The organism is Duganella kummerowiae, from assembly GCF_053572355.1.
Genome location: NZ_JBKFEH010000001.1, coordinates 1 through 115,343, shown reverse-complemented (window position 1 = coordinate 115,343; position 115,343 = coordinate 1). Strand labels below are relative to the sequence as shown.

The following is a 115,343-nucleotide window of genomic DNA, read 5'->3' as shown; positions in this document are numbered from 1 at the left end:
ATGCCGTGCGCATCGAGCGCCCGCGCCACCAGCGCGCCGCCGGGAATGACCTCCACCAGCCCGCGCAGGATGTTGGCGGCGGTACGCGCCTCGCTGCGGCGGTTGATCGGGTTGAAGCCCAGCACGATGCACAGCAGCCGGTAGCCCGGCAGGTAATAGGCCTTGTCGGCGAAGTAATCCAGTGCATCCTGCACGCCCAAACGCTGTATGGAGGGTGTGGCGGCGTTGGCGCTGACCTGCGCCGGGGATGAGATATGGGCTGGGATATGGGCTGAGATATGGGCTGACGCCGTTGTTGACGCAGCTGCCGCACCACTGGCCGGGCTGCGCTGGATGGCGTGGCCCTGCTGCACCGTGTGCGTGAGCTCGTGCGCCAGCAGGTGCTTGCCTTCACCAGTGCCGGGCTGGTACTGGCCCTCGCCAAAGAACACGTGGTTCTGGTAGGTGAAGGCGCGCGCGCTCAGGCGCTTGCTCAGGGTGGCGGCCGGCTGGTCGTCGTGGATGCGCACGGTGCTGAAGTCGGCGCCGAAATGCGGCTCCATCTGCCCGCGCACCTCGCTGGACAGGGGTTTGCCGCCTGCCATGCTGCTGTTCAGGGCCGACTGGCCGGCTTCGTCCAGCACGGGCGCGCCACCGGTTTCCTTGCGCGAGATGCGGTCCTGGGCGCCATCGCGCGGACGTTCATCCGGCAGCGCAGCGCCCGGCAACGGCTGGCGCGCGGGCGCGCGCAGCACGCGGTCGGCCATGCGGTCGGCTTCCTGCTCGAACTTGTCGCCGGGCTGGTTGACGCTCAGCTTGGCCTGGATGGGGCCCGCCGCCTTGGCGAAGAATGGCTGGTTGGCAGCCCGGTGCACATGGCTGGCGGTGCCGGTGCTGGACGTGCTGGTGCTGGATTTGTCAGCGCTGGCTTTCATGCCCACTCCACCCACAGGATGCCATCCATCCACGGCAGGCGCACGGCGGAATACCCCCATGGCAGCTGGCCCAGCAGGATGTCGGCGGTCTGCTGCTCGACCTGCAGCAGCCATTCGCCTGCGCGCATGACGAGCTTGCCGGGGCGCAGCAGGAAGGCCCCGCGCAAGCCATCGGGAGAAGTGCCGCGCAGCGCCGTCCAGTGGCCGATCACGGCCTGCAGCAGGGCGTCGGCCTCCAGTTGCTCTTCAGGACTGGCGGCGATATCCGCTTCCACGCCGGCCGTCAGCGGCACATTGCACAGCACCTTGGCCAGCGCCAGCGCATATTCCGGCGCGCAGGCGCGGCCGGTGGCCAGGTAGTGCAGCAGCGCGAGCGCGCGGCCGGCGTCCAGCAGCATGGGGCCGTCGCTGACGCCCAGTTTGTCGAACAGGCGGTTGATAAAGGGATGCAGCAGCACCAGGCCGGCGTTGTCGACGTAGATGCCACTGTGCTGGGCCGGATGGCCGTCGCCGCCGGTGCCCGGGGAAGACGCCGACAGCGGGCTTTGGCTCGCCGCTCCCGCCGCGGCCGGCGCTGCGGCGTCCTGCCCGCCCGGCGACTGCGACGTGTCGCCGGGCGCAAAAACGGGCCGCAGCGCCAGGGTCACGGCCAATTCCGTATCGCCGGCCGCCAGCGCCTCGCGGATGCGCCGCGGCTCGGCGCCTGCCGTGGCGCGCACGGCTTCGGCCAGCGCGCAGTCGCACAGCAGGCGCCTGGCTGGCGGTTCACGGCCGCCCGCGCCACGACAGCGCAGGATTTCCAGGCTGACCTCCAGCGCATGCGCCAGTGCGGGCGACATGCGCGCCAGCAGCGCTGCCAGCGCGGGAGCCGTGAACTGGCGCGATGCGCGCTCGCGGGCGGCGGCCGACGCCAGGGCCTGCGCCAGCACAGCACTGATGCCGCGCTCGCCCGGCGCCGCCTGGGCCGCGCCGGCCACGCCAGTTGCGCCAGATATCGGCGCCTCGCGCCAGGCCGACAGCAGCATGCCTTCCAGCGTCGTTCCGTTGGCCAGGTGGCAGGCCGCCGGCAGCGTGCCGTAGTTCAGGAAATACGCCAGCACCTCGTCCGTGGCCTGCGCCGTGCTGAGAAAACTGGCGCCGCCCTGTGCGCCCTGCGCGCGTCCCGCGTCCGCCGTGGAAAGGTGCGCGGCGAGCGCCTCATCCAGGCAGCACTTGAGCAAGGCAGGCAGCGCCTGCTCCAGTTGCGATAGCGGCACGCTGCCGGCGTCGAGCTCCAGCCTGTCGATGCGCAGCACGCCGTGCGGCGGCGCGCAGCGTTCCAGGGTCTGCTCGATCACCGGCAGCAGCTGGCGCGCATGCAGTTCCGCCATGCGCCGCTGCAGCGCCATGCCCGCCGCCTCGCTGCCCCGGAAGTCCACCTCCAGGACCTGGCGTACGATGCTGTGCGGCGCGGGTTGCGGCATGGCGGCTTATCCCGCGTTGATCTGCGAGGTGGCGACGGCAACACAGCCTTCCTCGGTGTAGGCCGTCAGGCGTATGTTCTTGATGACGGGCCGGTGCACGGTCACCGTCACACGCGTGCTCTTGCCCTCGGCCACGATGGGCACGGCCTCCTGCACCTCCCACAGGTACAGCACCGGTTCCGGCCCAATGGCGTTGGCGCTCAGGGTGATGACATCGCTGCCGGCGTACTTTGCGCTGATCTCCAGCTTCAGGTCCAGCCCCTTGCAGCCCTGCTCCACCGGCCGCTTGGGATCGCATTTGTAGATGGTCGCGCAGTTGAATGGCGGGATCCTGACCCGGCCGCTGAACAGCGCCGTACCTTCGGGGGTATAGCTGCTGTCGATGGAGAACTGGTTCTCGCCCTGCGCGCCGCGGAAGGCCAGCCTGAGCTCGAAGTGCAGGCAGCTGAAGTATTCTATCCACAGGACCGGCATGCCCACGGTCTTCACATCGTATTTCAGGATGAACCAGTCGTCGCTGCCGACCGCCTTGGCGACCAGCTTGTTGATGTTGTTGATGGCGGCGTTCACCACCTTGTCATAGCTGGCGTTCAGGTCATCGGGCTTGATGCCGGCCAGGATGGCCTGGACTTCGCGACCGAGGTCGACCACCTTGCCATCCCTGAACTCGAACTTGAAGCTGGCGACTTCGGTACTGGTTTCCTTGAACGGCCTTTCCCTGTCCCCATCCGGTATCCAGAAGCGGAAGCCGCAGCGCCGCGCCACGCCTTCGCACGGCAGGTCGCACACCGGTACGACCTCGTGTCTGTATTCGCCGCCGGTGGCGCAGCCGGCGCTGTCGCTGATCTCGACCTTGACGGCGCCGCCGCTGGGGACGGACTCGCTCAGATAGCGGTTGATGTCGATGGCGCCGCCGCTGCTGGCCGTATAAGGCAGCACGCCGCCCAGGATGGGTATGCTGGCGCGCCAGGTCATGCTTGCCTGGTCTTCCTGGTATTCCGGCTCGCCCAGGCGCAGTTGCGACGGCACGTTGATGTCCTGCGGCGCCGATTCGGCGCCGGCGCTGTCGCGGATGGCCAGCGTGTGGTCGCCCACCGCCAGCGCCACCGGCCCGGCCAGCAGCTTGTAGGGCTGGCCGTCCAGCCGGTAGCTGATGGGCGCCGTACCGCCTTCCGGCTTGAGCGTGGCCAGTGCGCTGCCGGTGGCGTCGGTGCAGCCCAGCGTGATGCTCAGGCCCAGCGGCGGCAGCGGCAGCACGTATTCGATGGCGGGGCCGTCGCCGCCGACCCGGTATGGCAGGTAGAAGTCGGCAATGACGGCGCCGTTGTCCACCCCTTTGAGCGCGGCGGCGATCGGGCCGGGCCCGGCGCTGGCCATGATGGCGGTATTGCCGCGCTCGTCCCCACCCAGGACGGAGATCAGCTCCAGCATGTCCGGATCGTCAGCGTAGCGCAGGTCGCCGCCCAGGCGGCGCAGCGCGCGCTTGACGCTCTCCTTGCCCTGGCTGCGGTGGCTCAGGTCCCCGATCAGGAACTCCTGCGGCGCCGCCGCAGCGTCCTGCTGGTGGTAGACCAGGATGAAGGTGCCGCCCAGCGGCACGCCCGCCTTGTGCTGTATGCCCGGATGCTGCTGCAGGAAATAGCCCAGCACCTGCTGCTGCTTGAGCTGCCGCAGGCGGCGCTGGAATTCCTCGACCAGCGCGTGCACTGCCTCCAGGTTGCAGCCGTACAGGATCTGGTCGAAGTGGTCGACCAGGTCTTCCTGCGGCATGAACTCGGACAGGCTCCCGGGCACATTGCTGCGGCTGTCGCCACGGAAGTTGCGGGTCAGGGCCAGCAGGTCCTGGCACTTGTTTTCAAAGTCCGGGTACGCCAGCGCATCGAGCTTGTCCGGCAGGGTTTCCGACAGCTTGGTCATGTAGTAGATGGACACCACCTGCGGATAGTATTTGCCCTGCAGGCCGGTGGTGCCGGTGAACAGGCCGCAGTACACCATCAGGATGGCGCCCAGGTCGATGTTGTTCTGGTCGACGTCGATATACGGCCGCGCCAGGTAATTGTTCAGGTATTTTTCATACCACGCGCCTATGGTTCCAGCCTGGTACTTGTACTGCGGCGCGCGCGTTTTCAGCAGCGGATGCCTGGGCGTGCCGGCAGGTTGGCCGCTGTCGGCCGGGGTCTCGTACAGGAAGCGTATGCCTTCCGTCAGGCTGGCCAGGATTTGCTCCCGCAGCACGTCGTACAGGGCTTCCAGGTCGGACCAGTGCGCCGACTCGTTGCCGATGAGCGCAGCGTTTTCGTCGAAGGCGCCCGTGCGCAGGGCAATTACCTCTATCGGCAGCCGGTACTGGTTGCGCAGCTTGAGCAGCGTGGCCAGCACCGGCTGGTACTGTTTCCCCAGGTGGCCTTCGATGCGCAGGAAGTTGTTGGTCTCCAGGTCGTAGCGCAGCGCATCCGTCACGAAGGATGGCGCGGCGGGCGCGTATTCCGTGCTGCGGTAGCCCAGGTTCTGGTTGGCGCGCCCGCGCCGCGTACGTTCCGGACTCCAGCGCTGGTACAGCGGTGTGTCCCCGGCTTGGGTGTAATAGTAGGGAATGGCCCTGCAGGCCAACGCCTGCGGCCCTACGGTGCTGGGGGTGATGCGGATCTGCATGTTCGCGGCGGGCAGCGGCGGCTGGTGGGTGAAGCTGTCCGCGATGCCGACCAGGCGCGCGAACAGGGCCAGGAATTCATCGCGCAGTTCCTCCCCCGCGCAGGCCGGGGCATAGCTGTTGCGATACAGGGCGGGATAGACGCCGATGGGCTTGGGCACACCCAGCATCAGGTGACGCGGGAACAGCTGTTCGGACGGCACGCAGGCGCAGACCAGTTCCATGCCCTTCCAGCGCATTTCGTCATAGGCGCGCAGCAGGTCGTCGAACAGGCCGTAATAGTATTGCAGGAACAGGATCCGGGCGCTGTCGCCATCGCTATTGTCGAGGAAGCCGAATTTTCCGCTGAAGCCGGAAAACGGGTCGCTCGCATACTGGTCCTGCAGCAGCGGCTTGAAGGCCGCGTAAGCGGCGCTGAAGGCTGCCTTGGCGTTGGCGGCCAGCTGGGCGTCCGCGAATACCTTGCGGTAGGCGGCCAGCACCTGCTCCGACGTGGTGGGCGAGGTGTTGGGGACGTCGTAGCGCGGCAGGCGCAGGTCGGGCAGGTTGAGGCGGCTCAGCGCCAGGGCTTCCAGGTCCGCCGTGGTCATGCCGCTGCCCTGCGCCGCGCCCTCGGCAATGACCTTGGCCAGGTCGGCCACGCCAATCAGCAGGCGGCGCACGGTGGCCACCAGCTGCGAGCCGCGGTCGTTGCAGTCGTTGGGGCTGCAGTTGCGCAGACCTTCCTTCTTCAGTTCTACGAACAGCAGCACGGCCTTGTTGTCCAGGAAGCCGGCCGGGCTGCCAATCGGCGTGGTGTCCGGTTCCCCGGCCGGGAACAGTTCCCACAGCGGATAGCTGGGGCGGCCGGGTTGGGATTTGTCGCGCAACAGGAGGTAATCCACGTCCAGCGGCAGCGTGTATTCGCGGTAGGCGGTCAGTGCCACCGCATCGGACTCCACAGCAAGGTAGCCTTCCGTGGTGATGCCGCAACCGGGCGACAGCTGCAGCGTGCCGCCGTCCAGGCGCAGCGCCAGGCCGCAGGTGATGCCGGTGCCGATCAGGTTGGCGCGGGTCAGCCTCTCCTGCTCGCCCAGGTAGTCGAACAGCTGGTTCAGGTGCGCATTCGACAGGACCTGGTTCGCCTCGAAAACAGGATAGGTATCTTGGACAGTCTTCATGTTCGGCACCGTAGTTCGGAAGTGGGCATGGCGTACTCGATTCGGCTATCTGGGTGTTTTCGTGCGCCGCGTGCGCTTGGGGGCGGGCTGCGTATCGATCAGTGCAGGGGACGGCGCCGGCGGCAGCGCGTCGCTGTCCGTGCCTGCAGGAGCGGGAGCTGGTTCAGGCGGCGGTGCTGGCGCAGGTTCGGGCGGGGACTCCGGCAACGGCGGAGGTTCGGGCGATGGCCCAGGCTGGGGCGACGGCACCGGCTCGGGTGACGGCACCGGCTCGGGTGACGGCACCGGCTCGGGCGCTGGTACTGGCCCGGGCGACGGCGCGGGCGCAGGGCTGGGCGGATCGGCCTCGGTTTCGATATCCGGCGCCGCCTGCACGGGTCGCACCGGCTGCTGGCCCAGCGCCGTACTGCCCAGCCGCACCGGGTTCTGGTCGCCGCCATCGTCGCAATCGTGCAAGGTCGCACCCGGGTAGATATTGCGCAGTTTGGCCAGCAAGGCCAGCACGATACGCAAGCGGTACGACACGTCCACATACGCCGCATAACGGTCGCGCAACAAAGCCTCGACCTGCGCGGCCGTGCCGGCCTTGAACGACAGCCCCGCGCACAACTGCACCGGCGCCGGACTGAATGGCGTAAAGTCGGCCGGAACCTTGTCCGCCGCGATATTGGCGGCCATCCATGCATCGAAGGCGGCGCCCCATGCCTGCACGATACCGGCCGCGCACGCGCACAGCGCATCCTTGCCGGCCGCACTGGATAGTCCCTGTTCCAGGATGGCCTGCACCCGCGCCTGCACCCGCTCCGTGGTCCAATCCAGCACGGCGTTCGCTTCCAGCCATGCGCTCCAGGCGGTCTCGAAGCGCTCGAACTGCCAGCCGCTGAGCACCACGGCCTTGAAATGCGCCAGCATCAGCTGCCTGACCTTGCCGAACAAGGCCGCGTCCAGCACCGTGGTGCAGGAAAAGTCGCCTGCGTCCGGCTGGCTGCCGAACACGGCCTGCAGCGCCGACTCCAGCGCGCCCGGCTGCCAGTACAGCAGCGTCTTGTCCTCATACCAGGCGTTGAACACCGAGGCGAAGCCGGCGTACAAAGCCTCGGAGCAGGCGCAAGCCGCCACGCCGCCGGGGCGCTTGCCGTCCGGCGTCAGGCCCTCGGTCTCCAGCAGCCTGGCCACCTCCCCCACCACCGGCTCGCACGGGTTGACGATGAAGCCATCATTGCCAACCCAGCACACCTTGGCCAGCAGGTGGGAAGGCAACTCCTGCTGTATGGTGCGGTCGGCAAAGCCGCGCAGCGGCAGGTTGTCATTGTATGGCGCGGTCCATCCCGGCATCACAACACTGAGCCGGAAGGAATACGGGTCCGCGCCGTCGCAGCTGGTGCAGCCGCCGTCCGTGCAGGGCTCGATCAGCGCATCGCCGGGGAACTTCGGCCGCAGCAGCACATGCTCGACCACGATGGCGCGCCGGTTGGCGGCCCAGGACAGCAGCTCATCCAGCACTGCGCGCGCCGCCTCCGGCGTCGTGAACAGCTCCGGACTGGCGCCCAGCGGCAGCTCGTGCTCATCGCGCACCTTGACCCGGTAGCCACCCGCCTGGCTGACCAAGTGGTAGGCCTGCGGCTGCGTCAGCCGTGCGATCAAGGCGCCGTAGGCCGCCTGCCGGGCGGCGGCGTCGTCGGCGCCGGTGAACGGCGTGGCGAATGTTCCCTCCAGCCATGCCTTGCCCTGATTATCCTTCAGCTGGTAGCCGTCCACGCTGGCGGGCGCGGACGCTGCCCAGGTGAACGCCAGCGCCGGATAGCCGAGCAGCAGGCTCACACGCTCCTTGATGCCGGCCACATTGTCCGGCGCGTTCGGGTGCAGCGCGTAATTGAATGCGCGCGCCCGGTCGCGGCTGATGCGCGGATAGGCAGCCAGGAAGCCTGCCTTGTCGGCGATCAGCCTGGCGGAGGCGGTGCGCACGCCGCGCTCGTCACCGAGCAGCAACGCGTAGTCGCCAAAGCCCTCGCCAAAGCGTGCCAGCAGATGGTCGAGGAAGCGGTTGCGGCGCTCCTGGAATTCGACCGGCGTCTCCAGCATCGCCTCCAGCGCGGCCGGGGTCAGACCCTTTACCACGTCGCCATAAGCGGCCAGCAGGGCGGAATTCAACTCGCCCGCGAAGTAGGTGCGCGCCACCGTGGGGTCCAGCGAGTACAGGTCGGCCGCGTGCGCGATCTGCGCGGCGGCGTTGGCCAGCAGCTGCTCGTACACCATCAGGTAGGCCTGCAGCTGGAGCGCCTGCGCCTTGCGCAGCGAACTGGCCTTGCTGGACAGGCCTGCCGGTCCCACTCCATAGGTCTGCGGCAGCCCGTATTGGAGCGGGTGGTATTTGCCCGGGTTGCGGTAAGTCCCGGCCGGCACCGGCAAATCCAGCGCCGTATTGCCTGTCTTGCCGCGCTCGGCCTGCCCCTGCAGCTGGGTGAGCACGTCCAGCGCCTCGTCCGCGCGCGCGACGAAAGGCAAGCCGTTTTTCATGAACAGGAAGCGCGATCGGCGGAAATACAGGCGTGGCTGGTGCCGCGCGCCCAGGTACAGCTGCCAGGACGCGCTGCCCTTGTTGGCGTCGAACACCAGCATGCCGTTGTTCAGAACAGGATCGGCCGCCCCCTTGACCAGTTCTCCTTCCTGGTCATACCGGGACAGCAGCAAATTGGCTACAGCGACCACGCCGGGGATATCCATCAGCAGGTTGATGATGTCGGAACTGCGCAGCACCGTCTTCAATCCAGCCGCCGCCAGCTCGTCCTGCCGGATGAAGCCTCCCTCCGGCAGCGGCCCATTGAAGATATCCTCGACCGGCAGGCCGCTGTCCAGCATCTCCTGCAGGCTGTAATGCGGCACCGGCGGGGCCAGGTAGCGCTGGATCAGGAACCAGGCCTGGGCCTGCACCTGTTCGATATCGGCATCCGGCGCCACTTCGATATCGGCGCATACCGCCACATCCTCCAGCTTGACGTTGCCGATGCGGCAATAGTCCTCGGCCAGGTTGCGGCAGGCGGCCAGCGCCGACCTGGCCTGGGCCACGGCGGCATCTGCCTTGCGCACCTTGGCGCGGTAGCGCGCGACCGCGCCGCCCGCACCAGCATCCTGCAGCAGGTCGCGCAGCATGGCTACGGTGGCGGCGGCCCGGGTTGCATTGTCGCCGAACAGGTGCAGGGCGATGCCGCTAACGGCGATCTTGACCAGCCCGGCCAATTCGATTTCCAGTCCCAGGTAAAACACCTGGTTCCAGTGCTCGCGCAGGTAGCGGTCCTTGCCGGCCTGGTCCAGCGTGCCATCGCTGAAGACGTCGTAATCGCGGCGTGCGCCGAACGACAGCAGCTTGACCGACACCAGCGCGCCCTGCTGCAGGAAGGCCTCCCATTGCGCTGGCCAGGCCAGCGCCCAATCCGGGAAGCGCAGTTCCAGCGCCAGGCTGCGCGGCTTGCCGCCGCTGTCGGCCAAGCCATGTTCCAGCTCGACCTTGGCGTCATTCAGGTCGCCGGATTCCGGATCTTCCTCCAGTTCCAGCAACACTTCGTACGTGCCCTCCACCTCCACCCTGGCGGCGGCGCCACCGGCGGGCGGCGTATAGCTGTAGATTTGCCGGTCCAGTTCGCACCAGGCGTAATACACCACGTCGCAGGCGCACTGCTTGCAGTACAGCCAGGCGTTGCGCACCGCCGGCAGCCCGATCAGCAACCGGCGGTAGTCGTCCGGCGTCACCGGATTGACGGTGAGGATCTGGCTCGCCGGGAAGAAGGCCTGCTGGGGATAAGGCTGGGAAGGGTCCGCCGATGGCGACGGCGGCATCAGCAGATCCTTGATGTCCCAGCTGTTGCGGTAGGCAAGGTCGGTCAGCACATAGCACAGCTGTTCCAGGATGGTGATGCCGGGATCGTGCGCATTGTAGTCGGTCCACTGCGCGCTGGACATTTGCTCGATATAACTTATCCCCTCGCGCCGCAGTGCGTAGAAATCCGCAGCCGGCGACAGCGCCGGCAGCGCGGGGATGGTGACAGGCGCCTTGCTCATGCCGCCTCGCACGGGCACGCTTCGGCCGCGCCGCCCCCGGCCTGGGGATGCAGCACGGTGATGGCGTGCCGGGCCGCGCGCGCCGACACCAGGATGGACACCGCCAGCGAGCCGCTGACCTCATTCAAGTCCGTCGTCCCCTGCACGCCGGCGATATCGTGGAACAACTGGAAGTCGGTGACGTAATCGACATAGGGCCGTTCCTCCACGAAGTTGATCAGCACCGACTTGACAACCTTGCCGCCAAAGCTGGGCGCGCCGCCGCCGGGATAAGCCCAGGGCGACAGGAAGCGCGTCAGCTCCTCTTGCAGCTGCTTGACGTAATACGCTTCATCGTAGCCCTCGTACAGCCTGAGCTTGAAGGAGACCCGCACTTCCTCGAACTGGGGATTGCGCACGTGCAGGCGCGCGAAGCAGGAGCCGCGCTGGCGCAGGCAGGCCTCGATGCGCTGCAGCAGGTCCAGGCTGGTGTAGGGCCGCAGCGGGTCGCGCAACTGGTGCGCCAGCAGGCTGGGGATGGTCACCACCGTGTAATGGCCGGGCGCCAGCTCGCGGTAGATGCCGCTGCCGCTGTCGTCCGGCTCGTATTGGGTATGGTTCAGGCACCTGGCCTGGTAAATCTGCGGGAAGGCTTGCAGTATCAGGTGTTCGACATCCCACAGCGCGATGGCGCGGTCCTTGTGGCGCAGCCGCTCGCTGGCGCGCACATGGAAGTCGGCCGGCGCCTCCGCCCCGCGGCCACCAAAGCTGGGGAAAGGCTGGAGCAGCTGCTTGAGCGCCGCATCAGGCGCATCGAGCTTGGTGGCGGCGCCGGCCGGCAGCGCCGTGGCGGCGTACGCCGGGTCATTGTCCCGGTCCTCGAAACGTGCTTCCATGGCCTGGGCGGCCACCAGCAGCAATCGGCAGGCGGCGTCGGTCTTGCTGGCCACGGCCAGGCGCAGCCAGCGCAATTCCGGCGCCAGCAGCGTATTGCCGGTGCTGGCCGCGCGCGGCACGCTGAGGGTGACGATGCCCGATTCCAGCAGTTCCGAACTGCCGTCGCCCACCTCGTTGGGGGCGAAGTCCACCCACTCATTCGCGCGCAAATAGCTCCAGCGCAGATGCGGCACGGGCTTCTGCGCCAGCGGGTCGGCCGTGCCGGGTAGTACTTCGAACAGCAGGCTGAGCTCCTGCGGCGGCTGCAGGCCGGCCACGCCAATGTAGAACTCGGCCGCGCTGGTCGTCCCCGCATCGGCGGACTGGAACACGAATTGCGGCATCAGGCTGACCTTGGCCGCGCTGGCCAGCAGCGGATGCCGTTCCGCCACGCCGAACGGCGCCACATGGTAGTAGCGCGCCTGGCGTGCTTCAAAGGCGGCGGCGTTGGCGCTGTTGAGCGCAATGGTCTGCTGGGCCGTGTAGCTCACTGTGAGCGAGGCCATGACGGGCGCCGGCGGCGGCGCGCCGGGATTGGTTCCGCCCTCCTTCAGGTACTTGAGCAAGTCGGCCTGGTACTTGCCCTGGCCGAAATCCTGGTCCAGCCGCAGGCGCAGGTAGCCCTGGCGGGCGGCGTTGCTGTAGTGTAGTGACGGCGCCAGGTCGGGCACGTCGAGTACCGCCGGCGCCAGGCCGGCGCCCAGCGCGATGCTGGTGGCGCTGACGGCGGCGCCCATGCCGGTGGCGGCCCAGGCGCCGGCCGACAGCACGTCCACTTCCATCCTGGGCGACACCGTGTAGGGCGCCGGCGTGGCCTGCCAGCCTATCTGCAGGCTGGCGCTGGCCAGGGTCTTCTGGAACAGCTCGCGCGAACCTATCAACAGCGCGCTGTTCTGGGCCGGCATGGCGCCAAAGGGCTGGAAGGGCTTGGAGGTGTCCACCGGCCCGAAATCGTTGGATACCGCCAGCGATTTGAGTCCGGTCACGGCCACCGCCAGCTGGCAGTTATCGATCACTACATCCTGCAGTTTCGCGTAAGGATAATCCGCGCCGGCGCGGTGTTTCAGCAGCACCTGCAGCACCGGCAGCGCCACGCCGTAGCGGCCGCCGTGCACCTTGGCCTCCCAGGCCACGATGGCGGGATCGGCCCCGCCCAGCTGCACCTGCACATGCAGCTGGCCGGAAGCGCCGACCAAGGCAGCGACCGGTTTTTCCAGCCAGCCCTCGGCGATGCTCAGCAGGCATACCATATCGTCGGCGTAGCTGCCGGCCGGCAGCGCGCCCTGCACCGTGAAGTCCAGGTCTATGCTGCGCTGGCCCTCGGCCAGCAGCAGGTAGTGCGAGGCCACGGCAAAGCCCAGCACCGCCTGCGGCATCCGGATCTGGGCCAGCATGCCATCCGCGTAGCGCTTGTTGTGGAAGGGATGCCAGGACGGATCGTCAGTCTCCAGCGGCTCGCCCAGGCCGTCGGCGGAATTCGATACTGGCGAGGCGTAGATCCGCCCGGCGTCATGGCCGCCGCCCTGCACACCGCCCACCGCCTCGCCGTCGTGGCGGTACACGGTGTGCAGCGCAGCCACCCGGCCCTGGTTCAGCACCGTGTCGCGCAGCAGGGCAAAGCATGCTTCCCTGCCCCGGCCATCCTTGCCGGCCTTGACCAGGGTGCCGGCCTGCATCAAGTGGGCCGGAACCTGGCGCGCCAGCTCGCCCAGCAGGTAGACATGCGAGGGCTCGGCGCCTCTTTCCTTCAGGCGCAGCACGTCGCGGTAGTAGAAGTCCAGGTGGCGCGCGGTCAGCGTATTGGTTTGCTCGCGCAGCCGTTCGAACAGGCGCAGGAAGGCCAGGAACAGGCCATAGTGTGGCAGATGGGCGTCGGACTGCTGGAAACTGGCCTCCAGCGCCTCTCCTGCCGCGCCGGCCAGGCGCGCATAGGCTTTCAGGAATCGGTCCAGCACCGACTTGAACAGGGTGTGGGTGGCGATGTGGTTGGCGCGGGCAGCCACCGTGGCGCCGCTGCCGTAGATGCCGCTGTCCGGATACAGCGCGGGGTTCTCCAGGCGGGCCAGATAGTCGGCCCAGCTCGCCGCACTATCGCCCGCGATCCACTCCGGCCCGTACGGCAGCTGGGTGGCCGCCTGCAGCGTGAGCGCGGCGCCCAGGACGGGCTGCTGCGGCGCCGTGTCGGTGAGCCAGGGACCGGGCGCGGACGCCAGCCGGCCCTCGCGCTGGTACAGCAGCAGGTGCTTGTAGGCCGGCGCCAGCTGCCTGCGGACCTGGTTGGCCAGCTGCTCCTTGAGCGCCAGCCCGTCCGGCAGGGCTGCGCGCAACTGCTCGATCTGCGCCGCCAGGGTGGCCACGCTGGCAAACACGCGGCCCAGCCGCAGGCGCAGCCCGGCCTCGTCGCCGGCGTTCTGCAGCTGGTCCAGGTAAGCCAGGTCTTCCTTGATGGCGGACTGGTAGCCCGCCACATCCTGCACCGACGCCAGCGCCAGCTGCACCGATACATCGCTGGCGAAAAAGACCTGCCAGTTGCCGGCGTCCGCGTTGTCCAGGTCCACGTAGCGCAGGAAGGCGGCATAGGCGCGCGCGAACAGCATGCGGTGGGCGGGCAGGCGCTGGTCCACCGGGGCGTAGCCGGGGTCCAGCGCCGCCAGGCGGCGCTGCGGCTGGCTGCTGCCTTCGCGCACCAGCTTGAAAGGATCGGTATTGTGCTTGCAGTCGTCGGTCGGCATCAGGCCACCTGTCAGGGCAGGAGATTCACCGTGGTGGTGAGGTTGATGTCAGTGCCTTCCAGCTTGTAGAACGGGAAGACGAAATTGAAGCGCGAATTGGTGGACTTGAGCCGGTACACCACCTCGATCAGGATCATCCCTTCCAGCTGCCGGCTGTCGTCCAGGCCCACGCTCTCGATGGTGATGCGCGGCTCGAAGTACAGGATGGCGGTTTCCACCTTGTCCGCCATCAGCGTCTTCATGCGCGTGTCCAGGCTCTCGAACACCAGTTCGTCGAGGTTGCAGCCATACTGGGGCAGCATGCTGCGCTCGCCCGGGGCGGTGGTGAGCAGGATGTCCAGGCTGGAGGCGATGTCGGCCTCGTCCTCCAGCATGGCCACCCCGGCTTGCGGAGTGAAGGTGGGTGGAAAGGACCAGCCGCGTCCCAGGTAGGCGCGCTGCATGTCAGCCTCCGATGATCACGGTGGGAACGCCCGGCCCCAGCACGCTGCCAGCGGCGGCTGTGACGTCGCCCATGCGGGCCGCCGGCAGCCCGCCTATCAGCACCGTGGCCGAGCCCTGGATGATGGCGTCCGCCCCGCAGCTGTCGCCCATGCATGCGGCCGGCAGGCCGCCAATCAGCACCGCGGCTGCCCCCGGCGGCAGGATGGGCGCCGGCGCGCCGTAGGTGGCCGGGCTGAGTATCATGTCGCTGACGCGCGCTGCAAACGGCATGGCGCTGCTCCTTTCAATTGATTAGCACCATACCGCCCTGGATGACGGTGGTGGCGCTGCCTTTGAGACTGGCGCTGGCGCCCGACAGGTCCAGGCTGGAGACGGCGGCGGCCTTCATGTTCATGCTGGCCTTGCATTCGATGTTCACGGCTTCCATCCTGATGTCCTGGGCGGCCTTGAAAATCAGGTCCTTGCTGCTTTCTATCCGCACGCCGCTGTCGTCCAGCACGATCTTGTTGCCGTTCTGGTCTTCGATCACGATGCCCTTGGCGTCCTCGGACAGGGCCAGGCGGTTGCCGGCCGGGGTCTCGATCAGGGCAATCTTCCTGTCGTCATCGAACTGCAGCTTGAGCTTGGCCCGGCTGGCATAGCCCTTGAGGTCGTTCCTGTCGGCCAGCGGCTCGGGCGCCGGCCTGGCGCTGCTGTGGCACATGCCCAGCACCACCGGGTGGCGCGGATCGCTGTCCAGGAAGCCGACCACCACCTCGTCGCCTATCTCGGGCCGGAAATAAGTGCCGCGCTCCTTGCCCGCGTCCAGGCAGGCGATGCGGCTCCACACGCCCTCACTGGCATTGTCGGCAAACGGCAGCCGCACGGCGATGCGCTCCTCGTGTGCCGGATCGCCCTCCAGCGCGCTCACCACGCCGACCTGCAGCCCGCTCACGGCCGGCAGCAGCCCGCCGGCCGGCATGGGGCGTAAATCGAACACGGACGCGAACTGCAACGGACTGAGCCCGAACTGCACATCGGTCTCCCAATTGCCGTTGCTGACGCAGTGGCGCACGCCGGACACCAGCAGGCTGCCGTTGAAGCGCTGGCCCAGGCCGTCCAGCGCCAGCACGGCGCCCGGCTTGATGGCGGCCAGTCCCTGGCAGCGGGCGCGCCCGCGCACCTTGGCCAGGCGCTCGCGCTGCAAGCGGGCGTCGGCCCAGGCCTGCAATTCGGTCTGGCCCAGCAGTCCGCCGTGGCGCAGCAGCAGCGCATCGCCGGCCGCCACGTCGGCCAAGGCGGATGGCTCCAGGTTGCCGCTGGAGCCGCCCTCCCCTTCCCTGGCCTCGGCCACCAGCAGCTTCTGGTCGGCGGCGCTCCAGCTGGCGGCGTGCACGGCCTTGCTTTGCCAGCGGGCGTCCACTTCAGCGTCCAGCTCCAGCAGGCTGTCGCCAAATTGCAGGCTGAGGGCGGCGTCGCCGCTGGTGGACGGCTTCATCACGCTCACCTGGCCATCGTCGGCCAGCACCACCTGGCCGTTGGCCTCGGCGCGGCACAGCAGGAAATCCCAGTCCGTGGCCTGGTACTGCACCAGATCCTCCAGCGGCGCGCCGGTGGACTCCACCTGGTGCCGCAGGCCATGGTCGCGCAGCAGCTGCTCCATGATCTCGCTGTCGGCCTTGGCCACGTAATGGCGCGTGGCCGGCTCGGTGCTCATGCTGACGGCGGCGTCGCGGCATTCCACCAGCAGCTGGCTGGCATGCTTGCGCACGCGGATGCTGTGCTTGACCACCACACCCTTGAACACGGTCTCGTTCCTGGCCCGGTAGCCGAGCTGGATCTCGATTTGCCTTCCGGGCACCAGGCTGTCGGCCTCGCTGGCCGGGAAGGTGGACTTGGCGGGATCGCCGTCGCGCAGTTCGATCAGCGCCGACGGGATGCGGTTCAGCTCCCGGTTCACCTCGATCGCCAGCACGTGGAATTGGGCCGACAGTTCCTGGCCGTCGACCAGCACCGCGTAGGTGCAGACGTCGGCCTGGCCGGCCGCCTGGGCGTGCGCGCGGTCGTTCATGGACGGGCCTTGGCCAGCGGCGGGAACAGCAGGCGTTGGCCCGGCGCCAGCGCCCGGAAGTCATCGAGGCCGTTGACGCGCGCCACGTCCAGGTAATGGCGCGGATCGCCGTAGATCTCGTGGCACAACAGCGGCAGACGGTCTCCGGCCCGCACCACGCGCACATGGGTCAGGTCCGGCGAATGGCGGTCCTCTTTGGCGACGCGCTTCTTTTCCTCGATGCTCCCTTTGAACTTGGTGCGCGCCACGGCGCGTATCGGCTGGCCGTCCGGGTTGAACAGCTTGTAGGTGATGCCCAGCTCGACGGCGCGGCCCTTGAACACCAGGTTGCCCCAGATGAGCTTGAGGTGGAACGGCTCGTGCGTATCGGGCCGGTATTCGGTGAGCAGCTTGCGGAAGGCGTCGACCTGGCCGAACACGCCGTCCGGCTGCGGATTGCCGTCGATGATGCCGGTGGCGTCGAACAGGAACTCGAAGCTCAGCTCCTCCGGCATGGTGTAGGCGAATTTCTGCTGGGCGCCGCTGCTGCCCTGCCCTTGCCCTTCGGCCGTCTTGACCTTGTATTCCAGGGTATAGGTCTCCGGATTGATCAAGGCTTCGTAGCTGGCCTTGGCCTCCAGCTTGCCGCCGGTCTCGGCGTCGGCCGAGGACTCGAAGGCCAGGATCAGCATTTTCTCCAGCTTGCCCTGGGTTGCCATCAGCGCTCCATCCGGTTCTGCAGGATGCGCAGCACCTGCTCCACGCATTCGGCCACGATGGCCTGCTGGGCCGCTTCGCCGGCTGGCGTGGCGGGGGACTGGCCGTCCTGGCCCGGGGCGCCGTTCACGGCCACCTTGATGTGCAGTTCGCGTATCTCTATCGGCATGCGTGGCGCTCCTGCTACTGGATGGTGAAATAACGGTAAGACAGTTCCATGGATTCGACCACGATGGCGTTCTCGCCCGCGTTGAAGTCGCTCACCGACCACTTCCTGGGGATGGCCTGCGCCACCTTCCAGGTGCGCAGCGGGTCGCCCTTTTCGTTCATCAGGATCACGTTGACGTCGGTCGGCGCGAACTTGCGTTCGCGGAAGGCGTCCAGGAACCAGGCGATGACGGCCGAATCGGTGACCATGCCGCGCTTGAGCACCAGGTCGGCGTACTTGGTGCGCACCGGGAGCTTATGGGTAAAGCGGTTCTCGCCGCCCTCCTTGAACTCCTCCATGTCGTATTCGACCGACAGGCCGGACACGGTCTGGAAGCGCACGTCGCTCCGGTCCTTGCCGACGCCGAATTCGACCCGGTAGTAAAAGCTCCACGGCGGGTAGTAGTCGCTCATGGCGGCCCGCTCAGACCTTCATCAGCTTCAGGCCCTCGTGCGCGATCTCCAGGGTCTCGATGGCGGTCTCGTTGGCGTCCGACTTCAGGTCCGGCGCCGAGATCTTGACCGGGAAGCAGCGCGTGGCCGACCATGCCGCCACCGGCAGGTGCTTCTCGTTGAGCAGCCGGATGATGACGTCGCGCCGCCCTTCCGAGCGCTCGTTGGCGACGTCGTCCAGCCATTTGTTGTAATCGAAGTCGCCCTCGAACTTGCCGCGCTTGAGCGTGATGTTGGAGTTCTTCACCATGCCCGGCATGGCGATCTTGTTGAAGTCCTTGCTGTCGCTGTGGCGGTATTCGATCTTTTCGCGCTCCATCACCAGGCCGGTGACCTCGGTGAAGCTGATCTTGGCCCCGCCCCAGTCGACCTGGAAGTGGAAGCGCGGGATCGGATAGTCTTGTGCCATGCTCTACCTCGTGTCGGTGATGGTTCAGGATTGCGCCAGCTTGTGCGAGAAGCGCAGCACGATGAATTCGGCCGGACGCACGGCCGCGATGCCCACCTCGACCACCAGGCGGCCTTCCAGGATGTCCTGCGGCGTCATGGTCTTGCCCAGCCCGGCGGACACATAGAAGGCGTGTTCCGGCTTGGCGCCCTGTAGCGCGCCCTGGCGCCACAGCACGGTGAGGAAGTTCTCTATCATGGCTTGCACCCGCACCCAGGTGTTGGCGTCATTGGGTTCGAACACGAAGCTGGCGCTGGCCTTGCTGCACGATTCCTCGATGAAGATGAACAGGCGACGCACGTTGATGTAGCGCCATTCGGCATCGTTGCCGGCCAGGGTGCGCGCCCCCCACACCAGCGTGCCCTTGCCGGTGAAAGGGCGGATCGCGTTGATGGACTTGCCGGCCGTGGCGTCGTCGTTCAGGCCATCCTGGTCCTTGTTGGTGAACTCGATGGTGGGCTTGATCACCCCCACCACGCTGACGTTGGCGGGCGCCTTCCACACGCCGCGCTCGGCGTCGACGGCGGCGTAGATGCCGGCCATGGTGGAACTGGGGGGCAGCAGCAGCGACAATTCACGGATAGCTGCCTTGGCGCTCTCGTAGACCAGGCTGTTGTCGGTGGTCAGCAAGCTCAGCATCTTCTTGTCGGCCACGCTGGCCGGCTTGAAGTAATTGACCTCGGTCTTGCTCTCGTCGATGACGTAGTCCAGGATGGTTTCCAGGTTGGGGGCGTAGGCGGCCCCGTATTTGAGGTTGGCGGTGCCGACCCCGCTGTCGCGGAAATTCTTGGCAATGGTGGCGATCGATGCATCGGGGCTGTAGACGGACACCGAGTCGCCATGCACGTCCATGATGACGAAGCGGTCCTTGAGCAGGTTGCACTGGGCCAGGGCGCCATCCATGACCTTCTTGAAGTCGGCGATGCCCAGGCTTTGCGCCTCGGGGAATACCAGCAGGGTGGGCTCGTCGACCTTCTCCAGCGCGGCCAGGCCGGCGGAGAGCTCCGTCTCGGTGACGACCGAGGCGCTCTTGTACAGGCCAACCGGCACGATCCAGCACGGGCCGCCGCCATTGGCGAAGAACATTTGCAGCGCGTAGTACAGCAGGTACTTGGAGCGCTTGGTCAGGTCCAGGGTGGCGCTGAACTTTTGCCCGGTGACGGCGCCGCTGGCGTCCTTGATCTCGACGGCGTTCACGACGATGGCGGCTTCCGGCTGCGGTCCGCCGAAATGGGCCTCGTACTCGACCAGGGAGGAGATCCTCAGCGGCACCTTGAGCGCGGTATCCACCACTTTTTCGACATAGCCGACGAAGGCCGGGATGGCGGTCTCCACGGCCGAGACGATGGGCGGGAACCTGGGTATTTCCTCGATGTAGACGCCGGGTGTCTTGTACGCCAAAGCCATAATCACCTCTCACAGGGAAACGGGTTGTTTCGGGAGCACATCCGCCCGGGTCTCCACGACCAGGCTGGCCTCGCGCGGCGGTATGTGGAATTGCAGGTCCAGCATGCGCATGGTGTACAGCACAAACGGATATTGCTTGCCGCCAAGAGTCCCCCACAGGTGGTTGACTTCCTCCATGGCCGGTGAATACAGGTCGAATATCAGCTTGAATTTGTCGAGGCGATCCAGCAGATTAATCGGCGCGTTGGTGGTAATCGATAAAGGATTAACGCTGCTTTCAGTGAACGTATTATTCATTTGAAAAAAGCGTATGGCGCGTGACAGCATCAATAATGCGCCCGCATAACTGGCATGCGTGGCGGCGATTAATATCTGAAAATTCAGGAATACCGGTGGATTTTCAAACAGCGCTTTTTTGTTGATATCATCCCGCACGTAATTCGGCAAGTTCTTGAGCGCCTTTTCCTCCTTGATGTTGACTACCTGCAGACACAGCACGTCGCGCGACACCCCGGGGCCGCCCACGGTGGAGCGAAATCCTTCCGCTATATTCCCCAGTTCCACCGACGGTACCGCCACCGGCCCGTATTCGCCCATATGCCTGACCAATTCATTGACGATGATGCTTAGCGCATGTGGCAGCATGGTATTAATCTGGTTTAACTCGCCGGTTCCGCCAAGTTACAGATGAACGTATAGTCCGTCAAGATAAAATAAATTCCAGCGATAGCGCCAGCTACCGCAAGTTATAATTCACGGACAGTTATTTTTCCTACAATTAATCCGAGTTGCGTCGGGGAATAAATTACCAGAGGGAGCAGGGAGGAACGCGGCGCGGCATTTGTAACAAGCATGCCGCGACCGGGGCGGGTGGGGATTTACATCGTGTGGCGATGTCGCAACATTTTCCTGATATCACACTTTAGGCTGCTTGCGGCGGCGCTGCTCAGGGCTGGCCAGCACCCGCTTGATCACCGGCAGCGGCACCTTGGCGCTGCTCATGAAGATCCAGGCGTTGGCGGCGCCGGTTTTGCGGTCCAGGCTGATACCCTGGTCGACGATCTCGGCCATGGCGTCGTCGCAGCGCAGATATTGGTGGTTTTCCATGTGTGCCCTTGTTGGTGAGTCGCTATGCGCTTGCTATTCTGCCAGTAAATCTTATGTTCGTCAGTAACTCATCCCTGTCCTACAAGCCAACCGCACGCGCGCCGATACTGCGATCACGCCGGCCCGAGCATGATGTGTCACGCCATCACGCCAGCGCGTGGTGTATACCGCCTTCCACCACCAAGGAGACCATCATGAGCTACTTAGACCGCGACACCTTCGGCATCTACCGTGACTACGACGACAACAGCGGCCCCGGCCCGCGCCTGATGGGCGCCGACACCCTGATCGGCGAGGACGTCTACAACCGCCAGGAGGAAGACCTGGGCGACATCAAGGAAATCATGCTCGACATGCGCAGCGGCTCGGTGGCCTATGCCGTGCTGTCCTTCGGCGGCTGGCTGGGCATGGGCGACAAGCTGTTTGCCGTGCCATGGCAGAGCCTGCAACTGGACACCGTCAACAAGCGCTTCATCCTGGACGTCAGCAAGGACCACCTGAAAAACGCGCCTGGCTTCGACAAGGACAACTGGCCCGACATGGCCAGCACCGAGTTCGGCACCCAGATCCACAGCTTCTACGGCACCCAGCAGGGCGCGCCGGGCTCCGTCACCTCCAGCGGCAGCGTGATGGGTTCCGGCAGCGGCACGCTGCAAAGCGGCAGCCTCGGCGCACAAGGCGGCAGCCTGTCCGGCTCGCAGTCGATGGGCGGCACTACGGGCAGCACCACCGGCACGACCGGCAGCACCAGCGGTAATTACTCCGGCGGCAGCCTGGACGACAAGTATTAAACGCCGGGCTGTAGCGGCGCCATCGCCACCTGATAGCCTTGGTCGGCCAGTTGGCGTCGCAATGCCGCCAGCCGGGCCGGATCCTGGTCCAGCACCAGCAGCCCGGCCTGTTCCGGCGCGGCCTCGACGGGCGCTTCCATGCGCCTGCCGCTGGCCAGCAGCTCGCCTAAGCCGGCTGCCGGCAGGGGCGGGCTGAAATAATATCCCTGCAACTCGTCGCAGCGCAGCCGCCGCAGGAAGGCCAGCTGCGAGGCCGTCTCCACCCCCTCCGCCACCACCCCCAGCCCCAGGCTGTGGCCCATCGCGATGATGGCGGCCACCAGGGCCGCGTCCTCCACGCTGCTGGTCACGTCCGTGATGAAGGAGCGGTCCACCTTGACCTGGTCGAAGGGGAAGCGCTTCAGGTAGGCCAGCGAGGAATGGCCGGTGCCGAAATCATCCAGCGACAGCTTGACCCCCAGCTGCTTCAAGCCGCGCAGGTGGGCGGCGGCCTGCTCCGGGTCCTCCATCACGGCCGATTCGGTCAGTTCAAAGGTGATCTCGGCAGCCGCCACGCCATGCTTGTGCAGTGCCGCGCTGATGGTCTGCTGCAGCCGGCTGCCTTTGCGGAACTGCAGGGCCGACAGGTTGATGGCCACCGGCACCGTCTCCAGCCCGGCGGCGCGCCAGGCCGCTTGCTGTGCGCACACGCTGTCGATGATCCATTCGCCCATGGGTACGATGAGTCCGGTCTGCTCGGCCAGCGGGATGAATTCGGCCGGTGGCACCAGCCCCCGTTCCGGATGGCGCCATCGTATCAGGGCCTCGGCGCCCACCACCCTGCCGCACTCCAGGCTCACCTTGGGCTGGTAGTACATGCTGAACTGGCCCGACTCCAGGGCCTGGCGCAGCGCCGTCTCCAGCGCCAGGCTGGCGCTCAGCGATTCATTCATCTGCGGCGCATAGAACACGCAGCGCTCGCCGCTGCGGCGGGCCCGGTTGAGCGCCACCTCGGCGTTCTTGAACAGCTGCTCGGCGTTGCCGCCGTCGCCCGGGTAGATGGCGATGCCCAGCCTGACCGCCAGGCGTATCTCCTGCCGCCCCACCATCAGCGGTTGCTCCAGCAGCCTGGTGAGCCTGGTTTCCAGCCAGGCCGCGGTGCGCTCGCCGGCCGCCAGCGAACCCAGCGCCACGGCAAAGCTGTCACCGCCGATGCGGGCCGCGCTGCAGGGCGCTGGGAGCCCGGACTGCAGGGCCGCGCCCAACTGCTTGAGCACGGCGTCGCCCACGTGGCGGCCGTACACGTCGTTGACCTGGGCGAAGCGGTCCAGGTTGATCGAGATCACGGCCGCGCACGCCTCGCGCGGCGTGGTGTGGATCAGCTGCTGCAGGCGGTCCTGGAACAGCATGCTGTTGGGCAGGCCGGTCAGTACATCATAGTAGGCCAGGTAATGCAGCCTTTCCTCGCGCGCAATGTATTGCAGGCCGAAGGACAAGTCGCCGGCCAGTTCGTCCAGCAGGGTCAGCCGCCCTTCCTGGGCGAAAAAGCCGCGCTCGGTGGAAAACAGCGCGATCACGGCGCAGCTGCGCTGGTCCACCCCCAGCGGCAGCACGGCCAGCGAGCGCAGGCCGTGGCTGAGCAGCTCGTCGCGCAGTGGCGCCATGGCCGGGTCGGTGGCGATGTCGTCGCTGATCACCTGGCGCTGCTCGCGCACCGCCTGGCTGGCCGGGCGGCCGGCCTGCGGCGAGGCCGGATCGGCGCTGAAGCTGATGCGGTCCACATAGGCCTGCGGTGCGCCCTGGCAGGCCACCACCCTGCCCTCCATGGTGTCGGCGTCCACCACGCCGGCCCAGGCCAGGTGGAAAGCGCCCTGGCTGACCGCCACCCGGCAGGCTTCCTGCAGCAATTCGTCGCGGTCGTGGATACGCACGATGGCGGAATTGATCCCGCTCAGCACGGCGTACAGCTGGCTCAGGCTGGTGATGCGCTCCTGCATGCGGGCTTGCACGGTGACGTCGGCCGCCAATCCCGCCATGCGGTACACCACCCCGTTCTCGTCGCGGATGGGAAAGCCGCGGCTGCGTACATGGCGCACCTGGCCGTCCGGCCGCACGATGCGGTACTGGTACTCAAAGCCCTCCAGCCCGCGCTGCGCCACCAGCGCGCGGATCCGCGGCGCATCGTCCGGATGGATGGACGCCATCCAGGCGCGCGGATCATCGACCACGGAGGCGCAGGTCTGTCCCCATACCTGCTCGTACGCAGGGCTGATGTAGAGCAGCTTGTCGTACACGACATCGGTGAGGAAGAACACTTCATCGATGTGTTCGGCGATCTGCCGGAACCGGCTCTCGCTCTCGCGCAGCTGGCCGGCGATGCGCTGGCGCTCGATCAGGTCGCCCTGCAGCTGGTGCACGTGGTCCTGGATGCGCTCGTACAGCAGCAGGTTTTCATAGGCCAGGGCCAGCTGGGTGGCGACGGTGGCCACGGTGCGCTCGTCGACTTCGCTGAATTCGCGCGTCCCCAGCTTGTTGGCGAGGTAAATCCAGCCGTAGTTGCGCTCGGAACTGCCGACCGGCACGCCCAGGAAGCTGTGCACGGCCGGATGGCCGGGCGGCAGCCCCAGCTTCGCAGGGGCGCAATCGCTGCCGTGCAGGCGTTCGGTGGCGCGTTCGCGCAGCAGGCGGCGCAATATGCCGCTTTCCGGGATGGTGCACGCCAGCTCCTGCTCCTGGTCCGCTTCCATGCCCAGGGTGGTGACGTGGCGCAGGCGCCAGCCACCGTCATCGACTATGCCGATCACGGCGTAGCGCGCGACGCCCAGGTGGCGCGCCAGCTTGCAGGCCTGGGCCAGCAGCGCGGCCGGGTCGCGCGCCCGCGTCATTTCCATGCCCATGTCGATCAGGGCCGTCAGGCGCAGGCTGACCGACTGCAGTTCCTCCAGCGAGGACGCCAGTTGCTCGCCGGCGCCGGCGTCCGGGCCGGGGCGCGTCGGATCACTCAATTGGTGGCTGCTGCGCTCGGCATCCTGCAGGCAGGAGTTGAGCCGTTCCTCCAGGCCGCCCAGCAGCGGCGCGCCCAGCTTGCCGGGTGCGGCGGGTACGGCAGGCGTAGCCGACGGCAGCGGCAGGGCCAGGGCCTGGTGCACGGCGCGCAGGATGGCCAGCGGCGGAGACGGCTTCTGCAGCACCCAGCGCACCCCGCACTCGCGCGCCATGGCCTTGGCCTCGTGCGTGCTATAGGTCGAGGTGTAGAAGATCACCGGCAGCTGGCGGGCCCACTCGCCGGCGGCGCCGTCGCGCACGGCGCGGATGAAGTCGTAGCCATTCATGCGCGGCATCATGATGTCGGTGACGATCAGGTCGGGCCGGTGGCGGCGCACCTGTTCCAGGCCCTCGTCGCCGTCCGCTGCCTGGTGCAGCTGGTGGTGGCCGAATCCCAGCAAGGCGCTGAGGAAGTGGCGGTTCAGGACGTGGTCGTCGACGATCAGGATCACGGCCATGCTCAGCTCCCCGCCAGGGCGCTGTCCAGCGCCTCGTTCAGTGCTGCCACGTCCACCGGTTTGGTCAGGTAGCGGAAGAAACCGGCCGCCAGCCCTTGCTGCACCTCGTGCGGCATGGCGCTGGCGGTCAGGGCGATCACCGGGATGGGCGCCGTTTCAGGATGCTGGCGCAGCCGCTGCATGGCCTCCAGCCCGCTGATGCCCGGCAAATTCATGTCCATCAGGATCACGGCCGGGCGGTGCGCGCGCGCCAGTGCGACCCCGGTCTCGCCATCCACAGCGGAGATCATGCGCAGCTTGTTCTGGAACAGCAGGATTTGCTCGACCAGGCGCAGGTTGGCGGGATTGTCTTCCACGTACAGCAGCAGCGGCCCGTCCGCCACGCCGATGGCGGACGGCGGCGGCTCCTCCGGCGCCGGGTCCGGTTCGCCGCAAAATTCGATCCAGAACCGGCTGCCGATGCCCACCGCGCTCTGGAATCCGATGGCGCCGCCCATCAATTCGACCAGGCGCTTGGTCAGCACCAGGCCGATGCCGGTGCCTTCCTGGGAGGCGCCCTCCTGCCCCAGGCGGTTGAAGGGCTGGAACAGCTGCGCCATCTGGGCCTCGCTCATGCCGACCCCGGTGTCCTGCACCGAGATGCGGACCCGGTCGGCAGCCACCGGCGTGCATTCCACCGCCACCGTGCCGTGCTCGCGGTTGTACTTGATGGCGTTAGACAGCAGGTTGAGCACCACCTGGCGCAGCCGGGTGCGGTCGGCCGTGACGCTCCAGCCCACCTGGCGCGGGAACACCAGGCGGATGCTGCGTGGCTGGCCCAGCGGCTCCATCATGGCGCGCAGCTCGTCCATCAGCGGCCCCAGCGCCACCGCCTCCATCGACAGCGAAATGGCGCCCGATTCCACCTTGGCCAGGTCCAGGGTCTCGTTGATCAGGGTTAGCAGGTGCTGGCCGGCGCTCAGGATGCAGGCGGTGAATTCCTTGCGCTGCGCCGGCGTGATGGGCAGACTGTCGTTGTCCAGCAGCTGGGCAAAGCCGAGGATGGCGTTGAGCGGGGTGCGCAGCTCGTGCGACATACTGGCCAGGAACCGGTCCTTGGCCTGGTTGGCCCGTTCCAGCTCGGCGCTTTTTTCTTGCAGGGCGCGGTCCACCCGCTTGCGTTCCGTGATGTCGCGGATGGCGCTGGAGACCAGCACCTCGCCCTCCACTTCCAGCGGACTGAGGCTGATCTCGACCGGGAACTCGCTACCGTCGCGCCGCAAGCCATGCAGTTCCAGCCCGGCGCCCATGGAACGCGGCCGCGGCTGGCCGATGAAACCGGCGCGGAACGCTGGATGCTGGTGGGTGTAGCGCTCCGGTATCAGCACTTCCACCTTCTTGCCGAGCAACTCCTGACGCGGGTAGCCGAACAGCGACTCGGTCTGGGTATTGACCAGCACGATCTCTCCCTGCCGGTTGACGATGACAATGGCGTCCGGCGCCGATTCCAGCAGGCCGCGGAATTTCTGCTCCGCCTTGCGCCGTTCCGTGATGTCGCGGATGGCGCTCATCACCATGGCGCCTTCCTCGGTCTGCAGCGGGCTGAGGCTGATCTCGACCGGGAACTCGACCTGGTCCTTGCGCAAGCCGTACAGTTCCAGCCCGGCTCCCATGGTACGGCTGCGCGGCTGTTTGAAATAGGTGCTGCGGTGGCCCACATGGGCGTGGCGGAAGCGCTCCGGCAGCAGCACTTCGACCGGTTGGCCGCGCAGCTCGCCGTGCTGGTAGCCGAACAGCCGCTCTGCCTGGCTGTTGGCCAGCACGATGCGGCCGGTGGCATTGGTCATGAGGATGCCGTCCGGGGTCGATTCCAGCAATGCCAAATACCTGGCTTCCACCAGCTTGGCGTCGCGCAGCGCCTTGCGCTCCGTCATGTCGCTGGTGCGCAGCAGGATGTATTCGATCTGGCCGGCCTCGTCGAGGATGGCGCGGCTGGCCACGTCCACATAGACCAGCGAGCCATCCTTGCGCCGGCGCAGGCATTCGTAGCCATGCACCCCCTTGTCGTTGAGCTCGTGCGGGCTGCTGGGATGCAGGCTGGTGGCGTCCGGCAAGTCGATCAGTGCGGCAAGCGCATGCCCCACCGCCTCGCCGGCATGGTATCCGAAAATCTGTGCGGCGCCACGGGTCCAGTGCACCACCACGCCCTGGCGGGTGGTGACCACGACGCCGCCTGGGGTCTGGTCTAGTATCAGCCGGTCGAAATCCATGTGCAAAAACAATGTTTATCGCGCTGGAGCGAGTATGAGCCGCTCCCGGTTGTTGCACAAGTGTATTAACTCGGCGTGGGTGCAAAGCGTTGGCTTTATGCTGGCGCACCGTCGTGGTGCATTTTTCTTGGCACGTTTCTTGATATTCCGTAAATGTAATCAACTCGGGAAACAACATGGCAAAGTTCTTCAATGAAATGACTGCTGATGGCCTGGGACACGAGACCAGCGCCCAGATCCGCGACCACTACCGTGAGTTTTGCCACTGGCTGCAGCGACAGCCCGCCGCCACCATGGAGCGCAAGCGCGCCGAAGCCGACCTGACCTTCCGCCGGGTCGGCATCACCTTTGCCGTCTACGGCGACGACGCCGGCACCGAACGGTTGATACCGTTCGACACCATCCCGCGCATCATTCCGGCGGCTGAATGGCGCAGCATGCAGAAAGGCCTGGCGCAGCGGGTGCAGGCCCTGAACATGTTCATCCACGATATCTACCACGACCAGAACATCATCAAGGCCGGCATCATCCCCGCCGAGCAAATCTACAAGAATGCCCAGTACCGGCCCGAGATGCAGGGCATAAACGTGGCATCCGACATCTACGCCCACATCGCTGGCGTCGATATCGTGCGCGCCGGCCAGGGCGAGTTCTATGTACTGGAGGATAACCTGCGGGTGCCGTCTGGCGTCTCCTACATGCTGGAAGACCGCAAGATGATGATGCGGCTGTTCCCCGAGCTGTTTGCGCGCAACAAGGTGGCGCCGGTCGACCACTATCCCGACCTGCTGCTCGACAACCTGCGCTCGGTGGCGCCCATGGGCGTCAACGATCCCACCGTGGTGGTGATGACGCCCGGCATGTACAACTCGGCCTATTTCGAGCACGCCTTCCTGGCCCAGCAGATGGGCGTGGAACTGGTCGAGGGCAAGGACTTGTTTGTCAATAACAATGCCGTGTACATGCGCACCACCCAGGGTCCCAAGCGGGTGGACGTGATCTACCGCCGCCTGGACGACGATTTCCTCGATCCGCTGGCGTTCCGCCCGGATTCCGCGCTGGGCGTGCCGGGCCTGCTGTCGGTCTACCGCGCCGGCCACGTTACCCTGGCCAACGCCATCGGCACCGGGGTGGCGGACGACAAGTCCATCTACCCCTACGTGCCGGACATGATCAAGTTTTATTTATCGGAGGAGCCGATACTGAACAACGTGCCCACCTACCAGTGCAGGAAGAAGGAAGACCTGGAGTACACCCTGGCCAACCTGCCCGAGCTGGTGGTCAAGGAAGTGCACGGGGCGGGCGGCTACGGCATGCTGGTTGGGCCGGCCTCGACCAGGCAGCAGATCGAGAACTTCCGCCAGCGCCTGCTGGCCAAGCCGGACGGCTACATCGCCCAGCCGACGCTGGCGCTGTCGGCCTGCCCCACCTATGTCGAGAGCGGCATCGCGCCGCGCCACATCGACCTGCGGCCCTTCGTGCTGTCCGGCAAGACCATTTCCATGGTGCCGGGCGGCCTGACCAGGGTCGCCCTGCAGGAAGGCTCGCTGGTGGTCAATTCCTCGCAAGGCGGGGGCACCAAGGATACCTGGATACTGGAAGAATAAGGAGAGACCATGCTCAGCCATACCGCCGACCATCTGTTCTGGATGGCGCGCTACACAGAGCGCGCCGAAAACACCGCCCGCATGCTGGACGTGAACGTGCAGACGTCCATGCTACCGCAATCGGCCGCCGACGCCGCCCAGGGCTGGCGCGCCATGCTCGGCATTTCCGAGCTGCAATGCGCGTTCGACCAGAAATACGCCAGCCTGGAAGCGGCCGCCGTGATCGATTTCATGGTGCGCGACCCCGACAATCCGTCCTCGATCGCGGCCTGCCTGAAGGCGGCGCGCGAGAACGCCCGCGCCGTGCGCGGCGCCCTGACCACGGAAGTGTGGGAAATCCAGAACCAGACCTGGCTGGAACTGCTGGCCCACCTGAAGACGGATTTGCTGGAAAGCGATCCCGCCCGCTTCTTCGAATGGGTCAAGTACCGCTCACACCTGTCGCGCGGGGTCACCCTGGGCACCATGCTGCGCGACGACGCCCTGCACTTCATCCGCCTGGGCACCTTCCTGGAACGAGCCGACAATACGGCCCGCATCCTGGACGTGAAGTTCCACAATCCCAAGGGAGCCGGCGAGGACAGCCAGCGCGATTACTACTACTGGGCGGCGCTGCTGCGCTCCGTGTCCGGCTTCGAGATCTACCGCAAGGTGTACCGCGACGTGATCACCCCGGCCCGTATTGCCGAGCTGCTCATGCTGCGCGGCGACATGCCGCGTTCGCTGCTGGCCTGCATGGACGAGGTGGTGGTCAACCTGCGCGAGGTGCGCAACGACCTGTCGGCCGATACCGAGCGCTTCGCCGGCAAGCTGCATGCCGAGCTCAAGTTCGCCCGCATCGCCGACATCCTGGAGGCCGGCCTGCACGACACGCTGACCCAATTCCTGCAGGATATCTACGAACTGGGCAACCGCGTCAGCCGTGATTTCCTGGTGCCGCTGGCGGCTTGAGGGGGGAACCATATGCAATTGTCTATACGCCACGAAACACGATACAGCTACAGCTCACCCCAGGCCTACACCATACAGCAGCTGCACCTGACCCCGCGCACCGAGCCGCAGCAGCAGGTGCAATCCTGGCAGCTATCCATGCCCGGCCATGTGCATGCCTATACGGACGCCTACCACAACCTGTCGCACATGCTGACCCTGAACACGCCGCACGACGAATTGCTGATCGTGGCGGCCGGCGTGGTGCAGACCAGTTGTCCGCCCGAGGGACGCATACCGCGCGACCATGGCCTGTCGCCGCTGATCTACACGGTGCCGACCCGGCCCACCATGCCGAATCCCGCCATCCTGGAGCTGGCGGCGGCCTGCCTGCCGGACGGGCGCGGGCAGACCCGCGACTTCATGCGCCTGGCCGAGCACATCTTTGGTGCGGTCCGGTATCAAAGCGGTGCAACCGACGCCGGCAGCACCGCCAGCGAAGCCCTGGCCCTGGGCCAGGGCGTGTGCCAGGACCACGCCCACTTGTTCCTGGCCTGCTGCCATGCGCACGGCATTCCGGCCCGCTATGTGTCGGGCTACATGGATCCGGGCGCCGCGGGCCTGGCCGCCAGCCACGCCTGGGTGGACGCCTGGGTCAACGACCACGACTACACCGGCTGGGTCAGCATAGACGTGACCCACGCGCGCCTGATGACGGACGCCTATTGCCGCCTGGCCGTGGGTCGCGATTACGACGCCGCCGCGCCCATACGGGGTGTGCGGCGTGGCGGCGGTACCGAAGCGTTGGCGGTCGAGGTGCAGGTGCAAGTGCTGCAGCAGTGACCCAGGCCAAGAAACTTTCCGGCTCGAAATACGCGGCGTGTAAAATACCGTATATACCTTTTACGTGATATTGCAGAGATGACTTATTGTGTAGGCATGCGCCTGGACGCCGGGCTGGTTTTCTTGTCGGATTCGCGCACCAATGCGGGCGTGGACCAGGTCGGTACCTTCCGCAAGATGAGTGTGTTCGAGATACCGGGTGAGCGCGTCATGGTGATGATGACGGCGGGAAATTTGTCGATTTCCCAGTCGATACGCCAGCTGGTGTCCGAGCACCTGAGCGCGGACGGCAGGAGCATCTGGGACGCGCCCAATATGTACGAGGCAGCCCGTATCCTGGGCGAGGCGGTGCGCACCGTGCATGAGCGCGACGCCAGGGCGCTATCCGAATTCGGCATCGAGTTCAACGTCGGCATCCTGTTCGGCGGCCAGATCAAGGGCGAACGCTGCCGCCTGTTCCAGATTTATTCGGCCGGCAATTTCATCGAATCGCAAAACGAAAACACCTATTTCCAGATTGGCGAAGCCAAGTACGGCAAGCCCATCCTGGATCGCGTGGTCAGTCCGGCCAGCAGTTTGGATGAGGCAGCCAAGTGCGCGCTGATTTCCATGGATTCCACCTTGCGCTCGAACATTTCCGTTGGCTTGCCGCTGGACATGCTGGTGTACGAGGCCGGCAGCCTGGCCGTGACCCGTTTCGTCACCATCGACGAGCGCAACCAGTATTTCCAGATGATACGCAACACCTGGGGCCACCAGCTCAAGCGCGTGTTCGAAGGCCTGGACAACCCGGTGTGGGACGCGGCGCCCGAAGCCACCGGCAACGTGCTGCGCGCCGCCAACGGTACCAGCCAGCCGGTGCGCGTGGCCCCGCCGTCGGAACGGGTGCGCGACGCGGTGGCGGCCCCGCCCCTGCAGACCCTGGCCCAGCAGTTCGGCGCCAGCCAGCAATAGCCATCCAGGCAAACTGGCGCAGCGCGTGCGCCGGAGATAGTATGATGGAATCTTTCTACTCTTGCCACGGAGCTATACATGTCCGAGCCCACCCAAGCCGGCGACGCGGATCAGGTGTTTTCTGTCGATACGCTACTGAAATACATGGGGAATGATGACAAGGCGTACGCGGTGGTCGGGAAGATAGTCCGCGACGCCGCCGCGCCCGGCATGGAGCCGCTGGAACAGGCCGGCGCCGCCATCCGTGAACAGCGCCTGACCGACGCCAGCCGCATCCTCCACAGCCTGCGCGGCTCGGTGGGCAGCCTGGGCGCCAAACGCCTGGTGCAGGCTTCACTGCGTCTGGAGCGGGCCCTGGCGGAGGCAGCACCGGACCAGATTCCCGCCTTCTACGCCATCCTCGAACAGGAATACCGGCTGGTGCTGGACCAGGCAGATGACTGGTTGCGGCAGCACGCGGCTTGATGCCGCAACGCATCAATCCATGGCAGGTTGGTATCGCTTCCATTGCATCTAACGAATGGTTACAACTTTTACAGCGCACCCTGCAGCGCTGTCCGGTGTGATCCACGTCACCGTGCTAATATTCTTGGCAACTGCATAATCGGGGGCGTCTGCGATGCGTGCGCCGCCATTTTCGTGTGGCCAGTAAAGGGGCTTAACGCAAGATTTATTCGGGGAAATCATTTCTTCTTGGATAGTTTTCCCAGAGCCGATATAATGCTGCAGTGCACATACTGCAGCGCACCGTAACGTGAAGCAAGGGTTAGGTATACATGGAATTATTCAACAAGTCTGGCGTATTGCTGTCCGCTGTGCTGGTCGCGGTGGGCTCCCTGATTGCCTGCCAGGCCCAGGAAGACGCGATCCCGACGCCGGAAGTGATTGAAGCCGCCGCCCTGCACATGGGGCCGCAAACCCAGACCGCCGCTGAAGCCCGGCTGCGCGAATGGGCCGAACAAGGTTCCCCGGTGGCGCAGCGCGAACTGGCCCTGCGCTACCTGGCCGTGCCAGCCAAGCGGATCGAGGCACGCCACCTGTTCGAAAGCGCCGCCCGCGCCGGCGATACCCAGGCGGCCCTGGGCCTGGTGAACATGCATGGAGACCCCAGGCCGCTGGACAGCACTGCAGCTATCGCCCCGGTGAGGTTGATCAAAGAAGCCGCCAACAGCAATTTCGCCCTCCATTGATTGCCGGTTCCGGCATCCCTCTCGCTTTTCTATAAAATACATTCATATTTTGTGAATGAGGATGGTCCATGGACCGGCTGCGCGCCCTGGAAGTGTTTGTCGAGGTAGTCAGGCGCGAGGGATTTGCCCGCGCGGCCGAGGCCCTGTCCACCTCCCCCGCCAATGTCACCCGCTACGTCGGCGACCTGGAAGCCCATCTGCAGACCCGATTGCTGAACCGCAGTTCGCGCCGCATGTCGCTGACCGCCAGCGGCGAGGCATTGTATGAACGTGCCAAAAGCATATTGGACGAGGTGGCCGAGGCCGAGGCCATCGTGTCCTCCGCGACCTTGCAGCCGCGTGGTCTGCTGCGCATCAATGCTCCGCTCAGCTTTGGCGTGCTGCATCTCGCATCGCTGTGGCCACGCTTCATGGGGTTGTATCCGGAAGTCGAGCTGGACGTGTCGCTGACCGACCGCGTGGTCGACATCGTCGAGGAAGGCTATGACATGGCCATCCGCATCTCGCGCGCCGGCTCGCAGTCGCACGTGGCGCGCAAGCTTGCCACCTCGCACAATGTACTGTGCGCCTCGCCAGACTATATCGCCAGCCACGGCATGCCGCTGCAGCCGCACGACCTGCGCGCGCACCGCTGCATAGGCTACAGCTACGCCAGCATGGCCAGCGAATGGCAGCTGCTGGACCCGGCCGGCCAGCCGCACATGGTCAAAGTGCACTGCGCCATGCAGACCAATAATGGCGACACGGCGCGCAGCGCTGCCCTGGGCGGCGCCGGCCTGATCTGGCAGCCGACTTTCCTGGTGGGGGCGGATTTGCGCGCCGGCCGCCTGGTACGCGTGCTGCCCGGCTACCAGCTGCCGGAGATGGACGTACTGGCGATATATCCCAGCCGTCGCCACCTGAGCGCCAAGGTGCGGGTGATGATCGATTTCCTGGCCGCCGAGTTCGACGGCGTTCCGCCCTGGGACCGCGCCGGCTGAGGCCGCGCCACCCGCTCATTCAGCAGCGCGGGGGAACTGGCGCTCCATGTGCCAGCGCACCGTGTGGCGCAGCCCGCGCGCCAGGTCGTGGGTGGGCGCGTAGCCCAGCAGGGTCGCGGCCTTGGAAATGTCGGCCTGGGAATGGCGCACGTCGCCGGGGCGGAAGTCACCGTACACGGGATGGAAATCGCGCAGGTGCGGATAGCGTTCCTGCAGCAGCGCATGCAGCTGCAGACACAGGTCGTTCAAGCTGGTGCGGGCGTTGACGGCCACGTTGTAGACCTCGTTGACGGCCCCCGGCCGGGTGCAGGTGGCGGCCAGCAGGTTGGCCTGCACCACATTCGCGACATAGCAGAAGTCGCGGCTGGTCTCGCCGTCGCCATGGATGTACACGCTGCGCTGCTCCATCATGGCCGCAATCCATTGCGGAATCACGGCGGCGTAGGCGCCGTGCGGGTCCTGGCGTGGCCCGTACACATTGAAGTAGCGCAGCCCCATGCTTTCCAGGCCGTAGCAGCGCGCGTACAGGCCGGCATACGATTCGTTGACCGACTTGGTCAGCGCGTAGGGCGACAGTGGCTGGCCGGTATGGTCTTCGCGCTTGGGCAGGCCCGGATGGTCGCCATAGCTGGCGCTGGAGGCGGCGTACACCACGCGCCGCACCCCGGCCGCATGCGCGGCCTGCAGCACCGCCACGTGGCCGGTGATGTTGATGTCGGTGCTGAGCACGGGGTCCTCGATGGAGCGCGCCACCGAGCCCAGCGCCGCCTGGTGCAGCACGTAGTCGGCCTGTTCGCAGGCGGCGCGGCAGGCGGCGCCGTCGCGGATGTCGCCCTCGACCAGGCGGAAGCGGCGCCAGGCAGCCTCCCCTACCCGCTCGCGTACCTGGTCGAGGTTGTCGCGCTGGCCGGTCAGGAAATTGTCCAGTCCGGTAACCTGCTGGCCCAGCTCCAGCAAGGACTCGAGCAGGTGCGAGCCGATGAAACCGGCCACGCCGGTCACGGTCCAGCGGTACTGCTGGCGCAGCAGCCGCTCGCGCACCGCCTGGTAGGCCGATTCGGCCGGGGTGCCGTTGCCATAATCGGCCCGCATCACAGTCTCCAGACCGACAGCCCGCCGGCCCGCAGCTGCTGCTGGTCGAACTGCGACTTGATGTCGATAAAGCAGCCGCCCGGCACCACCTTGTCCTGGTAGTCGCTCAAGGGGCGGACCACCAGCGCGCGGTGCGCCACGGCGCTGACCACGGCCTCCGCGCGCGGTAGCTCATCCCAGGCGCGCAGCGTGATGCCATACTCGTGCAGGGCGTCGGCCGGATCGGCCACCGGATCGTGCACATGTACCTGCAGGCCGTAGGATTGCAGCTCCTGTATCATGTCGGCTACCTTGGAATTGCGCAGGTCGGGGCAGTTCTCCTTGAAGGTCAGTCCGAGCACGTTGACGCTGGAACCCTTGAGCTTGAAGCCGGCCCGCACCATTTGCTTGACGGTTTTCTCGGCCACGAACTTGGCCATGCCGTCATTGATGCGGCGGCCGGCCAGGATCACCTGTGGATGGTAGCCCAGCATTTCCGCCTTGTGCGTCAGATAATAGGGGTCCACCCCTATGCAATGGCCGCCCACCAGGCCGGGCCGGAACGGCAGGAAATTCCACTTGGTACCGGCCGCCTCCAGCACTTCCAGGGTGTCGATGCCGCAGCGGTCGAAGATCACCGAGAGCTCATTCATGAGCGCGATGTTGAGGTCGCGCTGGGTGTTTTCTATCACCTTGGCCGCTTCCGCCACCTTGATGCTGGAGGCACGGTGCACACCGGCCCGCACCACCTCCTCGTACAGCGTGGCCACCTTGTCCAGGGTGGCGCAGTCGTCGCCCGACACTACCTTACGAACGGTGTGCAAGGTGTGCTCGCGGTCGCCGGGATTGATGCGCTCGGGCGAGAAGCCGACGTGGAAATCGCGGCGCCAGCGCAGCCCTGAATAGCGCTCCAGCAGCGGAATGCAGATTTCCTCGGTGGCGCCGGGATACACGGTGGATTCGTAGATGACCACCGCGCCCGCCTTCATGTGGCGGCCGACTGCCTCGCTGGCGCCAGCCAGGGCGCTGAAATCGGGATTGTGGGCGCTGTCCACCGGAGTCGGCACCGCCACCACGATGTAGTCGGCGGCGGCCAGCGCGGCCGGATCGCTGCCCACGCGCAAGTGGCGCGCGGCGGCGAACTCGTCCGGACGGACCTCGCCGCAGGGATCGACGCCCAGGCGGTAGCTGGCCACCTTGCGCTCAGACTGGTCCAATCCTATTGTCGGGCGGCGCTTGCCGAAGGCCACCGCCAGCGGTAAGCCTACATATCCCAGTCCTACCACGGCTACTGTGTCCATGATCCTACCTCGTCGTTTGTGGGCGTGATGAGATGCCGATTCTACGGAGCGCAAACGGCCCTTCTTTGCGGCGCCTCAACAAGGCCGGCGGTTGTTCTTCCTACCCTGATTACTGTACCGACACCAGGGGAGCCAGACATGCCGGATCCAATCAAGCAGACCATGCGCCGCACCGCGCTGCTGGCCACGCTGCTGTTGGCCACGCTGCTGGCCGCCTGCCAGCCGTGGCGCGGCGACAGCGAACTGCTGGCCGCCGCGCGCGGATATTACGCCAGGGGCGAGGCGCAGGCCGCCATCATCGAGCTCAAGAACCTGCTGCAGCGCAGCCAGGGCCATGCCGATGCGCGTCTGTTGCTTGGCGCCATATACGTGGACAGCGGCGATCTGCAGTCGGCGGAAAAGGAGTTCCGGCGCGCCGCCACCCTAGGCCAGCAGCAGCGCGCCCTGCTGGAGGGATTGGGCTACGCCCTGCTGATGCAGGGCCACCCTCAGCAGCTGCTGGACGAGCTGCCGGTCGCGGGCTGCTGCCTGCAGCCCGGCCTGGACGTGTTGCGCGGCCTGGCCTGGCTGCAACTGAACCGGCCCGGCCAGGCGCGCGCCGTCTTCGACGCCGTGCTGGCCGCCGCGCCGCACCACCCCGGCGCCCTGCTGGGCCAGGCCAGGCTGGCGCTGGCCGGGCAGGAGGTGGAGCGCGCCCTGGCGCTGGCCGGGCAAGCCATTACCGCCGACCATACCTTTGCGGAAGCCTGGCGGTTCCAGGCCGACCTGCTGCGCCAGCAGGGCCGCTTCCCTGAAGCGCTGGCGGCCCACGCCATGGTGCTCAAGCTCAAGCCATCCCAGTTGCTGGCGCGCATAGACCTGGCCAACCTGCACATCGAGATGCGCGCATTTGCCCTGGCCCGCAAGGTGCTGGCAGAGGCGCGCCGCATCTCGGCCAATAGCGTGCTGCTGCTGTACACCCAGGCCTTGCTGGACTTTGGCGAAGGCAGGCTCAAGCCTGCGCGCGAGCAACTGCAACTGGTGCTGCGCGCCGCCCCGGAGCATCTTCCTGCCCACCTGTTGATGGGCGCCGTGCAGCAGGGGCTGGGCGCGCCGCAGGAGGCCGGGCAGCACCTGCGGCTATTCCTGGACGCCCATCCCGGCAACCCCTATGCCAGCAAGCTGCTGGCCGGCGGCCTGCTCAAGCAGGGTGAGGCGGCGCAGGCCCTGGCCGTGCTGGGGCCTCTGCTGCCATCCGGCCGCGAAGACGCGCAGATGATGGCGCTGGCCGGAGAAATCCACATGCGGCTCAAGCACTACGAGCAAGCCAACGAATATTTCCAGGCCGCCAGCACGCTGGCGCCCGGCAAGGCCATGTACCACGCGGCGCTGGGCATGAGCCGCATCGCCATGGGTGACGACGGCCGCGCCGTGGAGCAGCTGGAGCAGGCAGCCGCGCTGGACGCTGGTTCCACCCGCGCCGGCGTGCTGCTGGCCCTGACGCGCATGCGCAGCGGCCAGTATGACCAGGCGCTGGCGGCCATCGCCCGCATGCAGGCACAGCAGCCGGACAACCCGCTTTTGCACAACCTCCGGGGCGGTGTGCTGCTGATGAAGCGCGACGTGGCCGGAGCCCGTGCGGCCTTCGAGCGTGCCGTGGCCGCCGCACCGGGCTACCTGCCGGCACTCGACAACCTGACCGAACTGGATCTTGCCGAACACCAGCCGGAACGGTCCCGCCAGCGCCTGGAGGCTGCCCTGGCCAAGGACAAGAACAATACCGCCTTGATGACCGCCCTGTCGCGGCTGGCGCTGAACATGGGGCAGCCGGCGGCGGCCCGTGACTGGCTGGAGCGCGCCGCACGCGACAATCCTGACGCGCCCGAGCCATCCATGCGGCTGGCGAACTTCTACGGGCGGGTGGGCGAACACGAAAAAGCGCTGCTGCTGGCGCACAAGCTGCAGGCGGCCGATCCCGCCAGCACCGATGCGCTAGCCTTGCTGGCCGGCCTGCAGCTGCAGGCCGGCCAGCCGCGCGAGGCGCTGGACAGCTACCGCAAGCTGGAACTGCTGCAGCCGCGTACAGCCGAACTGCAGATGCGGATCGCCGGCGCCAGGCAGGCTGCGCGCGATCCCGCCGGCGCCCTGCAGGCGGTGAAGAAAGCCCTGCTGCTGCAGCCGTTGCTGCCGCAGGCCCAGCTGGCCCTGGTACAGCTGCTGGTGCAGCGCCGCCAGCACGGCGATGCCCTGCTGGCGGCGCGCAAGTTCCAGCAGCTGCGGCCGGACGGCGCGCTGGGCTACCGGCTGGAGGCCGACGTGCTGGCGGCCCAGGGCCGGCACGATGCCGCGCTGGCCCTGTACCGCAAGGCCCATGGCCTGCACGCTAGCGCGGACACGCTGCTCCCGCTGCAGCGTGGCTTGCGCGCGGCGGGCCGCCGCGGCGAGGGGGACAGCCTGGTGCAAGCCTGGCTGACTGCCCATCCTGCCGACCAGGAGAGCCGCGCCAGCTACGCCGCCCAGCTGCTGGCGGACGGCAGAGAGGACGAGAGCGTGCGCCAATACGAGCTGGTGCTGGCGCGCGATCCCTCGCACGCCGCCGCCCTCAACGACCTGGCCTGGCTGTACCACCGCAAGCAGGACCCGCGCGCGCTGGCGCTGGCAGAGCGGGCCGGCCTGCTGGCGGGCGGCCACCCGGCCGTGCTGGACACCCTGGGCTGGCTGCTGCTGGAACAAGGCAAGGTGGCGCGCGCCCTGCCGCTGCTGCAAAAGGCGGCCGGTCTGGCGCCGGCCGCGCCCGACATCCAGTTCCACCTGGGCGTCGGCCTGGCCAAGAACGGCCAGCGGGCCGACGCCCGCCGCCAGCTCGCGCCGCTTCTGACGGCCAAGCACTATGCCCATCACGATGAAGTGCAGGCATGGCTGGCCAGGCTGTAGCGGCTTGGCGCCTGGCAGCCCTGGCCTGGGCCGCGGTGCTGACCGCTGCCTTGTGCGTGTATCCCTGGCGCGAGCACGGCTTATGGCTGGTGCTCGCGGCATACGGCGCGGCCGTGCTGTGGCGCCCTTGGTTGTGGCTGCCACTGCTGCTGGCCTTGCTGCCAGTGCTGGACCTGGCGCCGCTGACCGGCTGGTTCTTCCTGGAGGAGCTGGACTTGCTGCTGTTGGTGGCGGCCACCTGCGGCTACGCCCGCATTGCCGGGCTGGCGCCGGCGCCGGCGGTGCTGCCGCCGGCCTACCGCGTGGCGCTGGGCTTGCTTTTAGCGCTCTGCCTGGGAGGCACGGCGCGGGTGCTGCTGCCCTGGCCGCACCCCGGCATTAACAGCTACAACAATTACCTCAGTCCCATGAATGCGTTACGGGTCGGCAAGCCTTGGCTATGGCTGCTGATCCTGCTGCCGCTGCTGCGGCGCACCCTGGCCCGGGATGGCGATGTGCGGCGCCTGCTGCTGCCCGGCATGCTGGCCGGCTTGTTCCTGGTGTGCTGCGCGGCCATCGCGGAACGCATGCTGTTTCCCGGCATGACCAATTTCTCTGCCGACTACCGTATCAGCGCTCCTTTCTCGGCCATGCACACGGGCGGCGCGGCACTCGATGGCTATCTGGCGCTCAGCTTGCCGCTACTGGCACTGCCATGGTACCGGACCGTATCATGGCACTGGCCGGCTGGTGCCTCTCCCCGGAGCCCCGCCATGCAGGTGGCAACGGCCCCGCCAGGCGGATCAGACGGGACATCCATGCCAGTCGTGCCCGCAGCGCCGGGCATGCTGGCCTGCGCCGTTTGGCTGGGCTTGATGATGATGGCGCTCTACACCGCACTGGCGACGTTCTCGCGCGGCCTGTATGCGGGGCTGGCGGTCGCGGCCATGATGCAGCTGGCCGCAGCGCAGCGGCCTCATGGCCATTGGCGGCATCGGCGGCGCGCGCAACCGGCTCAGGCCGGCTGCTTTGCGCTGGCCTTGCTGGTGCTGTACCAGGCGCACGGTGCGGCCGGCTACCGGGCCCTGGCGCTCGCGCTGTCGCTGATGCTGGCGCTCCTCCTATTGCTTGTCCACAAGCGCAGCTTGCATGGCGCCGCCGCGCGGGCCTGGGGCATCGCCCTGCTGTGCGGCGCCGTCGTGATGCCGGTGGCTTCCAGCGACTACGCCGGCGTGCGCATGGGTAGCATCGGACACGATCTGCAGGAGCGGCTGCGCCATTGGCGCACCGTGCTGGCCCTGATGGATGGGAATTGGCTGGGCATGGGCATGGGCCGCTTCCCTGCGCTCTATTACTGGAATAATCCGCTGCGCGAGCAGCCCGCCGCCTATCAGTACCAGGACGGCCCCGGCGGCAGGCGGAGTCTGCTGCTGCTGGGCGGCGACTACCAGGCCGGCTATGGTGAATTGCTGCGCATGCTGCAGCGGGTCGAGGCCCAGCCTTATACCGGCTATCTGCTGCGTCTGGAATTGCATAACGAGGGCCCGCCAGCCTTCCTGCGCCCCGGCTTGTGTGAGCGACAGCTGCTGTATCCGCAGAACTGCCAGCGCCTGCCCATGGTGTCGCTACCGGCCGGGGCCGGCTGGAGCCAGAGGTCGCTGGCATTTGCCACCGGTCCCCTGACGCACGGCGCGCCCGTGTGGCTGGAGCTGGCCGCCGAGGGCCAACGGGCCCGAGTCGCCATAGCCGAAGTCAGCCTGGTGGAAAGGGACAGTGGCCGCGAACTGCTGCGCAACGGCGATTTCAGCCGCGTGCAGGACCATTGGTTCTTCAGCAGCGACCACCACCACCTGCCCTGGCACATCAAGAACCTGCCGTTGAACGTGTACTTCGAGACCGGCCTGCCCGGACTGCTGGGCCTGTTGTTCCTGGTCTGGACGGCCTGGGCCGGGCTGCAGGGCCGTGCCGATGCCGCACCCTGGCAGGCAGGGCTGGCCGCCTTCCTGTGCGTGGGCATGTTTGACAGCCTGATCGACGTGCCGCGCATCACCCTGCTGTTTCTGTTGTTGCTGACGGCGTCTCAATTGCGGCCCTGCATCAGCCGCGACGTAATACCGGGCTCGTCATTGTCAGCAAAAAAGTAGGGGTAGAACGAGCGCTCCTCGGCCGGCTGCTCCATCAGGCCGCCAAACTTGCGGATCTGCTGGCCCATGTAGCCGAGTTCCAGGCGCAGCAGGACCGCCGGCGCCCCCACCCGGCTGCACTGGCGCTGTCCGCCAAAGTCCTGGAAGCCCAGCATGCGCTTGTAGAACATCACGTGGCGCGGATTGACCTCGATCACATAGTCGGTGTAGCCGTGGATGTTGTGCGCATAGATGTAGGAAATATGGATGAGCGCGGCAAACACACGCTTGGACACGCCTTTGTCGATCGCCAGCCGTGACGGTTCACACAGCCGGCGTCCCTGCCCGCGCAGCTGGTCCAGCCGGTCGCGAAAATTTTCGTCGGCCGGCAAGCCGTCCTGCTGGCCGTCCATGCACAGGGTCATGGTGCCTACCGTGCTGCCGCCAGTTTCCGCAAACAGGGTGATGCGGTTCATGGGGTGGGGCGCGGCCGCGTCCACCGCGTAGCCGCGCCAGCTGTACATCTTGCGCAGCAGCAGGCTGGCCGCCTCGCGTCGGCCTGCGGAATTGGCCATGCGGATGAAGAAGGTCTGGCGGTCGATTTCGTGTTCCAGGGTGGCGGGCGCGCCCTCCCCCAGCACGAGGTCGCGCAGCGCTGGGGCCGCTTCGAAGGAAATGATGGCGTCGTCGGTATGCACGGTAGTATCCTTTCAGGTCCACGGCCCCAGCCGTATGGCGCAAACGGGGCTCATGCTCATCTGACCTTCCGTGCAAGATAAAAGTTCCGTGCGAATAGCAAGAATCTGTGTCAGAACCAGCTTTCGGGTATCACCAGCACATCGCCGGGCAGCACCGCCACGTTGGCCGAGATGTCGCCGTCGCGCAGCAAGTCCTGCAGGCGCACGCGCAGCGCGCGGCGTTCGCCGTCCACCGTGCGTACGATGGTGGCCTTGTTTCCTGCCGCAAAGTCGGTGACGCCGCCAACGGCGATCAGCACATCCATCAGCGACATGCCCTGGCGGTAAGACAGTGCCTGCGGCCGCGCGGCCTGGCCGATGACGCGGATCTGCTGTTCGTACTGGCCCACAAAGCTGGTCACGATCACGGTCACCAGCGGCTGCTGTATGTATTTCGCCAGGGCCAGCTCGAGGTCGCGCGCCAGCGCGGTCGGGGTCTTGCCGGCCGCCTGCAAGTCTTCCACCAGCGGGGCGCTGATCCTGCCGTCGGGCCGCACCGGCACGCTCAGCGACACATCGGCGTTGCGCCACACATTGATGCTGATGACATCGCCGGCCGCGATGCGGTAGTCGGCCTGCGGCGGCGCCGCCACCTCGCCCGCCGGCGGCAGGCGCTGGGCGCAGCCGCCGGCCAGGATGGCCGCCAGCGCGGCCGTGCAAATACGTTTCATGATGCCTCCCCTTTACTGGACCGGATTCCATGATTCAGAAAAGCAGCATGGGCTTGCTTGATCTGGCTCAAGCAGCAGGCAGGTTCAGCAAAATGGCAAAATCACCCGCCCTATAATTTGAACTCCCTCACGCCCATCCAGGGAGTATTCCATGCAGGACATCGTCAGCCAGCTATTGGCCAGCTTGCAGGGCATCTGGAAGTACCGCTGGCAAGCGCTGGCCGTGGCCTGGCTGGTAGCAGTGGCGGGCTGGGCCAAGGTCGCCAGCCTGCCGGACGACTACCAGGCCATGGCGCGCGTGTTTGTCGACACCCAAAGCATACTCAAGCCGTTGATGTCCGGCATGACCACCCTGCCCAACGTGGAACAGCAGGTCTCCATCATGAGCCGCACCCTGCTCAGCCGCCCCAATGTCGAGCGCGTGACGCGCATGGTGGACCTGGACCTGAAGGCGCGCAGCGCGCGCGAACGCCAGGAGCAGCTGGACGAGCTGATGAGCAAGATCAAGATCGCCGGCACCGGCAGCTACGACATCTACACCATCACCTACAACCACAGCAACCCGCGTCTGGCACGCGACGTGGTGCAATCGCTGCTGACCATCTTTGTCGAGGGCAGCTTCAAGGACAAGAAGGGCGACAGCCAGAAAGCCGTGCAATTCATCGAGGACCAGATCAATTCCTACGAGGAAAAACTGGTCGCAGCCGAGAACACTGTCAAGGACTTCAAGCTGCGCCACAACGGCGTGCTGCCGCGCCAGGGCCTGGAATACGGCGCCCAGCTGCAGATGTCGGCGGATGCCCTGGCCGCGGCGCAGCTGGAATTGCTGGAGGCGGAGCAGGCGCGCAAGGCCATCCAGGGCCAGATCAGCGGCGACGAACCGGTGCTGGACGCCGCCCTGGCGCCATCGGCCGGCGGCGATCCCGAGCTGGAGGCGCGTATCACGGCCTTGAACAAAAGCCTGGATACGCTGCGCCTGCAATACACGGAGCTGCATCCGGACATCGTCGCGGCCAGGCGCCTGCTGGCCCAGCTGGAGCAGCGCAGGGAAGAGCTCGCCAAGCGCCAGCCCGCTGGCGATCCCGGCAGGAACTACAGCCCCATGCTGCAACAGCTCAAGGTGGCCGCGACCGAGGCCGACGCCAAGGTGGCCGCGATCCGCGCCCGGGTGCGGGAATACGGAGCCCGCCACGCCCGCCTGCAGGCGCAGAGCAACGCCGTGCCGGAAGTCGAATCGCAGCTGGCCCAACTGAACCGCGATTACCAGGTCAACAAGGACAACTATGAAAAGCTGATCGCGCGGCGCGAGGCGGCCCGTATGTCGGGCGACCTCAGTTCGACCACCGAGATGATGACGTTTAAGATCATCGATCCGCCCGCCGTGCCCGCCACCCCGGCCGGGCCGCGCCGCGCCCTGCTCTACAGCGTGGTGCTGGCCGGGGCGCTGCTGGCCGGCGCCGCGGCGGCCCTGGTGGCCAGCCAAATCCGTCCCACCTTCCTCACCCTGGCCGACCTGCGCAGCGCGACCGGCCTGCCGGTGCTGGGCACGGTGTCCATGAACTGGACCGACGCCGAGCGCCGCAAGCGCCGGCGGGCACAGTACTGGTTCGGCGCCGCCCTGTCCTGCCTGGTCCTGGGCTATGGCGGAGTGATGGCCGCCGCCTGGCTCTCTTACTAGCTAACCTGGAGCGCGACATGGAACAGCAGGCCCTGCAATCCCTGGTGCACGGCGCCGCCAGCCGGCGCCAGATCGACATCGACCTGGCCCGCCTGGCACAGCTGGGCATGGTCACCAGGGATGCCGGCCGCACCCCGGTGGCCGAGGATTTCCGCATCATCAAGCGGCCGTTGCTGCGCCTGGCGCGCGGCGCAAAAGGAGAGGCGCCACTACGGCACGGCAACCTGATCGTCGTCACCAGCGCCCTGCCGGGCGAGGGCAAGACCTATTGCGCCGTCAACCTGGCCATGAGCATCGCCATGGAAATGGATATCACGGTGCTGCTGGTGGACGCCGATGTGGCGCGCCCCTCCGTCTTGAAAGTGCTGGGCTTGCCGCCACTGCCGGGACTGATGGACGTGCTGCTGCAGCGCGAGCTGGACCTGGCCGACGTCATCCTCAAGACCAATATCGCCCAGCTCAGCGTGCTGCCATCCGGGCGGGCCCACCGCAACGCCACCGAGCTGCTGGCCAGCGGCGGCATGAGCCGGCTCCTGGACGAGATCGCCGAGCGCTATGCCGACCGCATCGTCATCTTCGATTCGCCGCCGCTGCTGATGACCACCGAGGCTGGCGTGCTGGCGGCCCAGATGGGCCAGATCGTCATGGTGGTGGAGGCCGGCACCACCACCCAGCACGCGGTGCGCGAAGCGCTGCGCCACATCGAGCACAACACCCACATCAACCTGATTTACAACAAGACCCGTACCTTCCCCGGCGGCGAATACTATGGCTATTACGATTAGCAGCCCGGCCGGCGGCCGCTGGATGGCGCTGGCGGCGCTGCTGCTGCCTGCCGCCACGCGCGCCGCCGACTGGAGCGTAGCGCCCAGCGTGCGGCTACGCGAGAGTTACACGGACAACGCCGACCTGGCCGCGTCGGCGCAGGCCCATGGCGAAGTCATCACGGAGCTGACGCCGGCCCTGCTGGTGAGCGCGGCCGGCCGCTCCTACCGGCTGAGTCTGGACTACGCGCTGCAGGCCCTGCATTACAGCCGCCGCGCAAGCCAGCTGCGCCAGCAGCTGGAAGCCGGCGGCCACGGCGTGCTGGCGCCAACCCTGCTATACCTCGATGCACGCGCCAGCATCAGCCAGCAGTACGTGTCGGCTTTCGGCCCGCAAGCCGACACGGCCCTGGCCGGCGGCAACAGCCGCACCGTGCGCAGCCTCAGCGTCAGCCCCTATCTCCACCGCGAGCTGCGCGGCCTGGCCGGTATCGAGCTGCGCTATGGCTACAGCCAGGTCAGCAGCGGCAAGCTGCTCGACGCCCACACCCGCGAGGCCAGCCTGCGCATCACTGGCGAGCGCGCCGGCTGGGACTGGAGCCTGCGCGCCAGCCGCCAGGACATCCAGGATAGCGCAATGGCGCCGGTGCTGCGCACCGACGCCGGCCTGGGCCTCGGCCACGCGCTGGGCCGATCGCTGTCGGTCCACGTGTCCGGCGGCTACGAAAAGAGCGACTACCAGGCCACTGGAGTGCAGCCGCAGGGCCGCTACTGGTCGGCTGGCATGCGCTGGGCGCCCTCGTCCCACACCAGCGTGGACGCCAGCCTGGGACGACGCTATTTCGGCAACACAGGCAGCCTGGACGCCCACTGGCAGCTGCGCCGGCTATACCTGGCGCTGGGCTACCACGAGGACATCAGCACCAGCCAGGCCCAGTTCCTGAGCGTGCCGCCCAGTGGACTCAGCGACTTTTTGTACCAGCTGTGGCAGCCCCGCATACCCGATCCGGTGCAGCGCGGCCAGGCCGTGCGCCTGTTCCTGGCCCTGTCCCAGTTGCTGGGCGCCAGCGGCAACGTCAATTATTTCAGCCACCGCTATTTCCTGCAAAAGCAGGCCCAGGCCTCGGCCCTGTACGCCGGCGCCCGCAGCACCGTGACCTTGGGCTGGTCCGGCACCGCGCGCACGGCCCAAACCAGCAGCGCCGTGGACAGCATCATCCTCAGCGGGCCGGAATCGCTGGAACTGCAGGACCGGACCCGCCAGAGCGCGGTCCAGCTGGGCTGGAACTGGCGCCTGTCGCCGCGCAGCGAACTGAACCTGGCAGCCAGCCGGGCCCTTGTCCAGTCGCTCACCACGGCCAGGGAGGACCGCAACAGCGTGATCGTGGCCGGACTCAGCCACCAGCTACGGCCCGGCCTGCGCGCCAGCCTCGACCTGCGCCACAACCGCCACCGCAGCAACACCGGCGACCACTACCGCGAGAACGGCGTCAGCGCCGCCGTCACCGCCCAATTCTGACCGGAGCCTGCCATGCCTGCCCTGCGTACCCAGCGTACTATAAACAACCGTATCGTCTGTGTGGTCGCCGCCCGGCCCAACCTGGTCAAGATGGCGCCCATCCTGCGCGCGCTACAGGCGGCGCCGGGGACCATCGACACCCTGCTGGTGCATACCGGCCAGCACTACGACGAAGACTTGAACGGGCGTTTCTTTTCCACTCTCGGCCTGGAGCGGCCCGACTTCAGCCTCAACGTGGGCTCGGCCAGCCATGCGGTGCAGACCGCCGAGATCCTGCGCCGCTTCGAGCCGGTGCTGGAGCAGACCGCGCCGGCCGCCGTGCTGGTGGTGGGCGACGTCAACTCCACCCTGGCCTGCGCGCTCACGGCCGCCAAGCGCCATGTCCCGGTGCTGCACGTGGAAGCGGGCCTGCGCAGTTTCGACCGCCGCATGCCGGAGGAAATCAACAGGGTGCTGACCGACCAGCTGTCCGACCTGCTGTTCACCAGCGAAGCGAGCGGCAACACCAACCTGCAGCGCGAGGGCATTGCCGCCGCCCGCATCCATTTTGTCGGCAACGTCATGATAGACACGCTCAAGCAGCAACTGCCGGCCGTGCAGCCGGTACAGGCCGTGCTGGGCCAGGCCAACCTGGCCGGCTTCCTGGCGCCCGATGCCGCGTACGGGCTGGTCACGCTGCACCGGCCTTCCAATGTCGACGATCCATTGCGCCTGCGCAGCCTGCTGGAGACACTGGGCAAGCTGAGCACCGAGTTGCCTCTGCTGTTTCCCCTGCATCCACGTACCCGCGCCATGATACAGCGCCACGCACTACAGCCCTTGCTGGAGCAGCCGGGGTTGGCGTGCATGGGACCGCAGGATTACCTCGCCATGCTGAGCCTGATGAAGCATGCGCGCGTGGTGCTGACCGATTCCGGCGGAGTGCAGGAGGAAACCACGGCCCTGGGCGTGCCCTGCCTGACGCTGCGCGACAGCACCGAGCGCCCGGTCACGGTCAGCGACGGCAGCAACGCACTGGCCGGGCGCGACCCGGCCGTGATACTGGCCTTGTGCCGGGACATCCTGCGCTACGGCGGCAAGACCGGGCACGCACCGGCGCTGTGGGATGGACAGGCCGCCGGGCGCATCGCCACCGTGGTGTCGGACTGGCTGCGGCGCGGTGGGGAGCGTCCATGATGACGGCGCAGCGCAATGCGCTGACCATAGACGTGGAAGACTATTTCCACGTTTCGGCCTTCGCCGGCGCGATACGGCGCGAGGACTGGGCCGCCATGCCATCCCGGGTCGAAGCCAACCTGGAGCGTATGCTGGCGCTGCTGGCGCGCCATGGGGTGCACGCCACCTTCTTCATGCTGGGCTGGGTCGCGCAGCGCCACCCGCAACTCGTGCGGGCCATCCTGGCCGGGGGCCACGAGCTGGCCAGCCACGGTCACGCCCACCGCCGCGTCAGTGAACAGGACCGGGCGGAATTCCGCCAGGACATCCTGGTCAGCAAGGCCATCCTGGAGGATGTGGGCGGGAGTGCGGTGCTGGGCTACCGCGCCCCCAGTTTCTCCATCGCCGGGGCCAACCTGTGGGCCCTGGACGAGCTGCAAGCAGCCGGCTACCGCTACAGTTCGAGTATCTATCCGGTGCGGCACGACCACTATGGCATGCCGGACGCACCCCGCTTCGCCTGGCGGCCGCGCGGACCGCAAGGCATGCTGGAGCTGCCCATCAGCACTGTGCGCCTGCTGCGGCGCAATTATCCAGCCGGCGGCGGCGGTTACTTCCGCCTCTATCCCTACCGCCTGTCGCGCTGGGCATTGCGCAGGATCAACCTGCACGAACGGCAGGCTGGCATATTCTATGTTCACCCCTGGGAACTGGACCCCGGGCAACCCCGCCAGCCTGGCATCTCCATGAAAACCCGTTTCCGCCATTACGTCAATTTGCACCGCACCGAAGCGCGCCTGGCTTGCCTGCTGGTCGATTTCAGCTGGGGCCGCCTGGACCAGATTTTTCTGCCACCGGGAGCGGAGGCATGAGCGCAGAGATTTCCGTGCGTGTGCTCGCCTCGGGCGACCACGGCCGCTGGGATGCTTTCGTGCAAAGCTGTCCGGATGCCACCTTCTTCCACCGTGCCGGCTGGCAGCGCGTGATCGAACGCGCATTCGGGCACCGCACCTGGTTTCTCTATGCCGAGGCGGCGGGAAGCATCGTGGGCGTACTGCCGCTGGCCCAGGTCTACAGTCCGCTCTTTGGCCACCGCCTGTGCTCGCTGCCGTTTTGCGTGTACGGTGGCGTGGCGGCTGCCAGCGAGGCGGAGGCCATCGAACTGGACCGCGCTGCCCAGGCGCTGGCGGCACGCCTGCGGGTCGGCCACCTGGAATTGCGCAACCGCCGCCTGCGCCACCCGGACCGGCTGGGCCAGCCGCTGTACCACACTTTCCGCAAGGACTTGCTGACCGAGCCGGATCGCAACCTGCTGGCCATCCCCCGCAAGCAGCGCGCCATGGTGCGCAAGGGACAGGCGGCCGGCTTGCGCAGCGACACCGATCCCGAACCAGCGCGGCTGCACCGCTGTTTTGCGGCCAGCGTGCACCGGCTGGGAACGCCCGTGTTCGCCCTATCCTATTTTCGCCTCCTGCTCGATGAGTTCGGTCCCGATTGCAGGATACTCACGGTGACGCATGGCCGGCAGGACATCGCCAGCGTGCTCAGCTTCCGCTTCCGCGACGAGATCCTGCCCTACTATGGCGGCGGCCTGGCCAGCGCGCGCGCCGTGGCTGGCAACGACTACATGTACTGGGAAGTGATGCGGCGCGCCTGCGAGGAGGGCTGCACCCTGTTCGACTTCGGCCGCAGCAAGGCTGGCACCGGCGCCTACGAATTCAAGCGCCACTGGGGATTCGAGCCGCAGCTGCTGCCTTATGAGTACCAGTTGCACGGCGCCCGCCGCCTGCCCGACAACAATGCGCTCAGTCCCCGCTTCCAGCTGCTGGTGCGCGCCTGGCGGCGCCTGCCGTTGCCGGTGGCCAACGTCCTCGGTCCCCATCTCGTGCGCCAACTAGGCTGAGCCATGCGCGACCTGCTCTTTGTCACCCACCGGCTGCCGTATCCGCCCAACAAAGGCGACAAGATACGCGCCTACCACATGCTGCGCTACCTGCAGCGCCATTTCAATGTGCACCTGGGCTGCTTCGTGGATGACGGGAACGACCTCCAGCATACGGCCCAGGTGGCCGATGGCTGCGCCAGTACCTGCTTCGTCCGCCTGCATCCCGGCCTGGCCCGGCTGGCCAGCCTGCGCGGCCTGCTGAACGGCGAGCCGCTCAGCGTGCCGTACTATCGCCATGGGGCCATGATGCGCTGGGTGGAGCGCACCGTGTCCCGACATCCGATCGCGGCCGGACTGGCATATTCCGGCGCCATGGCCCAGTACCTGCCGGACAGCCTGCCGCGGCGTGTGATCGACCTGGTCGATGTCGATTCGGAAAAGTGGTGCGCCTATGCAGCCTGCCAGCCGTGGCCACTTTCCATGCTGTACCGGCGCGAAAGCCGTTATTTGCTGGCCTACGAGCGCCAGCTGGCGCGTAGCGTCGAGCGGGTGCTGCTGGTGTCGCGCGCCGAGGCCGAATTATTCCGCCTGCGGGCGCCCGAGTCGCACCACAGCGTCAGCCATTTCTGCAACGGGGTGGACAGCGACTATTACCAGTGCCTTCCGGAGCGGCCCAGCCCCTATGGCCACAGGGCCCAGGTCGCCGTCTTCACCGGGGCCATGGATTACTGGCCCAACATCGACGCCGTCCGGTGGTTCGCCGGCCACGTGCTGCCCGCGCTGCGCCACGATTTTCCGGCGCTGCAATTCCACATCGTCGGCGCCCGCCCCGTCGGCGCAGTACGCCAGTTGGCCCGGCTGGACGGGGTGCACGTCAGCGGCGCCGTGCCCGACATCCGTCCCTACCTGCAGCACGCCGCCGTGGCGGTGGCGCCGCTACGCATCGCGCGCGGCGTGCAGAACAAGGTGCTGGAAGCAATGGCCATGCAGCGCCCGGTGGTCGCCTCGCCGCAAGCGCTGGAGGGCATCGCGGCCTCGACCGGCCATGAAGTGTTGTGCGCGGGCGACGAGGCCGAGTTCGTGCGCCAGATCGGCCACGTGCTGCGCCACCCTGGCGCAGCCGAGATCGGCATCGCGGCGCGCCAGCGCGTGCTGCGCGACTACCGCTGGGAGCGTAACCTGGAGCGCCTGGGCGCCATGCTGGACGTGCGCACCGCACGCCGCGCCCTGCTGGAGGCGGTACGGTGAACGGCGCCAGCGCGCGCCTGGGGCCGCCGCCCCTGCCGGCGCCTGCTCTCCTGCCTGATGCGGGATTGGCCTGGCTGGGCGTCTGCCTGCTGCTGTGGCTGTTGGCCTATATGCCGACCTTCCGCTCCATGGCCGACATCTGGCTGCGCTCGCCCACTTTCGCCCACGGTATCGTGATCGCCCCCCTGAGCGCCTGGCTGGTGTGGCGCCAGCGCGCCGTGCTGGCCGCCGTCCCGCGCCGTTCCTGGCCGCCCGGCCTGGCGCTGGTGGCGGCGCTGGGCCTGGCGTGGCTGCTGGCGGCGGCAGCCTGTGTGCAAGTGCTGCAGCAGTATGCCGCCACCGCCATGGCAGCCGCTATCGTTGCCGCCGTGCAGGGTCCGGCGCTGGCGCGCGCCCTCGCGTTTCCGCTAGGGTATCTGCTGCTGGCCGTACCCTGCGGCGAATTCCTGGTGCCGCCCCTGATCGAGTTTACCGCACGCTTCACGGTGGCGGCCTTGCAGTTGTGCGGGATACCCGTGTTCCGTGACAATAACTACATACTCCTGCCCGGATCAAGCTGGTCGGTGGTCGAGGCCTGCAGCGGGCTGCGCTACCTGATCGCCTCCTGTACGCTGAGCAGCTTGTACGCCTACCTGAATTACCGTTCGTTGCGCAAGCGGCTGGCCTTCATGGCCGTGGGCCTGGTGCTGCCCATCCTGGCCAATGGCGTGCGGGCCTGGGCCGTCATCCTACTGGGCCATGCCAGCGGATTGCGTCTGGCTGCCGGAGTCGACCATCTGCTGTACGGCTGGCTGTTTTTTGGGCTGTTGTCGCTGCTGCTGTTTTGGGGCGGCGCCTTGTTCCGCGATATGCCGGGGCCGGCCACGGTTCCGGCCCCGGCGCTGCCGACGCCCGCCAACGCCGCACATGCGGGCGCCGGCAGCGCGCTGGCCGCGCTGGCAGTGTGCGGCTGCTGGCCGCTGGTGGCCCTAGCCTTGCCGGAACCGGCCCAGGGCCTTGCGCTGGCGCGCACCGGACTGGCCCTGCCTACGCCCCCTCTGCCCTGGCGCGTGACCGCCGTGCAGCCCGGCGACGGCATGGCAGCCGCGTCCGGCCAGACGCATCAGCTGAGGCAGGCCTACACCGGGCGCGGTGCACGCGTCCTGCTGCAGCTGGACTGGTTTGCGCGGCTGGACAAAAGGACGCGACTGCTGGCCCAGCCTGCTGTCGAGGGCAGCGGCTGGAGCCCGCTGTACAGCCAGGTGCGGCAGGTGCCTACCCGCATTCGCAGCTTGGAGGTACGCGAAACCATGCTGCAAGCGGGCACCGCCAAGCTGCTGCGGTGGCAGTGGTGCCGCCTGGGGAGCGCCGAGACCGCCATTCCGTGGCAAGCCAGGCTGCTGCAGGCGCGCGCCCGCCTGCTGGGCGGCCCCGGCGTTGCCGCCGTCATCACCCTGGACAGCGCGTACGACGACGATGCGAGCAGGCCGGCGGCCGCCATGGCCGGACTGCTGGACGCCATGTTGCCCGCCATCGATCAGGAGTTGCGCCATGCGGCCCCTTGACCCCGGCACGGCCGCGCCGCCGCTGGTGCTGCACCTGATCCACCAGCTTGGCATCGGCGGCCTGGAGAACGGCCTGGTCAACCTGATCAACCACATGCCGCCGGAACGCTACCGCCACGCCATCGTCTGCGTCAAGGACAGCACCGGCTTCGCCGCCCGCATTACCCGGTCAGGCGTCGACATCATCAGCCTGCACAAGCGCGAGGGGAAGGACTGGCGCCATTACCTGCGCCTGTTCCTCATCCTGCGGCGGCTGCGCCCACAGCTGGTCCACACGCGCAACCTGTCCGGCATGGAAGGCCAGTTGCTGGCGGCGCTGGCCGGCATCCGCCTGCGCATCCATGGCGAACATGGCCGCGACATGGGCGACCTGCATGGCGACAGCCCGAAATATCTGCTGCTGCGCAAGCTGCTCAGGCCGCTGGTTGGCCACTTCATCGCGGTCAGCCAGGAACTGGAAAGCTGGCTGGTCGCCAGTATCGGCGTGCGCCGGGCTCTCATTACCCGCATTGCCAACGGCGTCGACAGCGTGCGCTTTCATCCGCGCCTGGGCCCGTCCGCCGCCGTCGGCCCGCCCGGCTTCCTGTGCGAAGATGCTTTCGTGGTCGGCGGCGTGGGCCGCATGGTGGAGGTCAAGGATTACCCGGCGCTGGTGGAAGCCTTCCTGCGGCTGCTGGACTCGGAACCTTCGCGCGCGGCCACCCGCCTGCGCCTGATGATCGTCGGCGACGGCCCGGCCCGCGGCGCCTGCCTGGAACGTCTGCGCCAGGCAGGCGCCGCGGGTCTGGCCTGGCTGCCAGGCGCGCGCGACGACATCCCGCAGTTGCTGCGCGCCATGGACCTGTTCGTGCTGCCCTCGCTGGCCGAGGGCAGTTCCAACACCATACTGGAAGCCATGGCCACCGGCCTGCCGGTGGTGGCCACCCGGGTGGGCGGCAACCGCGACCTGGTGGAACCCGGCTGGTCCGGCACCCTGGTGCCGCCGCGCACGCCTGCCTGCCTGGCCGACGCCATAGGCGACTATTACCGCATTCCCGGCCTGGCCCGGCGCCACGGCCGCCGCGCCCGGCGCCGCGTGCTTAACCAGCACAGCCTGCTGGCCATGACCAGCGCCTACCTGGCCGTGTACGACGGCCTGCTCCACCGCCCACACTGAGAGAAAGGACATCCCATGTGCGCCATCGCCGGCCTGTTCGACCTGTACCGTACTCCCGACATGGACGCGGCCCTGCTGGAACGCATGGTGGCCAGCCAGCGCCACCGGGGGCCGGATGACGGCGGCCACCACCTGGAGCCCGGGCTCGCACTTGGCCACCGGCGCCTGTCCATCATCGACCGTTCCGGCGGCCAGCAGCCGCTGTACAACGAGGACCGCCAGGTGATGGTGGTCTACAACGGCGAGATCTACAACTACCAGGCCCTGATGCGCGAACTCAGGCAATTCGGGCACCAGTTCCGCACCCAGTGCGACACCGAGGTGATCGTGCACGCCTGGGAGCAATGGGGCGAACGCTGCGTCGAGCACTTCCGCGGCATGTTCGCCTTCGCCTTGTGGGACCGCCGCCAGCAGGTGCTGTTCCTGGCACGCGACCGCCTGGGCGTCAAGCCGCTGCACTACGCCCTGCTGGAGCATGGCCTGCTGATCTTCTCGTCCGAGCTCAAGGCCCTGTGCACGCACCCGCGCCTGGACCAGGCGCTCGACCCGTGCGCGGTCGAGGAGTATTTCGCCTACGGCTACATTCCCGATCCACGCACCATCTACACCCAGGCCCGCAAACTGCCGCCCGGCCACACCTTGACGGTGCGCAAGGGCAGGCCCCTGCCGCCCGCGCGGCGCTACTGGGATGTGCCGTTCACGCCGGTGGCGGCCGGTGACGAGGAGCAGGCCGGCGAGGAACTGGTGGCCCGCCTGCGCGAGGCGGTGCGCATCCGGCTGGTGTCCGAGGTGCCGCTGGGCGCCTTTCTCTCCGGCGGCGTCGATTCCAGCGCCGTGGTCGCCATGATGGCGCAGCAGGGCAAGGGTCCGGTCAATACCTGCGCCATCGGTTTCACCGAGCGCAGCCACGACGAATCGGCCTGGGCCGAGCTGGTGGCGCGCCGCTACCGCACCTGCCACCGCAGCCTCAACGTGGACCACGACGACCTGGCCCTGCTGGACGTGCTCCCCACCCTGTATGACGAACCCTATGCCGACAGTTCCGCCCTGCCGACCTACCGCGTGTGCCAGCTGGCGCGCCAGCATGTGGTGGTGGCCCTGTCGGGCGATGGCGGCGACGAGATGTTTGCCGGCTACCGGCGCTACCGCCTGCACCTGTACGAGGAGCGCTGGCGCCGCCTGCTGCCGGCCGGCCTGCGCCGCCCCCTGTTCGGGACACTGGGGCGGCTCTATCCCAAGGCCGACTGGGCGCCGCGTCCACTACGCGCCCGCACCACGCTGCAGGCGCTGGCCCACGACGCGGCCGAAGCCTATGCCCACAGCGTCGCGCTGCTGCCGGAAGCCGCACGCTTGCGCCTGTACAGCGCCTCGTTCCGGCGCACGCTGGACGGCTACCGCGCCGTGGAGGTGATGCGCCGCCATGCGGGCGACTGTCCCAGCGGCGATCCGCTGTCGCTGGTGCAGTACCTGGACCTGAAAACCTATTTGCCAGGCGATATCCTGACCAAGGTCGACCGCGCCAGCATGGCGCACGGCCTGGAGGTGCGCGTGCCCTTGCTCGACCACCAGCTGGTGGAATGGGTGTCCGGGCTGCCACCGCACCTGAAACTGCGCGGCGGCAGCGGCAAATACCTGCTCAAGCAGGCGCTGCGCATGCACCTGCCGGAAGACATCCTGCACCGGCCCAAGCAGGGTTTCGCCGTGCCGATGGCGGCCTGGCTGCGCGGCCCGCTGCGTGCGCGCCTGCTGTCGCTGCCACACAGCGCCGTGCTGGGCGACAGCGGCATGTTCGACCTCGGCAGGATACAGCTCCTGGCCGACCAGCACCTGAAGGGGCGCGCCGAACATGGTCCAGCGCTGTGGTCGCTGCTGATGTTCGACGCCTTCCTGCGCCAACAGCAGCGCCTGCCCGCCCAGCAGGCCGCCTGAGCCATGCGTATCCTGCACATACTCGACCACTCGGCGCCGCTGCACAGCGGCTACGCCTTCCGCACCCTGGAAATCCTGCGCCACCAGCGCAAGCTGGGCTGGCATACCCTGCACCTCACCGGCAACAGGCAAGGCCAGCAGCATGGCGCCGGACTGGAACAGCAAGTGGAGGGCTGGCATTTCTACCGGACTGCGCCGCCACAGAGGCGCTGGGCGCGGCTTCCCCTGTTGCGCCAGTGGGCCGCCATCGACAGCCTGGCCGCGCGCCTGCGCGACGTCGCGCAATTGGGACGGGTCCAGATCCTGCACGCCCACTCGCCAGCGCTGAACGCCCTGGCCGCCCTGCGCGTGGGGACCGAGCTCGGCCTGCCGGTGGCCTACGAGGTACGCGCCTTCTGGGAAGACGCCGCCGCCAGCCACGGCACCAGTCCGGCGGGCGGCGCCCGCTATCGCCTGACCCGCGCCCTGGAAACCTACGCGGTGCGCCGGGCCGGCGCCGTCATCACCATTTGCGATGGCTTGCGCGCCGATCTGCTGCGGCGCGGTGTACCGCCGGACAAGGTCACGGTAGTGCCGAACGCGGTCGATCCGGCCCGCTTTTCGCCCGCACGCGCCCCATCCGTCGCCGCCACCTTCGCCGGCTCCGGCAACGGCATGCTGGCGCAACGCCTGGGCCTGGGCGGCAGCCTGGTGCTGGGCTTTATCGGGTCCTTCTACGCCTACGAGGGCCTGGCCCTGCTGCTGCGCGCCCTGCCCGCCATGCTGTCGGCTGTGCCTTCCCTGCAACTGCTGCTGGTCGGCGGCGGGCCGCAGGAGGCCGAACTGCGCGCCCTGGCGGCTGAGCTCGGCCTGGCGCACAAGGTCAAGTTTGCCGGCCGCATCGGCCAGGACGAGACCGCCGACTACTATCGCTTGATGGACGTGCTGGTATATCCGCGACTGCCCATGCGCCTGACCGAGCTGGTGACCCCGCTCAAACCGCTGGAAGCCATGGTCCAGGGCCGGCTGGTGGTGGCCTCGGACGTCGGCGGCCACCGCGAGCTGGTACGGGACGGCCATACCGGCATCCTGTTCCAGGCCGGGAGCGCCGACGCGCTGGCTGGCGCCGTGCTGGGCTTGCTGCGCGATCCGGGCCGCTGGGAGGCGCTGCGGCAGGCGGCGCAAAGCTACGCCGAGACCGAACGCAGCTGGAGTGCCAGCGTCTCCTGCTACGCCGGGGTATATCGGCGTCTTCTGGAGGGACGGCCATGAAGCCGGCGCCCGGCACCGGCCTGGCCGGACTGCGGGTGGTACTGGCCGGGCCGCTGGCGCCACCGGCCGGCGGCATGGCCAACCAGACCGCGCAGCTGGCACGGCTGCTGGCGGCGGCCGGCGCCGAAGTGCTGCCGGTGCGCAGCAACGCGCCGCCGTGGCCGCCATCCGTGGCCGGGGTGCGCGGCCTGCGCGCTGCCTGCCGCCTGGCGCCCTACCTGGTCCGGCTGTGGCGCGCCTGCGGCCAGGCCGACCTGATACATGTGATGGCCAATTCAGGCTGGTCCTGGCACTTGCACGCCGCGCCCGCCGTCTGGCTGGCGCGCATCCGTGGCATCGGTGTGCTGCTGAACTACCGGGGCGGCGACGCGGCCGCCTTCCTGGCCCATAGCGGCCTGGCGCGCCTGACCTTGCGGCGCTGCCATGCGGTGGCGGTGGCCAGCCCCTTCCTGGCCGGCCTGCTGGCGCGCCACGGCGTCGCGGCCAGCATCCTCCCTAATGTCGTCGCGCTGCCGCCGCAGGACGCCGGCGCGCTCACGGTCCGCCGGCCCTGTACGGTGATCGTGGCGCGCCAGCTGGAAGCGGTGTACGACAACGCCACCGCCATCCGCGCCCTGGCCCTGCTGCGCCGGCAGGTGCCGGACGCCCGCTTGATCCTGTGCGGAGGCGGCCCGGAACTGCCCGCGCTGCGCGACCTGGCACAGGCGCTGGGATTGTCCGGCCACATCCGCTACACCGGCCCGGTCGGACACGGCGCCATGGACTCCCTGTACCGCGAGGCGACCCTGATGCTCAATCCCAGCCGGGTCGACAATACGCCCAACTCGGTGCTGGAAGCGTTGGCGCGCGGCCTGCCGGTGGTCAGCACGGACGCCGGCGGCCTGCCCGACTTGCTGCGGCACGGGGCCGACGCCCTGCTGGTCCGTCCCGGCGATGCAGAAGCGATGGCACTAGCCATGGCGCGGCTGGCGCAGGACCCGGAGCTGGCACAGCGGCTGGCGCAGGCCGGGCGGGACAAGGCGCGCCGCTACACATGGCCGCTGGTGGAGCCCCGGCTGGCCGGCTTGTACCGGCAAGTGGCTGCCGCCGGCCATGGTCCGCTGCGCACCCGGCTCACGGCCCAGGCCCTGTTCCCCCTGCACGAAGCGCTGAAAGGCCATGACACCCTGCAGCGGCGGCGCGCGCTGGAGCGCAGCCAGTGGCTGGACGGCGCCGCCTTGCGCCTGCTGCAGGCAGGGAAACTGGAACGCTTGCTGAGCCACGCCCAACGGCATGTGCCGTATTACCGTGGCCTGGGCTTGCGCGCCGGGGCCGCCCTTGCCGACTGGCCGCTGTTGCGCAAGGAGGACATCCGGGCCGATTCGGCCGCCTTCATGGCGGACGGCGCCCCGCCCTTGCAGCGCTGCCATACCGGCGGTTCCAGCGGTGAGCCGCTGGTATTCCATGTCGGCAAGGAACGCGTCAGCCACGACGTCGCCGCCAAATGGCGGGCCACGCGCTGGTGGGGTGTCGATATCGGCGACCGTGAAATGGCGCTGTGGGGCTCGCCCATCGAGCTCGGGGCCCAGGACCGCGTGCGCCGCTGGCGCGACCGCCTGCTCAATTCCCGCCTGCTGCCGGCCTTCGCCATGTCGCCCGCCCACATGGACCGCTACCTGGACCAGCTCCGCCGCTGGCGGCCCGCCATGCTGTTCGGCTACCCGTCGGCCTTGTGCCTGCTGGCTGGCCATGCCCGTGCGCGCGGCCTGGCGCTCGACGGTCTCGGCCTGCGCGTGGTGTTCGTCACGGGCGAGCGACTGTACCCGGCGCAACGCCAGCTGCTGGGCGAGGTGTTCGGCGCACCGGTCGCCAACGGCTACGGCGGTCGCGACGCCGGCTTCATCGCGCACGAGTGCCCGAGCGGGGGCATGCATGTGAGCGCCGAGGACATCGTGGTGGAGATCCTCGATCGCCAGGGCCAGCCCGTGCCGGCGGGAGTGAGCGGCAACATCGTCGTCACCCATCTGGCCAGCGGCAGCTTCCCCTTCATCCGCTACCTGACCGGCGACATCGGCGCCCTGTCCGAACAGCCCTGCCCCTGCGGGCGCGGGTTGCCGGTACTGGAGCGCATCGAGGGCCGCAGCACCGATTTCGTGGTGGCCCAGGACGGCACCGTACTGCACGGCCTGGCGCTGATCTACATCCTGCGCGAACTGCCCCAGGTGCGCGCCTTCAGGATCATCCAGGAAAGCCTGGCCCTGACCCGGGTGCAGCTGGTGCCGGACGGCCCCCTGGCACCCGCGCTGCTGGACGCCATCGTGGCCGGCTTCCGGGCCCGGCTGGGCGCCGCGACCGAGATCGCCATCGAACAGGTGGACGCCATTGCCGCCGAGGCGTCCGGCAAGTACCGCTATGTGACCAGCAAAGTTGCACCAAGGGAACACACATGACCATCCTTGCCCTGCTGCTGGCGGCCGCCAGCCTGCTGACCGGCCTGTACGTGCTGCACAAGGTCAGGCTGGCTCACCTGTTGCTGCACCAGTTGCGCGACCGGTCCAGCGCCGAGCCGGCCATCCTGTTCCGCCAGCTGGAAGCGCTGCTGGGCCTGTACGCCGAGCTGCGCCTGCCGGCCAGCCTGCCGCCCACGCGCGGCTGGGCGGCCTCGCCCGATCTGCTGCTGGCGCTGGCGCGCCATGCCCGCGACCAGCAGCCGCGTAGCGTGCTCGAATGCAGCAGCGGTGTGTCCACCCTGGTGCTGGCGCGCTGCATGCAGCAGAACGGCAGCGGCAAGGTGGTCAGCCTGGAGCACGACGCCGGCTATGCGGACCGCACCCGCGAACTGCTGCGCCGCCATGGCTTGTCGGATTGGGCCGAAGTGCTGCACGCCCCGCTGCGGCCCCACCTACTGCACGGCGAAGCCTGGTCCTGGTATGACCTGGACGGACTGGCGCTGTCCGGCCCCATCGACATGCTGGTGGTGGATGGTCCGCCACAGGCGGTGCGCCGTATGGCGCGCTATCCGGCCGGCCCGCTGCTGCTGCCGAAACTGGCGCCGGACGGCTGGGTCTTCCTGGACGACGCCGAGCGCGCCGATGAGCAAGCCATGCTGGCGCGCTGGCGGCTGGAATTCCCTGTCCTGCGGCAGGGCACGCTGCCCTGCGAGAAAGGCTGCGCCGTGCTCAGCGCCGTGCTGCCGGACGCGCAGCCGGCCTGAGCGCCAGCTGCTCGGCGGCGATGGCGCGGGCCATGGCCGTCTCCACGGGATGCTCGGCATGGTAGCGCTCGCGTCCGGCCAGCAATGCGCTGTGGTGCGCGGTCATGGTTGAGGGCAGCAGTTCGCTGCCAAAGCCGGCCGGGGCTTCAGCGTCTGCGCCAAACATGCGGCCCAGTATCATGCGCCCCACACCGACCCGGTAATGCGAGGTCTCCCAATAGTAGTCCATGTGATTACGGCCGCTCGCCTGCGGCACGGCTTCCGTGGTCACGCTATTAAAACCGGAAAAGTCGTAGACGCGCACGTCGCAGGCGCGGGCACGGTATCCCGCCGCCATGTCCGCCAGGCGCGACTGCCAGGCCAGCAGCGGCTCCCACTTGCCGGCCCAGTACATGGCGTCCATCATCATGGCGTGGGTGGGATTGATGTACAGGCGCACGGCGGTGCCGGCCGCGCACAAGGCCGCGATGCGGTCCTCCAGCGCCGCCTGCGCCTGCGGTGTCGGCCCCGCGCCGCGGATATACTCGCGGGTGCGCGGCTGCACGGCGGCGCGGGTGCCGCCCCAGCCTTCGATGCGGTCGTGTATGCAGGCCTCGTCGCGCAGGCCGTTGAACGCAAGGCTGGAATGGCAGCGCCGCCCAAAGCTGCCGCGCAGCAGGCGCAACGAATCGGCCGTCATGTCCAGGCTCAACGCCCGCTTCAGGTTGACGAACAAACGCCGGTACAGGTAGAGCGGACCGCCGGCCACCAGTTCACGGTCAAAATCGGTATTGCCAGCCTCCATGGAAAACGAGGGCGGGTCCATGCCCCACACCAGCAGCTTGACCTTGGACACCGCGCTGGCATGGCGCACCATGGCCAGGGCGTCGCCCAGCGAGGCGCCGGACAGCGCCGCGTTGAACACCTCCTGACCGGCAAAGTACGGAGTGCTGGTCGGCAATCCCAGTTCCGTGCGCGAGTTGCCCACATAGACCACGGCGGGCCGTAGCCTGGCCAGCGCATAGGTCTTGCCCCAGGCGGCCAGCTTCTCGCGTGTGGGCCGCAGGCGCTGCACCTGGGGCGTGTCCCACTGATGTATCAAATAGGGATCGACGGCGTAGTTGAACCCGGCCACGGCGCCGGCAGCCAGAAGGCTGCAGCCGCAATACATGACGAGGAAACTCTTCCACTGCCTGGGAGCGTATGGTTGCATGGCTAGAATTGTGAGTACAGGAATTCGCTGGCCTTGTTCATGCCGAACAGGCAGGCCAGCAACAGGAGCGAAAAGGCCAGTCCGCAGGCCCGGCCCGGCGCCCAGCCCCAGGGCGGCGCCAACGCTGTGCTGTCCAGGCAAGGCCGGTGGCTGGCGAACCAGGTCTGCACATTGGGCAGCAGGAAGGCCGCCAGCATGGCCAGCAGCAGCACCGGCAAGCCGGCGCCGCCAGCGTCTATCCAGCGGATGCCGCTGAAATCCGCATGCAGCCAGTCCAGGTGCCGGGCGTGGGTGGCCAGGCCGTGCGGCAGGTTGATGCCGTTCAGGCCAGCCAATCCGGCCAGCACCGAGCCTGCCGTGGCCAGGTCGGGCGCGCGGAACGGCACCCAGGCCAGGGCCACGGCCAGGAAGGTCAGTGCTCGGCCCCACCAGCGCGGCCGCGAGCCGCCCGCCAGCGCCTGCCAGCCATGGTGGATGGCGAGATACAGGCCATGCAGCCCTCCCCACAGCACGAAGGTCCAGGCAGCGCCATGCCACAGGCCACCCAGCAGCATGGTCAGCATCAGGTTGCGGTAACGCAGCCAGCCGCCGTACCGGCTGCCGCCCAGCGGCACATACAGGTAATCGCGCAGGAAGCGCGACAGGGTCATGTGCCAGCGGCGCCAGAAGTCGCTGATATTGGCGGCCTGGTAGGGAGAATTGAAGTTTTGCGGCAGGCGCACGCCGAACAGCCGCGACAGGCCGGTCGCCATGTCGGAATAGCCGGAAAAATCGTAGTACAGCTGGAAACTGTAGGCCAGCATGCCGACCCAGGCTTCGATCAGCTGCGGGCCGGCGCCCGGCGCGAATACCGGCGCCGCCAGCGGGGCCAGCTGGTCCGCCACCAGCACCTTCTTGGCCAGGCCGAGCACGAAGATGGCGCTGCCAATGGCAAAGTTGTCGGCACGCGGCCGGCTGTTTTCCGGCGCCGCGAACTGCGGCATCATTTCCTTGTGGTGCAGCACAGGACCGGCCACCAGGTGCGGGAAATAGCTGACGAACAATGCATAGCGCAAGAAATTGAACTCGTGCGCGCTGCCGCGCCGGCAATCGACCAGGAAGGCGACCTGGGTAAAAGTAAAGAACGATATCCCCACCGGCAACACGATGGACCAGCCCTGCCAATGGCTGCCGGCCAGGCGGTTAACGCTGTCGAGGAAGAAATTGGCGTACTTGTAGTAGGCCAGCAGCAGCAAGTTGCCAGCCAGCCCGATCCGCAGCCAGCGCCGACCCACCGGAGCGCCGTGCGCGGCCGCGATGCGCAGGCCGCAGGCGTAATTGAGCACGATGGACGCGCACAGCAGGGGCAGGTAGCGCCAGTCCCAGGCGCCGTAGAAGTACAGCGAGGCGGCCGCCAGCCAGGCCGTGCCCCAGGGAGGATGCCGCCGCGCCAGGCCAAAGTACACAGCCAGCACCACCGGCAGATACAGGAACAGGAAGCCGAAGGAGTTAAACAGCATGCCGCAGCTCCTTGCCCAGCAGGCTGTGATAGCAGGCCGCCAGCTGCGCGGCCACAGCGGACCATGCATGGGGCCGCACCAGCGCGCGCACGCTGTCCGGCGCGGGCGGTGCGGCCACCACGGCGCGGATGGCGCGCGGCCAGGCCGGCGCGTCATCCCAGGGGAGCAGCTTGAGCGCATGGGCGCTGGCCGCCAGGCGCAGCGACGAGTTGCTGGTCATGACAGCCGGCGTGCCGGCCGCCAGCGCTTCCATGACGGACAGCGGAAACACCTCGCCCTGGCTGGGCAGGGCCAGCACCGAGGCTGCGGCATAGGCGCTGGCCAGCAGAGGGTCGTCGTGTTCCAGCGGCCCCAGCCAATGGACATTCGGCAAGGCCAGCAGCTGGCCCAGGTAGTCGCGGTGCTCGCGCTGGGCCGCGCCGATCAGCGCCACCGGCAGGTCCGGCAATGAGGCCGCCAGCCGCAGCTGGTTCTTGTAGGGCGAAATGGCGCCCGCACACAGGACGAATGGCCCGTCCAGCCCGGTGTGGCGGCGAAACAGGTCGCCATCCGCCTGGAAGAATGCCGCATTCACGCCGTTGGGCAGCACCGTAATGCGCTGCGGCGCGACCTGGAAGGCGGACATGATGGCGCTGCGCTCCGCCTCGCCCAGCGCGATCACCAGGCCGGCCAGCTGCAGGGCGCGCTTGGTCTGGGCGTAGCTGGTCTGCACCTGCCAGCCCGTGATGCGCCCGGCCAGGCGCTGGGCCACCCGGGCCCGCAGGCCTTCGCCGCGGGTCCAGCCCGGCGACAGCAAGGGAGACAGCGCCACCGGCACCTGCTGCTCGTGCGCCGCCTCGGCAATGCGGTGATTGCCGTTGATGGCAGAAAAAATATGGACCAGGTCATATTCGTCCAGGCGGTCGCGGCAGGGATCGACCAGGCTGGCGTTCACCCGCGCGCCGTGCGGCAGCGAGCGCAGCGCGGCAATGGTTTCCCGCACTTGCACCTGCAGGCCGCCCTCGCGCTGGAACAGCATGGGATAGCTGAGGATGCCGACCTTCATCGCTTGCTGGTTGAATTGCTCCATGGCTTGCTCCATCGTGTGCCGCCTATCCATGACGTTGGGTCCAGGCCTTGCGGCATTCGCCTGCCAGCAGATGGCCGCTAGCGAACAAGGCCGCCAGCCAGGCCAGGGCGGCAGCGGCGGCCATTGCCGCCAGTGGCCAGCGCCATGTGTGCGCCAGCAAGGCGGCCGCGAGGCAGGCCAGGCCGGCCACGCCGCTGCAGACGCAAGCGCCCAGCAAGTCGCCGAAGCGCAGCTGCGCCAGCCGCCGCAGGCAGGACAGGGTCAGCGCGCTGCGGAACACGGCGCCCGCCACCACCGCCGCCGCCACCCACTCCAAGCCCCACGGCGCCGCCAGCAGCAGGACCGCGACGCGGAACAGCACCGCCAGCGCGTCCAGCCGCGCCTGCGCTCGCACCTGGCCCTGGGCCAGCAGCAGATAGCGCGCCATGCTGAACATGCTATACAAGGCGGATGAGCAACACATGATGCGTATCAAGGGAATGGCGCGGTCCCACTGGGTGCCGTACAGCATGCGCACCAGTTCCGGCGCCGCCACCGCCACCACGGCAAAAAATGGCCAGGCCACGCCGGTCATGCAGGCGGCCGTGTGCAGGTAAGCTTCGCTCAGCCCGCTGCCCTGCCGTGCCCGCAGCGCAAACAGCGGCAGCAGCACCGGCGCCACGGCGCTGGTGACCAGCTGGTTGAACATGTTGAGCACGCCCACGGCCTTGCCGAACATCGCGGCCTCGGCCACGCCTATCAGTTTGCCGACAATGAGGTCGGGCGCGGCCACACCGGCCTCGTCGACCAGCGCCCCGGCCGCCGCATAGCCGCCGAAGCGCAGGATGTGGCGCCCTCCGCGCCAGCCGGGCAGCCAGGACAGTTCGGCCGGCCGCAGACAGGCGCACACCAGGGTCGAGGCCACGGTGGCCGCCAGCGCCGCGCAGGGCAGGCTCAGATAGCCGTAGCCGCGCCATGCCAGGAACACGCCGCAGCCCAGCTGCGCCAGCGCATAACTGGTGTTGACGGCGTAGACGGCGTGGAAACGCAGCGCGCGCCGCAGGCAGGCCAGGGTGACGGCGCTGAAGGGGATCATCAGGAAATTGGCGGCCAGCAGCTGCAGCGCCGGCGCCAGGCGCGGCTCGTGGTAGCAGGCCGCCAGCAGCGGCGCCGCCGCCGCCAGCAGCACCGCCAGCAACCAGGCCACGGCCAGGCTGACGCCCAGCGCTGCCCGCAGCGTGGCGCGGTCCAATACTCGCGCCTGCACCAGGTACTGGCCCACGCCCAGGTCGCGCAGTACCTGGGCCATCCCGGCCAGCACGGCCGCGATGGAATACACGCCTATCTGGTCCGGGGTCAGCATGCGCGACAACAGCATGGCGCCGGCCAGGTTCAGCACCAGCCCCGTGTACTTCTCGGCAAACGAGTACCCCAGCGACAGGCGCAGGGCGCGCGCCGCGCTCATGGCGGCAGGCGGGCATAAAAGTCGCGCACCTGGCGGCCCACGGCCTCGGTGCTGTAGCGCTCCTCGGCGGTGCGCCTGCCCTGCCCGCCCATGGCGGCACGGCGCGCCGGATCGCGCAGCAGGGTCGCCACCATGGCCGCGGCGGCGACCAGGTCGTGCGGCGGCAGCAGGATGCCGGCCGCGCTGCCGCGCAGTATGTCCGCGCTGCCGGCCACGTCGGTGGCGGCGACCGGCACGCCGCAGGCCATGGCTTCGATGGTGGCGATGCCGAAGCCTTCGTTGCGGCTCAGCAGCAGGTGCAGGTCCAGGGCCGGCATCAGCGCCGCCACGTCCTCCACGAAACCGGTCATCACCAACCCCGCCTCCAGTCCCAGCGCGCGGGCCTGGCGGCGCAGTTCCCGCTCCAGCGGGCCGGCGCCGGCCAGCATCAGGCACAGCCCGGGAAACTCGGCGCGCAGCAGCGCGAACAGGCGCAGTAGCTGCCCGGGCTGCTTCTGTACCGACCAGCGGCCCACCGATCCCAGCAGCAGCGCATCCTGCGGCACCCGCCAGCGGCTGCGGGCGGCCGCGCGCAAGGCGGCGCTGGGCGTGTAGCGCCCGGTGTCGACGCAATTGGGGATCACGGCCAGCTGCGCCGCCGCCGGCAAATAAGGCTGGTAGACGGCCAGGAAGCGTTCCAGGGCGGAGGGCGACACGGCGTACACCCCGCGCACGACCGAGAAAGCTTCATGCAGCAAGGGCCGGTACCAGGGGTGCGGCGCTTCGACGGCAAAGGCGTTGTGCACACTGAGCACGGCCGGCACGCCGCGCCGGCTGGCGCCCCACAGGCAGGACATGCCATAGTTGTTCCAGCACAGCGCCACGTGCACCAGCCGGGGGCGGCGGCGCCACTGCAGCGGCAGCCAGACCAGGCGCGCATACCACAGGCGCAGCCGGCGCCAGCGCCAGCGCTCGAACACCAGGGGCGGCGCGTGCCGCACCACCCGCAGGCCTTCGCCGCGCAATCGATCGCGCCAGGCCGGCAGGCCGGGAAAAGTGCGCATTCCCAGCACGCAGCGGCCGGCGACGCCTTGCAGAAAGCGCGCCTCCTGCGCCATGCGCAGTTCCATGCCGCCCAGTTCGCCGGAGTGGCTGGTGATCAGCACATCCCGGTCCGATGCGGACCCCCAGGCTTCGTGAAAATAGCCGCGCAGGTAGGCCAGCTCCCAGCGGTGGCGCAGCAGCCGGTCGCCGCCGCCGGCCAGGGCCGAACCCACGCAAGCCAGGCATTCGAGCAGGTAGCGCGCCAGCATCCAGCGCGGCACGCCCAGCCACTCGGGAAAGCGGCCGGCCTGCTGCTGGCGGAACTGGCCACGGCCGAAGCGCCAGGCGCGCCCCAGCACGTAATCCCGGGTCAACTGCCAGGGCCGTATGATGTGGGCGACGCGCGCCTCGCTGCAAAACCAGGCGCGGTAGCCCAGCGCGTCCAGCCGACGTGTGAACTCGGTCTCGCCGCCCATGGCGTAGGCGGCGCCGTTCGGCCCCAGGGAGCTGTCGAAACGGTGGCCGGCGGCCAGGATTTCCATGCGCAGCGCCATGTTGGCGCCCCACACCAGGCCGGGGAACACGGGGCCCTCGGCCAGGTCGGACGCAGTCAGGCCATAGGTCAGGCCCTGCGGCGCCACGCGCCCTATCCAGGCGGGCGGCGCTTGCTGCCAGGCCGGGAGGATGGCGCCGCCAAACACGGCGTAGCCAGGCTGGGCGGCAGCGCAGCGGGCGTAAGCGCACAGCCAACCCGGCTCGGGAATGGCGTCGTCGTCGCTGAACACCAGCAGGCCGGCAGCCACGCCCTGTGCCAGCAAGTGGACTATGCCGGCATTCAGGGCTAGGTTCTTGCCCCGCCCGGGCACGGCCAGGCAGGACAACGGCAGCCGGTCCGCATAGCTGGCCGCGATGGCCGCCGTGTCGTCGGTGCTGCCGTTATCCACCAGCAGCAGGCGCCATCCGCCCGGCGGCGCCTGCAGTGCGCAATAGGCGTCCAGCACATGTGGCAGGGTGGCCGCGCCGTTGTAGCTTGCCATGAGTACGGTCAACAAGGCCATGGTCGCGCCGTCCTATGATCTGGTGAGAAAAATCCAGTGTAGTGACTGCCTGCAATCTATGTTTGAGCGGCATCAAACCAGCGGGAACCCACCGTGCGCGACATCCTCATCACCTTGATCGTGTTTGCCAGCCTGCCCTTGATCCTGCGCGATCCGGTGGCCGGCATCCTGATGTGGGTCTGGCTGAGTGTCATGAATCCACACACCCAGGGCTGGGGCTTTGCCCAGACCTTTCCCTACGCCTACCTGGTCGCGCTGGCCACCCTGTTCAGCGTGGCCGTGGCGCGCGCGCCCAAGCTGCCGCCCTGGTGCGCCTGCACTGCTATGCTGCTGCTATTCATCCTGTGGATGAATGTCACCACCCTGTTTGCCATGTTCCCGGCGGCGGCCCATGAGCAGTGGACCAAGGTCATGAAGATCATGCTGATGAGCCTGGTCACCCTGGTGGTGATACGGCGCCGCGCCCATGTGCACCGGCTGATCTGGGTGCTGGTGCTGTCGCTGGGCTATTACGGCGTCAAGGGCGGCCTGTTCACCCTGCGCGGCGGCGGCGCCGACCGGGTGTGGGGGCCGCAGGGCACTTTCATCGGCGGCAACAATGAAATCGCCCTGGCCCTGGTCATGACCATCCCCCTGATGCTGCACCTGTACCGCCAGCACCGCCAGCGCTGGCTGCGCTGCGGCCTGGCCGCCATGATGCTGCTGTCGGCGCTGGCGGCCCTGGGTTCCTATTCTCGCGGCGCGCTGCTGGCCCTGCTGTCCATGGGCTGCTTCCTGTGGCTGCGCAGCGGGCGCAAGCTGCTGGGGGGCGCCATGCTGGCCGCGCTGGGCTGCGTATTACTGGCCTTCATGCCCCAGCGCTGGGAGCAGCGCATGGATACCATAGGCGACTACCAGCAGGACAGCTCGGCCATGGGCCGTATCAATGCCTGGCACATGGCTTACAACCTGGCGCGCGACCGCTTCTTCGGCGGCGGCTTCGAGATCTCGGAACCGGCCGCCTTCTTGCAGTACGCGCCCAATTCCGCCGACGTGCACGCGGCCCACAGCATTTATTTTCAGGCCCTGGGCGAACACGGCTTTGTCGGCCTGGGCCTGTACCTGCTGCTGGGCTGGTGCGCATGGCACTCGGCGGCGCGCATCGCTGCCCTTAGCCGTGACAGCGAGGAACTGGCCTGGGCCGCCAGCCTGGCCGCCATGCTGCAGGCCAGCCTGGTCGGCTTCGCGGTGGGCGGCGCCTTCCTCAGCCTGCTGTATTTCGACGTACCGTATTACCTGATGGCGGCCATCATCGCCACCCGCTTGCTGCTGGAGCGACGGCCGTGATGACACAGCGGCTCTCCATCCTGATCTACCACCGGGTGCTGGCGGCGCCCGACCCGCTGCTGCCCGGTGTGCCCGATGCCGGCACCTTTGACCGCCACCTGGGCGTGGTGAAGCGTCTGTTCCGTGTCATGCCGCTGGCCGAGGCCTGCGCCCGCCTGGCGGCCGGCTCGCTGCCGGCGCGGGCGGCCTGCATCACCTTCGACGATGGTTATGCAGACAATGCCGAGATCGCCCTGCCCCTCCTGCTCAAACACGGGCTGGGCGCCTGCTTTTTCATTGCCAGCGGCTATCTCGATGGCGGCGTCATGTGGAATGACCGCATCACCGAGCACGTGCGGGCCTGCCGCGGCGCCTGCCTGGACCTCGGCGGCCTGGGCCTGGGCCCGGGCCGGTGGCCCATCGCCACCCCGGCACAGAAAGCGGCTGCCATCGTGCACCTGCAGCAACGCCTCAAATACCTGCCGTACGGCGAACGCGAGCAGGCAGCGGCGCGCCTGGCGCCGCCGCATACCGATCTCATGCTGTCTGCCGGGCAACTGTGCCAGCTGCGCGACAGCGGCATGGAGATAGGTGGCCATACCCTGCGCCACCCCATCCTGGCATGCCTGCCGGATGCCGAAGCCAGGGCCGAGATCGTCATGGGCAAGCGCATGCTGGAATCGCTGCTGGATCAGGAAGTCGCGCTGTTTGCCTACCCGAACGGCAAGCCTGGGCAGGACTACGACACGCGCCACGTGCGCATGGTGGAAGCGGCCGGCTTTCGCGCCGCCGTCACCACAGCTGCGGGCGTGGGCCGCCCCGGCCAGTTGCTGGAGCTGCCGCGCTACACGCCCTGGCAGGCCGGCCGTGGCCGCTACGCCCTAGGACTGATGCACAACCTGCTGCGCGGCTGAGCCGCTGCCGGCAATGCTGACAGGCTGGCCTTGCTGCTGCAGCCATTGTTCCAGCATCATCAAGACCCACACCATGGTGCCGTGGTAGGGCGGATGTTCCGCCAGTCTTCGGCCCAGCAGCTCGTCGATGAAGCCGGCGCGCACGATGCCGCGCTGCTTCAGGCTACCCAGGCTGTCTTCGGCGAGACGCCGCAGGCCGGCATGCGACACCAGCCAGGGTCCCACCGGCAGGCCGAAGCCATGCTTGCGCTTGCGCAGCACGGCGCCCGGCAGGCGGCCGCGCATGGCCTGCTTGAAAAATGGCCGCAACCGTGTGCCATCCAGCTTGTGGCGCGGCGCCAGCTGCAGGGAAAACGCCAGCACGGCGTCGCCCAGAAGGGGAAACGCGGTTTCCACCCCGGCCAGCTCGCACGCCTTGCTGACCTTGACCAGGTCGTTGTCGGCCAGGGTCAGGCGCAAGTCCAGGGCCTGCATGCGGTTGACGATACTCAGCGCCGGCGCCTGCCAGTACAGAGCACTCATCAGCGACTGCGGGGCGCTGCTGTCCACCTGCTCCAGGAATTCCGGCGCCAGCACCCGGGATGCACCGTAGGACCGCAGCAGGTTGTAGCTGTCCAGCCGGGCCGGCATGTCCATCAGCGCCTGGCGCACATAGCTGCGCGCCTTGCGCAGCGGCGCCGTGTCCAGCCGCCCCTCCAGGCCGAACAGCAGCGGTTCCAGCAGCAGTTGCCGCAGCGCCGGCGGCAGGCGCTGGTAGCGTTCTAAACGGGCCTGGGTGGCGTAGCGCTGGTTGCCGCCAAAGAGCTCATCGCCGCCGTCGCCGCCCAGTAGCCGCGTGACGCCGTCGGCCTGGGCCATGCGTGCGCAATAATAGGCCGGCACGGCAGAAGCATTGCCGAATGGCTGGTCGTAAGCACTGGCGATGCGCGGGATGGCTGCCAGCACATCGTCCGGGGTCAGGTACAGTTCGTGGTGTTCGGCGCGATAGTGGCGGGCCACCAGGTTTGCATAGTCCAGTTCGTCGTAGCCGGGCACATCGAATCCTATCGAATAGGTGCGCGGCGCTTCGCCGCTCAGCAAGCCCAGCAGTCCGGCGATGGTGGAACTGTCGGTGCCGCCGCTGAGGAAGGCGCCGGCCCCGCCGCCGGCTATGGCGTCCTGAACGCTGTCCTCGACAGCCGCCAGGAAGCGCTCCTGCAGCGCCTCGAACGGCACGGCGCCGGACTCTTCGAAGCCTGCTTCCCAGTAACTGCCGCACTGGGCCCGTCCGCCCTGGTACAGCAGATACTCCCCCGGCAGCAGGCGGCGCACGCCGCGGTACACCGTGCGCGGCGCCGGTATGACGTGGAAATGCAGGTAATCGTAGAGGGCCTGGCGGTCCAGCTCACGCGGACCGTCTGGCAGCGCCGCCAGCGCCGCCAGGCTGGTCCCGAACAGCAGGCCCTGCGGCTGGCACAGGTAGGCCAGCGGATGGCTGCCGCAGCGGTCGGCGGCCAGCAGGGCCCGTCCCGCCTCCAGGTCCAGGATACACAGCGCAAAGGCGCCGCCCACGGCGGCGCAGGCCCCTGCGCCGCGCTCGCGCCACAGGCGCGCCAGGCGCCGGGCGGCCAGTTCGCGCGCGCCCTCGACGCTGGCGCGGCCACCACCAGCACCCCGGCGCCGTCCTCAACCAGGCTGTCCCAGGGCGTGGCGTCAAAGCGCGACAGCACCCGCCCCATGCAGGCCAGCGCGCGCCGCGTCTCCTCCGCGTCGCCATGGCCGAATACCCCGCACAGGCCGCTCATACCAGCACCTCGGGCGGTTCAGGATGGCTGAGGAAGCCCAGCGGGCTGGCGCTGCGGCCATAGGCGCCCGACTGGAACACCACCACCAGGTCGCCGGGCCCGGCCTCGGGCAACTCAACCTGGTCGGCCAGCACGTCCAACGGCGTGCACAACGGTCCCACGACGGATACCGGCCCGGCGGACGGTCCCAGCATATTGGTGCCTATCGCCACCGGATAGTTCTTGCGCAACACCTGGCCGAAGTGGCCGCAGGCCGCCAGGTGCTGGTGCAGGCCGCCGTCGGTGACCAGATAGCTGCGGCCGCGCGAATGCTTGCGCTCCAGTACCCGGCAGACGTAAATGCCGGCTTCGGAGACCAGGTAGCGGCCCAGTTCCAATACCAGGTGGGCATCGCCATGCTCGCTGCGCAACTGCTGCACGGCGTGTTGCAGCCCGGCGGCCAGTAGCGCTGGGTCCAGCCGCTGCTCGCCGGGGAAATACGGCACCCCGTAGCCGCCGCCTATGTTGAGCATGCGCAGCGGCGATGGCGCATGCACCGCCAGCCGCAGTCCCAGCTGCACGCAGGCCGCCTGCGCCTCCCGGATGGCGTCTACCGACAGGTTCTGCGAACCGGCAAAGATGTGAAAGCCGTGGAAATCCAGGTCCAGCTCGGCCAGGCGGTGCAGCATGGCGGGCACGCGCGCCTCATCCACCCCGAAGGGATGGGCGCCGCCGCCCATCCGCATGCCGGCGTGGCGCAGTTCAAAGTCGGGATTGACCCGCACCGCCACCTGCGGCCGCAGTCCCAGCGCCTGGCCGCCCGTCGCCGCCCGCTCCATTTCCTGCTCCGACTCCAGGTGCAGCAGGGCCCCGGCGGCAATCGCCCGGCGCAGTTCGGCGTCGGTCTTGCCCGGACCGGCAAAGCTGATGCGCTGCGGCGCCATGCCGGCATCCAGGGCGATGGCCAGCTCGGCCGTGGAGGCCACGTCCATCCCGTCCACCTGGCCGGCCACGAAGTGCACCAGGGCAGGCATGGGATTGGCCTTCATCGCATAGCTGAGCGCCACCCCGGCCGGCAGGACCGCGCGCAGGGCGGCGATGCGCTGGCCGACCTGGCGCCGCTCGTAGGCGTAGAACGGGGTGCGCCCGACCCGTTCAGCCAGGCGCCGCAAGGACAGCCCGCCCACCTGCAGGCAGCCGGCGGCGATCTCGAACGGCGGCAGCGGCGCGTGCTCCGGCCGGCTCATTGCAGCGCCTCCGCATACAGGTGCGATAGTTCGACCAGCAACAGCTTGCGGTCTATCTTGCCGTTCGGATTGCGTGGCAGGGGCTGGCGGCGCAGGTCCACCGAAGTCGGCACCATGTAGGCCGGCAGGGCCGACTTGCAGGCGTCCACCAGCATGGCAGCCTCCAGCATCAGCCCGGGCGCGGCCGTGGCCACCAGCACGATGGACTGGCCCAGGCGCGGATGCGGCACCCCGATGGCGGCCACCTCCTCCACCAGGCCGGTGGCAGCCACCACGTCCTCCACCTCGGCCGGACTGACCCGGTAGCCCGAGGTCTTGATCATGTCATCGCTGCGGCCGATGAAGTACAGATAGCCTTGCTCGTCGCAGCGCACGGTGTCGCCTGACCACACGGCGATTTCCGGGAGCGGCAGGCCCGGCCGGGACGGCAGGGGCCGGAAACGCTCGGCCGTGCGGCGCGCATCGTTCCAGTAGCCCAGCGCGACCTGGGCGCCCCGGTGCACCAGCTCGCCCGGTTCGTTGGGAGCGCAGGGGCGGCCGTCCGCATGCAGCACCAGCACCTCCGCGTTGGGGATGGCCTTGCCGATGGAGTCCGGCCGCCGGTCGACCTCATCCGGCGGCAGGTAGGTCGAGCGGAATGCCTCGGTCAGCCCGTACATGAGGTAGACCTGGGTGCGCGGAAGCGCCTTGCGCAGGGCCGCCAGCACATGGCGCGGCATGGCGCCGCCCGAATTGGTGATGTAGCGCAGCGTGCAATGCGGACTCCAGGTCAGCGGCGCCAGCTGGGTCCACAGCGGCGGCACAGCGGCCAGGCCGGTGATGCGCTCGCGCTCCACGGCGTCGATGATGTCGCGCAGCAGCAGGTGGTTGATCAGCACGGCGCAGGCCCCGCTCAGGAAAGCGGTGGTCAGCTGGCTCAGACCGTAGTCAAAGCTGAGCGGCAAGACGCACAGGATGCGGTCGTCCGGGCAATTTCCGAGGTAATCGGCCACGCTGAGCGCGCCCGCCACCAGGTTGCGGTGCGACAGCACCACGCCCTTGGGCTGGCCGGTGCTGCCGGAGGTGTACAGGATGGCCGCCATGTCGGTATCGATGCGGCGGTGCGGCGCGGCGTCCGCCGCCTGCCGGCAGTCGTGCCAGGCCATCAGCTTCAGCCCGGACATGGGCGGCAGGCCGACCACCGAGCCCAGCAGCACCACCGCGCGCAGGTCGGGGCAGCCGGGCAGCACCGCCGCCAGTTGGCCGAAGCGCTCGCGCGAGGTGACCAGGATGCGCACATTGCAGTCGCGCAGGATGTACGCGACCTGCTCCGGCTTGAGCAGCGGATTGATGGGTACGAACACGGCGCCGGCCGCCGCCGCGCCTAACATGGCGACCACGCCTTCATGCCGTTTTTCCAGGTAGACGGCCAGCCGCTCACCCGCGCCCAGGCCCAGCCCCAGCCAGGCGCTGGCAGCCTTGTCGACCTCGTAGGCCAGGCCGCCATAGCTGAGCGCCGTGCCCTGGTAGGCCAGGGCCTGGGCCTCGGGCGTGCGCCGGGCCGACTGGTAAATGAAGTCTTGGATGAACTGGGTCATGGCGCGGATCCGGAAAGTAAGTTTCCCGCCATGATTCCGCCTAACCATGACGCCGGTATTGAGCTGGCTCAAGCGTTAGCATTGCTTGATTTGGCGCAAACAGGCACGGCATGACGGGGGGTTTAATCGTCTTCACGTCGTTTCCGCCGGGGGCTCCCATGCGCAGTACGCTCCATCCACATGCTCTGCATGCCGTGTTTTCCGCAGTGCGCCTGCTGGGCTGCGGCAACGCCGCCTTGTACGCCTTGCACCGCCTGCTGGACCGGTTGAGCGGCGGGCGCTGCGGCGTGCAGCGTTACCTGTTCCTGGCCCAGCCGCTCAAGCATGCCGCGCCAGCCCGCGCGCGTGGGGCCGGCATCGACATCCGCCCACTGGACCCGCAGGCTCCGGCAGGGGGCTGGCCCCGGCCGCCGGACGTGATCGAGGCGCGCTGGCGCCAGGGCGCCCAAGGCCTGGGCGCCTGGCGAGGTGGCCAACTGGTCGGTTTTCTCTGGTACGCCTTCCACAGCTGGCAGGAAGACGAAGTCAGGGCATGCTACCGGCTGGCGTCGCCGCTCGCGGTATGGGACTTCGATGTCTGGGTATGTCCGGAGCAGCGCCTTGGACCGGCCTTCCAGCGCCTGTGGGACGGGGCCAGGACCCGCCTGCGGGAGCAGGCCGTGTGCTGGACCTGCAGCCGCATCTCCGCCTACAACCCCACTTCACTGCGCGCCCACGTGCGTCTCGGCGCGCGGCGCCTGGGCAGCGCCGTGTTCATCCGCTGCGGCCCCTGGCAATGGATGCTGTCCGGGCTGGCGCCTTATTGCCACTGGTCGCGCGGTGATCACAGCTTCCCCACCTTTGTGTTCGACACCAGCCCCCTTCCCCACCACCCGCCACAGGAGCCATGATGTCATCTCTAGAACTCGTCCAGGAAGTGCTGCGCGACAGCCTCGGCCTGGGCCGCATGCCCCTGCCGGCCGACACGCCACTGCTGGGCAGCCTGCCGGAACTGGATTCGATGGCGGTGGCCGGCTTGCTCACCGCGCTGGAACAGCGCTTCGGCATCGCCATCCACGACGACGAAATCAGCGCGCGCCATTTCGCCACCGTTGGCACCCTGGCCGGCTTCGTGCAAGGGAAGCTGCCCCAATGAAGCCGCCGCCCACACCACCCGTCCAGTGCTTTTTCCTGCAGGCCCGCCAGGGCGGCCGCTATTGCCTTTACCATCCGGCCGCACCCGGGACGGTGCGCCAGGGCGCCATCCTCTACGTGCACCCGTTTGCCGAGGAGCTCAACAGCAGCCGCCGCATGGCAGCGCTGCAGTCGCGCGCCTTCGCCCAGGCCGGCCATGACGTGCTGCAGATCGACCTGCACGGCTGCGGCGACAGCAGCGGCGACTTCGGCGACGCACGCTGGGAGGGCTGGCGCGACGACCTGGCGCTGGCCTGGGACTGGCTGGGCCGGCACGGCGCGACGCCGCGCTATCTGTGGGGGCTGCGCCTGGGCGCCCTGCTGGCGCTGGAATTTTCCGTGCTGGCCCGGCCGCGGCCGCAAGGCCTGCTTTGGTGGCAGCCTGTGCTCAACGGCAAGGCACACCTGCACCAGTTCATGCGCATGGAGCGCGCCGCGCGGCTGCTTGCCGACGACCTGCCCCCCGCGCGGCAGGAGTTGGAGGCAGACATCGAAATCGGCGGCTACACGCTGGCAGCCGCCCTGCGCACCGCGCTGGAATGCGCCGACGCCGCCCAATGGGCGCCGCCCTGCCCGGTTTACTGGCTGGAGCGGGCAGTCCCGGCCTGGAACGGCGGCGGCCGGGACCCCAGCCAATCCGGCCTTGCCCCGGCCTCGGCCGCCCTAGCCACGCAGTGGGCGGAACAAGGAGTGCCGGTTCAGTTGCGCGCTTTGCCAACGCAGGCATTCTGGGCCACCAGCGAAGTCTCCGAATGCCAGGCCCTGCTGGCCGCCACCGCGCAACTGGAGCTGGCATGACGCAGCAGTCCGAAGCGGCCGCCCTCACCTTCTGGTGCCAGGACAGCCTGCTGACCGGCATCCTGCACCTGCCCGCCACCTCCGGCCCGCGCGGCGTGCTGGTGGTTACCGGCGGACCGCAGTACCGGGTCGGCAGCCACCGCCAGTTCGTGCTGCTGGCGCGGCGGCTGGCCCAGGCCGGCATCCCGGTGCTGCGCTTCGACTATCGCGGCATGGGCGACAGCGGCGGCGCCATGCAGGGATACCAGCACATCGGGCCCGACCTGGACGCCGCGCTGGATGCGTTTTTCGCCCGCGTCCCTGCCTTGCGCGAAGTGGTCCTGTGGGGCTTGTGCGACGGCGCCACGGCGGCCGCCCTGTATGCGGCAGGCGACCACCGCGTGGCCGGGCTGGTGCTGCTCAATCCCTGGGTGCATACGGGATCCGGGCTGGCGCGCGCCACGCTGCGCCACTATTACTGGCAGCGGCTGCTGGATCCCGGCTTCTGGCGCAAGCTGGCCGGGGGGCGGCTGCGGCCCGGAACATCGCTGCGCTCGCTCGGGGAGCTGGCTGCCGGCGCCTGCGCGCCCGCCCGGCCGGACAGCCTGCCGCACCGCCTGCGCCAGGCCCTGGGCCGCTTCTCCGGCCAGGTATTGATCTTGCTGAGCGGCGCCGACTTGGGCGCCCGCGAATTCATGGCGCTGGCCGACACCGACCCGGACTGGCGCCATCTGCTGGCCCGGCCCCAAATGCGCCAGCACCTCATTCCCCGTGCCAACCACACCTGTTCCAGCCGCACCTGGCGCGGGCAGGTGGAGCGGCTGTGCGTGGACTGGATGGCGTCATGGTAAAGCGGGTGCTGATGGTGGCCTTCCATTATCCGCCCTTGAACGGGGGAAGCGGCGTGCAGCGTGCCCACTCGTTCAGCCAATACCTGCCGCAATCAGGCTGGCAACCCCTGGTGCTGGCGCCGTCGCCCTCGGCCTATCCGCAGCGCGGCGGCCCGCCCGATGCCGGACCGGCCCTGGTCTGCCGCACCCCGGCCCTGGACGCCGGCCGCCACCTGGCCATCCGCGGCCGCTATCCCGGCCTGCTGGCCCAGCCCGACCGCTGGCTGTCCTGGTGGCTGAGCGCCGTGCCGGCCGGCCTGGCCCTGATACGGCGCCACCGGCCACAGCTGATCTGGTCCAGCTATCCGATCGCCACCACCCATCTGGTGGCGCTGGCCTTGCACCGGCTGAGCGGCCTGCCCTGGGTCGCGGACCAGCGCGACCCGCTGACGGACGACGGATATCCGACCGACCCGCTGCGGCATCGCATCCACCGCTGGATAGAGCGGCAAGCTGCGCGGCGCGCCGCCGCCGTGGTCTGCACGGCGCCCGGCGCGCTGGCCCGGTGGCAAGCGGACTACCCCGAACTGGCGCACGAGCGGCTGCACCTGATCGAGAACGGCTACGACGAAGCAGCCTTCCGCGCTGCGATCAGGCTAGGCGCCGCGGCTCCGGCCCCGGGCCCATTCCGCCTGCTGCACAGCGGCGTGGTCTACCCCTCGGAGCGCGATCCTTCCGCCCTGTTCGAGGCCATGGCCTGCATCGAGCGCGCGCGGGCCTGGCCGGCCCCCGGCTTCCGCCTGGTGCTGCGCGCCTGCGGCCACGAACCCCAGCTGCGCGCCCTGGCCAGCCGCCACGGCGTCGGCCACCTGGTCGAATGGGCGCCGGCCCTGCCCCACCAGGCGGCGCTGGCCGAAATGCTCACGGCAGACGGCCTGCTGTTGCTGCAAGCCGCCAATTGCAACCGGCAGGTGCCGGCCAAGCTGTACGAATACCTGCGCGCGCGCCGCCCCCTGCTGGCCCTGACCGATCCGCACGGCGACACGGCGGCCGTGCTGCGCGCCGCCGGCGCCGGCGCCATCGCCCCGCTACACTCGGCGACCGCTATCGCCGCCGCCCTGCAGGAGTTCCTGCACCGCTGCCAGGCCGGCGCGGCGGCGCTGGCCGAACCGGGCTGGCTGGCCAGCCGCAGCCGCGCCGGCCGCAGCCGCGACCTGGCGGCCTTGTTCGACCGACTCACCAAGGAGCCGCCATGCGCAGCCTCCTGACCACGCTTGCCCTGCTGTTGGCGCCTGCCGCCGCGCACGCCCAGTGCGGCGAACTGGCACACCACGACCAGGGCGGCGACTACACCAATGCCGACGACCGCCAGGGCCTGCGGGTGGTGGAGCAATTCCACTTTACCCCGGCCGTCGAGCAGTTGCGGCGCGGCGCCACCGACACCCTGGGCGGCGATATCGGCTATACGCTGGAGCACTTTCCCAACCACCACCGCGCCCTGTCCGCCATGGCCAGGCTGGGCCTGCGCGACAAGACGCCCAGGCCGGCCGGGGCCCGCTACACGGTGGCCTGCTATTTCGAGCGCGCCATCCGCTTCAGGCCGCAGGACGCCAGGGTGCGTGCGCTGTACGGCGGCTACCTGCTGGCCCTGCAGAGCCAGGACGCGGCGCTGGAACAGCTGGCAGAGGCGGCGCGCCTGGAGCCGGACAACGCCACCAGCCACTACAATCTTGGCCTGCTGTACCTGAAGCGCAAGGATTACGCACATGCCCGCGAAAGCGCCCTGCGTGCCTATGCCCTGGGCTTTCCCCTGCCGGGGCTGAGGAACCAGCTGGCCGCCGCCGGCCAGTGGCGCCAGCCGCAGTGATCACTTCAGCCCGTGCTGGTTCATCAAGCCGTACAGGGTGGGCCGGCTGACGCCCAGCAGTTCGGCGGCCCTGGCGATGTTGCCGTCCACCCGGGCCAGCGCCCGCACCAGCACCCGGTACTCGGCCGCCTCGCGCGCCTGGCGCAGGCTGAGTGGTTCCTCCTGCGGTTCATTCAGTGGCCCGCCCAGTGGCAGCCCAAGGTCGGACAGCGTGATGCGGCTGCCTTCGGCCATGATGACGGCACGCTTGATGCAGTTTTCCAGTTCGCGCACATTGCCCGGCCAGCCGTGGGTCTCGATGGCCGCCATGGCCTCCGGCGTGAAGTGCAGCAGTGGCCGGCCCTCGCTGGCGCAGAACTTGTTGCGGAAGTGGTGGGCCAGCAAGGCGCAGTCTCCGCCCCGCTCGCGCAGCCGGGGAATCGCGAGCACGATCTCGCTCAGGCGGTAAAACAGGTCCTCGCGGAAGCGTCCGGCCTCGGCCAGGGCCTGCAGGTTGCGGTGGGTGGCGCACACGATGCGTACATCCACCGCGATTTCCTCGCGCCCGCCGACCCGCTCGATCACCCGCTCCTGCAGGAAGCGCAGCAGCTTGGCTTGCAGCGCCGGGGCCATGTCGCCGATTTCATCGAGGAAGAAAGTGCCGCCCTCGGCCAGTTCGATCTTGCCCGCAGTCTGCCGCTGGGCCCCCGTGTAGGCGCCTTTTTCATAGCCGAACAGTTCGCTCTCGAGCAATTCCTCGGGGATGGCGGCGCAATTAATGGCGACAAAGCGCTTGTCCTGGCGCCCGCTCATGCGGTGCAGTGCCCGCGCCAGCAATTCCTTGCCGCTGCCGGAGTCACCCAGCAGCAGCACGGTGGCCGAGGATGGCGCCACCCTTTCCACGCTGCGGCACACTTTGAGCATGCCCGGATCACGGCTGATGATGCCGGCCAGCGGCGTATCGGCCTGGACCTGCTGCATGCGCCGGATCTCCTGCTGCATGGCGTGCAGCAGGCGGGCACGCTGCAGCACCAGCGCCAGCAGGTCCGGATCGGGTGGCTTCTGGTGGAAATCGTAGGCGCCCATGGCGATGGCCTGCAGCGCGTGGGCGCGTTCCTGGCTGCCGGACAGGACGATCACCTTGGTGTCCGGCGCCAGGGCCAGCATCTGGCGCAGCAGGGCCAGGCCCTCGCTGGCGCCGTCGGGGTCGGGCGGCAGGCCCAGGTCCATGGTCACCACTGGCGGCTGGTGGCGGCGCAGCAGGGCCAGGGCGCTGTCGCGGTCGGCGGCCGGCAGCACCTCGTAGTCGGCCAGGCTCCAGCGCAGCTGGCGCAGCAGGCCCGGATCGTCTTCCACCACCAGCAGCTTGGGTTTGCCCATGGCCGCATCCCTCATGCTGCCACGGCCGCCACACTGGCCAGCGGCAGGACGATACGGAACATGGTGCCGCCGCCCGGCCGGCTGTGCACCTCCAGCCGGCCGCCGACGCTGCGTATGTATTCGCGGCTTTCGAAGGCGCCTACCCCCATGCCGGATGGCTTGGTGCTGTCGAAGGGACGGAACAGGCGCTCACGGATGAATTCGGCGCTCATGCCGGCTCCGCTGTCGCGCAGCTCGACCACGGCGGCGGCGTCCTGGCGCAGCAGGCGCAGTGTGATGCTGCCATCCGGCGGCGTGGCTTCCACCGCGTTCTGCAGCAGGTGGCCCAGTACGCGCTCCAGACTGTCGCGGTCGGCCAGCACGCTCAGGCCGGGAACGGCGCCGGCCAGCCGTGGGCGCGGCGCCAGCCCGGCGCGCGCCCGCACCATGCGCTCCAGCAGCTGGTCCAGGCGCAGCGGCGCGGCGGCGCCTGCCTGCGGAGGCTGTGCCAGGCGCTGCAGCAGCAGCCGCATTTTTTCCACCGCATGGTCCAGGGTTTCCAGCATGTCGGCCTGGAAGGCAGGATTGTCGCAGTGGCGCCGGGCGTTAACCACAAGCAGCGACAGCTGCGACACCAGGTTTTTCAGGTCATGCACAACAAATGTCGACATGCGGCTGACGGACTCGAACTGGCGCGCCAGCGCAAGGTGACCGGCCGAGGCCTGGTAGGCCAGGCAGGCGGCCGCCTGCCGGCCGGCGATCCTCAGCACGTCGATCAATTCCCAGTCCAGCGCCAGCGCCGTGCGCGCCCGCGTCAGGCAGACGAAGCCGAACAGCTGCTCATGCAGCAGCAGTGGCACCACCAGCCACAGTCCGGGGATGCCGCGCACGCTGTCCGGCATGGCGGTCCGTCCGGCCTCCAGCACCCACTGGCGCTCCCGCAGCAGGCGGCAAAAATCGCTGGCGGCTGGTTCCGCCGCGTCCAACCCGGCCATGTTCCATCTGGCGGCGGGAGCATACTCCTCCCCGTCGCGGCGCAGCCACAGCACCCCGGCAGGGCTTTCCACCAGTCCCGCCAATGCCTGCACGGTGCGCTCGGCCAGTTGCGGATCATCCTCGGCCAGGGCCGCCGTGATGCGCAGCCACTCCTGGCGGTAGTCGAAGTGGTGGCGGTAGAAATGCTTGCTGATCCAGACCTTGAGCCAGGCCCGCGCCGCGCCTGAAAACAGGGTGCCGGCCAGCACCAGGATGGCGCCGCACAGGCAGGCCAGCTGCATCAGCGGCCCCCATAGCCCGCCCACGTAGCGCAAATAACAGGCGCTGGCCGCCATCGCCAGCAGGTACAGCGCGGCGCCCAGCAAGGCCATCGAATGGAACATCAACTGGCGCGACAGGCGCCAGGCCGGGGCCGGCCGCCACTGCCGCTTGCGCGCCAGCGACAGCGCCAGCAGAGGCGCGCACAGCGCGCTGACCAGGCCACGCGCGTTCCAGATGTCCGGATTGACGGTCCGGAACAGCAAGGCGTCGCTGTACAGGTAGAAGTCGTAGGCGAACGTGGCGCCCAGCCCGAGGCAGGCAAACTTGATGCCCCAGCGCTCTCCCATCGGCGAAGCGCGGTACAGCTGCTCCACCAGCAGCATGCCCAGCACCGCCAGGGCCAGGCGCAGCGCCAGCGTACAGGTCCAGGCACCGGGCGCCAGCTGCAGCGGCGCCAGCACGGCCAGCAGCACGCCACCGGTCAGTACCACGCGCCGCCGTGCGCCCAGCAGCAACGCCGGAAACAACAGCCAGGCGCCAGAACGGCCCAGTTCCAGCCCGTTGGCCCAGGCGCCGGCGCCATCGCGGCCGGCCAGCGCCGCCTGCAGGGCCCAGGCGGCGGTCAGCAAACAGGCGCCAGCCAGCACCGCTAGGTGACGCTGGCCCGGCCGGCGGGCGACCGCCATAGCGGCCGCCAGCGCATAGGTGGCCGCGCACACGCCGTAGCTGAGGGCCGCGACGGCTGCCATCACCGGCTACCCTTGCCCAGCAGCACCACCTGCACGGTTTCCAGCAGTATCAGCAGGTCCAGGAACAGGCTGTGGTTCTTCACATAATACAAATCGTACTGGAGCTTGCGTACCGCGTCCGCCACCGATGCTCCGTACTGGTAACGGACCTGGGCCAGCCCCGTGATACCCGGCTTGATGGTGTGACGCACGTTGTAGTAGTCCACCTCATGGCCTAGCTGGCGGACGAAATGGACGCGCTCCGGGCGCGGACCGACAAAGCTCATCTCCCCCTTGAACACATTAAGCATTTGCGGCAGCTCATCGATGCGCAGCAGCCGTATCCAGCGCCCGACCCGCGTGACGCGCGGATCGTCCGCCGCCGCCCACTGGGGCTGGCCGCCGCGCTCGGCGTCGACGCGCATGCTGCGGAACTTCAGCACCTTGAACAGGCAGCCGTTCTTCCCGACCCGTTCCTGCTGGTAGAACACCGGCCCGCCATCGCCGGCACGCACCAGGAGCGCCGTCACCAACATCACGGGCAGGGTGAGCAGGCCGATGGCGGCGCTGGCGGCCAGGTCGAAGGCGCGCTTGACCGACGCCCGCAGCCAGCTCTGGTCGAAGCCGCCGCCGAAGATCAGGAAACTGGGCTGCAGCGCATCGATGCGGATCTGGCAAGCCTCGCGCTCGAAAAAGGCCGCCACGTCGGTGATGCGGATGCCGTCCAGCGCGCACTCGAGCAACTGACGCTGCGGGAAGGCGCCATTGCGCCGGTCGCTGACGGACACCACGATCTCGTCGGCCGCCAGGCGCCGCGCCAGCGCGCGTATCGGCAACCCGGCCGGCAGCAGCAGCACGGGGGGCACGCAGCAGGACTCGCCGGCCACCGGCACGCAGCCCACCACCTGGAACTGGTGGAATCCCTGGCCGCCGGTGGCCAGCTCCAGGCATTCGCGCGCAATGGCGCCGTCGCCGACCAGCAGCAGGCGCTGGCGCATGACGCCGCTGCGGGCAGAGGTACACAACAACAGCCGCGTCGCCATCACGCCGCAGGCGCCCAACGCGAAGGCGGCGCCACCCACCCCGCCCTGGCGCGCCGCATACAGCAGCAGAAAACCCAGCAAGAAGGCCGGCAGGATGCGCAGCAAGCTGTAGCGCAGCGCAGCGCGCGAGCCGGGACGGTACATGCCCAGTGCGCTCATGCACAGCACCAGCACCAGGGCAAATGCGCCGGCGCCCAGCATCGGGTCGCCATGGCGCGCCGTCAGCATCCCGGCCGCCAGCAGGATCGAAAGTTCCAGCAGCAGCAGGCCGAAGCCCAGCTTGGAGACGTAGTGGTGGAAGATGCGTATCACGATGGCTCCCCCGGCGGATGGCGATGGTTGGTGGAGCTTCCATGATGGCGAACCCGGCATTAATTTGTCTTGCGCCCGCGCAAGGTAGTAGGCCATCCCGCAGTCCGGGCCGCCGCTGATAAAAGAGCTTATGTGACGTCTGCGTGACAAATGGTCTATAGTCATGCCTGTTCACAGCAAATATTGACCATAGAATCATGAAATTTGATGTAGCAATCGTAGGCAGCGGCCTGGCCGGCCTGTCGGTGGCCCTGCACCTGGCCGAGACCCGCACCGTGGCCATCATTTCCAAGCGCGCCCTGCAGGATGGCGCCAGCAACTGGGCCCAGGGCGGCATTGCCGCCGTGCTTGATTCCGGCGACAGCCATGAGCAGCACATAGACGATACCCTGGTGGCCGGCGGCGGCCTGTGCGATGAGGGCGCCACCCGCTTCATCGTCGAGCACGGCCGCGAAGCCATCGAGTGGCTGATCGACCAGGGCGTGCCCTTCACCCGCGACGCCAGCGCCGAACTGGGCTTCCACCTGACCCGCGAAGGCGGCCACAGCCAGCGCCGCATCATCCACGCGGCCGACGCCACCGGCCACGCGGTCCAGGTCACGCTGGAAGAAAAGGTGCGCGCCCATCCCAACATCACCCTGTTCGAGCACCACTGCGCAATCGACCTGATCACCTCCGACAAGCTGCACCCGGTCAAGAAGGGCTCGCAGCCCCGCTGCCACGGCCTGTACGTGCAGGACGAGCGCAGCGGCCAGGTGCACACCTTCGCCGCCGAGCACACCGTGATGGCCACCGGCGGCGCCGGCAAGGTCTACCTGTACACCACCAATCCCGACACCGCCAGCGGCGACGGCATCGCCATGGCCTGGCGCGCCGGCTGCCGGGTCTCGAACATGGAGTTCATCCAGTTTCACCCGACCTGTTTGTACCACCCGTATGCCAAGTCCTTCCTGATCACGGAAGCCATCCGCGGCGAGGGCGGCTTGCTCAAGCTGCCGCCGGAAGCCGGTCCGCACGCCGGTTTCCGCTTCATGCTGGCCCACGACGAGCGCGCCGAGCTGGCCCCGCGCGACGTGGTGGCGCGCGCCATCGACTTCGAGATCAAGAAGCGCGGCCTCGATTACGTGCACCTGGACATCAGCCACAAGCCGCGTGAATTCCTGATCGAGCACTTCCCCACCATCTACGCGCGTTGCCTGGAGCTGGGTATCGACATCACCAAGGAACCGATCCCCATCGTGCCCGCCGCCCACTACACCTGCGGCGGCGTGGTCACCGACCTGATGGGGCGCACCGACCTGCCCGGCCTGTACGCCGTGGGCGAAACCGCCTGCACCGGCCTGCACGGCGCCAACCGCCTGGCCAGCAACTCCCTACTGGAGTGCGTGGTGGTGGGACGCGCCTGCGCCCAGGACATCGCATCCAAGGAAAAAGGCGAAGTGCCCTACCTGCCGGACTGGGATGAAAGCCGTGTCACCGACGCCGACGAGGAAGTGGTGATCGCCCACAACTGGGACGAGCTGCGCCGCTTCATGTGGAACTACGTAGGCATCGTGCGCACCACCAAGCGCCTGGAGCGCGCCCAGCACCGCATCGCCCTGCTGAAGGAAGAGATCGACGAGTATTACCGCAACTTCCGCGTCACCCACGACCTGCTGGAGCTGCGCAACCTGGTCGAGGTGGCCTCCCTGATCGTCAACAGCGCGCTGCTGCGCCGCGAAAGCCGCGGCCTGCATTACAGCCGCGACTATCCGGAGACCCTGCCCAAGGCCTTGCCCACCATCCTTACCCCGGCGCGGCGCTGAGATGGACACGCCACTGCAGGTGGTCGAGGCCCAGTTCGCGGCCTACAACGCCAACGATGCGCAAGCCCTGGCCGCCATTTACGCCGAGGACGCCCGGCTGTTCCAGCATCCGGACACGCTGATGGTGGCCGGACGGCCGCAGATCGAGGCGCGCTTCCGCGAGCGTTTCGCGCTCAGCCGCCCACAGGCGCGTCTGCTCAACCGCATCGCCGCCGGCGACCTCGTGATCGACCACGAGATCGTCACCAGCAGCGTCACCAGCAGCGGCGCGCCGGGAGCGGCCCGCATGGAGATGGCGGCCATCTATCAGGTGCGTGATGGCCGCATTGCCCAGGCCTGGTTCAGCATGGCGTCCATGGCCAGCCTGCGCCTGGCGCGCGAGGACGACATCCCCGCCATGGAAGCCCTGATCGCCCGCTCCGGCATCGAATTGAGCCAGGGCTTCTACACGCCTGAACAAGCCGAGGCCGTGACCCGCCACGTGTTCGGGGTCGACACCCAACTGGTGGCCGACCAGACCTATTATGTGATCGAACAGGACGGCAAGCTGGCGGCCTGCGGCGGCTGGAGCAAGCGCGCCACCCTGTTTGGCGCCGACAAGCACAAGCAGGGTTCCGATCCCCTGCTCGATCCGGCCACCGAGCCGGGACGTATCCGCGCCTTCTTCGTGGCGCCCGACGCCGCCAGGCGCGGCCTGGGCCGCATGCTGCTCGAGCACTGCACGGCCCAGGCCCTGCAGGCCGGCTTCGGCGCGCTGGAACTGGCCGGCACCCTGCCTGGCGTGCCGCTCTACCTGGCCAGCGGCTTCGAGATCGTGGAGCGGTTCGAGGTATCGCTGCCGGGCGGCGTGCAAGTGCCGCTGGCCCGCATGCGCAAGGACCTCAGGGCAGGGTGAGATCGTACCTGCGCGCGAGCTTATGCAGCTCGCCGCGCGCCAGCAGCTGGCCCAGGGTGCGGTCGAAGGCGCGCCGCAGTTCGTCATGGGCCGGCAGCTGGGGAAAAGCGAAATAAGCGCGCTGCACATCGATGGCGGGCGCCAGTTCCACCAGCATGCCGCGCAGGCCCATGGCCAGCAGCACCGGCGCCACGTTGCGGCGGTTGGCCGCGAACAGGTCCACGTGGCTGTGTGCCAGCATATTCAGGCCGCTTTCCACCGTGTTGGTCACGCTGACCTGCATGCGTGGCCGGACCGCTTCGAACACCTCGCCATAGGCCCAGCCGTTAATCACCGCCACACGCTTGCCCTGCAAGGACGCCAAGGCGCCATTCCAGGCCGGCGGTCCCTGCACCCGGCCGTAGAACACGATCTGATCCTGGTAGAAGGCGTGCTCGGTGAAGGCCATCACGGCCAGCCGCTCGGCCGATTTGTAGGGGCCGACCAGCAGATCGGCCTGGCCCTGCGCCACCATGGCTTGCGCCCGCTTCCAGGGATAGATATCGATGCGCGCCTCGCAGCCCATCTCGGCCAGCACCTGCCGCGCTACGTCCACGCCCAGACCGGTGTAAGCGCCATCGGCCGTGCGCTCGAAGATGCGGGCGAACTGGCTGCCTACCACGCGCACCACGCGCCGCTCGCGCGGCGCGGCCGGCAATGGCCCGGCGGCGGGCAGCAAGGCGCCCAGCGCCAGCAGCAGGCGACGCCGGTATGGCAGGTGCAGGCTGGACCGTTCGCTCACCGCGCTTGCATGCCGCTCAGCCGACGATGCGCAGCGAGTAGTCGGTCGCGCGCACGTCCTTGGTCAGGCTGCCGATCGAGATGCGGTCCACTCCGGTCTCGGCAATGGCGCGCACGGTCCCGAAGTTGATGCCGCCGGACGCTTCCAGCAGGGCGCGGCCGGCGTTGAGCTGCACGGCGGCGCGCATCATGTCCGTGTCGAAGTTATCCAGCAGGATGGAAGCGGCGCCGGCGGTCAGCGCCTCCTCCAGCTCGGCCAGGCTTTCCACTTCGACCTGGATGGACACTTTCTTGTCCAGGCGCTTGGCGGCCGCCACGGCGGCCGTGATGCCGCCCGCCGCCGCGATATGGTTTTCCTTGATCAGGATGCCGTCGTACAGGGCCATGCGCTGGTTCTGGCCACCGCCCACCCGCACCGCATACTTTTGCGCCTGGCGCAGGCCGGGCATGGTCTTACGGGTGTCCAGGATGGCGGCGCGGGTGCCGGCGATCACGTCCACGTAGCGGCGCGTGGCGGTGGCCACGCCGGACAGCAGTTGCAGGAAGTTGAGCGCGCTGCGCTCGGCCGTCAACAGGGCGCGCGCCGGCCCCTCGATGGTGCACACCACGCTATCAGCAGCCATCAGGTCGCCTTCCGCGTACTTCCAGTCGATGGCAATGCCGGCGTCCAGGCAGTCCATGACGCCCTCGAACCAGGGCGCGCCGCACAGCACGGCGGGTTCGCGCACGATCACGCGCGCCTGGGCTGTGCCACCTTCCGGCACCAGCAGGCCGGTCAGGTCGCCGCTACCGACGTCTTCCAGCAGCGCCGCCAGCAGGTTGGCTTCGAACGCGGCCTTGAGCGCATCGTCGAACGGCGCATGGGGATTGATCAGGGTGCTCATGCGGGACCGATACCGGAAAAGAGTTGGGCTTCCTGCGCCAGGTCCGGGCCCGGCTGCACCTTGGCCTTGCGGGCCGCGGCGAAATCGAGCATGCGCGTGATCGAGGTCACGGCCTGCTTGCCGGTCTCGGGATCGACGTGGATATCGTTGGCGTGGTTGCTGTCCATGGTTTCCAGCAGCTCGGCCAGGTTTTTCAGGCCGTTCATGGCCATCCACGGGCAGTGCGCGCAGCTCTTGCAGGTGGCGCTGTTGCCGGCCGTGGGCGCCTCGATGAAGCGCTTGCCCGGCGCCGCGGCGCGCATCTTGTGCAGGATGCCGTTGTCGGTGGCGACGATGAAGGTGTCGGCATCCGACTCCACGGCGGCGTTGATGATCTGGGTGGTGGACCCCACCACGTCGGCCAGCGCCACCACGTTGGCGGGCGACTCCGGGTGCACCAGCACCTTGGCCTGCGGGTACTGGGCTTTCAGCAGCTCCAGCTCGACGCCCTTGAATTCATCGTGCACCAGGCAGGAACCCTGCCACAGCAGCATGTCGGCCCCGGTCTGCTTCTGGATGTAGGAACCCAGGTGCTTGTCCGGCGCCCACAGGATCTTCTTGCCCTGGGCGTGCAGGTGCTGGACGATCTCCAGGCCGATGGAGGACGTCACCATCCAGTCGGCGCGCGCCTTGACGGCGGCGCTGGTGTTGGCGTACACCACCACGGTGCGGTCCGGATGGGCGTCGCAAAAGGCGCTGAATTCGTCGGCCGGGCAGCCCAGGTCCAGCGAGCAGGTGGCGTCCAGGTCCGGCATCATGATGCGCTTTTCCGGGCTCAGGATCTTGGCCGTTTCGCCCATGAAGCGCACCCCGGCCACGATCAGCGTCTGGGCCGCGTGGTCGCGCCCGAAGCGCGCCATTTCCAGCGAATCGGAGACGCAGCCGCCGGTTTCCTCGGCCAGGTCCTGCAGGTCGGCGTCCACGTAGTAGTGCGACACCAGCACGGCGCCCTTCTCTTTCAGCAGCTGCTTGATACGCGCTTTCAGGGCCGTACGCTCGGCCTGGTCCAGGGCGGCTGGCGTGCGGGCCCAGGCATGGGCCACGCAGCTGGCGCCGTCTTGCGGATGTTCGTACTCGACGGATTTGATTTCGACGGTTTGCATGTGTGTATCAGGCGATGCCCTGGCTGCTCAGGTATTCTTCGTAGTTGCCGCGGTAGTCGATCACTTCGTTTTCCTTGATCTCGATGATGCGGTTGGCCAGCGAGGACACGAACTCGCGGTCGTGCGACACGAAGATCAGGGTGCCGGCGTACTTGTCCAGCGCGATGTTGAGCGACTCGATGGATTCCATGTCCATGTGGTTGGTCGGCTCGTCCAGCAGCAGCACGTTGTGGCGGCCCAGCATGAGCTTACCGTACATCATGCGGCCCTTTTCGCCGCCGGACAGCACCTTGACGGATTTCTTCACCTCGTCGCCGCCGAACAGCAGGCGGCCCAGGATGGAGCGCACGGCCTGGTCGTCGTCGCCTTCCTTGGTCCACTGTCCCATCCAGTCGGTCAGGGTCTGGCCGGCCGCGAATTCCTCGGTGGGGTCCTGAGGCATGTAGCCGACGTTGGCGTTCTCGGCCCACTTGACCACGCCGTGGTCGGCCGACAGTCCGGCGATTTCCTGGCCGCCTATGCAGCGCAGCAGCGTGGTTTTACCGGCGCCGTTGGCGCCAATGATGGCGATGCGTTCGCCCGCTTCCACCATGATGCTGAAGTTGTTGAACAGGGTGCGGTCGTATTTCTTGCTGATGCCGTCCACTTCCACCGCCAGGCGGTGCAGCTTCTTCTCGCCTTCGAAGCGCACGAAGGGATAGGCGCGCGAGGACGGCTTGATGTCGTCCACCTTGATCTTGTCGATCTGCTTGAGGCGCGAGGTGGCCTGGCGGGCCTTGGACTTGTTGGCCGAAAAGCGCCGCACGAAGTCCTGCAGCTCGGCCACCTTTTCCTTGGCCTTGGCATTGTTGGCCAGCTGCTGGTTGCGGGCCTGGGTCGAGGCCAGCATGTAGTCGTCGTAGTTGCCGGGATAGATCTTCAGGGTGCCGTAGTCCATGTCGGCCACGTGGGTGCAGACCTGGTTCAGGAAGTGGCGGTCGTGCGAGATGATGATCATGGTGGAGTTGCGCTCGTTGAGCACGTCCTCCAGCCAGCGGATGGTGTTGATGTCCAGGTTGTTGGTCGGTTCGTCCAGCAGCAGGATGTCGGGATTCGAGAACAGGGCCTGGGCCAGCAGCACGCGCAGCTTCCAGCCCGGCGCCACCGCGCTCATGAGGCCCTGGTGCAGCTCGATGGCGATGCCCACGCCCAGCAGCAGTTCGCCGGCGCGCGCCTCGGCCGTGTAGCCGTCGTACTCGGCCACCTTGCCTTCCAGTTCGGCCGCTTTCATGTAGTCGTCGTCGGTGGCGTCCGGGTTGGCGTAGATGGCGTCGCGCTCGGCCATGGCGGCCCACATCTCGGTGTGGCCCATCATTACCACGTCCAGCACGCGCATGTCCTCATACGCGAACTGGTCCTGGCGCAGCTTGCCCAGGCGCTCGTTCACATCCAGCATCACGTTGCCGGCCGACGGCTCCAGGTCGCCGCCCAGGATCTTCATGAAGGTGGACTTGCCGCAGCCGTTGGCGCCGATCAGGCCATAGCGGTTGCCTTCGCCGAACTTGACGGAGATGTTTTCAAACAGCGGCTTGGCGCCGAACTGCATCGTGATGTTTGCTGTGGATAGCATAGGGAATGGACTTTGCGGATTAGGTGAGGCATAAAGGCAAAATTATACAGCAATCCATGGTGAGAACGGGTTATCCTTTTAAAAACATGGACTTACCATCACCATCACCAGATCCCTTGAATATTGAATTGGGGAACTGGTAAGCTACGCCGTCCAGGCTAGCCTGTCCCAGTACACCCTCAAGGATTTCAATGAAAGCTCTGCTGCTGTTGACTTTAGTTTCAGGCGCGGCCATGGCGGCCGATGACGCCGCCCTGCTGCGCTGCCGCGCCATTGCCGACACCGGCGCCCGCGTGGCCTGCTATGACGCCATTCCGGCCGGCACCGCCCCGCGTGCGGCCGCAGCGCAAGCCGCCGCCGCGGCTCCTGCTGCCGCCGCGGCGCCCGCAATGACTGCGGAACAGCGTTTCGGCCTGACCGAAGCCAGGAAAAAAGAAGTGGAAAAAGCGCCTGCCGAAGCCAGGTTCATCGAAAGCACCATCCCCGGCACCTTCGGCGGCTGGTCCGGCAACCAGCGTATCAAGCTGGCCAACGGCCAGGTGTGGCGCATCGTCGATGGCAGCGACGCCAGCCTGCCCGACCGCCAGGACGTCAAGGTGCGTATCGTGCGCAACTACTTCGGCACCATGTTCATGGAAATCGAGGGCACCAACCAGTCGCCCAAGGTCAAGCGCGAGCAGTGATCACAAGGTCGGATAGTCGCTGATGGCCAGATCGAAGCCATCGTGGTCCGACACCAGGCGCGCCATGCCGCCAAACGGCAGGGTGCAGCGCTCGCGGATATGGCCGAACGGCAGCCCGGTCAGCACCGGCAGCGGCAGCACCTGGCGCACATAGGCCAGCATGGCGGCAAAATCGTAGTCGCGGTCGGCCGGGGTCAGCTTGTAGCCGGAAAAGTCGCCCAGCACCAGGGCGCGCTGGCCATCGAAGGCGCCGGCCTGCCACAGCTGCAGCAGCATGCGCTCGACCCGGTACGGATGCTCGTTGATATCTTCCAAAAACACGATGCCGCCTGCCAGCGGCGCGAAGTACGGCGTGCCCAGCAGGCTGCACAGCATGGCCAGGTTGCCGCCCCATAGCTTGCCGCTGACATCGACCAGCGGATTGCCGGCCGCCGTGCCGCGCACGCTGTGCACCGGGCCGCGCAGGCAATCCCAGAACTGCCTGAGCGTGTACTCCACCGGTTCGGGGCGGATGAAGTCGTCGCAGACCATGGGTCCGGCAAAACTGCTGCGGCCGGTGGCCTGCATCAACCCCATGTGGAAGGCCGTGAAATCGCTGTAGCCGACGAACAGCTTGCCGCTGTCGGCCATGGCGCGGAAATCGATGTGCGGCAGCAGGCGCGTCATGCCGTAGCCGCCGCGCAGCGCCAGCACCACCTGCACGTCCGGGTCGGCAGCGGCCGCGTTCAGCTGGGCCAGGCGGCCGGCATCGGTGCCGGCGAAGCGCTGGAACTTGTGTTCCGGTTCGTAGTAGTTGTGCACCGTGCAGCCCTGACGCTCCAGGCGGGCGATGCCGGCATGCAGGGCCGTCTCATCCAGGGCATAGCCGCCCAGGGCGGCAATCGCGATGCCGATGTTCTTGTCGCTCAAACGTGTTCCGATCAATGGTTGGCGCGGCTGCCGGCGCGCAGCACGGGCAGCCGCGCAAGCTGGTGCGCCATCTTACCGTCACGGGGAAACGCGATCAAGGCCGGCAGCGCGCGCTCAGTTTTGCGCGGCGGCCTTGCGCGCAGCCGCGGCGGCGGCCCGGCGCGCGGCGAAAAAGTCCTTCAGCATGGCGCCGCACTCCTCGCCCAGCAGGCCGGACTCGGTGGCCGTGTGATGGTTCAGCAAGGCCTGGTCGAACAGGTTGACCACCGAGCCGCAGGCGCCGGTCTTGGGATCGGGCGCGCCATACACCACGCGCGCCAAGCGCGCATGCATGATGGCGCCCGAGCACATGGCGCACGGCTCCAGCGTCACATACAGTTCGCAGCCCGGCAGGCGGTAATTGCCCAGCGCCTCGGCAGCCGCGCGCAGGGCCACGATTTCCGCATGCGCGGTCGGGTCGTGGCGGCCTATGGGCTGGTTGTAGCCGCGCGCGATCACCACGCCATCCTTGACCACCACCGCGCCCACCGGCACCTCGCCATGGTCGCGCGCCAGGCCAGCCTGGGCCAGCGCCTCGCGCATATAGACTTCAGCGGCGGGCGGCAGTTCAGGCATCGGTGATCTCGGCCCAGCAGTTGGGGGTTTCGTGCAGCACCAGCTTGTGCAGGTGCAGGCCGGTGCCGTAGCGGTCCTTGTAGGCCGCCTTGAGGATGCCGAAGGCCACGTGGGCCAGGTTTTCCACGGTCGGGATGCGGTCTATCACCACCGTCTTGTGGTTGGGCAGGCTGGCCAGGAAGCCGCGCACCGCCTCATCCTTCTCGTACACCAGGAAGGCGTGGTCCCAGACATCGACCAGGTGCTCCTTGGCCAGCGCCTTGATGTCGGAAAAGTCCATGATCATGCCGTTGTCCGAATTGCCCTCCTGCGTAATGATGTTGCCGGTCAAGGTGATTTCCAGGGTGTAGCGGTGGCCGTGCAGGTTGCGGCACTGGCTCTTGTGGTCGGGGATGCGGTGGCCGGCGTCGAACTCCAGCTTGCGGGTAATGGTCAGCACGGTGGCTCTCTCAGGGTATTTGCAGCAGTTTATGGGTTTGCAGGCTCAGCTTCCACTTGGGATTGCGCTTGCAGGTCTCGATGGCCAGCGTGGTGTTGTAGGCGGCCAGCGGGCCGTCCATGGGCTGGACAAAGAAATGGCCGAAGTCCAGGTCCTCGTAGGCGGAAAGGTCCTGGTTGGCCTGCGGTATCACCACCTTGATTTCATTGCCTCGGTGGACCACCAGGGTGGAGCCCATCTTGGGGCTGACGCAGATCCAGTCCACGCCCGCCGGCACCGGGATGGTGCCATTGGTCTCGATGGCGATCTCGAAGCCGGCCGCATGCATGGCCGCGATCAGCGCATCATCCAGCTGCAGCAGCGGCTCGCCGCCCGTGAACACCACGTATTTGCTGGCCGCGTAGCTGGCCGGCCACAGCGCGGCGATGGCGGCCGCCACCGCCTCCGGGGTCGCGAACTTGCCGCCGCCCTCGCCGTCGGTGCCGACGAAATCGGTGTCGCAGAACTGGCACACGGCGCTGGTGCGGTCGCTCTCGCGGCCCGTCCACAGGTTGCACCCGGCAAAGCGGCAGAACACGGCGGGACGGCCCGCGTGCGCGCCTTCGCCCTGCAGGGTGTAGAAAATCTCTTTGATGCTATAGGTCACAGTCGTTCCAAAAAGCAGGATGGCAACCCTCTATTATAAGCCAGCACCGGCCGGACCGCGACAACAGGCCGTGGGCGGCCTTGGACTTGATAATTCGCAATGCTTCCTAATGGCAACTACGCTATTGTCGGTAGGCATGTAAATCCGGACCAGGAGTACTGCCATGAGCTGCCCTCACCGTAACGATGCCGCCGAACCGGCGCCGCGATCCCGGCCAGCGCCCGCCGGCCCTGTCGATACCCTTACCGCTTGAGACCGCGCAAAGACCCGCACCATACCAGGACGAGCCATGCCCCTTAGCCAAAAAATCCACCATCTCATGGAACATCCGACGCCCGACCAGCCGCACGGCTTCGCCTTGAAACTGATGGAACTGCTGGTGGTGCCCACCTTCGTGCTGGACCTGTCCGGCCGGGTCATCATCTGGAACAAGGCCTGCGAACGCCTGACCGGGGTGCCGGCCTATGAAATGCTGGGCACCAGCGACCACTGGCAGCCCTTCTACGGCGAACGGCGCCCCACCCTGGCCGACCTGGTGATACAGGGCCGGCTGGGCGACATGCACTCGCTGTACCAGCGCTACACGCGGCGCAAGGATGGCGGCGACAACCTGAGCGCCGAGAACTGGTGCGACATGCCGCGTGTGGGCCGGCGCCGCTACCTGGCGGCCGACGCCAGCCCGATCTACGACGGCGACAGCAAGCTGGTGGCGGTAGTGGAAACCCTGCGCGACATTACCGAGGAAAAGAACGCCCAGATCGCGCTGGAACAGCTGGCCACGCGCGACGCCCTGACCGGCCTGGCCAACCGGCGCTGCTTCGACGACACCCTGCAGGCCGAGTGGCAGCGCGCCCTGCGCCACCAGCAGCCGCTGTCGCTGCTGATGGTGGACGTGGACAATTTCAAGCAGTACAACGACGCCTACGGCCACCTGGGCGGCGACGGCTGCCTGCAGCGCATCGCGGGCGCGGTGGCCAGCGAGATGCGCGCCAACGACCTGGTGGCGCGCTACGGCGGCGAGGAATTCGCCGTGATCCTGCCCAACCAGTCGCTGCGCGGCGCCGCCATCGTGGCCGAGCGCATCCGCTGCCGGGTCGAGCAGCTGCACCTGCCCAACCAGGGCAGCACACGCCAGGTGGTGACAGTGAGCATCGGCGCGGCCACCGCGCTGGCGGCGCCGGACACCGATCCCAGCCTGCTGGTGGCGACCGCCGACTCGGCCCTGTACCGGGCCAAGCACATGGGCCGCAACCGCATCAGCCTGCCCTCTGCAGAGGGCGACCAGTCCTGATCAGAAATACGGCGTATAAGCGATGCCGTTATACACGGTGGCCAGCAGCGCGATCTGGTTCTCGCCCGATTCCGACATATCGGCCAGCACCGCGGCGCGTGATGCGCCCTGGTCCAGCACGCCCACCCAGTAGGCCAGCCCCTCCGCTTCCGGGGCCCGGTGCAGGATGTTGTTATAAAACTGGGTCACCAACTGGGTATTGTTCAGGTTGCTTCCGTAGGCGGCCATGAATTCCGCGCTCTGCATGAAGCCCTCGGCCACCGCCTGCAGCGTGGCGCCCTGGTCCAGCACATGGATCCAGTATCCCAGCCCGCCGCTGTCCGGGGCACGGTTGAAGGCGGCCTGGTACAGGCGGTAGGCGGCGCCCGCCGTGGCGTGGTCGCCGGTGTCCAGCGCCACCATGCTGCCGTCGCCAAAATGGATGCGCTCTATGCCAACCAGCTGGTCGACACCGCCTGCGCCGGCCTTGTCGGTCACCTTGGTGTACATGCCGTCGCGGTACACCGTGTAATTGCCTCGCGCGCCAGCGTAGTTGACGGTGTCCAGCCCGGCGCCGCCGCTGAAGGTTTCATTGCCATTGCCCGCCGTTAGCACGTCGTTGCCCGGGGTGCCGGCCACTGCCCGGCCCAGGCTGGCCACCGATACGTATGCATCGCTGAACTGCAACACCTCGACGCCGGTGAGGGTATCGGTACCGTCGCCGCGCACCACCAGCACCCCGTTCTCCGAGCTGATGCTGTAGTCGGCGTAGCCGCGCCCGAACACCACCGTGTCGTTGCCGCCGCCGCCATTGACGGTGTCGTTGCCGGCGCCCAGGTAGACCACGTCGGCGCCACTGCCGCCATCGATGGTATTGCCGGCGTTGTTGGCATAGACGGTGGCGCCGCCGCTGCCGGTGACGGCGCGCTCCATGGTGACGCCAAAGGCGATCGACACATTGTTTACGCCTGCCCTGGAGGAGCTGAAGCTGCCCGCGTTCAGGTTGATGGTCACCTGCTGGGTGCAGGCCGAGAAATCCAGGGTATCGCTGCCGCCCGCGTCCCAGATGCACTGTGGCGCGCTCCTGTCGTTGAAACTATAGACCTCGTTGCCCGTGTGGTAGCCCATATTGGCGCCATACAGGTATTGCATGGCCAGGATGTCGTACATCATCGGCGTGGTGTCGTAGCCGAACACGCTTTTGGCAAAGCCATCGTTGTACGACATGATGGTGTAGTCGGTATTGTCGGTGGTGGCAGGCAGATACGGCCCCACTTCGCTGCCCGAGCCGGTGCTGTTGTAATTGCCCGGATGCTTGAGTCCCAGCGCATGCCCGAGTTCATGCAGGATCACGGCCGGGCCGTAGCTGCCGGGCGTATAAGTGCTGTTGTAGGCGCCCTTGTTATTCAGGTAGACCGAGGTGCTGGCATAGCCGGTGGGCAGGTAGGCATAGCCGCCGCTGGCGCTGCCCTGGTCGTTGGTGCCGAGCTGGATGTCGCCGCCCGAGGCCACCTCGGTGAAGGTGATGCTGGCCACGCTCGACCACAGCGCCATGGCGGCCCGGGTTGCCGCCTGCTGGGCGGCGCTCATGGGCGCGAAGCCGCTGGCGTCGGCGCCGCGCGCGGCCGCGGAAAGAAAACTGTAAGTGAGGGAAATGGCGGTGCCAGGCGCCATGGCCCAGCTGGTTTCCGCAAGCGCATCGATCGAATTATTGCCGCTGGAAGTCACGTACATTGCAGGCTTTCAAACATAGTGCAGGTAATTGATGCCGTTGGATATCTGGCCTACCACGTTGGCCACATTCTCGGCTGATTCTGACATGGCCGCCAGCACGTCTGCGCGCTGGCCGCCATCGTTCAGCCTTTGCACCCACCAGTCGTAGCCGCCCTGGTCGGGCGTCCGGTGCAGCACGTTGGTGTACAGCTGCAGCACCAACTGGGCGTTGCTCAGGTTGCTGCCATAGGTGTCCGCGAATTCCTTGCTGGCCAGGAAGCTGGCCGACACATCGTGCAGGCTGACTCCCTTGTCCATCATGGCTATCCAATAACCCAGGCCGCCCGAGTCCGGGGTCCGGTTGAAGGCGGCCTGGTACAGGCGATAGGCTTCTCCTGCGATCTGGCCGCTGCCCGTGTCGAAGGCTACTTCGCTGCCGTCGGAAAAATGCAGGCGCTCCACGCCGCTCAGGTAATCCGTGCCGCCCGCGCCCAAGGTATCGGTCACCGTATAGCCGGCGCCGCTGGCGGCCACCTGGAAGCCGGCCCGCACGCCGCCATAGTTGACGATATCGAAACCAGCGCCGCCGACGATCAGGTCGCTGCCCGTGCCTGCCTCCAGCGTGCCGCCGGCGGGGGCGGCGGTGATCACGCTGCCCAGGGCCGATACGGCAATGCTGCGGTCGCTGAACTGCAGCGTCTCCACGTTGCTCAGCACATCCACACCATCCCCGCTGAGGACCAGGGTGGAACCGGACTTGTTCCAGGTATAGCTGGCAAACCCCTTGGCCAGCACCACGGTGTCGTTGCCGCCCCCGCCGTTGATGGTATCGTTGCCCGCCCCCTGGTAGATCAGGTCGGCGCCGGCCCCGCCCGTGATTACATTGCCGACGTTATTGCCGTAGATGGTAGAGCCGCCCGCGCCGGCGATGGCCTTTTCGATACTGACATTGAAGGCAATCGAGACATTGTTATAGCCGGGCGCCGTCGAGCTGAACGTGCCCGCGTTCAGGTTGATGATAGTGGCTGCGGTGCACGCTGAGAAATCCAGGGTGTCCGAGCCGCCCGCGTCCCAGATGCACAGCGGCGCCGTGGCGGCGCTATAGGCATAGGTATCGTTGCCGGTGTGGTAAGCCATGTTGGCGCCATACAGGTATTGGATGGCCTGGATGTCGTACATCATGGGGGTGGTGTCGTACAGGCGCAGCTGGCTGGTGCCCTGGCCATTGTTATAGGACATCACGGAATAATCCATGTTGTCGGTGGCGGCAGGCAGGAAGGGCCCGTCGACGGCGTCCCCGGCCGCGTTGTAGTCGCCCGGATGCTTGAGCCCCAGCGTGTGGCCGATTTCGTGTATCAGGACAGTATTGCCATAGCTTCCGGTGGTGTGGATGCTGTTGGTGGCATCCTTGTTGTTCAGGTATAAGCCTGTCGGCGTGCGGCCGTCCGGAAGATAGGCATAGCCCGAACTGTCATTGCCCTGGTCGTTGGTGCCAAACTGGATGTTGCCCCCCGTGGCCACCTCGGTGAAGGTGATGTTGGCAATCGCCGACCAGCTGGCCAGCGCGGCGCGGGCGGCCACCTTCTGTTCCGCTGACATGGGAGCGAAGCCAACAGAATCGGCGGCATCGCCGCCAGCCAGCACCCTGGTCATGAAACTATACGTCAGCGACACGGGGGCGCCGGCCTTCGAGGCCCAACTGCTGAAGACCAGGGAATCGATGGAATTGTTACCAGTTGCTAAGGTCATGGCTTACCGCAGGAAATTGCACAGTTGGTGCATGGTAACATGCGCTATGGCAAGCAAATGCTGCGCAACGGGAATTTCCTGCGGGCGCGGCCTGGATGCAACAGGCTGCCCGTGTGGCCAGCCTTATTCGAACGGGTTGCTGACCGATTGTACGGCAGGCGGAGCCAGCCGGTCGGGCAGCTGCTTGCCTTCCAGTGCGTGCACGATGTCCTCGAGCAGCGCGTGCAATTCACGCGCCCGAACCAGGCCCTGCTGGTCGGCTGTCAGGTCGAGGTCGCCGCTGAGGGTAATCCGGTCCAGGCGGTTTTCCACGCTAAGCCGGCCGATGTTGAGTACATCGGCTTCGTTGGCATAAGGCTGGAATTTGCTCATGACATGGCTCCTTTAATTTTTTGCCTTGCGCTGGCGCGCCTTGGGCAGGTTCAGCATCACGGTTTTTTGCTGGGCCGACAGGGTGGGGAGCAGGTCGATGCCCACCTTGGCCTCGAGCGCCGCGATGCTCAGGATCTCATACTGGGCGTCGGCCTTGTTCTCGATGAAGAAGGCGGCGCCGGCACGCTGGCGCGGGCTGTACACCAGCTTGTACAAATGGGTGGGCACCAGCACCTTGCCCACCTTCTGCAGGCTGGAACCGATGAAGGCCGGCCCGGTGATCACGTACAGGTCGCCCTCCTTCCTGGCCAGCTTGCGCACCACGGCTTCGATGCCGGCCCACACGTGGCGGTTATTCTCGCCATCCTGGGGCACCATGTTGGCAAGTGTAAAACTCTCGTGCTGGCTCTGGCGGTCCGGCATGTCGCCATTGGGCGCCATGTGGCCGCGGTCGTAGCCGCTGCGGGCGTAGTCGGACAGCTCGGCGCGATAGGCTGCCGGCAGCCGGGTCTCCGCGTGGAAGGAATTCTCGCGCGACAAATCCTCGGCCGCTTCGACATTCGCGGCGGTCAGGTGCTCGGCCGACCACAGCGGCGTACGCGTCACGCCGGAATGCATGACGCCGAACACCCCATAGCACAGCTCGGTGGTCGCGTTGTTCAGCTTGGAATTGCGGATTTCAGGCAGGCGGCCATCGACATAATGGGCGGGGCAGCTTCCGGCCTGGGCCAGGCTGGCGGCCAGCAGCCCGCAAGCCAGCGCGGCAGCCGCCCAGCCGCGTTGCAGCAGATTGCGTTGTTGCATAATTCTCAAAGTTAATACGGGTGCCGCATTCTAGCGGCCCGGCGGCAACGCGTCTATCGTGCTGGCTGGATCAGGTTTTTTTGGCGCTGGACTTGCGGCGTGAAGTACTGCGCTGGTTGGCATGGCCGTGGGTGGTCTCGGCCTCGCCGGTCTCGGCGCGCTGCTTGTTGACGATGCGCGAGGCGACCTCCTCCTCGCGGCCCTGGTAGCGGCCTTCTTCCTTGAATTTGTGCTCCAATTCCTTGTACTCGCGCTCGCGCTTGGGACTGGCTCCTCTGGGCATGGCGACCTCCTCGCATGGCTGGACCAGGCACCATGCTAGCCCCGACTCGCGTGTGCGCCGGTGCGCCGTCTAACACATGCCGGATATGCTAGCCAGCCACGCCGCGCGCCATGGGATTGGGCAGGGCGTCGGCCACCTTGACCAGCAGATTGCGGTCCACATGGTGGAAGGGTTCGGACTGTCCCTTGATCAGCATCACGGTGTCCTCCTCGTAGCCCCAGGTGCCGTCGTCGTTGATGGTGACCTTGATGCGGTACTCCACCGTCTTAAAGGCGTGCTCCAGGAAGGGATTGGAGCGGATGCCGTAGGTGTCCGAGTCCAGGCGCGCCACCAGCTCGAAGGTCCTGGCATCCGGTTCCACCACGGCCGAGGCCATGGCGATCTGGCCGCGCGGGATGGCCAGGGTCTGTATCACGGTTTTGCTTGCCGGTTCCCACAGCCAGTAGCCGACCTGCTCGTGGTAGGTTTTCATCTGGTCTGGCTTGTTGATGATGATCAGGTAGCGCAAGCCATAAAACAGCTGCGGCCCGTTGGTGACGGGGTCGATGGGCTGCAGCTCGATGCGCTCCACATAGGCCTGCTTGCGCGGACCGTCGGCCTTGGGCTTGATGTCCAGGCCACGCCTGCCCTGCCAGGTCCCGGCCATGGGCGCCAGCGGGCCCAGGTTGTCCAGGGTATGGATGTCGGCGGACGGTTCGGTGTAGATATCTTCGGCAAATTCGCTCATGGGGCGGCTCCTGGCTGCAAACAGCCCCATCTTAACGGATCGAATAATTGCTGAAAAGCACTCAGAAGGCAGAGCCTTGGCAGGCAAGGCGCTATTTCGGCGGGCGTATCGCCGTATACTGGGCGCCGACGAGCTTCCACTGGCCATCGCGTAGCTGCGCGACGTAGCTGGCGCGCATGGCGAAGCTGCGCTGCTGGCCGCCGGCATCCACTGTGTAGTTGAGGCGGGCCAGCACCACCGCGCTGTCGCCCAGCACGCGGACGCTGGTATCGTCCACCTTCAGCTGGGGCGCGGGACGTTTCTTGTCCGCCGCGTAAAACGACAGCATCTTCGCGCGCTCATCGACCTCGCCTGCAGGCGACACTTCGACGTAATTGTCCGCTGTGATCTCGCGCAACGCCGCCTGGTCGTAGTCGCGCTGCGCTTCGGCATGGCGCTGCACCAGCTGGACCAGCGCCGTATCCGCGCCGCCGGGCGCCGCGCGCGCGCCGGAAATCAAGCCCAGCGCCAGCGCTCCTGTGAGTAAAATCTTATATTTTTTCATGCAAGGAGATTAACACAAAGTCAGCCGTGTATGCCACTGAGGCAAGGCTGGACAGAGCGCGATCCCGATGGCCGCGCACTCGGCATCACGCCGGCGGCCCGGCGCCGCCTCAAGCAGGTCTTCGGGCTGGACGCATAGACCGGGCGCGCGCCCCTTCCCCGCTGGAGTTGACGCGGACCAGTCCGCCGCAGACGGCTGCCCCCACCAACCGTGCTATTCTTCGCCCCCTCAGCAACAGACCTCGCGGGCCAGCATGCCATCCCTGGAACAAACCTTCAAACTCCAAGCGCACGGCACCAATGTGCGCACCGAAGTCGTCGCCGGTGTCACCACCTTCCTGACCATGGCGTACATCATCTTCGTCAATCCCGCCATCCTGGGAGACGCCGGCGTGCCCAAGGACGCCGTGTTTGCCGCCACCTGCCTGGCGGCGGCGCTGGGCACGCTGATCATGGGCCTGTACGCCAATTACCCGATCGGGATGGCGCCCGGCATGGGCTTGAACGCCTATTTCGCCTACGCGGTGGTGCTGGGCATGGGCATACCGTGGCAATCTGCGCTGGGCGCGGTCTGCATTTCCGGCTGTTTGTTCATCTTGGTGACGCTGTTCGGCGTGCGCGAGCAAATCGTCAAGGGTATACCGCCCTCGCTGCGCACCGCCATCACGGTAGGCCTGGGCCTGTTCCTGGCCCTGATTGCGCTGAAGAGCGCCGGCATCGTGGTGGCCAGCCCGGAAACCCTGGTCAAAGTGGGCGACATCCACAAGCCGCAAGCCTTGCTGGCCATCCTCGGATTCATGCTGATCGTGGCCCTGGACCGCCTGCAGGTCAAGGGCGCCATCCTGATCGGCATCGTGGTGGTGACGGTGCTGAGCTTTTTCGTGGCCGGGAACAGCTTCCACGGCGTGTTCTCGCTGCCGCCCTCGCTGTCCCCCACCCTGCTGCAGCTGGACTTGAAGGGCGCGGCCTCGGTCGGCCTGCTGAACGTGGTCCTGGTATTCTTCCTGGTGGAGCTGTTCGACGCCACCGGCACCCTGATGGGTGTGGCCAGCCGCGCCGGGCTCCTGGTGGAGGGCAGGATGGAACGCCTGAACAAGGCGCTGATGGCCGACAGCTGCGCCATCGTGGCCGGCTCCATGCTGGGCACTTCCAGCACCACGGCCTATGTGGAAAGCGCATCCGGCGTGCAAGCCGGCGGGCGCACGGGCCTGACGGCAGTGGTGATCGCCGCCCTGTTCCTGGCCAGCCTGTTCATCGCGCCGCTGGCCGGCGCGGTGCCGGCCTACGCCACCGCGCCCGCGCTGCTGTTCGTGGCCTGCTTGATGCTGCGCGACCTGGGCGATATCGACTGGTCGGACACCACGGAAAGCGTGCCGGCCGCCGTCACCGCGCTGATCATCCCCTTCACCTATTCCATCGCGCACGGCATCGCCTTCGGCTTCATCACCTATGCCGGACTGAAGCTGGCGACCGGGCAAGCGCGCCAGGTCAAGCCCATCGTCTGGATCATCGCCGCCGTGTTCCTGTTCAAGTACGGCTACATGAACGGCTGATCAGGCCATGGCCAGCTGGCGCGGGCGCTGCTCTTGCCGCTGTTGCGGCTGCGGCGGCGCCAGCGCCGGCATCTCGCGTATCTGTCCCACACCCACCGCGTTATGCAGGCGCATGCGGCACAGCGTCAGCCTGTCCTCGTCCGGCGCCTGCAGGCGCATCTGCACTTCCATGCCATAGGGCAGATTGGTGGTGCGCAGCGCGCGCAAATCGATCTCCAGGCGGCGCACGATGGCAAGCACGGTTTCCAGGGTGCCGATGGAGTCGTCGGGTTCTATGCAGAAGCGTAAGGTTTTGTCCATGGAAGAACTATAGAACGCGGAGGCGGAAATAGGCTTCCATAGTTTGCCCCATTTTGCGTCAATTCGAGAATATTCTCCCATATACAGTATGATATCAGGATAATTTGTCCACCATATGGGAAAAGCATGGAAAACCTGGACGAGATCGACCGCCGCATCATGCGCGAGCTGCGGCGCGACGGCCGCCTGAGCAACACCAAGCTGGCCGAGAAAGTAGGCCTGTCCACCACGCCGTGCTGGAACCGCGTGCGCGCGCTGGAAGATAGCGGCGTCATCGAGGGCTATACGGCCCTGCTGAGCCAGCAGGCCCTGGGCTTGCCGGACACCGTTATCATCGAAGTGACGCTGGACCGCCACGACGACGACATCTTCGAAAAATTCGGCCAGGGCCTGGCCGAACTGCCGGAAGTGATGGAAGCCTACCTGCTCACCGGAGACTACGATTACCTAATCAAGGTAGCCGTCGCAGGTACCGCCGGTTACGAGGAATTCCTGCGCCGTAAGCTGTACAAGCTGCCTGGCCTCAAGCACAGCCGCTCCACCTTCGTGCTGCGCTGCCTGAAGAAGACGCACTCGGTCGAACCGTGATTATGTAAGGAAGCGTACAGAGATCCCGTAACGGTTGCTGCATTCTGGATACACCATGCATACAACCATAAGGAGATCCGCATGAACCACAAGTACAAGATGGGCGCCGCGCTGGCGGCCGCCCTGCTGGCCTCGCAAGCCTGGGCACAGATCACTTTCTATGAACATGACGGCTGGCGCGGCCGCGCTTTCACGGCCAACCAGCAGGTGCGCGACTTCTCGCGCAACGGTTTCAACGACCGTTCCTCCTCGGTGGTGGTCGACAAGGGTCAATGGGAAGTGTGCGACGACGCCAACTTCCGCGGCCACTGCACGGTGCTGCGCCGTGGCAGCTATGAATCGCTGAGCGGCATGGGCCTGAACGACCGCATCTCCTCGGTGCGTCCGGTCAAGCTGCGCGAGCGCTATGTCAACGAAGCGCCGCCGCCGCTGCCGGCGCCCACCTATGAATACCGCCGCCGCCCGTCCGAGCGCCTGACCGAAGTGCCGGTGACCTCGGTGCGCGCCGTGGTGGGCCCGCCGGAACAGCGCTGCTGGGTCGAGCGCCAGCAGGTGACGGAACCGTCGCGCGGCAATAACGCTGGCGGCGTGATAGCCGGCGCCCTGATCGGCGGCATCCTGGGCCATCAGGTCGGCGGCGGCACGGGGCGCGACGTCGCCACGGCCGGCGGCGCCATCGCCGGCGCGGCCATTGGCAACAACGTGGCCAACAACAATCGCGGCAGCACCACTTACGACCGCGACGTGCGCCGCTGCGAGAACGTCCAGAACGGCAAGCCCGAATACTGGGACGTGACCTACAACTATCGCGGCGTCGAGCACCGCGTGCAGATGAGCAGCCCGCCGGGCCGTACCATCACCGTCAACCGCAACGGCGAACCGCGCGCCTGAGCGTGACCCTGGGGCCGGCCACGGGGTCCGCCCTTCCGTTTTCCGGCCCTTCCCACTTCCGTCCCGCCCCATGACGACCGCCCACTGGTTCACGCTCATCGGCCTGCTAATGCTGGCGCGCGGCCTGGCCGCCAGCGCCATCGCACGATCGCCGTTCACCTCCACCATTGTTTACCTGGGCGTTGGCCTGGTGCTGGGGCCGACCGTACTGGACATACTGGACTTCGATCCCATGAAGTCGTCCGCCCTGCTGGAAGTACTGACCGAGATTGCGGTGCTGGTGTCGCTGTTCTCGGCCGGGGTCAAGATGCCGGTGCCGTTCGCGCTGCGCCGCTGGAGCGCCCCGATACGGCTGGCCTGGCTCTCGATGGCGCTGACGGTGGGCATGGTGGCGGCCTTCTGCTACTACGTGTTCGGCATGCCGCTGGGCGCTGGCGTGCTGCTGGGCGGGATACTGGCCCCCACCGACCCGGTGCTGGCCACCGACGTGCAAGTCCGCACGCCCGGGGACAACGACCAGCTGCGTTTCACCCTCACCTGCGAAGCCGGCATGAACGACGGCAGCGCCTTCCCCTTCGTGATGCTGGGCCTGGGCCTGCTCGGGTTGCATGGCCTGGGCGACTATGGCTGGCGCTGGGTGGTGCTGGACGTGCTGTGGGCCACTTCGGTGGCCATCCTGATGGGCGTGGCCTGCGGCTCGGCGCTGGCGCGTTTGGGCTGGCGCCTGCGCGGCGGCCCGCACCGCAAGGAGGTGCTGGACGACCTGGTCGGCCTGGGCCTGATCGCCGTCGTGTATGGCCTTACCGTGATGCTGGACGCCTTCGGCTTCCTGGCGGTGTTCTTCGCCGGGGTGGCGCTGCGGCAGACGGAACTGATGCTGGCCGGCGCACCGCGCGACCGCGAGGGTTTGCTCGATCCCGATCCGGCCAAGTCGGAGGCGGCAGCCGCCAGCGACGATCAGCGGCCGCCCCTGATCGTCAGCGGCGAGGCCCTGGTCTTCAAGGAACACCTGGAGCGGCTGTCCGAGCTGACGCTGGTGCTGCTGCTGGGCGGAATGCTGTTGCTGGAGTCATGGGACTGGAAAGCGTTCGTCCTGGCCGGCTTCCTGTTCTTGGTGGCGCGGCCGGTGGCGGTTTTCATCGGTCTGGCAGGCAGCAGCACCAGTTGGCGCAACCGGGCGCTGACCGGCTGGTTCGGGGTGCGCGGCATAGGCTCGATCTACTACCTGATGTACGCCATCGAGCACGGCCTGCCCTCGGCGCTGGCACGCGACCTGACGCAAATCTCGCTGGCCGTGATCGTCCTCTCCATCCTGGTCCACGGCCTCAGCGTGCGTCCCCTGATGACGCGCTACTGGCGCGAAACCTGAGTTTAGATGCATAATCGATGCATGAAAGCCGCAGACGACTCCCTCGTCATCAGGGACTTCCCCCAACTACGGCTGATCGCATGGAACCGTCATCCCGACGATGCGATCACCGGGGCGGAGGCGTTCGACCTCTACGAGCGAAACTGGCGTTTCGTTGACGAGCCGGCCATGCTTCCTCACGAGCGCGCCTTGCTTGCACGGCTGACGCGTCAATATGGCCATGGCATCTTGCATGTTTAAGCGACTCCACCACCAGCGCATTGCCGCCCTGCTAGCATCGCTCAACGCGGATTTCCTCGGGCGATCGCAATGCTATTTCGGCGGTGGAACGGCCATTGTTCTGTCCCTGGGCGAATACCGGGAGTCCGCAGACGTTGATTTCTTATGTGGCTCGATAGAAGGATATCGAGCCCTGCGCAATACGATCACCAATGTCTCGCTCGGCGAACTGCTCGCAAAGCCGGTCGAACTAGCGCGCGACGTGCGTGCGGACCGCTACGGCATCCGAACCTTTGTCCGGATTGATGGGATGCCCATCAAATTAGAGATAGTCAGCGAAGGACGAATCGGCATCTCCGGCGCTGTCGATCCAGTTCTCGGTATCCCCACCCTGTCGCGCGAAGACATGTACGCGGAAAAGCTGCTGGCCAACGCGGACCGGATAGGCGACGTATCAGTCGCCAGCCGCGACGCGATCGACCTGGCCATGTTGATCAAGCACTGGGGCGTTGTGCCGGAGGGCGCTTGGATGAAAGCGCGCCAGGCCTACGGCCACAGCATTGATACCGCGTACAACAGGGCGATAGAATTGCTCAGTGATAGGCCGTACCTGGCGTCATGCTTGGCCAAAATGCAAATGCAACCAGGCCTGGCTGACGAGATTCCCGCCTTGCTGCGCGGCTCACAGCAAACACTGCCCTGCTCCGGCCCGTAACACGCGTCACGCCATATCCACAGGACGGCGCGGCTAGCGCCACGGCGAGTTCCGCTTAGCGGCCAGCGCCCTTGGCGCGCGCCGCGTGCAGTTTGCGGTAGCTGTCCAGCAGGCGCTGGTGGCGGTCCAGGCCTTCCAGCTTCATGCTGGTGGGCGTGAGGCCGTGGAAGCGCACGCTGCCGTCCACCGAGCCCAGTACCGCGTCCATGCGGGCGTCGCCGAACATGCGGCGGAAGTTGGCGACGTAATCGTCCAGCTCCATCTCCTCGTCCAGCACCACTTCCAGTACCGCGTTCATCGCCTGGTAGAACAGGCCGCGATCCACCGTGTTGTCGTTGTACTGCAGGAAGGCGCCCACCAGTTCGTGCGCATCCTCCAGCTGTCCCAGGGCCAGGTTGATCAGCAGCTTGAGCTCCAGCACGGTCAGCTGGCCCCACTCGGTATTTTCGTCGAATTCGATGCCGATCAGCGTGGCGATGTCGCCGTATTCGTCCAGCTCATTGTTTTCCAGGCGGTCCAGCAGGGCTTCCAGCGCATCGTCGTCCAGGCGGTGCAGGTTCAGCACATCCTCGCGGAACAGCAGCGACTTGTTGGTGTTATCCCAGATCAGGTCCTCGACCGGATAGACTTCCGAATAGCCCGGCACCAGGATGCGGCAGGCGGTGGCGCCCAGCTGGTCGTACACCGCGGTATACACTTCCTTGCCCAGGTCCGCCAGGATGCCCAGCAGGGTCGCCGCCTCCTCGGCGTTGGAATCCTCGCCATGGCCGGAAAAGTCCCATTCCACGAATTCGACATCTGCCCTGGCGCTGAAGAAGCGCCACGACACCACGCCGCTGGAGTCGATGAAGTGTTCGACGAAGTTGTAAGGCTCGGTCACGGCTTCGCTGGCGAAGGTCGGACGCGGCAGGTCGTTCAAGCCTTCGAAGCTGCGGCCCTGCATCAGCTCCGTCAGGCTGCGTTCCAGTGCCACTTCCAGGCTGGGGTGGGCGCCGAACGAAGCGAACACGCCGCCCGTGCGCGGGTTCATCAGGGTCACGCACATGACCGGATAGCGGCCGCCCAGCGAGGCATCCTTGACCAGCACCGGGAAGCCCTGCTCCTCCAGCCCCTGGATGCCGGCCACGATGCCGGGGTACTTGGCCAGCACTTCCTGCGGCACGTCCGGCAACGCGATCTCGCCTTCCAGGATCTCGCGCTTGACGGCGCGCTCGAAGATCTCGGACAGGCACTGCACCTGGGCCTCGGCCAGGGTATTCCCGGCGCTCATGCCGTTGCTGGCGTACAGGTTCTCGATCAGGTTGGACGGGAAGTACACTGTCGCGCCATCGGACTGGCGCACGAAAGGCAGCGAGCAGATGCCGCGCTCCACGTTGCCCGAATTGGTGTCGATCAGGTGCGATCCGCGTAGTTCGCCATCCGGGTTATAGATCGCCAGCGTGTATTTGTCCAGGATTTCCTTGGGCAGCGCATCCCTGCGGCCCGGCTTGAACCAGCGCTCGTTCGGATAATGCACGAATTCCGCATTGGCGATGTCCTCGCCCCAGTAGGCGCCGGCATAAAAGTGGTTGTTGCTGATACGCTCGATGTACTCGCCCAGTGCCGACGCCAGCGCGCTTTCCTTGGTCGCGCCCTTGCCGTTGGTGAAGCACATGGGCGAGTGCGCGTCCCGTATGTGCAGCGACCACACGTTGGGCACGATGTTGCGCCAGGAGGCGATCTCGATCTTGATGCCCAGGCCCGCCAGCAGCGCCGACATGTTGGCGATGGTCTGCTCCAGCGGCAGGTCCTTGCCCGGGATGTAGGTGCTGGCGCCGGTATCCGGCTTGACGGTCAAGAGGCCCTGGGCGTCGGCGTCCAGGTTCTCCACCTCTTCAATGATGAATTCAGGGCCGGCCTGCACCACCTTCTTCACCGTGCAGCGGTCGATGGAACGCAGGATGCCCTGGCGGTCCTTTTCGGAGATATCCTCCGGCAGCTCGACCTGGATCTTGAAGATCTGCTGGTAGCGGTTTTCCGGATCGACGATATTGTTTTGCGACAGGCGGATATTCTCGGTCGGGATATTCCGGGTCGAGCAGTACAGCTTTACGAAATAAGCCGCACACAGGGCCGACGAGGCCAGGAAGTAGTCGAACGGACCGGGCGCCGAGCCGTCGCCCTTGTAGCGGATGGGCTGGTCGGCAATCACCGTGAAGTCGTCAAACTTGGCCTCCAGGCGCAGCTTGTCGAGAAAATTGACCTTGATTTCCATGAGAATTCCAAAAAACGTAGGTTGATGCCGGGTTGTTATAGAGGTCCGGGCGCTTCGACGTAGATCTCGTCAGCGCAGCCCAGCTGGCGCGGCGATGCCTGGCCGCTGCCGCCAGCCACCAGCTGCGTCAATTCGCCGCTGGTGGAAAAATTCAGCGGCAGCGACACGCGTATCTCCTGCAGGTATTTGCGCTGGGTGCACACCAGGGTGATGCTGCCGGCCACGGTGTCGCCATAGCGCGCCTTCACCCGGCTGAAGAACTCGTCCACATTGATGCTCTTGCCGGTATGGGACAGCACCAGCTTGCCCACCTCCGAATCGTTCACTACCCGCACAGCGTCCACCGCCTTGAGGAAGTAGTCATCCTGGGGCAGCGCCTGGCAGGTGCCATGCTTTTTCCATTCGTAGTTGCCGAAGCTGCGTTCGTAGAAGAAGTTGGGCATCCACGGCGCCAGCTTTTCGACGGTTTCGGGACGCAGGTTCAGGTCCGGCCCCTTGCAGTTGCCATAGCTGATGCCGCACTCCTTTTTGTTCGGCCACAGGCCGTGCAAACTCAGGGTCTTGACCTGCAGCTTGCCGCTGTTGACGGCCTCGCACTCGGGCTTCTTGCCGTCGTAGCGCGCGTGTTCGCAGAAGCCGGGCTGCCAGGTCACGGCCAGCACATAGCTGTCCTGCTGGTTGGCGACGCTGCACGACTTGCCCTTTTCGTCCGCCGCCACGGCGCCGGAGGCGCCCAATTCCGGCTTGCCGCACTGCTTCTGCACCCAGCGCAGCCTGGGCTCCGCGCCCGGCACGTCGATGCGTACCCAGTCGTAATCCGGCTTGTTGATCTCGCGGACCGTGTAGCTGGTGCCGGCGGTGACTTTCACGTCGCCGGGATTGGAATGCTTGGCAAACGAGTTATAAGCCTCGCAACTCTGGGTCGCGGTAAAGCTGCCGCTGGCCGATTCGCTGGCGGCAGCCTGCGCGCAGGCCAACGCGAACAGCAGGGCTAGGGTGGTACGGCGCATGGGATCTCCTGGAGTTGACGAGGTTGACGGGGTTGCCGGGATTTTATCTGGACTCGGCCACGGCGGGGGCGTGAATATGGCCGGAATCGGCCCATATCCAACAGATCAGGGCCAGCACCAGGCCGGCCAGCACGCCCAGCGCGAGCTTGAAGGCGCTGTCGAACAGCAGCGGCGCGGCCAGGCCGGATACCAGCGAGAACAGCGCCATCTGCACAAAGCCCTGCAGCGAGGACGCCAGGCCGCTGTTATCGGGGAAGTATTCCATGGCGATCAGCAGCATGGGCGCCATGGACACGGCCTGTCCGAGCGAATACAGGAACAGCGGGACCAGCGCCCACGGCACGCTGGCCACGAACAGATGGTTGTACGCCACGTTCAGCACGGCGGCGGCCAGCATCAGCCCCAGGCTCCAGCGGATCAGGGTGCGCGGACTGTGGCGGTGCGCCAGCTTCCCGGCCAGCCAGGAGCCCAGCACCGAAGCGCTGATCAGTGGCAGGAACAGCCAGCCGAACCCCGTCTCCGGCAAGTGCAGGATATTCATCACGAAGTAGGCCGCCGAACCGATATACAGCCCGAAGCCGCTGAAGGCCATCCCGATGGACACGGCAATGAGCAGGAACCGGCGGTGCCGCAGCACCATCCAGTAATTGGCGGCGATCACGCCCAGGTGCAGCGGCTGGCGGCGCGCGGCGGGCAGGCTTTCCGGCAGCCAGCGCCAGGCCACCACCCACATCAGCGCGCCGAAGGCGGCCAGGAAGTAGAACACCGAGCGCCAGCCCAGGGACACCTGCAGCCAGCCGCCGATGATGGGCGCGACCGCAGGGGCCAGGCCGAACACCATCATGGTGTGCGACAGCAGGCGCTGGGCCACCGCGCCAGAAAACCTGTCCTGCACGATGGCGCGGCAGATCACCGGCCCCGCCCCTGCCGCCAGCCCCTGCGCCACGCGGCAGGCAAGCAGCACGCCCAGCGTGGGCGCCACGGCGCAGCCAACCGACGCCACCGTGTACAGCGCCAGCGAGTACAAGACGACGGGACGGCGCCCGGCGGCGTCCGACAGCGTCCCGTAGAACAGCATCATCAGCGCGAACGGGAACAGGAACAGGCTCAATACCTGCTGCACGGCCAGCGGGCTGGCCTGGAAGGTCTCGGCGATTGCGGGGAACGATGGCAGACAGGCGTCCACCGCCAGGGCGCCCACCATGGACAGCGCGCCCAGTATCAAGGTCAGGAAAACATGCATAAGGGGCGAATTGTAACCGAAAGCCCCGCCTCCCCTCCCCAGCCATATCCCGGCGCTGACCCGGGGTATGGCGGTGGACATATACAAATACCGGCCTGACAATATATTATCGAACGCATATCGGCGGCGCCTGCCCAGGCGCCGCGCAACGCTCGCAAGGACCTACATGACCATCACCCTGGACCAGCTCAACACCGTCAGTGCCGAGGAATACACAGCGCTGCTGCACGGCCTGTACGAACATTCGCCCTGGATACCGGAACGCGCCGCCGCGCAGCGTCCTTTCGCCACCGTCACGGCCATGAAGCAGGCCTTGCAGGCGGTGGTGCGCGCCGCCACCGAAGAAGAACAACTGAGCCTGGTGCGCGCCCACCCCGAGCTGGCCGGCAAGGCAGCGCTGGCGGGCCAGCTGACCGCCGAATCCACGGGCGAACAAGCCCAGGCCGGCCTGACCCACTGCAGCCCCGAAGAACTGGCCACCCTGCACCAGCTGAACGCCGACTACAACGCCAAGTTCGGCTTCCCCTTCATCCTGGCAGTCAAGGGCCCGACCGGCAAAGGCCTGACGCGGCAGGAAATCATCGTCCACTTCAGCCGCCGCCTGCGCTCGCAGCGCGACGACGAACTGGCCGAATGCCTGCGCCAGATCGGCCGCATCGCCGAAATGCGCCTGAACGCGCTGATGGAGACCCGGCTTGAATTCGGCCCGCAGGTCATGGACCGGGCCGAGGTGCTCGGCGGCTGGAGCGACGATCCCGCCAACCTCACCTGCGCCTACATGACGGACGCGCACCGCAAGACCGCCGATCAGCTGGCGCTGTGGATGAAGGAAGCCGGCATGGAAGTGGAAATAGACCCGGTGGGCAACGTGGTCGGCCGCTACGCATCTGACCAGCCCCACGCCAAGACCTTGCTCACCGGCTCGCACTACGACACGGTGCGCAACGGTGGCAAATACGACGGCCGTGTAGGCATATTGCTGCCCATCGCCGTGGTCAAATACCTCAACGAACGGAGCGAACGGCTGCCCTTCAACCTGGAGGTGATCGGCTTTTCGGAAGAAGAAGGCGTGCGCTATGCCAGCACTTTCCTGGGTAGTAACGCCGTGATCGGCCAGTTCGATCTGGATTTATTGGATAAAACCGACTCCGACGGCGTGACCATGCGCGAGGCGCTGACGGCGGCCGGTCATGACGTCAGCCGCATTCCCTCGGTGGCGCGCAACAAGGATGATTTGCTGGGCTTTGTCGAAGTTCACATCGAACAAGGCCCGGTGCTGCTGGAGCGCGGCCTGCCGGTGGGCGTGGTGACCTCGATCGCGGGCAGCTGCCGCTACCAGGTCGAACTGACCGGCCTGGCCAGCCACGCCGGCACCACGCCCATGGACATGCGCAAGGACGCTGCCGCCGCCGCGGCTGAAATCGTGCTGTACGTGGAGCAGCGCGCCAAACAGGCGGCCACGCTGGTCGGCACCGTCGGCCAGCTGCAGGTGCCGGACGGCTCGGTGAACGTGATCCCGGGCGCCTGCAAGCTCTCGCTGGACATCCGCGCCGCCGACGACGCCACCCGCGACGCCGCCGTGGCCGATATTTTGAATGAAGCGGAAGCCATCTGCGCGCGGCGCCAGATCCAGCTCAAGGTGACGAAGCTGATGCAGGCCCCGGCCGCGCCCTGTGCGCCGTGGCTGGTGCAGCAGTTCGCCGCCGCCACCGAGCGCGCCGGGGTCGAGGTGCTGCAACTGCCTTCCGGCGCCGGGCATGACGCCATGTGCCTGGCCCGCATCACGGATGTGGCCATGCTGTTCACGCGTTGCGGCAATGGTGGGATCAGCCATAATCCGCTGGAGACCATGACTGCGGATGATGCCGAGGTGTCGGCGCAAATCTTCCTCGATTTCCTGCGGAACTTCCGCAGCGCCTAACTCCGCCCGTTGATAACGTAGCGGCGGAATACAAAGGCCAGCACTATCGCCGCCAGCGATAGTGCCGCTATCGTAGTTACCGTGAATTCCGACAGCGCCTGCGCGGCCAGCTTCTGCATCCCGAACGGCATGAGCATACCGCCCATGCCCGTCGCCAGCTGCTTCTGCCCTATACGGTGTAGCTCCATCAGCCCGGCAACGCCAGCCCAAAAGACCGCGTTCACAACAGCCTCCTTCAACATGGACATCGGCAGAGGGGTGTGCCTGACGTGGCTCAGGCCGACGTGCCAGCCTATAAACAAGGTGATCAACGCCGACATGCAGGCCATCCTGCATCCAAACGACATCTCGAACATTCCCCACTACTGACCTTGTAACGTCCGGATGTCGCTCCGGGATTAAAAACCGCCTGGTCCCTGGGCTGCGTCACGGAGCAAAGGCAGCGCACGCTGCAGCGTTTCAGTTGAGGCACCCATGGCGTTGTACTCCACCATGGTTTTGCACGCTTGCTCACCGATGGTCTGAGCGACGATCCGGCATAACAAATTTTGCCTTGAAATATTTATAAATTAATACCAAACCATGATCTTAATAGCGTCCTGGCAATTTGGAACTGTCAGCACCATTTACAGTCATAATGGATGGGGCCAACGCGCGTCGAAAGTAGTTAAGTTTGGCTCTGCAACCAATTCCCCTAGCGAAATAACCTACTTTATTTATAATGAGCTTGGTCAGTTAATTGGTGAATATGATGCTGATGGAAAAATTATACAAGAAACTATTTACCTGATAATTTACCAGTCATGTTAAGTAAGAGAAAGGCAGGCAATCCTCTTATCCATGAACCATACTATATATACACTGATCATCTGAGCACGCCGCGCGTTATCACGGATGTTTTTAGTGTTGGGACCTGACGGATCCATTTGGTGCCTCTCCTCCCACTGAAATGCTAGAAGGGCGGGATAAATTTACTTACAACCTGCGACTTCCCGGTCAATATTACGACCAAGAAAGCAACCTTCTTCAGTAAAATTAATCACGCTGCCTGGCGTAGTGGGATGTACTCAATCGGCATGCGAAATGTAGTTTCAAGCGCGGCAAGAAAACTTCCTTATCTAGGCGCGGCGTTTGCTGGATACGAAATTTACGATGCATTTTCTTGCGATTGAGGAGGCTATGAATGACATAATTGATGAATATCTTAGCGCATGTGGCTTTTCTCGGAAAGTTATTATGCGATGCGCGCCAGAGACACGCTTATACCAAGACCTTGGCGTATATGGCGAAGTTGCTGAAGCGTGCATTGGGCTTTTAAAAGAAAAGTATGGTATAAATCTCGGCCATTTTGTATTCGAACAATACTTTCCCGTTGAATTTCCGGGGACATCAAGCGCCGAGAGAGTGTTTTACTGGATCTTTCCGTTTTTACGGAAATGGGGACCGGATAGCAATGTTTTTTACCCGCTTACACTGGAGATGATTGACAGGGCAATTCGATCAAAGAAATGGATGCCACCCGCGGTGGACCGGCCCGAAAATCTGGGAGGGCTGTAATCTTTGAAAAAATAGAGCTATGAACGCGAAATCTGCACGATATTCCCTCCAAAATAATGAAGCACGCCGTGCGCATGGTCGAAAAATCGGCCATCTATCGCCAACAAGATCAGTTACACACCGGAAAATCCTAAGGCGTTGGGTACAGCGGTAAAAAAATGCCGACGCTGGTCTGCGTGCTGGTCAACTGCGACCGACCAAGAACGAATCCGCGCTGTGGGCGGGAAGTGATTTAGATGCAGATAGTCGCCCATATATTTCTCTTGGAGTCCAGTTTGGTGCTGCTTATTCCATAGCGGGTCGAACCGGTGGAGTATGTACCTAGGTGTCCAGTCCCGTCTGTTCATAAACCCGTTTTACAAATAGGTCGGGTTTCTGTTGCTGCCATAGTTTGAGCGCCTGAATCGGTGTTTTTGAACCGATGGCGCGCTGGGGAATGTGATGGTTGTACAGCTGGAGGTAATTTCTCAGCGTCGTCTCCAGCTCGGCCTGGCTGTCGAAGCGGGTTTGCTGAAGTAGCTCGTTGATACGGCCATTGAAGCGCTCGACCATGCCGTTGGTTTGTGGATGACGAGGTGGCGCCAGGCGGTGTTC

At 67.0% G+C, this 115,343-nt stretch carries 96 protein-coding genes (1 of these 96 running past the window's edge); 43 read left to right on the top strand and 53 right to left on the bottom strand.

Features of this window, described 5'->3' with window-relative positions; translation table 11 throughout:
- The 15 genes from ACLB1G_RS00480 to ACLB1G_RS00410 all read right to left on the bottom strand — a co-directional run.
- Positions 1–914 carry the start of an eCIS core domain-containing protein gene (locus ACLB1G_RS00480; protein WP_491625207.1) on the bottom strand. The gene continues 2,422 nt to the left of window position 1, outside the view, so 914 of the gene's 3,336 nt are visible here — the first part of the coding sequence; the start codon lies at positions 912–914; the stop codon falls past the left edge of the window.
- Positions 911–2,377, bottom strand: coding sequence for a contractile injection system tape measure protein (locus ACLB1G_RS00475; RefSeq protein ID WP_491625206.1), 1,467 nt, complete (start codon positions 2,375–2,377; stop codon positions 911–913). The genes ACLB1G_RS00480 and ACLB1G_RS00475 overlap by 4 nt, the downstream gene beginning before the upstream one ends.
- Positions 2,378–2,383: 6 nt before the next feature.
- Positions 2,384–6,187: a hypothetical protein gene (locus ACLB1G_RS00470; protein WP_491625205.1), complete on the bottom strand. Its 3,804-nt coding sequence runs from the start codon at positions 6,185–6,187 to the stop codon at positions 2,384–2,386.
- 45 nt (positions 6,188–6,232) lie between these two features.
- Positions 6,233–10,243, bottom strand: coding sequence for a baseplate wedge protein (locus ACLB1G_RS00465; RefSeq protein ID WP_491625204.1), 4,011 nt, complete (start codon positions 10,241–10,243; stop codon positions 6,233–6,235).
- Positions 10,240–13,890, bottom strand: a complete 3,651-nt coding sequence (locus ACLB1G_RS00460; protein WP_491625203.1) for a baseplate J/gp47 family protein — start codon at positions 13,888–13,890, stop codon at positions 10,240–10,242. Before ACLB1G_RS00460 ends, ACLB1G_RS00465 begins: the two co-directional genes overlap by 4 nt.
- Before the next feature lie 11 nt (positions 13,891–13,901).
- Complete coding sequence (locus ACLB1G_RS00455; RefSeq protein ID WP_491625202.1) at positions 13,902–14,333, bottom strand: GPW/gp25 family protein; 432 nt, start codon at positions 14,331–14,333, stop codon at positions 13,902–13,904.
- 1 nt (position 14,334) lies between these two features.
- Entirely contained in the window at positions 14,335–14,604 is a 270-nt protein-coding gene (locus tag ACLB1G_RS00450; protein ID WP_491625201.1) for a PAAR domain-containing protein, read from the bottom strand.
- A 13-nt stretch (positions 14,605–14,617) separates the two neighbouring features.
- Complete coding sequence (gene vgrG / locus ACLB1G_RS00445; protein ID WP_491625200.1) at positions 14,618–16,384, bottom strand: type VI secretion system tip protein VgrG; 1,767 nt, start codon at positions 16,382–16,384, stop codon at positions 14,618–14,620.
- On the bottom strand, positions 16,381–17,082 hold the full coding sequence (locus ACLB1G_RS00440; RefSeq protein ID WP_491625199.1) for a CIS tube protein: 702 nt from the start codon (positions 17,080–17,082) through the stop codon (positions 16,381–16,383). Before ACLB1G_RS00440 ends, vgrG begins: the two co-directional genes overlap by 4 nt.
- Entirely contained in the window at positions 17,082–17,249 is a 168-nt protein-coding gene (locus ACLB1G_RS00435; protein ID WP_491625198.1) for a DUF5908 family protein, read from the bottom strand. The genes ACLB1G_RS00440 and ACLB1G_RS00435 overlap by 1 nt, the downstream gene beginning before the upstream one ends.
- A gap of 14 nt (positions 17,250–17,263) precedes the next feature.
- Positions 17,264–17,701: a phage tail protein gene (locus ACLB1G_RS00430; RefSeq protein ID WP_491625197.1), complete on the bottom strand. Its 438-nt coding sequence runs from the start codon at positions 17,699–17,701 to the stop codon at positions 17,264–17,266.
- A gap of 10 nt (positions 17,702–17,711) precedes the next feature.
- The gene (locus ACLB1G_RS00425; RefSeq protein WP_491625196.1) at positions 17,712–18,149 is read right to left on the bottom strand and encodes a phage tail protein; all 438 of its coding nucleotides are present in this window, start codon (positions 18,147–18,149) and stop codon (positions 17,712–17,714) included.
- Between the two features lie 24 nt (positions 18,150–18,173).
- Positions 18,174–19,595 carry a phage tail sheath family protein gene (locus ACLB1G_RS00420; RefSeq protein ID WP_491625195.1) on the bottom strand — a complete coding sequence of 474 codons (1,422 nt, stop codon included), beginning with the start codon at positions 19,593–19,595 and terminating at the stop codon, positions 18,174–18,176.
- Positions 19,596–19,604: 9 nt separating this feature from the next.
- Complete coding sequence (locus ACLB1G_RS00415; protein WP_491625194.1) at positions 19,605–20,240, bottom strand: Pvc16 family protein; 636 nt, start codon at positions 20,238–20,240, stop codon at positions 19,605–19,607.
- A 270-nt stretch (positions 20,241–20,510) separates the two neighbouring features.
- Positions 20,511–20,702 carry a hypothetical protein gene (locus tag ACLB1G_RS00410; protein ID WP_491625193.1) on the bottom strand — a complete coding sequence of 64 codons (192 nt, stop codon included), beginning with the start codon at positions 20,700–20,702 and terminating at the stop codon, positions 20,511–20,513.
- Between the two features lie 194 nt (positions 20,703–20,896).
- Here ACLB1G_RS00410 and ACLB1G_RS00405 point away from each other — a divergent pair, with 194 nt between their 5' ends.
- Positions 20,897–21,493: a PRC-barrel domain-containing protein gene (locus ACLB1G_RS00405; protein WP_491625192.1), complete on the top strand. Its 597-nt coding sequence runs from the start codon at positions 20,897–20,899 to the stop codon at positions 21,491–21,493.
- Here the strand turns inward: ACLB1G_RS00405 and ACLB1G_RS00400 are convergent.
- Together ACLB1G_RS00400 and ACLB1G_RS00395 are read right to left on the bottom strand one after the other, a co-directional pair.
- Entirely contained in the window at positions 21,490–24,975 is a 3,486-nt protein-coding gene (locus ACLB1G_RS00400; RefSeq protein ID WP_491625191.1) for an EAL domain-containing protein, read from the bottom strand. The two genes, ACLB1G_RS00405 and ACLB1G_RS00400, sit on opposite strands and share 4 nt — an antisense overlap.
- Before the next feature lie 2 nt (positions 24,976–24,977).
- A complete protein-coding gene (locus tag ACLB1G_RS00395) occupies positions 24,978–27,224 on the bottom strand; it encodes a PAS domain S-box protein (RefSeq protein ID WP_491625190.1) in 2,247 nt (748 codons plus the stop codon).
- Positions 27,225–27,400: 176 nt separating this feature from the next.
- Here ACLB1G_RS00395 and ACLB1G_RS00390 point away from each other — a divergent pair, with 176 nt between their 5' ends.
- From ACLB1G_RS00390 to ACLB1G_RS00360, 7 genes are all read left to right on the top strand, one after another.
- Complete coding sequence (locus ACLB1G_RS00390) at positions 27,401–28,831, top strand: circularly permuted type 2 ATP-grasp protein (RefSeq protein WP_491625189.1); 1,431 nt, start codon at positions 27,401–27,403, stop codon at positions 28,829–28,831.
- A 9-nt stretch (positions 28,832–28,840) separates the two neighbouring features.
- Positions 28,841–29,782 (top strand): alpha-E domain-containing protein, encoded by a 942-nt coding sequence (locus tag ACLB1G_RS00385; RefSeq protein ID WP_491625188.1) that lies wholly within the window; start codon positions 28,841–28,843, stop codon positions 29,780–29,782.
- A 12-nt stretch (positions 29,783–29,794) separates the two neighbouring features.
- Entirely contained in the window at positions 29,795–30,604 is an 810-nt protein-coding gene (locus ACLB1G_RS00380; protein ID WP_491625187.1) for a transglutaminase family protein, read from the top strand.
- A gap of 78 nt (positions 30,605–30,682) precedes the next feature.
- Positions 30,683–31,558: a proteasome-type protease gene (locus tag ACLB1G_RS00375; RefSeq protein ID WP_491625186.1), complete on the top strand. Its 876-nt coding sequence runs from the start codon at positions 30,683–30,685 to the stop codon at positions 31,556–31,558.
- Between the two features lie 78 nt (positions 31,559–31,636).
- On the top strand, positions 31,637–32,023 hold the full coding sequence (locus ACLB1G_RS00370; protein WP_491625185.1) for an Hpt domain-containing protein: 387 nt from the start codon (positions 31,637–31,639) through the stop codon (positions 32,021–32,023).
- A gap of 311 nt (positions 32,024–32,334) precedes the next feature.
- The gene (locus ACLB1G_RS00365; RefSeq protein ID WP_491625184.1) at positions 32,335–32,748 is read left to right on the top strand and encodes a hypothetical protein; all 414 of its coding nucleotides are present in this window, start codon (positions 32,335–32,337) and stop codon (positions 32,746–32,748) included.
- A 68-nt stretch (positions 32,749–32,816) separates the two neighbouring features.
- Positions 32,817–33,728, top strand: a complete 912-nt coding sequence (locus tag ACLB1G_RS00360) for a LysR family transcriptional regulator (protein ID WP_491625183.1) — start codon at positions 32,817–32,819, stop codon at positions 33,726–33,728.
- A gap of 15 nt (positions 33,729–33,743) precedes the next feature.
- Here ACLB1G_RS00360 and ACLB1G_RS00355 read toward each other — a convergent pair whose 3' ends face one another.
- A complete protein-coding gene (locus tag ACLB1G_RS00355) occupies positions 33,744–34,820 on the bottom strand; it encodes an SDR family oxidoreductase (protein WP_491625182.1) in 1,077 nt (358 codons plus the stop codon).
- Positions 34,820–36,100: a nucleotide sugar dehydrogenase gene (locus ACLB1G_RS00350; RefSeq protein WP_491625181.1), complete on the bottom strand. Its 1,281-nt coding sequence runs from the start codon at positions 36,098–36,100 to the stop codon at positions 34,820–34,822. The genes ACLB1G_RS00355 and ACLB1G_RS00350 overlap by 1 nt, the downstream gene beginning before the upstream one ends.
- A 138-nt stretch (positions 36,101–36,238) precedes the next feature.
- Here ACLB1G_RS00350 and prsT point away from each other — a divergent pair, with 138 nt between their 5' ends.
- A complete protein-coding gene (prsT, locus tag ACLB1G_RS00345; RefSeq protein WP_491625180.1) occupies positions 36,239–39,013 on the top strand; it encodes an XrtA/PEP-CTERM system TPR-repeat protein PrsT in 2,775 nt (924 codons plus the stop codon).
- Complete coding sequence (locus ACLB1G_RS00340) at positions 38,995–41,136, top strand: hypothetical protein (protein ID WP_491625179.1); 2,142 nt, start codon at positions 38,995–38,997, stop codon at positions 41,134–41,136. Before prsT ends, ACLB1G_RS00340 begins: the two co-directional genes overlap by 19 nt.
- Here the strand turns inward: ACLB1G_RS00340 and ACLB1G_RS00335 are convergent.
- Entirely contained in the window at positions 41,073–41,813 is a 741-nt protein-coding gene (locus tag ACLB1G_RS00335) for an N-acyl amino acid synthase FeeM domain-containing protein (RefSeq protein ID WP_491625178.1), read from the bottom strand. The two genes, ACLB1G_RS00340 and ACLB1G_RS00335, sit on opposite strands and share 64 nt — an antisense overlap.
- 110 nt (positions 41,814–41,923) lie before the next feature.
- Positions 41,924–42,523, bottom strand: coding sequence for an XrtA/PEP-CTERM system exopolysaccharide export protein (locus tag ACLB1G_RS00330; RefSeq protein WP_491625177.1), 600 nt, complete (start codon positions 42,521–42,523; stop codon positions 41,924–41,926).
- A gap of 151 nt (positions 42,524–42,674) precedes the next feature.
- Here ACLB1G_RS00330 and ACLB1G_RS00325 point away from each other — a divergent pair, with 151 nt between their 5' ends.
- From ACLB1G_RS00325 to ACLB1G_RS00265, 13 genes are read left to right on the top strand one after another with little or no spacing between them, the layout of a single operon-like run.
- Positions 42,675–44,201, top strand: coding sequence for an XrtA system polysaccharide chain length determinant (locus tag ACLB1G_RS00325; protein WP_491625176.1), 1,527 nt, complete (start codon positions 42,675–42,677; stop codon positions 44,199–44,201).
- 17 nt (positions 44,202–44,218) lie between these two features.
- Positions 44,219–44,986 (top strand): XrtA-associated tyrosine autokinase, encoded by a 768-nt coding sequence (locus ACLB1G_RS00320; protein WP_491625175.1) that lies wholly within the window; start codon positions 44,219–44,221, stop codon positions 44,984–44,986.
- Positions 44,970–46,484 (top strand): TIGR03016 family PEP-CTERM system-associated outer membrane protein, encoded by a 1,515-nt coding sequence (locus ACLB1G_RS00315; RefSeq protein ID WP_491625174.1) that lies wholly within the window; start codon positions 44,970–44,972, stop codon positions 46,482–46,484. The genes ACLB1G_RS00320 and ACLB1G_RS00315 overlap by 17 nt, the downstream gene beginning before the upstream one ends.
- A gap of 12 nt (positions 46,485–46,496) precedes the next feature.
- Positions 46,497–47,660, top strand: a complete 1,164-nt coding sequence (gene wecB, locus ACLB1G_RS00310; RefSeq protein WP_491625173.1) for a non-hydrolyzing UDP-N-acetylglucosamine 2-epimerase — start codon at positions 46,497–46,499, stop codon at positions 47,658–47,660.
- A complete protein-coding gene (locus ACLB1G_RS00305; RefSeq protein ID WP_491625172.1) occupies positions 47,657–48,511 on the top strand; it encodes an XrtA system polysaccharide deacetylase in 855 nt (284 codons plus the stop codon). The genes wecB and ACLB1G_RS00305 overlap by 4 nt, the downstream gene beginning before the upstream one ends.
- Positions 48,508–49,542 carry a FemAB family XrtA/PEP-CTERM system-associated protein gene (locus ACLB1G_RS00300; RefSeq protein WP_491625171.1) on the top strand — a complete coding sequence of 345 codons (1,035 nt, stop codon included), beginning with the start codon at positions 48,508–48,510 and terminating at the stop codon, positions 49,540–49,542. Before ACLB1G_RS00305 ends, ACLB1G_RS00300 begins: the two co-directional genes overlap by 4 nt.
- Positions 49,543–49,545: 3 nt before the next feature.
- Entirely contained in the window at positions 49,546–50,772 is a 1,227-nt protein-coding gene (locus ACLB1G_RS00295) for a TIGR03087 family PEP-CTERM/XrtA system glycosyltransferase (protein ID WP_491625170.1), read from the top strand.
- Positions 50,769–52,316: an exosortase A gene (xrtA, locus tag ACLB1G_RS00290; RefSeq protein ID WP_491625169.1), complete on the top strand. Its 1,548-nt coding sequence runs from the start codon at positions 50,769–50,771 to the stop codon at positions 52,314–52,316. Before ACLB1G_RS00295 ends, xrtA begins: the two co-directional genes overlap by 4 nt.
- The gene (locus ACLB1G_RS00285) at positions 52,303–53,472 is read left to right on the top strand and encodes a TIGR03088 family PEP-CTERM/XrtA system glycosyltransferase (protein WP_491625168.1); all 1,170 of its coding nucleotides are present in this window, start codon (positions 52,303–52,305) and stop codon (positions 53,470–53,472) included. The genes xrtA and ACLB1G_RS00285 overlap by 14 nt, the downstream gene beginning before the upstream one ends.
- A gap of 15 nt (positions 53,473–53,487) precedes the next feature.
- Complete coding sequence (locus ACLB1G_RS00280; protein WP_491625167.1) at positions 53,488–55,401, top strand: XrtA/PEP-CTERM system amidotransferase; 1,914 nt, start codon at positions 53,488–53,490, stop codon at positions 55,399–55,401.
- Between the two features lie 3 nt (positions 55,402–55,404).
- The gene (locus tag ACLB1G_RS00275; protein WP_491625166.1) at positions 55,405–56,652 is read left to right on the top strand and encodes a TIGR04063 family PEP-CTERM/XrtA system glycosyltransferase; all 1,248 of its coding nucleotides are present in this window, start codon (positions 55,405–55,407) and stop codon (positions 56,650–56,652) included.
- A complete protein-coding gene (locus tag ACLB1G_RS00270; RefSeq protein ID WP_491625165.1) occupies positions 56,649–59,081 on the top strand; it encodes a glycosyltransferase in 2,433 nt (810 codons plus the stop codon). The genes ACLB1G_RS00275 and ACLB1G_RS00270 overlap by 4 nt, the downstream gene beginning before the upstream one ends.
- Entirely contained in the window at positions 59,078–59,845 is a 768-nt protein-coding gene (locus ACLB1G_RS00265) for an O-methyltransferase (protein ID WP_491625164.1), read from the top strand. The genes ACLB1G_RS00270 and ACLB1G_RS00265 overlap by 4 nt, the downstream gene beginning before the upstream one ends.
- Here the strand turns inward: ACLB1G_RS00265 and ACLB1G_RS00260 are convergent.
- From ACLB1G_RS00260 to ACLB1G_RS00240, 5 genes are read right to left on the bottom strand one after another with little or no spacing between them, the layout of a single operon-like run.
- A complete protein-coding gene (locus tag ACLB1G_RS00260; RefSeq protein WP_491625163.1) occupies positions 59,811–61,037 on the bottom strand; it encodes a hypothetical protein in 1,227 nt (408 codons plus the stop codon). The genes ACLB1G_RS00265 and ACLB1G_RS00260 overlap by 35 nt on opposite strands.
- Before the next feature lie 2 nt (positions 61,038–61,039).
- Entirely contained in the window at positions 61,040–62,536 is a 1,497-nt protein-coding gene (locus tag ACLB1G_RS00255) for an MBOAT family O-acyltransferase (RefSeq protein WP_491625162.1), read from the bottom strand.
- Positions 62,526–63,605, bottom strand: a complete 1,080-nt coding sequence (locus tag ACLB1G_RS00250; protein WP_491625161.1) for a glycosyltransferase — start codon at positions 63,603–63,605, stop codon at positions 62,526–62,528. The genes ACLB1G_RS00255 and ACLB1G_RS00250 overlap by 11 nt, the downstream gene beginning before the upstream one ends.
- 22 nt (positions 63,606–63,627) lie before the next feature.
- Positions 63,628–65,049, bottom strand: coding sequence for an oligosaccharide flippase family protein (locus ACLB1G_RS00245; RefSeq protein ID WP_491625160.1), 1,422 nt, complete (start codon positions 65,047–65,049; stop codon positions 63,628–63,630).
- Positions 65,046–67,130 (bottom strand): glycosyltransferase, encoded by a 2,085-nt coding sequence (locus ACLB1G_RS00240; protein ID WP_491625159.1) that lies wholly within the window; start codon positions 67,128–67,130, stop codon positions 65,046–65,048. Before ACLB1G_RS00240 ends, ACLB1G_RS00245 begins: the two co-directional genes overlap by 4 nt.
- A gap of 93 nt (positions 67,131–67,223) precedes the next feature.
- On the opposite strand from ACLB1G_RS00240, the gene ACLB1G_RS00235 reads away from it, so the two are divergent.
- Together ACLB1G_RS00235 and ACLB1G_RS00230 are read left to right on the top strand one after the other, a co-directional pair.
- Positions 67,224–68,456, top strand: a complete 1,233-nt coding sequence (locus tag ACLB1G_RS00235; RefSeq protein ID WP_491625158.1) for a putative O-glycosylation ligase, exosortase A system-associated — start codon at positions 67,224–67,226, stop codon at positions 68,454–68,456.
- Positions 68,456–69,349, top strand: coding sequence for a polysaccharide deacetylase family protein (locus ACLB1G_RS00230; protein WP_491625157.1), 894 nt, complete (start codon positions 68,456–68,458; stop codon positions 69,347–69,349). Before ACLB1G_RS00235 ends, ACLB1G_RS00230 begins: the two co-directional genes overlap by 1 nt.
- Here the strand turns inward: ACLB1G_RS00230 and ACLB1G_RS00225 are convergent.
- The 3 genes from ACLB1G_RS00225 to ACLB1G_RS00215 all read right to left on the bottom strand — a co-directional run bounded on the left by ACLB1G_RS00225 (position 69,317) and on the right by ACLB1G_RS00215 (position 73,936).
- Positions 69,317–70,900 (bottom strand): asparagine synthetase B family protein, encoded by a 1,584-nt coding sequence (locus ACLB1G_RS00225; RefSeq protein ID WP_491625156.1) that lies wholly within the window; start codon positions 70,898–70,900, stop codon positions 69,317–69,319. The two genes, ACLB1G_RS00230 and ACLB1G_RS00225, sit on opposite strands and share 33 nt — an antisense overlap.
- A 229-nt stretch (positions 70,901–71,129) precedes the next feature.
- On the bottom strand, positions 71,130–72,359 hold the full coding sequence (locus ACLB1G_RS00220) for a pyridoxal-dependent decarboxylase, exosortase A system-associated (protein ID WP_491625155.1): 1,230 nt from the start codon (positions 72,357–72,359) through the stop codon (positions 71,130–71,132).
- Positions 72,356–73,936 (bottom strand): acyl-CoA ligase (AMP-forming), exosortase A system-associated, encoded by a 1,581-nt coding sequence (locus ACLB1G_RS00215; RefSeq protein WP_491625154.1) that lies wholly within the window; start codon positions 73,934–73,936, stop codon positions 72,356–72,358. Before ACLB1G_RS00215 ends, ACLB1G_RS00220 begins: the two co-directional genes overlap by 4 nt.
- A gap of 158 nt (positions 73,937–74,094) precedes the next feature.
- Here ACLB1G_RS00215 and ACLB1G_RS00210 point away from each other — a divergent pair, with 158 nt between their 5' ends.
- Genes ACLB1G_RS00210 through ACLB1G_RS00185 form a run of 6 tightly spaced genes read left to right on the top strand, consistent with a single transcriptional unit; the run spans position 74,095 to position 78,583 of the window.
- Positions 74,095–74,826: a GNAT family N-acetyltransferase gene (locus ACLB1G_RS00210; protein WP_491625153.1), complete on the top strand. Its 732-nt coding sequence runs from the start codon at positions 74,095–74,097 to the stop codon at positions 74,824–74,826.
- Positions 74,826–75,071 carry an acyl carrier protein gene (locus ACLB1G_RS00205; RefSeq protein WP_491625280.1) on the top strand — a complete coding sequence of 82 codons (246 nt, stop codon included), beginning with the start codon at positions 74,826–74,828 and terminating at the stop codon, positions 75,069–75,071. Before ACLB1G_RS00210 ends, ACLB1G_RS00205 begins: the two co-directional genes overlap by 1 nt.
- The gene (locus tag ACLB1G_RS00200) at positions 75,068–75,907 is read left to right on the top strand and encodes a hydrolase 2, exosortase A system-associated (protein ID WP_491625152.1); all 840 of its coding nucleotides are present in this window, start codon (positions 75,068–75,070) and stop codon (positions 75,905–75,907) included. Before ACLB1G_RS00205 ends, ACLB1G_RS00200 begins: the two co-directional genes overlap by 4 nt.
- A complete protein-coding gene (locus ACLB1G_RS00195; RefSeq protein ID WP_491625151.1) occupies positions 75,904–76,737 on the top strand; it encodes a hydrolase 1, exosortase A system-associated in 834 nt (277 codons plus the stop codon). Before ACLB1G_RS00200 ends, ACLB1G_RS00195 begins: the two co-directional genes overlap by 4 nt.
- A complete protein-coding gene (locus ACLB1G_RS00190) occupies positions 76,731–77,984 on the top strand; it encodes a glycosyltransferase (RefSeq protein WP_491625150.1) in 1,254 nt (417 codons plus the stop codon). The genes ACLB1G_RS00195 and ACLB1G_RS00190 overlap by 7 nt, the downstream gene beginning before the upstream one ends.
- The gene (locus ACLB1G_RS00185) at positions 77,969–78,583 is read left to right on the top strand and encodes a tetratricopeptide repeat protein (protein WP_491625149.1); all 615 of its coding nucleotides are present in this window, start codon (positions 77,969–77,971) and stop codon (positions 78,581–78,583) included. Before ACLB1G_RS00190 ends, ACLB1G_RS00185 begins: the two co-directional genes overlap by 16 nt.
- Here the strand turns inward: ACLB1G_RS00185 and prsR are convergent, their stop codons facing one another.
- From prsR to ACLB1G_RS00170, 3 genes are read right to left on the bottom strand one after another with little or no spacing between them, the layout of a single operon-like run.
- The gene (gene prsR, locus ACLB1G_RS00180; protein WP_491625148.1) at positions 78,584–79,942 is read right to left on the bottom strand and encodes a PEP-CTERM-box response regulator transcription factor; all 1,359 of its coding nucleotides are present in this window, start codon (positions 79,940–79,942) and stop codon (positions 78,584–78,586) included.
- A gap of 11 nt (positions 79,943–79,953) precedes the next feature.
- Positions 79,954–81,927, bottom strand: a complete 1,974-nt coding sequence (prsK, locus tag ACLB1G_RS00175; RefSeq protein WP_491625147.1) for an XrtA/PEP-CTERM system histidine kinase PrsK — start codon at positions 81,925–81,927, stop codon at positions 79,954–79,956.
- On the bottom strand, positions 81,927–83,261 hold the full coding sequence (locus ACLB1G_RS00170) for a TIGR03013 family XrtA/PEP-CTERM system glycosyltransferase (RefSeq protein ID WP_491625146.1): 1,335 nt from the start codon (positions 83,259–83,261) through the stop codon (positions 81,927–81,929). The genes prsK and ACLB1G_RS00170 overlap by 1 nt, the downstream gene beginning before the upstream one ends.
- A 197-nt stretch (positions 83,262–83,458) precedes the next feature.
- Here ACLB1G_RS00170 and nadB point away from each other — a divergent pair, with 197 nt between their 5' ends.
- Positions 83,459–85,066: an L-aspartate oxidase gene (gene nadB, locus ACLB1G_RS00165; protein WP_491625145.1), complete on the top strand. Its 1,608-nt coding sequence runs from the start codon at positions 83,459–83,461 to the stop codon at positions 85,064–85,066.
- A gap of 1 nt (position 85,067) precedes the next feature.
- Positions 85,068–85,961 (top strand): GNAT family N-acetyltransferase, encoded by an 894-nt coding sequence (locus ACLB1G_RS00160; protein ID WP_491625144.1) that lies wholly within the window; start codon positions 85,068–85,070, stop codon positions 85,959–85,961.
- Here the strand turns inward: ACLB1G_RS00160 and ACLB1G_RS00155 are convergent.
- From ACLB1G_RS00155 to ACLB1G_RS00140, 4 genes are read right to left on the bottom strand one after another with little or no spacing between them, the layout of a single operon-like run.
- Positions 85,948–86,742, bottom strand: a complete 795-nt coding sequence (locus ACLB1G_RS00155) for a substrate-binding periplasmic protein (protein ID WP_491625143.1) — start codon at positions 86,740–86,742, stop codon at positions 85,948–85,950. The two genes, ACLB1G_RS00160 and ACLB1G_RS00155, sit on opposite strands and share 14 nt — an antisense overlap.
- A gap of 16 nt (positions 86,743–86,758) precedes the next feature.
- A complete protein-coding gene (nadC, locus tag ACLB1G_RS00150) occupies positions 86,759–87,625 on the bottom strand; it encodes a carboxylating nicotinate-nucleotide diphosphorylase (RefSeq protein ID WP_491625142.1) in 867 nt (288 codons plus the stop codon).
- Positions 87,622–88,767 (bottom strand): quinolinate synthase NadA, encoded by a 1,146-nt coding sequence (gene nadA, locus ACLB1G_RS00145; RefSeq protein WP_491625141.1) that lies wholly within the window; start codon positions 88,765–88,767, stop codon positions 87,622–87,624. The genes nadC and nadA overlap by 4 nt, the downstream gene beginning before the upstream one ends.
- 7 nt (positions 88,768–88,774) lie before the next feature.
- Entirely contained in the window at positions 88,775–90,376 is a 1,602-nt protein-coding gene (locus ACLB1G_RS00140) for an ABC-F family ATPase (RefSeq protein WP_491625140.1), read from the bottom strand.
- A 191-nt stretch (positions 90,377–90,567) separates the two neighbouring features.
- On the opposite strand from ACLB1G_RS00140, the gene ACLB1G_RS00135 reads away from it, so the two are divergent.
- Positions 90,568–91,059 (top strand): hypothetical protein, encoded by a 492-nt coding sequence (locus ACLB1G_RS00135; protein ID WP_491625139.1) that lies wholly within the window; start codon positions 90,568–90,570, stop codon positions 91,057–91,059.
- On the opposite strand, the gene ldcA is transcribed toward ACLB1G_RS00135, so the two are convergent.
- The 4 genes from ldcA to queE all read right to left on the bottom strand — a co-directional run bounded on the left by ldcA (position 91,060) and on the right by queE (position 93,668).
- Positions 91,060–91,968, bottom strand: a complete 909-nt coding sequence (gene ldcA / locus ACLB1G_RS00130; protein ID WP_491625138.1) for a muramoyltetrapeptide carboxypeptidase — start codon at positions 91,966–91,968, stop codon at positions 91,060–91,062. It abuts the gene before it with no gap.
- A gap of 114 nt (positions 91,969–92,082) precedes the next feature.
- A complete protein-coding gene (gene tadA, locus ACLB1G_RS00125; protein WP_491625137.1) occupies positions 92,083–92,583 on the bottom strand; it encodes a tRNA adenosine(34) deaminase TadA in 501 nt (166 codons plus the stop codon).
- On the bottom strand, positions 92,576–93,022 hold the full coding sequence (gene queD / locus ACLB1G_RS00120; RefSeq protein WP_491625136.1) for a 6-carboxytetrahydropterin synthase QueD: 447 nt from the start codon (positions 93,020–93,022) through the stop codon (positions 92,576–92,578). The genes tadA and queD overlap by 8 nt, the downstream gene beginning before the upstream one ends.
- Positions 93,023–93,032: 10 nt before the next feature.
- Entirely contained in the window at positions 93,033–93,668 is a 636-nt protein-coding gene (gene queE / locus ACLB1G_RS00115) for a 7-carboxy-7-deazaguanine synthase (RefSeq protein ID WP_491625135.1), read from the bottom strand.
- A gap of 289 nt (positions 93,669–93,957) precedes the next feature.
- Here queE and ACLB1G_RS00110 point away from each other — a divergent pair, with 289 nt between their 5' ends.
- Positions 93,958–94,959, top strand: a complete 1,002-nt coding sequence (locus tag ACLB1G_RS00110; protein WP_491625134.1) for a sensor domain-containing diguanylate cyclase — start codon at positions 93,958–93,960, stop codon at positions 94,957–94,959.
- Here ACLB1G_RS00110 and ACLB1G_RS00105 read toward each other — a convergent pair whose 3' ends face one another.
- The 7 genes from ACLB1G_RS00105 to ACLB1G_RS00075 form a co-directional block, all read right to left on the bottom strand.
- The gene (locus tag ACLB1G_RS00105) at positions 94,960–96,672 is read right to left on the bottom strand and encodes a DUF4214 domain-containing protein (protein ID WP_491625133.1); all 1,713 of its coding nucleotides are present in this window, start codon (positions 96,670–96,672) and stop codon (positions 94,960–94,962) included. It lies immediately after the preceding gene.
- 9 nt (positions 96,673–96,681) lie between these two features.
- Positions 96,682–98,400, bottom strand: coding sequence for a DUF4214 domain-containing protein (locus ACLB1G_RS00100; RefSeq protein WP_491625132.1), 1,719 nt, complete (start codon positions 98,398–98,400; stop codon positions 96,682–96,684).
- 123 nt (positions 98,401–98,523) lie between these two features.
- Entirely contained in the window at positions 98,524–98,772 is a 249-nt protein-coding gene (locus tag ACLB1G_RS00095; RefSeq protein ID WP_491625131.1) for a hypothetical protein, read from the bottom strand.
- Between the two features lie 12 nt (positions 98,773–98,784).
- Positions 98,785–99,576 (bottom strand): DNA/RNA non-specific endonuclease, encoded by a 792-nt coding sequence (locus ACLB1G_RS00090; protein ID WP_491625130.1) that lies wholly within the window; start codon positions 99,574–99,576, stop codon positions 98,785–98,787.
- A gap of 70 nt (positions 99,577–99,646) precedes the next feature.
- Positions 99,647–99,859: a hypothetical protein gene (locus ACLB1G_RS00085; RefSeq protein ID WP_491625129.1), complete on the bottom strand. Its 213-nt coding sequence runs from the start codon at positions 99,857–99,859 to the stop codon at positions 99,647–99,649.
- Positions 99,860–99,947: 88 nt separating this feature from the next.
- Complete coding sequence (locus ACLB1G_RS00080) at positions 99,948–100,586, bottom strand: FABP family protein (protein WP_491625128.1); 639 nt, start codon at positions 100,584–100,586, stop codon at positions 99,948–99,950.
- 91 nt (positions 100,587–100,677) lie between these two features.
- Positions 100,678–101,130, bottom strand: a complete 453-nt coding sequence (locus ACLB1G_RS00075) for a nuclear transport factor 2 family protein (protein ID WP_491625127.1) — start codon at positions 101,128–101,130, stop codon at positions 100,678–100,680.
- A 253-nt stretch (positions 101,131–101,383) separates the two neighbouring features.
- On the opposite strand from ACLB1G_RS00075, the gene ACLB1G_RS00070 reads away from it, so the two are divergent.
- The gene (locus ACLB1G_RS00070; protein WP_491625126.1) at positions 101,384–102,682 is read left to right on the top strand and encodes an NCS2 family permease; all 1,299 of its coding nucleotides are present in this window, start codon (positions 101,384–101,386) and stop codon (positions 102,680–102,682) included.
- On the opposite strand, the gene ACLB1G_RS00065 is transcribed toward ACLB1G_RS00070, so the two are convergent.
- On the bottom strand, positions 102,683–102,982 hold the full coding sequence (locus ACLB1G_RS00065; protein ID WP_491625125.1) for a hypothetical protein: 300 nt from the start codon (positions 102,980–102,982) through the stop codon (positions 102,683–102,685).
- 126 nt (positions 102,983–103,108) lie between these two features.
- On the opposite strand from ACLB1G_RS00065, the gene ACLB1G_RS00060 reads away from it, so the two are divergent.
- From ACLB1G_RS00060 to ACLB1G_RS00040, 5 genes are all read left to right on the top strand, one after another.
- Complete coding sequence (locus ACLB1G_RS00060; protein WP_491625124.1) at positions 103,109–103,570, top strand: Lrp/AsnC family transcriptional regulator; 462 nt, start codon at positions 103,109–103,111, stop codon at positions 103,568–103,570.
- 81 nt (positions 103,571–103,651) lie between these two features.
- Positions 103,652–104,461 (top strand): beta/gamma crystallin-related protein, encoded by an 810-nt coding sequence (locus ACLB1G_RS00055; protein ID WP_491625123.1) that lies wholly within the window; start codon positions 103,652–103,654, stop codon positions 104,459–104,461.
- A gap of 70 nt (positions 104,462–104,531) precedes the next feature.
- The gene (locus ACLB1G_RS00050; RefSeq protein ID WP_491625122.1) at positions 104,532–105,830 is read left to right on the top strand and encodes a cation:proton antiporter; all 1,299 of its coding nucleotides are present in this window, start codon (positions 104,532–104,534) and stop codon (positions 105,828–105,830) included.
- Positions 105,831–105,851: 21 nt separating this feature from the next.
- Positions 105,852–106,070 (top strand): hypothetical protein, encoded by a 219-nt coding sequence (locus ACLB1G_RS00045; RefSeq protein WP_491625121.1) that lies wholly within the window; start codon positions 105,852–105,854, stop codon positions 106,068–106,070.
- Positions 106,063–106,764 carry a nucleotidyl transferase AbiEii/AbiGii toxin family protein gene (locus tag ACLB1G_RS00040; protein ID WP_491625120.1) on the top strand — a complete coding sequence of 234 codons (702 nt, stop codon included), beginning with the start codon at positions 106,063–106,065 and terminating at the stop codon, positions 106,762–106,764. The genes ACLB1G_RS00045 and ACLB1G_RS00040 overlap by 8 nt, the downstream gene beginning before the upstream one ends.
- Before the next feature lie 55 nt (positions 106,765–106,819).
- Here ACLB1G_RS00040 and ACLB1G_RS00035 read toward each other — a convergent pair whose 3' ends face one another.
- The 3 genes from ACLB1G_RS00035 to ACLB1G_RS00025 are packed head-to-tail and all read right to left on the bottom strand — an operon-like array spanning position 106,820 to position 111,271.
- A complete protein-coding gene (locus tag ACLB1G_RS00035) occupies positions 106,820–109,018 on the bottom strand; it encodes an OsmC domain/YcaO domain-containing protein (RefSeq protein ID WP_491625119.1) in 2,199 nt (732 codons plus the stop codon).
- A gap of 35 nt (positions 109,019–109,053) precedes the next feature.
- Entirely contained in the window at positions 109,054–110,028 is a 975-nt protein-coding gene (locus tag ACLB1G_RS00030; protein WP_491625118.1) for a ribonuclease T2 family protein, read from the bottom strand.
- Positions 110,029–110,071: 43 nt separating this feature from the next.
- The gene (locus ACLB1G_RS00025) at positions 110,072–111,271 is read right to left on the bottom strand and encodes a multidrug effflux MFS transporter (protein ID WP_491625117.1); all 1,200 of its coding nucleotides are present in this window, start codon (positions 111,269–111,271) and stop codon (positions 110,072–110,074) included.
- A gap of 166 nt (positions 111,272–111,437) precedes the next feature.
- On the opposite strand from ACLB1G_RS00025, the gene ACLB1G_RS00020 reads away from it, so the two are divergent.
- Positions 111,438–113,192, top strand: coding sequence for an allantoate amidohydrolase (locus tag ACLB1G_RS00020; protein ID WP_491625116.1), 1,755 nt, complete (start codon positions 111,438–111,440; stop codon positions 113,190–113,192).
- Here ACLB1G_RS00020 and ACLB1G_RS00015 read toward each other — a convergent pair.
- Complete coding sequence (locus ACLB1G_RS00015; protein ID WP_491625115.1) at positions 113,189–113,512, bottom strand: hypothetical protein; 324 nt, start codon at positions 113,510–113,512, stop codon at positions 113,189–113,191. The two genes, ACLB1G_RS00020 and ACLB1G_RS00015, sit on opposite strands and share 4 nt — an antisense overlap.
- 811 nt (positions 113,513–114,323) lie before the next feature.
- Between ACLB1G_RS00015 and ACLB1G_RS00010 the strand changes: the two genes are divergently transcribed.
- Positions 114,324–114,749, top strand: a complete 426-nt coding sequence (locus ACLB1G_RS00010; RefSeq protein ID WP_491625114.1) for a DUF1493 family protein — start codon at positions 114,324–114,326, stop codon at positions 114,747–114,749.
- A gap of 321 nt (positions 114,750–115,070) precedes the next feature.
- Here the strand turns inward: ACLB1G_RS00010 and ACLB1G_RS00005 are convergent.
- A partial coding sequence (locus tag ACLB1G_RS00005) for an integrase core domain-containing protein (RefSeq protein ID WP_491625113.1) occupies positions 115,071–115,343 on the bottom strand: 273 nt, incomplete at its 5' end.

Coding starts and splice junctions, on each gene's coding strand:
- ACLB1G_RS00475 (WP_491625206.1), bottom strand. CDS start 2,377: ATGCCGCAACCCGCGCCGCACAGCATCGTACGCCAGGTCCTGGAGGTG.
- ACLB1G_RS00470 (WP_491625205.1), bottom strand. CDS start 6,187: ATGAAGACTGTCCAAGATACCTATCCTGTTTTCGAGGCGAACCAGGTC.
- ACLB1G_RS00465 (WP_491625204.1), bottom strand. CDS start 10,243: ATGAGCAAGGCGCCTGTCACCATCCCCGCGCTGCCGGCGCTGTCGCCG.
- ACLB1G_RS00460 (WP_491625203.1), bottom strand. CDS start 13,890: ATGCCGACCGACGACTGCAAGCACAATACCGATCCTTTCAAGCTGGTG.
- ACLB1G_RS00455 (WP_491625202.1), bottom strand. CDS start 14,333: ATGCAGCGCGCCTACCTGGGACGCGGCTGGTCCTTTCCACCCACCTTC.
- ACLB1G_RS00450 (WP_491625201.1), bottom strand. CDS start 14,604: ATGCCGTTTGCAGCGCGCGTCAGCGACATGATACTCAGCCCGGCCACC.
- vgrG (WP_491625200.1), bottom strand. CDS start 16,384: ATGAACGACCGCGCGCACGCCCAGGCGGCCGGCCAGGCCGACGTCTGC.
- ACLB1G_RS00440 (WP_491625199.1), bottom strand. CDS start 17,082: ATGGCAACCCAGGGCAAGCTGGAGAAAATGCTGATCCTGGCCTTCGAG.
- ACLB1G_RS00435 (WP_491625198.1), bottom strand. CDS start 17,249: ATGCCGATAGAGATACGCGAACTGCACATCAAGGTGGCCGTGAACGGC.
- ACLB1G_RS00430 (WP_491625197.1), bottom strand. CDS start 17,701: ATGAGCGACTACTACCCGCCGTGGAGCTTTTACTACCGGGTCGAATTC.
- ACLB1G_RS00425 (WP_491625196.1), bottom strand. CDS start 18,149: ATGGCACAAGACTATCCGATCCCGCGCTTCCACTTCCAGGTCGACTGG.
- ACLB1G_RS00420 (WP_491625195.1), bottom strand. CDS start 19,595: ATGGCTTTGGCGTACAAGACACCCGGCGTCTACATCGAGGAAATACCC.
- ACLB1G_RS00415 (WP_491625194.1), bottom strand. CDS start 20,240: ATGCTGCCACATGCGCTAAGCATCATCGTCAATGAATTGGTCAGGCAT.
- ACLB1G_RS00410 (WP_491625193.1), bottom strand. CDS start 20,702: ATGGAAAACCACCAATATCTGCGCTGCGACGACGCCATGGCCGAGATC.
- ACLB1G_RS00405 (WP_491625192.1), top strand. CDS start 20,897: ATGAGCTACTTAGACCGCGACACCTTCGGCATCTACCGTGACTACGAC.
- ACLB1G_RS00400 (WP_491625191.1), bottom strand. CDS start 24,975: ATGGCCGTGATCCTGATCGTCGACGACCACGTCCTGAACCGCCACTTC.
- ACLB1G_RS00395 (WP_491625190.1), bottom strand. CDS start 27,224: ATGGATTTCGACCGGCTGATACTAGACCAGACCCCAGGCGGCGTCGTG.
- ACLB1G_RS00390 (WP_491625189.1), top strand. CDS start 27,401: ATGGCAAAGTTCTTCAATGAAATGACTGCTGATGGCCTGGGACACGAG.
- ACLB1G_RS00385 (WP_491625188.1), top strand. CDS start 28,841: ATGCTCAGCCATACCGCCGACCATCTGTTCTGGATGGCGCGCTACACA.
- ACLB1G_RS00380 (WP_491625187.1), top strand. CDS start 29,795: ATGCAATTGTCTATACGCCACGAAACACGATACAGCTACAGCTCACCC.
- ACLB1G_RS00375 (WP_491625186.1), top strand. CDS start 30,683: ATGACTTATTGTGTAGGCATGCGCCTGGACGCCGGGCTGGTTTTCTTG.
- ACLB1G_RS00370 (WP_491625185.1), top strand. CDS start 31,637: ATGTCCGAGCCCACCCAAGCCGGCGACGCGGATCAGGTGTTTTCTGTC.
- ACLB1G_RS00365 (WP_491625184.1), top strand. CDS start 32,335: ATGGAATTATTCAACAAGTCTGGCGTATTGCTGTCCGCTGTGCTGGTC.
- ACLB1G_RS00360 (WP_491625183.1), top strand. CDS start 32,817: ATGGACCGGCTGCGCGCCCTGGAAGTGTTTGTCGAGGTAGTCAGGCGC.
- ACLB1G_RS00355 (WP_491625182.1), bottom strand. CDS start 34,820: ATGCGGGCCGATTATGGCAACGGCACCCCGGCCGAATCGGCCTACCAG.
- ACLB1G_RS00350 (WP_491625181.1), bottom strand. CDS start 36,100: ATGGACACAGTAGCCGTGGTAGGACTGGGATATGTAGGCTTACCGCTG.
- prsT (WP_491625180.1), top strand. CDS start 36,239: ATGCCGGATCCAATCAAGCAGACCATGCGCCGCACCGCGCTGCTGGCC.
- ACLB1G_RS00340 (WP_491625179.1), top strand. CDS start 38,995: ATGGCTGGCCAGGCTGTAGCGGCTTGGCGCCTGGCAGCCCTGGCCTGG.
- ACLB1G_RS00330 (WP_491625177.1), bottom strand. CDS start 42,523: ATGAAACGTATTTGCACGGCCGCGCTGGCGGCCATCCTGGCCGGCGGC.
- ACLB1G_RS00325 (WP_491625176.1), top strand. CDS start 42,675: ATGCAGGACATCGTCAGCCAGCTATTGGCCAGCTTGCAGGGCATCTGG.
- ACLB1G_RS00320 (WP_491625175.1), top strand. CDS start 44,219: ATGGAACAGCAGGCCCTGCAATCCCTGGTGCACGGCGCCGCCAGCCGG.
- ACLB1G_RS00315 (WP_491625174.1), top strand. CDS start 44,970: ATGGCTATTACGATTAGCAGCCCGGCCGGCGGCCGCTGGATGGCGCTG.
- wecB (WP_491625173.1), top strand. CDS start 46,497: ATGCCTGCCCTGCGTACCCAGCGTACTATAAACAACCGTATCGTCTGT.
- ACLB1G_RS00305 (WP_491625172.1), top strand. CDS start 47,657: ATGATGACGGCGCAGCGCAATGCGCTGACCATAGACGTGGAAGACTAT.
- ACLB1G_RS00300 (WP_491625171.1), top strand. CDS start 48,508: ATGAGCGCAGAGATTTCCGTGCGTGTGCTCGCCTCGGGCGACCACGGC.
- ACLB1G_RS00295 (WP_491625170.1), top strand. CDS start 49,546: ATGCGCGACCTGCTCTTTGTCACCCACCGGCTGCCGTATCCGCCCAAC.
- ACLB1G_RS00285 (WP_491625168.1), top strand. CDS start 52,303: ATGCGGCCCCTTGACCCCGGCACGGCCGCGCCGCCGCTGGTGCTGCAC.
- ACLB1G_RS00280 (WP_491625167.1), top strand. CDS start 53,488: ATGTGCGCCATCGCCGGCCTGTTCGACCTGTACCGTACTCCCGACATG.
- ACLB1G_RS00275 (WP_491625166.1), top strand. CDS start 55,405: ATGCGTATCCTGCACATACTCGACCACTCGGCGCCGCTGCACAGCGGC.
- ACLB1G_RS00270 (WP_491625165.1), top strand. CDS start 56,649: ATGAAGCCGGCGCCCGGCACCGGCCTGGCCGGACTGCGGGTGGTACTG.
- ACLB1G_RS00265 (WP_491625164.1), top strand. CDS start 59,078: ATGACCATCCTTGCCCTGCTGCTGGCGGCCGCCAGCCTGCTGACCGGC.
- ACLB1G_RS00260 (WP_491625163.1), bottom strand. CDS start 61,037: ATGCAACCATACGCTCCCAGGCAGTGGAAGAGTTTCCTCGTCATGTAT.
- ACLB1G_RS00255 (WP_491625162.1), bottom strand. CDS start 62,536: ATGCTGTTTAACTCCTTCGGCTTCCTGTTCCTGTATCTGCCGGTGGTG.
- ACLB1G_RS00250 (WP_491625161.1), bottom strand. CDS start 63,605: ATGGAGCAATTCAACCAGCAAGCGATGAAGGTCGGCATCCTCAGCTAT.
- ACLB1G_RS00245 (WP_491625160.1), bottom strand. CDS start 65,049: ATGAGCGCGGCGCGCGCCCTGCGCCTGTCGCTGGGGTACTCGTTTGCC.
- ACLB1G_RS00240 (WP_491625159.1), bottom strand. CDS start 67,130: ATGGCCTTGTTGACCGTACTCATGGCAAGCTACAACGGCGCGGCCACC.
- ACLB1G_RS00230 (WP_491625157.1), top strand. CDS start 68,456: ATGACACAGCGGCTCTCCATCCTGATCTACCACCGGGTGCTGGCGGCG.
- ACLB1G_RS00220 (WP_491625155.1), bottom strand. CDS start 72,359: ATGAGCCGGCCGGAGCACGCGCCGCTGCCGCCGTTCGAGATCGCCGCC.
- ACLB1G_RS00215 (WP_491625154.1), bottom strand. CDS start 73,936: ATGACCCAGTTCATCCAAGACTTCATTTACCAGTCGGCCCGGCGCACG.
- ACLB1G_RS00210 (WP_491625153.1), top strand. CDS start 74,095: ATGCGCAGTACGCTCCATCCACATGCTCTGCATGCCGTGTTTTCCGCA.
- ACLB1G_RS00205 (WP_491625280.1), top strand. CDS start 74,826: ATGTCATCTCTAGAACTCGTCCAGGAAGTGCTGCGCGACAGCCTCGGC.
- ACLB1G_RS00200 (WP_491625152.1), top strand. CDS start 75,068: ATGAAGCCGCCGCCCACACCACCCGTCCAGTGCTTTTTCCTGCAGGCC.
- ACLB1G_RS00195 (WP_491625151.1), top strand. CDS start 75,904: ATGACGCAGCAGTCCGAAGCGGCCGCCCTCACCTTCTGGTGCCAGGAC.
- ACLB1G_RS00190 (WP_491625150.1), top strand. CDS start 76,731: ATGGTAAAGCGGGTGCTGATGGTGGCCTTCCATTATCCGCCCTTGAAC.
- ACLB1G_RS00185 (WP_491625149.1), top strand. CDS start 77,969: ATGCGCAGCCTCCTGACCACGCTTGCCCTGCTGTTGGCGCCTGCCGCC.
- prsR (WP_491625148.1), bottom strand. CDS start 79,942: ATGGGCAAACCCAAGCTGCTGGTGGTGGAAGACGATCCGGGCCTGCTG.
- prsK (WP_491625147.1), bottom strand. CDS start 81,927: ATGGCAGCCGTCGCGGCCCTCAGCTACGGCGTGTGCGCGGCCACCTAT.
- nadB (WP_491625145.1), top strand. CDS start 83,459: ATGAAATTTGATGTAGCAATCGTAGGCAGCGGCCTGGCCGGCCTGTCG.
- ACLB1G_RS00160 (WP_491625144.1), top strand. CDS start 85,068: ATGGACACGCCACTGCAGGTGGTCGAGGCCCAGTTCGCGGCCTACAAC.
- nadC (WP_491625142.1), bottom strand. CDS start 87,625: ATGAGCACCCTGATCAATCCCCATGCGCCGTTCGACGATGCGCTCAAG.
- nadA (WP_491625141.1), bottom strand. CDS start 88,767: ATGCAAACCGTCGAAATCAAATCCGTCGAGTACGAACATCCGCAAGAC.
- ACLB1G_RS00140 (WP_491625140.1), bottom strand. CDS start 90,376: ATGCTATCCACAGCAAACATCACGATGCAGTTCGGCGCCAAGCCGCTG.
- ACLB1G_RS00135 (WP_491625139.1), top strand. CDS start 90,568: ATGAAAGCTCTGCTGCTGTTGACTTTAGTTTCAGGCGCGGCCATGGCG.
- tadA (WP_491625137.1), bottom strand. CDS start 92,583: ATGCCTGAACTGCCGCCCGCCGCTGAAGTCTATATGCGCGAGGCGCTG.
- ACLB1G_RS00110 (WP_491625134.1), top strand. CDS start 93,958: ATGCCCCTTAGCCAAAAAATCCACCATCTCATGGAACATCCGACGCCC.
- ACLB1G_RS00105 (WP_491625133.1), bottom strand. CDS start 96,672: ATGTACGTGACTTCCAGCGGCAATAATTCGATCGATGCGCTTGCGGAA.
- ACLB1G_RS00100 (WP_491625132.1), bottom strand. CDS start 98,400: ATGACCTTAGCAACTGGTAACAATTCCATCGATTCCCTGGTCTTCAGC.
- ACLB1G_RS00095 (WP_491625131.1), bottom strand. CDS start 98,772: ATGAGCAAATTCCAGCCTTATGCCAACGAAGCCGATGTACTCAACATC.
- ACLB1G_RS00090 (WP_491625130.1), bottom strand. CDS start 99,576: ATGCAACAACGCAATCTGCTGCAACGCGGCTGGGCGGCTGCCGCGCTG.
- ACLB1G_RS00085 (WP_491625129.1), bottom strand. CDS start 99,859: ATGCCCAGAGGAGCCAGTCCCAAGCGCGAGCGCGAGTACAAGGAATTG.
- ACLB1G_RS00080 (WP_491625128.1), bottom strand. CDS start 100,586: ATGAGCGAATTTGCCGAAGATATCTACACCGAACCGTCCGCCGACATC.
- ACLB1G_RS00075 (WP_491625127.1), bottom strand. CDS start 101,130: ATGAAAAAATATAAGATTTTACTCACAGGAGCGCTGGCGCTGGGCTTG.
- ACLB1G_RS00070 (WP_491625126.1), top strand. CDS start 101,384: ATGCCATCCCTGGAACAAACCTTCAAACTCCAAGCGCACGGCACCAAT.
- ACLB1G_RS00065 (WP_491625125.1), bottom strand. CDS start 102,982: ATGGACAAAACCTTACGCTTCTGCATAGAACCCGACGACTCCATCGGC.
- ACLB1G_RS00060 (WP_491625124.1), top strand. CDS start 103,109: ATGGAAAACCTGGACGAGATCGACCGCCGCATCATGCGCGAGCTGCGG.
- ACLB1G_RS00055 (WP_491625123.1), top strand. CDS start 103,652: ATGAACCACAAGTACAAGATGGGCGCCGCGCTGGCGGCCGCCCTGCTG.
- ACLB1G_RS00050 (WP_491625122.1), top strand. CDS start 104,532: ATGACGACCGCCCACTGGTTCACGCTCATCGGCCTGCTAATGCTGGCG.
- ACLB1G_RS00045 (WP_491625121.1), top strand. CDS start 105,852: ATGAAAGCCGCAGACGACTCCCTCGTCATCAGGGACTTCCCCCAACTA.
- ACLB1G_RS00040 (WP_491625120.1), top strand. CDS start 106,063: ATGTTTAAGCGACTCCACCACCAGCGCATTGCCGCCCTGCTAGCATCG.
- ACLB1G_RS00035 (WP_491625119.1), bottom strand. CDS start 109,018: ATGGAAATCAAGGTCAATTTTCTCGACAAGCTGCGCCTGGAGGCCAAG.
- ACLB1G_RS00030 (WP_491625118.1), bottom strand. CDS start 110,028: ATGCGCCGTACCACCCTAGCCCTGCTGTTCGCGTTGGCCTGCGCGCAG.
- ACLB1G_RS00025 (WP_491625117.1), bottom strand. CDS start 111,271: ATGCATGTTTTCCTGACCTTGATACTGGGCGCGCTGTCCATGGTGGGC.
- ACLB1G_RS00020 (WP_491625116.1), top strand. CDS start 111,438: ATGACCATCACCCTGGACCAGCTCAACACCGTCAGTGCCGAGGAATAC.
- ACLB1G_RS00015 (WP_491625115.1), bottom strand. CDS start 113,512: ATGTCGGCGTTGATCACCTTGTTTATAGGCTGGCACGTCGGCCTGAGC.